This is a genomic window from Lachnospira multipara ATCC 19207 (assembly GCF_000424105.1).
GTDB classification, from domain to species: Bacteria; Bacillota; Clostridia; order Lachnospirales; family Lachnospiraceae; genus Lachnospira; species Lachnospira multipara.
Genome location: NZ_AUJG01000011.1, coordinates 1 through 91,930, shown reverse-complemented (window position 1 = coordinate 91,930; position 91,930 = coordinate 1). Strand labels below are relative to the sequence as shown.

Sequence of the window (91,930 nt, the reverse complement as noted above, 5' to 3'; positions counted from 1 at the left end):
TCGATTGCCGGTTCCTCAACCGGAGCTTCTGCAACTGTCTCCGCAGCCATCTCTTCAACCGGCATTTCTTCTACTGGTTCTTCTGCTACTGATTCTGCCATCATTTCTTCTACTGGCATCTCGGCTACTGGCTCTTCTGCAACTGCTTCTGCCATCATTTCTTCTATTGGCATTTCTGCCACCGGCTCCTCTTCAACTTCCGCTACAGCTTCTTCCACAGTCTCCTCAGCAGTCTCTTCCACCACTGCTTCCTCAACAACCATTTCTTCTACCGGCATCTCTTCAACAACCGGCTCCTCTGCAACTTCCGCTACAGCTTCTTCCACAGTCTCCTCAGCAACCTCTTCCGCTACAGCCTCCTCAACAACCATTTCTTCTACCGGCATCTCTTCAGCCACCGGCTCCTCTGCAACTTCCGCCACCGCTTCATCCGCAGTTTCCTCAACATCCTCTTCCTCTGCAACTTCCTCAGCTACAGCATCTTCCGGTATTGCCTCATTTTCATCTTCATCCTGGAAGGCATCGAGGATTTCGCTCTTCTCGCTATTATTGGCATTGCCAATAGCATTTGCAATGTCGGCTGCTAAATCTTCATCAATTTCCTCGGCTTTACGTACCATTTCACGAAGTTCATGCATGAAATCAAGACCGAGAGGTGTTTGGAAAACAAGAGCACCTGCATCGGCCACGTAAAGAATCTGTTTTTGTGTTTCAATGTCATAAATATCGTGGAATTTCGCCATGTTTTTGATCTTTTCAAGTTCGTCTAATGCGATATTGTATTCTTCTTCTGTATCAAATGTGTAATTTTTTAATTTGTACTTTCCATCCGCCATAACTTCACCTCTCAAAAACCCTTTAGAGTATTTATTAGTTCAACGGGAAAGCTGTAATCCTTTGTTTAGGCCAAAATAAAATGTTGTATGACACAAAAAGAGCGCCATTCTTTAAAAGAATAGCGCTAAATGTCATTTTATGCACCTGGCTACCATTTTAAAGGCCCTCTAGTTTTGCGTCACAGGATTTCCCCTGCTTTGCCCAATATTGAATTTCACGTAAGTTTCTAAGGAAATGATACCATATCCTATAAATATTTTCAATACTAACACTATTTGATGATTAGGATTTAAAGCATAAAAATAAGGGCCCGAAGGCCCCTATAATTATCTTACATTTTCTATTAGAATCTTATCTAAGCTAAAATCTTTACAATTAGCATCCCTTGCCATCAATACTGCAGGCTTTGCCTACATTTTCATAAGTAATAGGTAAATTTCTCTCTGATAAGAAGCCTTCCCAGTCAGTGAAAACTGTGTCGTCTTCCATAACGATTGCTGGAATTCCAATGTCTCCAATAGCCTTAAGTCTATCAAAAATCGGATTCTCGTCTCTCATCTTTAAGAAATCCTTTAAGTCCTTTAAATTCTTATTGATGTCGATATATGTATATTCGATACCATTGTCATCAAAATTTCTCTTGCAGTTAATGCAATCTGGGCACATTTCGCTACCATAAACCTTTAACATAATAATACCTCCTAAGTTAAAAACTCATAAACAACAGCTGCAAGATTGGCTCTTTCCGGCATTAAAGTTTTGATACGAAAGCCTTGAAACATCAAAGCTAGAAAGCCTTTAAGGCTACTATATTTATATTAGCCCTTTAAATCTCTTGACTGTCTGTCCATGTCTTCTACAACGATGTCATAAATTTCACCGTGAGTTCTGCAATATGCAAGAACATCCCATGGTTCGTTAGTGTGATAGTGAAGCTTAACTGTAGCCTTCTCGCCAAACTCATCTTCACCTGAATCACCAGCGATTACCATTGAATCGCCCTTAATATTCTCTAAAACATATTCTCTAATTTCATCTGTTAAATCATCAGCTAAATCGTCTGGATCTACTCCATCCTCTACGTACTGATCTAATAATAACTGTGTGTCATATCTAAACTCTATAGTCTGATCTGGCATTCCCATAACCTATTATCCTCCTAGTTTTATATTAACGTCTAATTAATTATAAGCCAGTTTTTAATATTTTTAAAGTCTTAGAAAATAATAAAACCATAAAAAATTGCGTCCAATTGATAATAGTTCTCAATTAGACGCAATCTAGCTTTTTGTTTAATTAATTTCTTAGAAAATTTACCACTTTAGTTACTCATATTCATGAGGCAAAACATTTTCCTACTGCTCAATTAAATGTGTAACATCAAGATACTCTGGCATACCATCCTTAAAGCTAAGCTTTGGCTCACCCTTAATAAGAGGCTTAAGATAAGTAACCATATCTTCTGTAAGGTCATTACCTCTCTCATTAATCCATTCTCTTGGAACACCCTTAACTCCATTAGCAATTTCACAAACTGGATGTCCACCATAAACTGTCTTATAAGGATCATTAGAAGTTCTTGTGATAGTAGCCATAAGACCTGTTTCACCTTTAGTTGCCAGATCTGCTGCTGTCTTACCTAACATAACTGATTCTTCTAAATCAGTAAGAGAAGCAAGATGAGAGGCTGCTCTTTGTAAAATGTTTAATTCAACAGAACGAACCTTGCAACCCACTTCGTTAGCGATTAAGTGCTCTAATGCCTTACCTGCACCACTTAGCTGTACATGTCCAAATTTATCTAACTTACTTTCAGAAGCTGAGAAATAATTACCTTCCTTATCTCTAATACCTTCTGATATTGCAATAATTACATCATCCTGCTTTTCAAGTAAAGCCTTTACATCTTCAACGCATTCCTTAGCATCAAAAGCTACTTCTGGTAAATAGATAAGATGTGGTGCCTTGCTATAAGAATTTCTTGCAAGTACTGAAGCAGCAGTTAACCAACCGGCATCACGTCCCATGATTTCAACAATTGTAACTGACTTAAGCTTATAAATATATGTGTCATGTGCCATTTCAAGAATTGAAGTTGCAACATATTTCGCAGCGGAACCAAAACCTGGTGTATGATCAATATGAACCAAATCGTTATCAATAGTCTTTGGAATACCAATAACTCTCACATCACTATTAATTGACTTAGCATACTTTGATAATCTATCTACTGTATCCATTGAGTCATTTCCACCAATATAGAAAAAAGCATCGATTTCATGTTCCTTAAAGAAAGCAAAAATCTTCTCATAAACTTCTGGCTTATCCTCTGGTAGAGGCATCTTGTATCTACATGAACCAAGGTACATAGCAGGTGTAAGCTTTAACTTTTCAATAAAGTTATCACATCCGGCCATTTTTTCAGATAAATCAATAAATCTGTCCTCTAGAATTCCAGTAATTCCGTTAAGAGAGCCATAAATCTTTGAAAATGTAGCATTTTCCACATTATAATCTAAAACACCAGCTAAGCTAGCATTAATTGCCACTGTAGGGCCACCTGATTGTGCTATAACAGCATTTCTCATATTATTCACCATTCCTATTTTTGCTCTTTATCTGAGCTATTCTATTCATTGTACGACCAATTAATTTTTCTGTCGTATCGTCTTCCAAGCAAGTAGTATATTCTATATACGCATCAATTGTAAATGATTTATTAGAAATCTTATTAATTTTGTTAATTTCTAACAATAATTTTTCTTTAAGTTCTTCTAATTCACTTTCCACTTTATATCTAGTTAAAATCATAAAGTGGTCTGTTTCTATTCTTCCTACGACTCCCTTTACGCCAACAATATCTACTAATTTCTTACCAATTACATTTAGAATATCCTTAGCAAAAAACTTACCATAATTTTTTACAGCGTACTTAAAGTCTTTAATATCAACAATTAGAACTGCATACTTCTTATTATTTAGTAAGAATTCGTCTGAAAATTTATTAACCTCGGACATTAATCCCTTAGTATTTAAAGTGCCAGAATAATCATCTATAAAAAGAGTGCTTTCCCCTAATTTAACCTGATCATAAACATCTGTTATATAGCCCATTAAGCCTATAATTTTTCCATTATCATAAATTGGCGACAGGTCAATTGCAAGAACCTTTGTTTCATTTTTTACGTTTACAGTCTCAACAAGACTTGTTTTTATGCCTGTTTTCAAAACCTCTTTTTCTTTATCTGCAACAATCGAATCCTCTACCCAATTTAATTCCGTGTCGGTTTTATTCAAAATATCTTTCAGACTTTCAATGCCATAAAAATTAATATACCCCTTAGTTGCATCTGTATATCTTAACTCTAAATTCTTCCAATAACAGATTACATTAGGATTAACTTGACTAAAAGAAGCCTCATAAGAATTAATATTAGTTACATTTACCTCCTTTACTAAATAAGGCGCATATTTTAATTCTGAATCACTAGCATTTCTTGTAGTTCCGATCACCTTATTATTTCCTATATAATTACATTCTAAAACCTTCCATACATAATCATTGCCATCTTTAACTCTTATATAAATAGTTAAAATACGTTCTTTAGAGTTTTGAATTCTCTTTCTTAAAGTAGCCATATCAAAAAATTTCATATACCTATCCACGTCTTCATAGTAAATGCGGTCAGCAGCATATTTTTCCATATTACTACGAATATCTGCGCCATCGTAATTATGAATATTTTGGTCGTTAACATAAATTTCTGTATCAATTAATTCAGTCAAGTCAAATACATCTACTCTATCATACTTATTAAATAAGGCCTTAATATATTTTTCCTTAGTTATCTTATTAAGATATTCCTGGTCATTTACCATACTTACTATAGCACATACATAAGCTGTTTTCTCATTACAGGTATCAAGCTTATAAACTCTTGCAATAAATAACTTATCATCAATTATAAAATTACCACTTGCATAATTTTCCTCTAGCTGATCTGCAAGTTTAAATATATCCATTATTTTTCCATAATGACTATTTTCTTTATTATTAACTATTAATTTTAAGATTTCCACACTATTAATATCAAAGCTTTTTAACTGTGTTTCAAAGCTTTGATTATAGAAAATGAATTCAAGCTTATTATTTTTCAATTCCGCTATAGTTATTGGAATCTGCGTGTTAAAACCTAGTTCATCTAATTCTTTTGCATTATAGCCCATAAAGGTAGCCGGACTTAAAATATTTACAGAGCCTATTTTGTCATAATAATGGCTCTCATAAGGTAACTCTACTCCATTACTATAATTATCCAAAAAATCTGTTATATCTTCTAGACTCATTGGTTTTCCAAAAAAATATCCTTGAATCTTTTCACAACCTATATTTCTTAAAAACTCATATTGAGCATTTGTTTCAACGCCTTCAGCTAGAGTCTTAATTCCTATTTTCTTAGCCATATCTACAATAGACATAACTATCTTTTTAGCCTTTATTTCATCACTAGAAATAAACTTCATATCTATCTTTAATTCATCTACATCAAAATCCTTTAAGACATTAAAAGAAGAATATTCACTACCAAAATCATCCATCCATATACTATAACCTAAATTATGTAGTTTATCTATTTCTTTCTTCATAAACTCTGGATCTTTGCCAATACAACTTTCTGTAATTTCTATATTTAAAATGTTTCTTGGCACATTATACTTTTTTACATTTTTCTCAATTATTTCAGCTATATCACACTTATCGAAATCTTGACGGGATAGATTCAATGAAAAAGGAACTACATAACCCGCCTTTTCCTTTCGCGCTACAAAATCCTTACATACACGTTCCATAATATATAAATCTAACTTATAGATTTGTCCTACAGACTCAAGTGCAGGCACAAAAATAGCCGGCGAAATCATTCCATACTCTGGATCAATCCACCTGGCAAGAGCTTCAAGACCACATAACTTACCAGTTATAGTCCTTATAACTGGCTGATAAAAAGGCTCTATATACGCATTTTCTATGGCTAAATCTATATTATCAATTACATAATCTTTTAGTTCATCATTAGTCATATTAAATCCCCCAATTACAAATTTTCAATTTTGCATTCACAAACTCATATACATTTTAACATCTGTAAAAATTATACCATTTCATGAAGTTATTATCAATATTATAAGTATAGTCACTTTAGATAATTAACATTTAACAAAAAATAAATTTTTATATTTATTATTCTAAGACTTTTTGTTATAATTTAGATGTTCGTTTATTTACTTTAAATATTTTTATGTTTATTAGTAAATATCGCGCAAAATACATTTATAAAAAAAGAAAGAGAGAGAACAAAATGCTTGAAAAAACATTTAAACTCAAAGAACACGGCACTAATGTTAAAACCGAAGTAATTGCCGGTATTACAACATTCCTTGCCATGGCTTACATCCTAGCTGTAAATCCTAACATCTTAGGTACAGTAATGAATCAGGACGGTGTATTCATTGCTACTTGTTTAGCATCCGCTGTTGCTACTTTTGTTATGGGTCTTTGGGCTAATTACCCAATCGTACTTTCTGCTGGTTTAGGTCTTAATGCTTATTTTGCTTACACAGTATGTTTAACAGAATTATCAGATATGGGAGCTAATGCTTTCACAGTTGCATTAACAGCAGTTTTCGTTGAAGGTTTAATCTTCATCGTAATCTCTATCTTCAAGGTTAGAGAACAGATTATCAACGGTATTCCACAGAACGTTAAGTATGGTATTACTGCTGGTATCGGTTTATTTATCGCTTTCATCGGTCTTAAGGGTGCTAACGTTACTATCGCTAGTGATTCAACACTTGTAGATCTTGGTGATTTCTCAAGACCAGACGTTGTATTATGTCTTGTTGGTTTACTTATTATTGTTATTTTAAGTCACTACCACGTTAAGGGTTCTGTACTTATTGGTATAATTACAACTTGGATTCTTGGTATTATTGCTGAGAAGATTGGTTGGTATGTAGTTGATGTTGAAAATGGTGTTTACTCACTTATTCCTAGCGGCGTTATTAGCGTTTCAAGCTTTAGCGGTCTTAAGGAAACAGCTTTCCACTTCAACTTCGCTTGGGCTGGAGAACATATCATTCAGTTCATCGCTATTTTATTCAGTTTCTTATTTGTAGATCTTTTCGATACAGTTGGTACTGTAGTAGGTGTTGCAGATAAGGCTAAGTTACTTAAGGAAGATGGTACACTTCCAAGAGTTGGTAGAGTATTTATGGCTGATGCTATTGGTACAGTACTTGGTGCTGCTCTTGGTACATCTACAGTTACATCTTTCGTAGAATCTTCTGCTGGTGTTGCTGAAGGTGGTAAGACAGGTCTTACAGCTTGCGTTTCAGGTTTATTATTCATCGTAGCTTTATTATTTAGCCCTGTATTCCTTGCTATCCCTTCATTTGCTACATCTCCAGCACTTATCTATGTTGGTATGCTTATGCTTACATCAATCACTAAGATTGATTTTGAAGCTGATGCAGCTGATGCAATCGGTGCTTACCTTGCAGTTCTTATCATGCCTTTAACATACTCAATCTCAAACGGTATTATGTTTGCCGTTGTTTCTTGGGTAATCGTAAAGGTTTGCACAAAGAAGGCTAAGGACGTTAGCCCTGTTATGTGGGTTGTATTCGTATTATTCGCACTTAGAATTGCTTCTTTAATCACTAACTTTAGCTAATTAAGGTTTGAATATTGACGTATAAAGAAAAGCCAGTAGATTAATTTCTACTGGCTTATTTTTTATATTAATTTTTATAGCAAAGTCAAGACTCGCTCGCGAGTCTTGCGCGCCGGATTCGGGTCTGCTTCAGCAGACAAATTCCTGTCCGAATCCGTGCGCATCCTCGCGGAGCGTTTAACTCAGTCGGAGCTTGTACTCCGACTGAGTTGAATTTCTAAGCTCTAGCTTTCTAAACTTCTAATCTTCTAGGCCTCAAGGCTTGTAAATCTAAATTCATTTACATCAAAAAGTCCCATATCAGTAATCTTAAGTTCTGGGATTACTGGAAGTGCCATAAAGCAAAGCACCATAAATGGGTCCTTGTCCTTATCCACCTTTAAAACCTCATGGGCAAATTTATGAGCGGCAGCTAACTTCTCATTAAAAGTCTCTGCATTTTCAGTACTCATAATTCCTGCCACTGTAAGCGGAATAGCATGTTTTACTTCATCCTTGTGAACAATAGCTATACCACCCGTCATCTTTATAACCTCATTAACTGCCATAGCAATTTGAGTATTTGAAGTGCCTACAGCAATAATGTTGTGGGAATCGTGAGCCACAGATAGGGCAATTGCACCCTCTTTAATTCCAAATTCCTTTAAAAATGCAACGCTAACATTTCCTGTACCATGATGCCTCTCAACTACTGCTATCTTTACAATATCCTTATCCTTATTATAGACAAAATCGCCCTTATCATCTAATTCAATCTCTTCAACTCCAGCCTTAGTTAAAACCCCATCTGGGCAGATATTCATAGTCTTAACCCTATTAGACTTTAACTCTAATTTAAGTTTAGCCTCACTAAAATCTTTAACATTAACTGAAGAAGATACCTTTGTAACATCTACTCTTTTAACTGGAAGTAAGTATTTGCCCTCTTTAGCGCAAAGCTTACCGTCAATAAAAGTCATTACTGCCTTTAAGTCCTCAAGATTATTAAAGACTGCAAGATTAGCCTTCTTTCCCGGCGCAATTCCACCAATTTCCTTAATACCATAACACTCAGCTGCATTAAGTGTTGCCATTCTAATAGCATGAATTGGCTTAATTCCTGCCTTAATACATCTTCTAACTAAGTCATCAACATGGCCCTCTTCAAAGATTGTATGAATCTGTCTATCATCTGAGCAAAGAAGACATCTCTTATAATTTTCTTCATTGACCCCTGGAAGTAGATTTTCTAAATCATGACAAGCTGAGCCATGGCGAAGCAAAATATACATACCACGAGAAAGCTTATTCTCCATGTCCTCTATTATGCTGCACTCGTGATCTGTTGAGATGCCCGCTGCAATATAGGCATTAAGCTCATTTCCAGCAACATCTGGGGCATGGCCATCAATAACCCTGCCAGATTCAATGGTTGCAGCTAACTTTGCCACACACTCCTCATCATTATTAATAACGCCTACGCTGTTCATAAACTCAGCTAGGCCATGAACTTTCCTTGTTTTGAAAATATTTTCAATATCCTTTGCACTTACAACCGCCCCGGAATTCTCAAAGGGTGTGCTTGGTACACAGCTTGGCACCATCACTCTAATATCAAGGGCTGTGCTTGCTGCTGCCTCAATCATGTAATCAAGGCCATCAATTCCACACACGTTAGTAATCTCATGGGGATCTGTTATAACTGTTGTAGTTCCATGAGGTACAACTAGTCTTGAAAATTCCTCCGGTGTCATATAGGAAGACTCAATATGAATATGACCATCAATAAAACCGGGAGATACATAAGCTCCCTCTACATCAATCTCTTCCTTACCCTTATAATTTCCAATACCAGCTATATAATCATCGGAAATTGCAATATCGCCTTCAATTATCTTGCCCTGATAGACATCAATAATCTTGCCGTTCTTAATTACCAAATCAGCTTCTTGTCTTGCTGCTGCCACATCAATAAGTTTATGTAGTTTTGATTTGTCCATTAGTTCCTCCAAAAGAGTTTTTTTGCATTCTGGTTTGTTATATCTATAATTTCCTGTGCTGATACTTCCTTTAATTCAGCAATTTTTTCAGCTACATACTGAATATTTCTACTGTCGTTTCTGCTACCTCTGTGAGGTTCCGGTGCCATATATGGACTATCTGTTTCAAGAACTAATCTATCAAGAGGGATGACCTTTACGGCCTCCTTTAATTTCTTAGCATTCTTAAAGGTTACAACTCCTCCTACTCCAATGTGAAAACCAAGATCTAGGAAATCTAGGGCTGCTTCCTTTGAATAAGAATAACAATGAATTATTCCGCCATTTTTATAAACATGCTCACCGCTTGTATCTAATGTATCTCTTAAAATGTCTAGTGTATCCTTACATGCATCTCTTGAGTGAATAATTATTGGCTTATTAAGGTCTGAGGCCAAAATAAGCTGTCTTTTAAAGGCTTCCTTTTGAAGCTCTCTATCTGGTTCATCATAGTGATAATCAAGTCCAATTTCTCCAATTGCCACTACCTTCTCATTAGTCTTTACTTGATTTGTAAGCCATTCAATAACCTCATCATCAAGACTTTCTATATCTTCAGGATGCAAGCCAATGGCTGCATAAATCTGATCATACTTCTTAGCTAATTCTACAGAGTCCTTACAACCCTTAAAACTAGCCCCAACATTTACAATTGATTCTATTATACCATTCTCACCAATCATTTCATCAATAAGAATTTCTCTGTCCTCATCATAACACTCATCATCAAAGTGAGCATGTGTTTCAAATATCTTCATATACTTCCTCGTTATATCTTTCTATATCTTCTAATAATAGCTATTTACAAATCTTTGTCTTATAAATTGCTTTATTATACACTTTATTAAATAATAAATCTAGCCTATAAGATTGAATTTTTTGTTTAAGAAAGTCCAACAATTATTTAAATTAACAGACAACTGTGATATAATAACTTTAGTTTGTATGGTAATTGAATAGATTTTGGAGACATAACTTATGTTGGAATTTTTATTAAGACACGAAGAGGCTCATATTCAAGCTTCTGCAGTAGTATTTGACATAATATTAATATTTTTCTCTAATCTTCAGGTAAAAAGAGTCAATAAATTAGGAAGAGCCTTTCAGGCCCTTCTTTATTGTGGTACTCTTTTGACAATTATTGAAACTTCCGCTTCTTGGCTCGAGGATTTACCGGAAAATATTCTTAATTTCTATCTTATAAACATTTTCAATCTCTTAGTCTATGTATTAATTATTACCTTAGCTTTCGGTCTTGCCTCATACTTTGAGCTCTCCTTTGGAAACTTCGAAAAAAAAGCCATTTGGAAATTCAACATAATAGTCTTTATTATATATATAATTCTGCTTATTATTAACCTATTTACGGGCATTATTTCCCTTTATCACTACGATGTACACGAATATGTTCACGGACCACTATTCTATCCCGTGGGTATTTTATTTGCTGTATATGCCTATTCTTTTAGCGTCTTTGTCTTTGCTAGAAACTATAAGCTAATCCAGAAAAGAATTCGTATGACCTTTGCCTTAACTATTAGCACTATCATTATTGGCATGATTGTTCAGCCTTTAATTAACGATGAAATCACAATCACAGGCCTCTTAGTATCTGTTGGCCTATTCATTCTATATATGACAGTTGAAACTGAGGATTACATAGACCTTTTAAAAGCCAATGCAGATTTGCTGATTGCTAGAGAAGAGGCAGACCTAGCAAACAAAGCTAAGAGTACCTTCCTTGCTAACATGTCACATGAAATAAGAACCCCACTTAATGCCTTTCTTGGCCTTAACGATTTAATAATTGATGAGTCCCTTGATGTGGCTACCCTTGAAAATGCACAGCACATTAAATCTGCAGGAAATGCCTTGTTATCTATTGTTAATGAGGTTTTAGATATATCTAAGATTGAAGCGGGTACTATTGAGATTCACAACCGCCCCTACTATCTTGGAGAAATCATAAAGGATATAGATGTAATAATAGGCACAAGAGCTAAGGATAAGGGAATTCCTTTTATGATGGATATTGATGATAGCTTGCCAAATCAGCTAATTGGTGATGCTGCAAAAATTAGGCAGGTTCTAATTAATGTCCTTAGTAATTCAGTAAAATATACCTCTAGCGGAGCTATTGTATTTACCCTTAGGGGAACTTTACAAGACGATTTACTTATGCTTAAAATGCAGATTTTCGATACAGGTATTGGTATTAAGAAAGAAGATTTAACCCACCTTTTTGAAAGCTATAGACGTGTGGATTTAAAGAAGAATAAAAATGTAGAAGGTACGGGACTTGGTCTATCCATCGTTAAGCAATCTATAGATATGATGGGCGGAAGCATTAGCGTTCGTTCAAATTATGGCCTTGGTACTACATTTTACATGGAAATCCTCCAGCCTATCACTTCTCTGATGACTATTAAAGAATATCTAAATGAGCAAAAGATTACTAATCTTGATAAGATTAAGGACAGCTTTACAGCCTCTAAGGCAAAGATTCTTATTGTAGATGACAATGAGATGAACCTAAAGGTTGCCTGCGGCTTTTTAAAATCTACCTATGCCCAGATTACTACTGCCGGAGGTGGTCCTGAGGGACTTGATATTCTAGAAAGAGAGAAATTTGATTTGGTTTTACTTGATTCCTTTATGCCTATAATTGATGGAACCCAGATTCTTAAAAAGGTTCGTGCTAACAAAAAGAATATAAACTACGCAACTCCGATTATTGTTCTTACAGCCGATGCCCTTTCTGGATCTAAGGAAAAATATATCTCCATCGGTTTTAATGACTATTTAAGCAAACCTGTAGATGCCTCTAGTTTAAAGGGAATATTGCTTACTTACTTGCCACGCGACCTAATTGATAGCGCTAGCTCAAGTAAGGCCATTCAAAACAAAACTATTAATACAGCAACTACTAGCCAGCCAATAAAGACAGAAAGCATCAATACTAGTGAGACAAATAATTCTTGTGATAATGGTGAAACTTGCGTAGATTGGAAAGCCGGTCTTAACTACTGTAGAAACGACAAAGATTTGTACCGTGCCTTAATAGATGAATTTATAAAGATTAAGCCAACTAAGCGAACTGAGCTTTGTCAGGCCTATGATAAACAAGATTGGGATTCTTATAACATTTTAACCCATTCCCTTAAATCTAATTCAAAAACCATTGGCGCCTTTAAATTATCAGATGCCGCCATGGAGATGGAATACGCTAGCAGGGCCATTCTTGCTGGAGAAAATATAAACACAAACGTTGCCCTAATTAGGGATAAGCATAAGCAATTACTAAGTTTGTATGACGATGTACAGGAGGAATTACTATGGATTTCATTCTAAGATATCCAAGAATTTCATACGAAATGGTAGCCATAATCTTTGATTCCATTATTATAATATTTTCCTGGAACCAATCTTTAAGGCATGTTAAAACTGCCAAAGCCTTCAAGGCTACAGCTATAAGCTGCTTACTTTTAGTGCTATCTGAGGTAAGTCTGCCTTATATACTTGAGCTTGACAGTTCCTTTGACCTGCTTAAAGCCTTCGTAGACTCTATACAGTTTTTCTTTGCTGTAACTACAATGTACAACTTCTCCCGCTATATGGAGTACTACACCCTTAGTAATACCTCAAAAATCATTATTAGATTTAATATCCTAGTTTTAATTGTATCACTAGCTTTAATTATAAGTAATCCTTTTACTTACCTTCTAGATTACTATGACAGCGCCACTAATACTTTCGTAAATCAAGAATTCTACATCATAATCGGTTATTTACCAGCAATGTACTTCTCAATCTATTCCATGTACGTTTATGTTAGAGGCTTTAAGAAAATGTATAACAGAGAACGAGTTGCCTTTATTATAACCTTTATCATGTCCCTTTTGGGTGCTATTGCACAGCCCCTACTTCATGGTCAGCTAAAAATCATAGGACTTTTCTCTTCCTTTGGTTTGTTTATACTCTATCTTTCACTTGAAACTAGAGACTATAACTCCCTGTCTAAAACCATGAATGAATTAAAGGAGGCCAACGAAACAGCACAAAATGCCAACAGAGCAAAGTCAAGTTTCCTAGCTAACATGTCCCATGAAATCAGGACTCCAATGAATGCCATGCTTGGTATTAATGAGATCATTATTAATAGTACTAAGGAAGAAAATGTTAGCTCTTATGCCAATGATATGAAGGTTGCAGGAAACAGCTTGCTACACATCATCAACGACGTATTAGACATTTCAAAGATTGAGGCTGGTAAGCTTGAAATCGTAGAAACAGAATATCATTTAACAGAATTACTAGACGAATTAAAATTTACCTACGGCCTGAAGGCTCAAATGAAAAATCTAGATTTTATCTTTGATATTGATGAGGATTTGCCAGATTTACTTATTGGTGATGAAAGTCATTTAAGACAGATTTTAAGCAATATCCTAAGTAATGCCATTAAGTTTACAAAGACAGGTGAGGTACGTTTTTCAGCCTTTGGTATAAAATCTAGCACAGATATTAAATTTACCTTTGTAGTTTCAGATACAGGTATTGGTATTAAAGAGGAGGATTTACCTTACCTCTTTGAATCCTTTAAACGTGTGGATATGGAGAACACAAGAAACATCGAAGGTACAGGCCTTGGTCTATCCATTACAAAACGTCTTCTTGATAACATGGATGGTGAAATTTCCGTTCGTTCTAGCTACGGTGATGGAACTATTATTACAATTAAGGTTGATCAATTTGTAGCAGATGACCTTACTATTAGAGAATATAGGAAAGTCTTACGTGAAAACTTTGATGCCGAAGAAGATAAGAAGTTAAAAACTACTCCTAATTTAAAGGGTATGAAATTATTAATTGTAGATGATAACGATATTAATATAAAGGTTGCCACTGCCTTCTTTGAACTAACAGGGGCTAGTATCTTTAGTTTTAATGATAGCTTAGAGGCTTTAAAAGATTTGCAAAAGAATAAATATGACCTGATCTTTTTAGATGACTTAATGCCAAAGCTTTCAGGTCCAGGTCTATTAAAGAGACTAAGAGGTCTGACAACTTGTCCAAATAATCAAACACCAGTAGTTATTATGACTGCCAATACTAATGTTGAAGACAAGGCAAATTACAGTAATATGGGCTTTGATGGCTTCCTTGCAAAACCTATGCAAATGGAGGAAGTAAACGAGCTATTAAATACCTTAATCTCTTAAACAATGCAAAACGAGAGAAAAGCGATAACCTTACGATTATCGCTTCTCCCTCAAAACACATTTACTTATATCGAAAATTAGTTGTTAATTAATTTATCGCTTTCATTATTCCAGCTGTAAAGCTTTCTAATGTCTGCGCCTACCTTCTCTGCTGGATGTTCAGCTGCAAGCTTTCTCATAGCCTTGAAGTGAACCTGTCCACCAGCTTCTGACATATCTAGTAAGAATTCCTTAGCAAATGTACCATCCTGAATATCTGCTAAAACCTTCTTCATTGCTTTCTTTGTATCCTCTGTAATAATCTTAGGACCTGTAATGTAATCGCCATATTCAGCTGTATTAGAAATAGAGTATCTCATACCAGCGAAACCTGACTGATAAATAAGGTCTACGATTAACTTCATTTCGTGTACACATTCGAAGTATGCGTTACGTGGATCATAACCAGCTTCTACTAATGTTTCGAAACCAGCCTGCATTAATGCACAAACACCACCACAAAGAACAGCCTGCTCACCAAAGAGGTCAGTTTCTGTCTCTGTTCTAAATGTTGTCTCAAGGATACCAGCTCTAGCTCCACCGATACCTGCGCCATATGCAAGTGCCATATCAAGAGCCTTACCTGTACCATCCTGCTCAACAGCTACTAAACAAGGTGTACCCTTGCCAGCCTGATATTCAGAACGTACTGTATGACCAGGTGCCTTAGGTGCAATCATTGTAACATCAACACCCTCTGGAGCCTTGATTAAACCGAAATGAACATTGAAACCATGAGCAAACATAAGCATGTTACCAGGCTCTAAGTTTGGTTCAATATCTTCCTTGTATAACTTAGCCTGCTTCTCATCGTTGATAAGAATCATGATAATATCTGCCTTCTTAGCAGCTTCTGCTGCTGTATATACTGTAAAGCCCTGCTCTTCTGCTCTCTTCCAAGACTTAGAACCTTCGTAAAGACCAATAATAACATTACAGCCTGATTCCTTTAAATTAAGAGCGTGTGCATGGCCCTGACTACCATAACCAATGATTGCAATTGTCTTACCCTCAAGTAAGCTTACGTTACAATCTGACTCATAGAAAATTCTTGCTTCTGCCATTTTTCTATACCTCCATAAAATGTGTTTATTCCTATCCAAACTCAAAGCATCTTCCTTCCTCATAACGGTAGAGTTTTGCGCTTGTTTCTTAGGTTGTATAACAACTCTTAGTGGTTGTCTGACAACTATAATAACTCATGTATATTCTAAAGTCAACACATTTTTTCAAAAATATAATGTTTTTTTCTAGAGGCCAAGTACTTCATTGACATTCTTTAAAATGTCACTTTCTGAAAATGGCTTTGTAATAAAGCGCTTAGCGCCTGCCTTTAAAGCATCAATAATCTTATTTTCCTGTCCTGCAGCAGTGATCATAATTACATTTGCATCAGGATCAGCCTTAATAATCTGCTTTAGAGCTTCATTACCGTTTAGATGTGGCATAGTGATATCAAGGGTAATGATATCTGGCTTATAGTCTAGGTATGCCTCCACTGCCTCCACGCCATCTGATGCCTCACATACAACTGTAAAATTGTTGTCCTCTAAAATCTTTCTTAGGACATTTCTTGAAAGGCCAGAGTCATCAACAATAACAATTCTGCCCTTACTATCTGCTGTTTCTACGCTACCTTCTACTAATTCGCCACTAACATCCATAGGATTTTTACCTACCATTGCCTCCTCATCAAGGGTTACATAGAAAAATACTTCTCTGCCCTCTATGTAAATTGGCAGGACATAGGCATCTGCAATGGCAGTCTGATTTTCATAGGTAAACTGTGGTAAAATCTCTAGTTTAACTCCCTTATGTGATGCATTTGTTGCAAAAAGTCCAGCTATACAATTAAGAAATTCACCTACGGAATCAAAAACTTCTTCATCTAAATCAGGATATTCCTCTCTTGCAAATCTATTGGCAATAAGGGTAAGACCAGTTACGTCATCATCTGCTAAAAAACCTAGATGTATATTTGCATCGCCCTTTAACTCCATACAAGTAAAGGCATTGTAGTCCATCTCCTTTACTTTCTGAATCTTCTCAATGTAATAATCTGTAGATACAAATCTAGTCAAGTTTCTAAGCACAAGGGCAACTAAATCTGTTATATGTGCTTTTGAGGCAAAGGCAAATATAGGCACAATAGCGTCTACATCATTGGCCTTAAGGGCCTCTATCTCATTATCATCAAAGCCTTTTTGCTTTTTAAAATCTTCTACAAAGCCATTAATTTCCGGCATAGATATATTTTTTTCTTCGCTTAAAACCTGTATAAATTTTACATACTCATCGTTTTGGTCCTTTAAAAGCTCATCTAGTTGTTGCTGAGAAAGGAATCCCTTGCTTACAGCAATATCGCCAAACCTAGCATCCTCTAAGGCCTGCAGTCTATTGATTTCACTTGCTTCTGTCTCTGTTAGCATTCCCTTAGCTACAGCTAAGAATCCAATCTTAGTTCTTGTGTCTCTTAGGCTTTTTATTATTTCATCTAATTCTTCTTCTGAAATAACGTCAGTCTCAATCAAATACTTACCAAATAATTGACTAAACATACGGTTACCCCTTTCAAATTTTCACGTAATTACAATTATAATTATTATATCAAGTCGATAGTTTTTATTCAATAAAACTAGAAACATTAATTAAAAAACTAGGAAATTAACGAAAAAGTTAATCTCCTAGCTTCTTATCTTTTAATTCTCTGTTTTGTTTTAATTGTCGTTTTTAATATCTATTTAACTCTAAATACTATCTGTTAAATTCTCATTCCATAAGGCATGTCTAAGATGCATTATGCTTGCACTTTTAAGTCCGTCTGAATCTCTTCTTTCTAAGAACTTCATGATTACAATGTGGTCATTATAAGCATCCTGTGCAATCATATCTAGATTTTCTTCTAATGCAAATGTCTTCTCAATAGTTTCTGTAAGCACAGGTATAAACTGTGTTAAAAAGTCGTTGTGTGAAGCCTTCATAATAGCTCCATGAAAATTTGTCTCTGACTCAATTCTTTTCTTTGATTTAGGATTCTTCTTAATTTGTTTTTGACAAATATCTCCCAATCTAAGAATCTCTTGAATCTCTTCATCTGTTGCTCTCTTTGCTGCAAGGGCTGCTGCCTCTGGCTCTATTATTAGTCTTGCTTCATATAAATCTCTTAATGTCACCTTCATAGCAAGGGCATCTTCCATATGGATTGTGCCACCCTCTACGTACTGATTAAGGACATCAGAAACATATGTGCCTCGTCCTCTGTAAACTGTCAATAAACCTTCTGATACAAGAATTCTTATTGCTTCTCTTAATGTAGTTCTAGAAACCTTCAACTCGTCAGCTAATACATTTTCATTAGGCAACTTTTCACCAGGCTTATACTTATTCTTGTCTACTATCATTGTCTTTAGGCAGCTAGCTGTTCTTTGCGAAAGATTTTCTTTATTTTCGATCTGCATATTCGTTCCTTTCTCTAAAAGATAGTTGATTTTAGATACGCTTCCCACTTATCCATACCGTCGCCAGTCTTAGCAGATACTGGGAAAATGTTAATGTTAGGATTTAGTTTTTTAACCTGATCTATACATTTTTCTAAATCGAAATTAAAAAACTTAATTGTGTCCATCTTTGTAAGTAAAAGCGCGTCGGCTCTCTCAAACATCAAAGGATACTTTAAAGGCTTATCATCACCTTCTGGCACAGATAAAATCATTACGTTTTTATGTGCCCCTGTGTCAAATTCTGCAGGGCAGATTAAATTGCCAACATTTTCAAGGAAGACCAAATCAAGCTCATCAACTCCAAGCTCGTCTACTCCTCGCTTTGTCATGCCTGCGTCCATATGACACATTCCATCTGTATGCACCTGAATGCTTTTAGCACCCTGATTAGAAATCTTTATAGCATCCACATCCGATGCAATGTCAGCCTCAATTACGCCTATCTTTAACTGATCTTTAAGGTCAGTTACTGTCTTAGCTAGAAGTGTTGTCTTGCCAGCCCCAGGGCTACTCATTAAATTTACAAGACAAACCTTTCTTTCCTTTAATTCTTTTCTTAAATCATTAGCGTCCCTATCATTAGACTCTGTCACACTTTTATGTAATTCAACAACCTTCATTTATCTGTCCTTTCTTGCATCCTTTAAGAAACTGTCTACTTCTTTGTCTAACCAATCAATCCACTTATCAAAGCCTTCGCCTGTAAGGGAAGATACCGGAATTATCTCAAGATTCTTATTAAGCTTAGATACATTTTCCTTTAAGGCATCAAAATTAAAATCAAATACCTCAAGACAGTCAATCTTGTTGACTAATAAAAGGTCGCTAACTTCAAACATCAATGGATACTTTAGGGCCTTATCATCGCCTTCTGGCACAGATAAAATCATTACCCTTTTGTTAGCCCCTACGTCAAATTCCGCAGGACATACCAAGTTGCCTACATTTTCAAGGAAGACCAAATCAAGGTCCTTACAATCAAGTAAATCAAGGCCAGACTTAGTCATGGCAACATCCATATGACAAGCGCCACCAGTGTGCAGCTGCACCACCTTAGCCCCTGTTTCTTCAATAGTCTTGGCATCTACTAAAGAATCTACATCAGCTTCCATAACACCGATTCTGTATTTACTTTTAAGTGAATTAATAGTTCTAACCAAAGTTGTAGTCTTTCCTGCTCCTGGACTGGCCATGAGGTTTACAAAAAAGACCTTATTCTTTCTAACTTCTTCTCTTAAAGCGGCAGCCTCTTTGTCGTTGTCACTTATAATTTCTGCTTTAACATCCATTACTTTAATACTGCTCATTTCTACACTCCTTTGACTCTAATTAAAAGAGCCATAATAAATATCTAAATCTACGTCTCCACCAACTCCATCGATTCGACCAATGTTATTAACCTGCCAGATAGAATAACTACCTACATAGCTAGTGTGTGTCACGTAATTTGCTAGCCAAACCGGATAATTATACACGTTATCCCAGAAATTTTCTAGGTAGTATTTACTAGAGTACAACATAGTGCTATAACCCCCGGCAGCTAATGTGTCGTGGAAAGTATAGAAAAGCTGGTTTAGAGTCTGAAAACTCATGTTGTACTTCTGAAATCTCGACCAGCTCTCCCAGTCAAAAGCCACTGGAAAATCTAGCTCCACCCCATCAAGCATGGAAAGTAACTGCTGAGAGTGAGTTGTCATACCAGAGACCGTGTTATCATTTGAATGAAAATATACTCCTACCTTTAGGCCTGCTTCCTTTGCCGCCTTGATATTGTAGTCATAACAAGAATCCCTATAAAGCTCGGAGCCATCCCAGCCTCCAATTCTTATGATTACAAATTCTGCACCTGCCGCTTTTACGGCATTAAAATCAATAGTGCCCTGCCATCTTGATACATCTATGCCAAAATGCACATTATCGGCAGCATAAGTTGCCATAAAGTCACTATAGTTAATTCTTGTTCTATTATCTGTTTCTGAAGGCTTTGAAGACACCACATTAATAGTCATATTCTTAGTTGTCTCATTGCCGGATGCGTCTGTTAATTTAGCCACAATGCTATAGCTACCAAGAGTATTGGTATCCACATAGCCTGAATAGCTTAAATTAGGACAAGCATCGTAATAGTCTCCATAACTTACTAACTGATCTAGGTTAAAATCGCTTCCCACCACTACGCTTACTTCATCAGATGATAGGAAAACCGGACCTGTTGTATCATAATCAAGACTAGGCGAACCTGTCTTATTAGTTACTTGAATATAGTCACTTGCGCTTGCTACAGCTTCCGTTTCTATCGGTGTCTCAGTTGTTGTAACTTCCTGTGTTGTTGCCTCTGTTTCTACTGTTTCTAAAGTGATTTCCTCAAAACTAGATTCTATCTGTATAACTTCTGTTATCTCATCAGCAGCAACCTGCTCATTATTAGTTTTTGCCTTAACTGCAAGCATTACAAAAGTTACAATAACGCAAACTAAGGCAACTATTACTGTGCATGTTATTGCAATTGCTTTCTTTGATGCAAAAAATCTCCTAAGATTTGCCTTAAATTTATCTTTTAAATTTTTCCCCATAACCCCTCTTAAATAATTTATTGTTAAAATTTCTATCCTATATCTTATCAATTAATAAAGCGTTGTCTGATAACTTTATAATTCCCAAAAAAGTTAGTTTTTTATACACTTTATCGCAAATTCATTTTATAACAAGACAGACAAATTATCAATAGTTGTCTGACAAGTTACTCCGTTAAAGTTCAGCGTCCTAAATTAAGACTTTTGTAAAGTTTTAGTCCTTTAAACTAGCCAAGAATACCACCCGACCAACAAAAAAGAAGCTTTAACTTTGTACCGACCTCCCAATCGTTAGATTTTTAGGTCTAACTTTTGGGGGTCGGTACACTTCCCTTAAAGCTTCTTTTTCTTTCTATGTACTCTTCTTTTTAGATTTCTTCTTTTCTTTAAGCCTTTAGCTTCTCTAAAATCATTAATCTGCTGCCTTATGGCCTCGTAATCTCTTTCAAACAATTCTTCGCTAATAAGATCATTTAACACAGCCTCAGATACTGTTTCTATTATCTTATCTCTAACCCATGCCTTGCTTTTATAGTCGTATTTATGCATATTATTTATTTGCTGTATATGAGCAAGTTCAGGTCTCCATAGTAGACTAAGCTTATTTTTAATTGACATATCAGTGCCTAATTTAGCAGCCCTAAGTATGTAAAAATCCAACTTTCCATCTATTAACTCAACGCTTATTATTCCCCAATTATCCGGCACATGCTCCATAGCATGTGCCCCATGACTAGAACCTACCACCAAATAGTTGTAGTCAAAAAAGGCATCGTAATCCTTTACCTGGCTTTTAAGTCTAGTGTAGGTGTCTGCGTCACTTTTTATCTCAATACCAATTAAGGCACCATCAATAATTCCAATGGCATCTGCCCTAGAATCTCCTATATTTACCTCTTCAAGGATTCTAATTTTCCCATATAGTTCTTCTAAATAAATGAATAAATCTTCCCTTATGTCCTTATCATATAAGCTAAATTTCTTCATGTTATCTCCCGTATAAAAATCTATCTTTTTTACTCATATTTTTATAATTCTGAATTTCCTTATTAATTTCAGATGCAACTGAATCGAGTATCATTTCTAAAAATTTATCTGGTGTCTTATAAGTATCTTTTCTTTCTTTAAACTCATTTAATTGTTTTATTAATCTTTTTATCGGTTCTTGATGTTTCTTTATTTCAAGATATAATCCGTTTTTATTAATCTGGTCATCAATTCCGTACGATGACAACATCATAGCCTCATAGCTAGAATTATAATTTTCATTATAATTAATAACTCCTTTTGACCATAAAAGGTATATAGAATTCACAATTTTTCTACCATCATCTGACTGCATTGTAATAAACGCATTATTCTCATCGCCATAATACAATCGATCAATACTTACATTTAGTGCTTTAGCTATCTTAGCAGTTGTAACCAAATTAGGTATCTTTTTCCCATTTTCATATTGACTTAGGATTGTATTTGAAAATCCACATGAATCAGCCACAGCTTGCTGTGATAATCCTTGAGCTAATCTTACACTTTTTATATTTTCGCCTATATGTTCTTCATAATTCATATATCCTACCTCCTTCTACATAAGTATAACATATTTTATCGAAAGGTTAATGTATTTATCTTTCGTATAACATATATAAACCTTTGTAAAACCATCTTTTATTTATACAAATACATCATCTGATTAATATCACTTGCCTAAAGAAAGAACTTTTTTACAAAAAAATAAATGAGAAAATTATATTATAAAAATTCATTACAAAGGAGTTGAAAAATATGTCAAAGAGAAAATACAACATTATTGATGATGGTTTTCATCCTGAGCTAGTTGAAAGGGCATTCTTTGATGGCATATTAGAAATACCAATAATCAAGCCCCCACAAGAAATCATTATCCCCAAAAGTCTTACACCTTTAAGCAAGAGAAAATATGCTAATACATTCGATACCGCCATTTGCGAATATGAACACGATTATCATTTTGCTGAACTTATTTATAATCCAGAGTCTATGTATGAAGAATTGTCTCACTATAGTGCATTTATCACACCTGATAGTTCATTATATATAGATATGCCTCTGTGTTTACAAATTGCAAATTCCTATTTTAATAGAGCTATTGGTGCTTATTTTCAATCAAAAGGCATATATGTCATCCCTAATATTCGTTGGGGTGATGAAAGAACTTTCACAAAATGTGAACTGCCTGAAAAAATTGCTTTTTTAGGTGCTCCTAAACACAGTATTGTATCTATTGGTACATATGGGTGCATTAGGACTTCACAAGACAAATACTATTTTAAATCTGGATTAGACGCAATGCTACAAGAGTTAGAACCTAAAATTGTTCTTGTCTATGGCAGAATGCCAGATTCCATTTTTCAAGAATATTCTAACGATACAAAATTTGTACAGTATGACGATTGGATTACTAGAAAAAAGAAAGGAGATTATTAAAAATATGGGTACAACAAAATGCGGTCGATATATACGGACAAATGGTGCTAACAATTATGCAAATGATTATGCTGTTATTCATTCAAATGAGGGTACATACAGAAAAGCATTTGGTAAAAATCCAAGACTTAGATTACAAAGCGGCGGTCATGGTGAAACTGGGATAAAAGAACTTGAAAAATATGGGATAAAATATAATATAATAAAAACATATTCTAATGGTATAGTATGGGGTGTTTACAAAGGAGTCAGAGTTGGTGTAATGAAAAACGACAAAAAAATATCAACCATATTCCCTGATTCAAATCAAACAAGTATTTTAAGGAGGAAAAATAAATGAATATAACAAAACTAAAAGAAACAATAGAGAGAAGAAACAAATTAGATATTAATGATGATTATGCTCTTGAAGAATGCTGGAATATTTTCACTAACATTCTTACTAACAACATTGATGAAACTATAGATTTTCTAAAGACTTGTACTGAGGACGAATTCTATGGTGTGGCTGAGGTATTCCCAGAAATCATTTCTAAAACTCAAAGTCATGAAATCTACAATACAATGATTGCTAGAAACGAATCACTAGAAAACCAAGAATATAAAGAAAGTAATCAAACAGATTTAAAATTTGCAAAGGAAGCCTTCATAAATCAGTAATAATAAAAAAATATCTTTTACCAAATTAAATTATATTCGTTCCTTTTTAAAGAACGCAGTGACACAACGTGCCACTGTGTTCTTATTAATCAATAATACAATTTTTAATTTGTCAAGACTCGCTCGCGAGTCTTGCGCGCCGGATTCGGGTCTGCTTCAGCAGACAAATTCCTGTCCGAATCCGTGCGCATCCTCGCGGAGCGTTTAACTCAGTCGGAGCTTGTACCTCCGACTGAGTTAAATTGCATATCATAAAGCCCACGATAAATACCATTTTTCTCCATAAGCTCCTTATGGCTGCCCTCTTCTTCAATACCATTATCTGTTAAAACTAATATCTTCTGAGCATTTCTAATAGTTGAGAGTCTATGTGCAATTACAATAGTTGTTCTGTTAGTTGCCAAACTTTCAAGGCTATCTTGAACCACCTTCTCTGACTCATTATCAAGGGCTGATGTTGCCTCATCAAAAATAAGAATTGCAGGGTTCTTTAAGAAAACTCTAGCAATTGATAATCTCTGCTTTTGTCCACCGGATAGCTTAACACCACGTTGTCCGATGTCTGTTTCATAACCATCTGGCATAGACATAATAAAGTCATGAGCGTTGGCATTCTTAGCGGCTGCAATGACCTCCTCTCTTGTGGCATCTGGGCGGCCATAGAGAATATTTTCATAAATCGTACCTGAAAAGAGATAAACATCCTGCTGGACAATGCCAATATTACTTCTAAGGCTCTTTAGCGTTACATCTCTTACATCTTCGCCATCAATCTTAATAGATCCAGAAGTTACATCATAAAATCTAGGAATAAGTGAGCAGAGGGTTGTTTTACCTGCACCAGAAGAACCTACTAGAGCATAATAAGCACCTGCTGGCACCGTTAAATCCACCTTTGATAAAACCTCTTCTGTGGCATCTTCATATTTAAATGAAACATCCTTAAACTCTATCTCGCCTTTTTTAACTACAAGCGGCTTAGCCCCCTTCTTATCAGTAATATCAGGGACAATATCCATGATTTCTCTGAATCTTTCAAAACCTGTATAACCATTTTGGAACTGCTCTGTAAAATTAATAAGTGTATTAATAGGCTCTGTAAGAACACTAATATAAAGCATGAACGTCACTAAATCAGTGGCAGTTACGCTATTATTAGCAATAAGGAAAACTCCGGTTACAATTACAAGAACCTGTACAATTGTTGTAAAAGTACCAACTCCTGCTTGGAAAACTCCCATATAGAAATAACTATTTTTCTTAGCATTAAGGAAATTTAGGTTTCCAACCTTAAACTTCCTATTCTCAATTTCTTCATTGGCAAAAGATTTAACCACTCTAATTCCTGATAGATTATCTTCAATCTGACCGTTTATTTCGGCAATCTTTGCACGGTTATTCTTAAAGGCCCCTCTCATCTTCTTATTTAATACATATGAAAATGCAAACATAAAGGGAAGGACTACAATTGAGACAATAGCTAGCTTATAATTGATAGATACTAAAATTACAATAGCACCTACAATCTTAATTACAGATAGAATAATATTTTCTGGACCATGGTGCATTAATTCAGTAATATCAAATAAGTCATTAGTGATTCTAGACATTAAAGCACCTACCTTTTGATTATCATAAAAGCTAAAAGAAAGCTTTTGCAAATGATCAAAAATCTCTGCTCTCATATCATATTCAATTCTTGTTCCCATGACATGGCCGATGTTTGAAATATAAAATTTACAGCCAAAATCTACTATAATCATAAAGATAAGCCCTAGAGCAATCCATTTTCCTTTAGATATAATAAAGTCAGGACTTTCATAAATTAGACTTGAAGTTACATAGCGCACAATAAGTGGAATTATTAAAACGATTGCTGCTGATAAAGCAGCAAAGAATAAATCTAACCAAAAGACCACTTTATATTTGCTATAGTAGCTAATCATTGTTTTTAGATTCTTTTTCATAACTTTTCCTTTTCATTTAAACACTTTTTATACAAAAAACCTACCCCAAAAATTGAGGTAGGATTTCTCATTTGTTATTAGATTATAATGCACAATTTAATTTTGCACAAGTTTATATAAACAGAGTTTATTTTTTATTTATTTCTAAAAACAATTAGATCTGATCAAGTGCCTGAGCTAAGTCTGCAATTAAGTCCTTCTTATCTTCAAGACCACATGACATTCTAACTAAACCTGCTGGAATACCTGCAGCCTTAAGCTGTTCATCTGTCATCTGACGATGTGTTGATGTAGCTGGGTTTAAACAGCATGTTCTAGCATCTGCTACATGAGTTTCAATAGCTGCAAGCTTTAAGTTCTTCATAAACTTCTGTGCTGCATCTCTGCCGCCTGCAAGTTCGAAAGAAACTACGCCACAACCACCGTTTGGAAGATACTTCTGTGCTAAATCATAATACTTATCTGACTTAAGACCTGAGTAATTTACCTTAGTTACCTTAGGATGAGCCTCTAAGAATTCAGCAACTGCCTGTCCATTTTCAACATGTCTTGGCATTCTTACATGAAGTGATTCAAGACCAAGGTTTAAAATAAAAGCATTCTGAGGAGACTGAATTGAACCGAAATCTCTCATAAGCTGTGCTGTAGCCTTAGTAATAAATGCACCTTCCTTGCCAAACTTCTCAGCATAAGTAATTCCATGGTAAGAATCATCTGGTGTGCAAAGTCCTGGGAACTTATCTGCATGAGCCATCCAATCAAACTTACCTGAATCAACGATACAACCACCTACAGCTGCTCCATGTCCATCCATATACTTAGTTGTAGAATGTGTTACAATATCTGCTCCCCACTCGATTGGTCTGCAATTAATAGGTGTAGGGAATGTATTATCTACAATAAGTGGTACACCGTGCTCATGAGCTACCTTTGCAAATTTTTCTATATCAAGCACTGTAAGGGCTGGATTAGCAATTGTTTCACCAAATACAGCTCTTGTATTATCCTTAAAAGCTGCATTTAACTCTTCTTCAGTTGCTGTTGGTTCTACAAATGTTACATCAATACCCATCTTCTTCATTGTAACTGCGATTAAATTAAATGTACCACCATAAATTGATGATGATGCTACAATATGACTTCCACATTCGCAAATATTAAATAAAGCAAAGAAGTTTGCAGCCTGACCTGAAGATGTAAGCATTGCTGCACTACCACCTTCAAGAGCTGCAATCTTAGCTGCTACATGATCATTAGTTGGATTCTGTAATCTTGTATAAAAATAGCCTTCAGCCTCTAAGTCAAAGAGCTTACCCATATCCTCACTTGTATCATACTTAAATGTTGTTGATTGTATAATTGGAATTTGTCTTGGTTCTCCGTTAGCTGGTGTATAACCTGCTTGAACACAATTTGTATTAATACTATAATTTTCCATTTTAGCCTCCCGTCAATAACTTTACCTTTATATGGCCTAAACTTGGTTCTAGGTTAGACCTATACAAGATATATTATCGCAGATTAGAAATCATAGCAATCAAAAAATTATAAACCTGTACAACATCTTTTTAAAGTCATTAGTTAGAAACTTCAATTAAACGCCAATCCTGACAATTATAGCCATTCATCGAATACTCCTGTACATTTGCACCAGAAGCAGTTGAACCATTAACAATTTCAATAACTGACTTGTCTGCAGAAGCTTTTGTATAAATCTTATAACTTCCGTCTGAATTTTTTGAGAATTTAAATAGCTGAGCATCACTGCCGGTATCTGTATAAATCTGGATATTAGTACCATTTGCAGCATTATTATAAGCCACATCAAGTAGGTACGTATTTCCATCACCTAAACAGCTGTAAATATAGTAATAGCCGTTTCCGCCATACTTCACTCTCCATGTGTTATAATTTCCAGCGCCATAAGCACCCCACTGGTCAACATTTGCACCAGCTGCAGCAGTTCCGTTTTGAACTTCTAAATAAAGACCAGAGTTTACATTTTGAATCATATAAGTCTTTGACTGGTCTATTGCTGAAGCTGATACAGAAGAAGAACTTGAACTACTTGAGCCTGCCTTAGCTCTTACAGTTACATTTGGCCAAGTAGGAAGACTTGCATCAGAGCCTAAGTAGAAGCTTGTATGCGCAGGCTGATTATAACCAACATTTTGTCCAGCTACCTGATTTCTATACTGTGGATCCTGCATTAAAGTTGTAATTCTATAATCTGTATCATATGGTGTTTCGTAAATTCTAATTGCACTACCATCTGCTGTCTGCCAAATAACTTCTTCTCTCCAGTCGCCAAATATATCTGCACAAAGACAAGGAGTTGCCTTAGTTGAGTTATTAGAAGCTATTTCACTACTTGAAAATAAAGTACTAATCTTAGAGCTACTAATATATTTAGTAATCTTAGTACCATCTAGTAATTCATCTTCCAAATCTCCATCCCAGTAACAAAGGAAATTAACTGAAGGACGATTTGTTGCAATACTTGTTCCAGATGAATTATAAACATTGGATGAGGCTGTTGAGAAAAATTCTGCTCCATAATTACCTGCATATATATTACCTGCTAGAGCTCTTCCTGTATCTGCGCTGGCATCATAGTGAAAAATCTTCTTGCCTGTATTGGCATCAAGTAAAGATACACCATATGGTTTTTCCTCATGACAAGTCCAAACTTCAAGTCCTGCTCTATTTGGAAGGAAATCTCCTACATGAAGGGCATCGCCATGACCAAGTTTTGTGCACCACTTAATACTTCCATCATCATCAAGACAAAGTCCTCCAAAGATAAGTTCCTGTTTGCCATCACCATCTACATCTGCCGGCATGCAGTTATGATTACCATTACCTGCTGCATATGAATTTGCAGAATCATTTGTATCAAATGTCCAACGCACCTTTAATTTCTTATTAACTACATCATAGGCTGTTGCTGTCATTCTTGTGTAATAGCCTCTACAAGTTACTGCAGTAGGATGATCTGAGTCAATATACATAACTGCACCAAGAAATCTATCTACTCTATTACCATAAGAATCACCCCAGCTCTTTACTGTTCCTCTAGCTGGTGTGTAATTTACAGTATCTAAAACAGCACCTGTCTGACCATCAAATAGTGAGTAATATTCAGGTCCTGATAAAATATAGCCATTTGAATTTCTATAATCCACGCTGGCATTTCCAATTACATTGCCCTTGCCATCCTTTGTGCCATCGGCTGTCTTACAAGTCATTTCTGCCTTGCCATCCCCATCAAAATCAGCTACTAAAAACTGAGTATAATGAGCGCCGGCTCTAATATTTTTACCTAAATCAACTCTCCAAAGTCTTGTGCCATCTAGCTTATAGCAATCGATGTAGACATTGTCTGTCTTTCCTGACTGAGAGTTATCCTTTGAATTAGATGGATCCCATTTTAAAAATATTTCATAAGTTCCATCTCCATCAACATCCCCAACAGATGCGTCATTTGGAGTATAGCCAGAGCCTGGCTTATCAAGCTTTAACTCTAAGTAGGACTTATCTGATTTTACCACTGATGAATCAGTGGATTTTTTTACGTTATTTACATAAGTATCTACTCTGTAGTTTGAGTTAACATTTCCATTCTTATCAATATAGCAGGTTGCATCCCCTGCGTTACTTGTATATATGAGAGAATTGTCTCTATACAATTTAAATACTGTGTTTGAAGAGTCACTTGCTAGCATACGCCAGCTTACAATCATACCTGAACCTGTGTTGAATGCCGTTACACCCCTGTTTAAGTATTCAACCGTTACTGCGCTGCTTGTGGCAGCCTCTGTTTTTGTAGTATTTGCTACTGTTCCAAGCAATCCGCCAAAAAGCATGCTTGTCACTGTTAAACTAGCCATAAATAAAGATGCTAGCTTTTTGGTCCCCCTAGACCTAGGCTTAAGTCTCATAAATTTTGCCATAATACCTCCTAAGTATCTAAACATTAATTACGTTAGTCAATTTGCAGACCCCCTTTGACCAACATCTTTATAATATTCAATTATTAAAATTTCTTCAATAGTCCCTTAAACCTATAAAAAAGGCATTATACCTATATTTCTAGGTATAATGCCTATAAAGTCACACTTTTGTTTTAGATTTTTTAGCAAGCAATTAACTCTTCTAGTAAATCCACTAGCTGTTCCTTAGATTCAATAACCACGCTATCCATGCCAGCCTTAATAGAGCCCTCAACATTTTCCTTTCTATCATCAAGGAAAAGACATGTGCTTGGATCTAATTCGTATTTATTAAAAAGCGCCTGATAAATAGCTAAATCCGGCTTTAATTCATGCACCATATAAGAAACCATCTTGCCATCTACATAGTTCCAAAAGCTAGCGTCCTTTGCATGAGAATCAAGAAGGTCCTTTGAATAGTTTGATAAAATGTAAATGCCATAGCCCTTAGACTTTAACTGTCTTACAAGCTCCCATACATCTTCTCTTTTAACTCTCATAAGATGAGCATTAGTAAAGAACCAGTCTAAAATATCAGCATCCTTAGGATATTTCTTCTTATAAGTATCAACAATCTCCTCATAAGTCATAACCCCTCTATCAAACTCAAGCCATAACTTATCTGTAAAAATTCTTGGTCCAAACTCTTCTACTCTTTCCTTATCAAGACCGTAATCATCTGTTAGCATCTCCTGCCATCTATAACCCATTAATACATTACCTATATCAAATACGATATTCTTATACTTCTTCATCTTCTTCCTCCCTTTGCAAATGTATTAATATTTTCCACGAAAACAAAAATAGTGTCAAGTAAAAGACGTGTCAGGGTGGGGTTTCTGCCATGCGGATAAACTTCGTCCGCACCCAGGCTTGCCACTCGTGACACGTCTTCATTATTCAATGAAACCCTTTAATTAGCTTTCATAAAGCTCTAAACAGGCCATTTAGACCTTGGGGAACCGTAGGGCTTCACTATGAACTTAATATCGGGTCATATTAAATTGTCAAAAAATTAATTCATAAATATAGCCACCCAATAGTAATTACCTTCACTATCCTGGGCTACTCCAACACCCACTCTGGTGTATTTAGAGGAAACTAAAACATTATAATGAGATGGAGATCCTATCCATCCATCAACAATTCCACTAGGACTTGTTTGGTATCTTCCCATCACTTCACCAAACGATCCTGCTAAACCATAATATGATGCAATCGTTGATGCTTTACTGCCATTCGGCCTCATGTGATGTCCTGTTGTGGAATCCACAACAAAGAAGTTATTAACAGCATTCTCATAGGCTCTATGACAAGCTGCTAAGGTAATAGTCTGATCTAAGCTTACAGCCCCAAGTCCTTGGCTCGCTCTAAGATCATTAATTAAACTATAAACTTCATTGATATATGAACTATAAGTTGATGCATTCACCTTAGCTTGTGCAGCATACGCAGCGTCTCCTGAAAGCACCTCACTTGTCGTCTCTTCTGTAAGGGCCTCTGTTGGCTGTGTAGTTGCCTCTTCTGTCACAGCAGCTACTGTTGCTGTTTCTTCTACATAGCTCTCAGTTTCAAGCTCCTGAGTTGTAATTTCTTCAGTAACCTCTTCTACAGTTGTTTCTGTATAGCTTTCCGTTTCAATCACATCCTCTACATTAGCTGCTAAATCCTGATTAGCATTTGATTGAAAAAAATTAGGATTTACACTGGCAAAAACAGCAATTCCTCCAGCAATTACAACAATCGAGCTTGCTAATGCAATTGAAAGTTTCCTTCCAAACTTCTTCTTTAACATCTCTTTACTCTCCCATCCCTATTATATTAAATTTTAGCCCGTCTTTAATGTAAGTTTATATTACACCTACTCTATGAGAATGTCAATTAAAATTTAGTACTCTAGTACTAGTCACATTTTGAAATTAGTACCTTCGTAATGAGGAAGAAATCCTTTATTTATGCCTGTTTAAGCCTAATTTTTCGTGTTAATAAACTTCGAATATATAAAGCATCGTGTTAAAAATAGTACCTGCTATAGTCAAATTTCACAATAACTTTTTAGGGGTAAAAAAGGAACGACAAAATAGCAAAACCTGATGTCGTTCCCTTATAATTATATTCATTTTTATATTCATTTATATCTAATTACTTTTTCTAAAATCATGCATGTAGGCCACAAATAAAATATAGATTAAAAGCAATGAAAATAATCCGCAGGAAATTGATCCATACATAAGATAATTCATTGATACAATCATTACACTAGATGCTACAAGCATAATCATTCTTGTTAGATTCACTAATTCAAAGAAGGCTAAAAAGGACTTCTTCTTACTATAGTGAGGTTCCATCATAGGGGCAAGTAATGCCCAGGCAACCGTTGCAATCTCAAGGCCAAACACGTTGTTTATTTCCCTATTTATCACATATCCCCATGTCATTACAAGGATAAATGTAGCAATAAAATAAATAGTCTTTAAAACTCTTGCCCTCTTAATATTCCTAACAGCTTCTTTTAACTCAACACATGCGCCATACAAGTTAATATTTCTTATTTCTTCCTTAGTTAGACAGGAATTAAGATTAATTACACCTGTCTCATCTGACTTTAACTTATATAATGCCGCTTTGATTTTACGTTCTGAAACTTCTTCAAGGCCAATAATCACATTGGCAAATCTGTTAAAAAAGGCGATCTTCTTATCTGAGCAAGAATCTAAAATCTCGTCTAAGTGATCAATCATTAATTCACTTAAACCAGATTCATCTGAAAGATTTAGCAAAATATCGTCGAGGTTGTCATCAGATGTATCTGCACCTATTTCTTTGACCTTTCGCTTAAAGTAGTTTACTACTTCCAATATACGGCTGTTATAATCCAGTAATTCTTCCGCTGAATTCATAATACCCCCATTCTATTGGATGTAAGCCACCTCCCCATGCTACCCCAATTAGTTTTATTTAATTCCCACGATTGTTGTACATTTATTATACAACAAATTTCCCCAAAAAACTTGTATATAATAAAAACAACACCTTCTAAACTTTGACTCAAATCAAGATTTAGAAGGTGTTAACGATTTTATCAGAATGCAAAATCAACATATTGTGTCTAACGATCTCTTTTTAAAATAAATCTTTTTGTGAGACCTTTTTCATCCAATCTCTTAGTAATAACATCTGCTATGGCAGTGACAATTATTACACCTGCGGCAATTCCAAAAGATATAAGAATTGTTCTTAGACCAAATGCGGAAAAACCTGACCAGTCTCCAGATACAGCCTTTCTTAGAGTTCTATATAATAGACCTCCTGGCACCATTGGTACGATTCCAGGTACTAAAAATACTGTAACTGGACATTTATAAACTCTTGCCAAAAATTCTGCCACAATTGTAATTACAGCGGAAGCAATTATATATGAAAGAAATTCCATCACTCCAAAGTTTTGTAAAATAATGGCCACCGCCCAAGCAAAGGCTCCTCCTATAGTACCAGCTAAAATATGCTTATAATCAAGATTAAACCAAATGGTAATGCCAAAAGTTCCACCAAGGGCAGAAATAATTGTAACCCACATATTTACATCACTTCTAACCTCTGAACTTGTAGTACATAGTGCAAATCCAAAAGCAATACCAAGACATAGAATAATAGATTCTACACTTCTTAAAAGACCTGTAATTGTCTCCCCGGAAAACATATCTCTGATAGAGTTTGTAAATGCGAGTCCAGGTACAAAGGGCATGATATTTCCCATACTTATAGCCGCTGCATTTAGTGGTACACCTATTGATATTGGTATATCGGCTGCCAAACCACCGGCAAAGCTACATATAAGAATTGCATAGTAATTATTTAGACTTAAACTTAAAAGATAACTATATACCACTCTTAATATTGCACCTAAAATGCCTGAATATATGGCTTCTACTATATTTCCACCAAAGAAAATACAAAAAAAGCCAGACACTAAAGCCCAGGACATAGCTAGCTTTAAAAGAGATACATCTGCCTTCTCATTTATTTTATCTAGTCTTTCTCGAAAATCCTCTAAACTTACATAACTACTGCAAACACATCTTGATAGATTATTTAACTGGGACAATTTATGCATATTATAATCTTGTCCTGGCACTCTTCTAGTCTGAGTAACCACTCTATCATCATCTGTTTGAACTGTAACAATTAAGCACGAAGTAATTCCAAGAATATCTACCTTCTTAGCTCCGTAAGCATAACAAATACGACTAACAGTTGATTCGACTCTACTTACCTCTCCACCTGCCACATACAAGCTTTCTCCTAAATCAAGTGCACACTTTACAATCTGTTCCCATATATATGCCATAACCAAAACCTCTTATAAGCTTACGCATTATCTTTCTAATATATCTTCAACATCACAAGCAAGAGCCTTAGCTAAATTTAAAATAGTAGCCACACTTGCTTTATTTATATCATTTTGACGTTGTTCATAAAGCTGAATCATTCTATAAGTAACCTCAGATTCATTAGATAATTGCCTTTGGGACATCCCTCTTGCCTTTCTAATTTTGGCAAGATTTGTTGTTTTATCTTTTCTCTTTTTATTGATTATCTTCTCTGCTTCTTTTACGAATTCTTCTACATCTTCGTCATGGAGTCCGTCGTACAAGGACAATATCCTCTCTATTGTAAGCCCTCGATTGTAAATGTCAACAAATCTTAGAGAAGTTTTCCATTGAAAATAAGCAAGAGCCCAACCACACCAATATTCTGCTTCATCAAAATTCTTATTTCTTGGCTTAATTGCTTGTATATCCTTTCCTTGCTTTAATAAAACACTATCTACTAATTCAACTCCAGACATCCCCGTTACGTATTTAGGATTTCCAATTTCAAACTGACTAGCAACCCCTGTCTCAATAAAGCTAATTAAGAACTCGTCTCCATCCATTCCTAAATCATATATAACGTAATCAAACATATCCCCTAAATTACACATAGCATCATCCAAGTATGTATCGTTGTAGGCATGCATCATTGGATTTCCACCTCTTTTCCACTATGTCATTAATATAAAGCTTAACCTCCTGCTCCTCACTATTAATAGACTTAGTAAACTCCTGTCTAAACTTCATATCCCTTGCAATCTTTTTAGGATAATAAATCTCCTTACTTGCAAAGCTAGCCTTACTAAATTCTAATAAATCATAGGCTTTCTTAGTTCTAAGTAAATACTGAATTCCATTTTTACCCAAATTCATAGACTTATAAAAATTATCAAGGGAAATATCATTATTAAGAAAAGCATTAGTGATGGCAAAGTAAGAATCATCCGCTCTATAACCCCTTACTATGTCACATTTCCAATAATCTACATAGAAGTTATCTAAAATGTACTTTCTAGCGCTAATTGCATCCTCGCCGTTAATCCTAAACTGCCTGTTTTCAAGAACGATTGCCATCCAATTAAAAATGTTATACTCACCGGAATTTAAATCAAGAAAATTAATGCCCTCACCCTTAAGATTAATATCAAACTCACTAACAAAGCCATTAGTCTTATTTTGGCAGGCCCATTCTTTTGTAACTTCAAGCTCCTGCGAACAATAAAAGCCCTGACCAAAATCATTAAAAATAAAGCCTTCTCCCCATATAGGCTTCTTTATAATTCGTTCGGCACCATGGTATAGTTTCATAAAACACCCTCTTATTAAATTTTAATCACGAAAAAACCATCGCTAAAACGATGTATATACTCTAAATATATTATATCGTCTAAACGATGGTTTGTAAACCAATTATATAATTTTTATTCTGCGTAAAAAGGATTGCTAACTCTGCGCTAAAGTAGGCGATTACTTACTCTACGTCAAACAATTCCTCTAATGTATGCCAAGAAAGAACCGCACACTTTACTCTAGCTGGCATATGGGAAATATCCTGTAATACGCCTGCCTCTTCAAGGCTTTCTATTTCCTCAGGGCTTGCCTCGCCCTTAATCATTTTTAAGAAAATGTTAGCATAGTTTAAGGCTTCCTCTTTGGTCTTACCTAACACTAAATCAATCATCATATCTGCGCTAGCCTGAGAAATAGCACAACCATCTCCTACAAAGCCTGCATCAACGATTTTGTCTCCTGAAAGCTTTAATTTTAGGGTAATCTCATCTCCACAGGAAGGATTAACTCCCCTAAGCTCAAAATCTGGATTCTCAATTTCATGCTTATGATAGGGATTTACATTGTGTTCTGTTAATATTTCATTATAAAAACTTCTATTATTCTCCATAACCTAATTTACCTCTAATCTGTGATAGGGCATCAATAAATCTATCGATATCCTTTTCATTATTATAAAATCCAAGACTTGCTCTTGTTGTTGAATTTAAGCCTAAATACTTAGTAAGTGGCTGAGCGCAATGATGTCCTGCTCTTACCATTACATCTAGAGAATTCATGATTTCTGATACATCATGTGGATGGCAGCCATCAATTGTAAATGTTAAAATGCCATGATGATCGGCTGGATTTTGTGAACCCACTATGTTTACATGAGGAATAGCTTTCATTTTCTCAAAGGCATAAGCTGTCAATTGATTCTCTCTTTCCTCAATATAGTCAAATCCAACCTTATTAATGTAATCAATAGCTGCATGTAAACCTACTGCACCACTGGCATTAACAGTTCCTGCTTCAAACTTATGTGGAAGTTCTGCATATGTAGCGCCCTCAAGTGTTACATATTCAATCATCTCACCACCATAAAGGAATGGTGGCATTTTCTCTAATAACTCTTCTTTTCCATAAAGAACACCAATTCCCATTGGGGCTAACATTTTATGTCCTGAAAATGCTAAGAAATCAACATCAAGTTCCTTAACATCTACCTTCATATGAGGTACAGACTGAGCTCCATCACAGACAAAGATTGCTCCGTTTTCATGGGCTAACTTTGCCAAAGCCTTAATATCATTTTTTATACCAAGTACATTAGAAACCTGAGTAATAGCAACTAATTTAGTGTTTTTACTAATGGCTTTTGATAACACATCAACTGTTATTGCACCATTTTCATCAATATCAAGATATTTAATCTTAGCGCCTGTAGCCTTAGCTACTTCCTGCCAAGGAAGCATGTTAGAGTGATGTTCCATAATAGAAACAAGGATTTCATCTCCCTCTTTTAAGAAGGCCTTGCCATAGGAATTAGCTATTAAATTCAAACTCTCTGTAGCATTTCTTGTAAAAACAATTTCGGAAATCTTTCCGGCATTGATAAATTTTCTTACTGCTTCTCTAGCATCCTCATAGGCATCTGTAGCCTTAACAGATAGATCATATAATCCACGTAGAGGATTTGCATTTGACTCTTCATAATAATTTGTAACTGCCTCAATTACCTGTCTTGGTTTCTGTGATGTTGCTGAATTATCAAGATAGGAAGCACTATCATTAATAATAGGAAAATCTTTTCTTAAATCTGCACCAATATTTCTTAATTCTTCTAATGTATAGCTCATACTCTAACACTCCTCCCTTTAACTAGTTAATTACTTTATAAAAGATAGCCACTTTGTTTTTATTTCTTCATCTGAAATCTTTGCAACAACTGAATCTAATCTAGCCTTTGCAAGCATTTCATAAATATCTTCTTCTTTTATACCTCTAGACTTTAGATAGAATAATTCCTCTTCATCTAACTGACCAATGGTTGCACCATGATCTCCCTCCACGTCTTCCTCATCACAAAGAATAAGTGGAATTGTCTGATTAATAACTCCATCATCTAGAAGTAAAACATCTTCTAGTTCCTGACCTTTAGATGCCACACAACCCTTTATAAAATCAATGGTTCCTCTAAAAATCTTAAAAGCTTCATCTCTTAAAATACCCTTAACATTAAGAGTACTATCAGTTTTTCTTCCTGTCTGGAAAGCTACAAAATTCATATCAAGTCTGTCCTTATTATCAACTAAGTAGCCCACCTCTGCATGAAACTCTGAAGCATCTCCTACAAGATTTGCTCTTGAACCTAAGTAAGTTTTTGCAGTCTTTAATATTACTTCCTGTAAATTCACTACTGAATTTGCAGCCTGCATAGTTCCTATGTCATTAACAAAAGTTACTCCTGCCCCAAGTCTTTGAAGCTGGATAAATTCTAGGCTTGCACCTTCTTCTAAAACAAATTTTGTCTGAACTGCAAGAAATGCATTTGCATTCTCTTCGCTTTCAAATTCTTCAATTACCTTAGCTTTACAGCCCTTCTTAACAGTTATTTCAAAGGCTGAGGCCCAATTTGCTCCATCCACTAACTTAAAGGACAATACTAAAGTATCTCCAGAATTTTCATTTATTTCATACTGATTAAGACTTATATTATTAGTGCTAAGAAGATTGTCCATATCAGGGCCAACACCAGTTACATTGACGCCATTCTTAGCAGCAATTCTCATTGCATTATTGTCTCTTGCATCTATATTGAGGCCTTTTATCTGGCCAAGTTCACAATTTATGTTATTGGCTCTAGTCACAGTAAAGATAGCGTTTGATAGCTTATCTGCTACTTCTATTTCACTACCATTCATTTTAAGATGATTCCAGGTTTCAGCTGGCAAATGATTTATATACATGTGTCCCCTCCTTATCCTATAGTACCTTTCATCTCTAAGCGGATGAGGTTGTTCATTTCTATGGCATATTCTAGTGGTAACTCTTTTGAAACATTATCTGCGAAGCCGCTTACGATTAAGGCTCTTGCATCTTCTTCAGATAAACCACGTGACATAAGATAAAATACTGTTTCATCACTGATGCTACCAATCTTAGCTTCATGTCCTACATCCGCATCCTTTGTTCTAATGTCCATTGCTGGAATTGTATCTGAACGGGATTCGCTATCAAGCATTAAAGACGCACAGCTAATTGATGACTTTGAATTCTTTGCCTTAGGATTAATATTTACAGAGCTTCTAAATGTATTGCCACCGCCTGACTTTGATATTGATCTTGTATTAACATAACTTGTGGTATTAGGACCATTGTGAATTACCTTACAACCTGTATCTAGGTCCTGTCCTGCGCCAGAAAATGTTACGCCTGTAAATTCAGAACGAGCACCATCTCCCTGAAGAACAGAAGTTGGATAAAGGTAAGATACATGAGAACCAAATGAACCAGATATCCACTGAATTGTTCCGCCATCTTCAACTAAAGCTCTCTTAGTATTTAAGTTATACATATTCTTTGACCAGTTCTCAATTGTAGAATAACGAAGCTTTGCATTTTTACCAACAAAAAGTTCAACACAACCTGCATGTAAATTAGCCACGTTATACTTTGGAGCTGAACAACCTTCTATAAAGTGAAGGTCGGCACCTTCATCTACAATAATTAAAGTATGCTCAAACTGACCTGCTCCTGGAGCATTTAGTCTAAAGTAAGACTGAAGTGGGATTTCTACCTTAACCCCCTTAGGAACATAAACAAAGGAACCGCCTGACCAAACCGCTCCGTGAAGAGCTGCAAACTTGTGGTCTGTTGGAGGTACGAGCTTCATAAAATGCTCTCTAATCATATCTCCATACTCTCCATGTATTGCCGACTCTAGGTCTGTATAGATAACACCTGCCTCGGCAACTTCCTTTTTTATATTATGGTAAACAAGCTCTGAATCATACTGGGCACCAACCCCTGCAAGAGATTCTCTTTCTGCTTGTGGTATTCCTAATTTTTCAAATGTATCTTTAATCTCTGTTGGAACGTCCTTCCAATCCGCCGTCATTTTATTATCTTTAGGGCGAACGTAAGTAACTATGTTATCCATATTAAGGCCATCAATTGCTGGACCCCACTGTGGAAAAGGTGTCTCATTAAAAATCTTAAGAGACTTAAGTCTTAAATCTAACATCCAATCTGTATCATTCTTCTCTTTAGAAATCTGACGAACTATTTCTTCTGATAGGCCGCCTTCTAATCTAAATGCATCTTTATCTTCATTTCTAAAATCATAAAGGCTTCTATCTATATCTTCAACATATGTCTTTTCCTTCATTGCTTCCTACCTTTCTAGTTATTCAAGGCTTACTTTGTTATATACTTTTCAAAACCTTCTCTGTTAATTTCATCCACTAATGTAGCATCTCCTGATTTAACAATCTTTCCATCCACTAGGATATGTGTGTAATCCACATCAAGAGATTCAAGAATTCTTGTACTATGAGTGATAATAATTAAAGCTCCGCCTACCTTCTCTTTATAAGCCTTAATACCTTCAGATACAGTCTTTACAGCATCTACATCAAGGCCTGAATCTGTTTCATCAAGAATTGCTAGATTTGGCTTTAGCATAAGAAGCTGTAAAATCTCAGCCTTCTTTTTCTCACCACCAGAAAATCCTACATTTAAATCTCTATTAGCATAAGAAGGGTCCATAGATAATAACTTCATTGAATTTTCCAAGTCTTTTCTAAAATCCCATAATCTAATTCTTCCACCATTTCTATTCTGGTAAGCATTTCTAATAAAGTTTGAAAGTGTAATACCAGGAACCTCAATTGGATTCTGGAAAGATAAAAACATACCTTTTTTTGCAATCTCATCTGTTCCTGCTTCTGTAATATCCTCACCATTAAAGAAAATCTGACCTGAAATTTTCTCATACTTTGGATTACCCATTAAAACATTTCCAAGAGTTGACTTACCAGCTCCGTTAGGTCCCATAATTACATGAGTTTCACCTTCATTTATAGTTAGGTTTAAGCCATGTAAAATCTCATTATCTTCAACTCTAGCCTTTACATCTTTTACTTCTAATATCTTGTTAGCCATTATACTTCCTCCTTAATTGGCATTTATTTATTTGCTTTAATACCCGCATTTACAAGGCAACCTGTTCTGTCAGCCTTAACAGCTTCTTCAAGTCTTTTCTGTGCTGCTGCTAAATTGCCTTTAGCTTCTATCTTAAATTGTTCCATAGACCACTTTCTAATGATGTCTAGAATCGGAATAGTTGATTCACCCTTTGGTGTTAATGAATACTCAACTCTTGGCGGAATCTCTCCATATTGCTTTCTCTCAACAATATTCTCTTGCATTAATTCCTTCAAAGTAGATGCAAGCATTCCATCTGTAATTTCTGGCATATCTTCTCTTAATTGGTTATAACGAAGGGTTCCCTTATCATTTAAAACACATATTACTCTAGCCTTCCACTTTCCTCCGAAAACCTGTAATCCGTATTCTATTGGACAATAAATACTATTCTTCTTATCTTCTTTCATACGCACCTCGTTAATCCTCATAAACTCTTTATTTATCTTCTCTACAATAATAAATCGAGCACAATCTTTACTGTAGTTTATTGGATTATAACACTACACTATTAAGATTGCAAGCTACTATTAAAAATAATAGTAATGGAATTTTACTAGCTTTCTTAATATTTTATTTTTCCAAAAAAATCTGTATAATTGTTTATGACATTTTTTCTAGGAAATATCAGATTTACAAATTTGATTATTTTATATATTTTTTCAGAAAGGAGAAAGATAAGCATTTTCTAAAAAATAAAAGAAACTGTTTATTAAGAAGAATGACTAAAGACTTAACTAAGGGTAAAATTATGCCTCAGCTAATTAATTTTACTATCCCCCTAATTATTGGTAACATTTTCCAATTGACCTATAATGCCATGGATAGCATTATTGTTGGTCGTTTTGTAGGACCAGAAGCCCTTGTGGCAGTGGGTACTGCAAACCCTATCACTACACTTATGATCAATCTCCTAAACGGACTTTGCATGGGTGCTGGTATCCTAATGGGCGTTCAGTTTGGTGCTAAGGATTATAAAACTTTAAAAAGACAGATAAGTACCACAATGCTTGCAGGTCTCATTTTTTCAATTTTTATTAGCTTAGTGTGTATTATAAATGCGCCTCTAATTCTAAGATTGTTACAGATTCATAAGTCTGCCCTAACTATGGGTATTAGCTATATGCGAATCGTTTTCCTAGGTCTAATTTTTACTTATGGCTATAACTTCCTATCAAGTACTCTAAGGGCTTTGGGCGATAGCACGACTCCGCTCTACTTCCTAATTGCTAGTGCTATTATTAACATCCTTGGAGATTTGATTTTTGTTATTATCTTTAAAATGGGTAGCAACGGATGTGCTATTGCTACGGTTTTAAGCGAATTTCTTAGCGTAGTTTTCTGTCTTATTTACATAAAAAGGAAAGTTCCTATTCTAAACCTTGGACTTTCCTGGTTTGTCTTTGATAAGACACTACTTGCTAAGACAGTTAGTTACGGATGGGCTTCTGCTATGCAGCAGGCCACAGTTCAGATGGGTAAGATTGTAATTCAGGCTATTGCCAATTCTATGGGTATTGCAGTTTCTGCTGCCTTTACTATTGTTAATAGAATCGATGATTTTGCCTATACTCCTGAGCAAAATATTGGTCATGCCATGACAAGTTTTATGGCGCAAAATAGAGGAGCTAAAAACTTCAAGCGAGTAAAATCCGGCTTCCTTGATGGTATGAAATTAGAACTTTTCTATGGAGTATTTATCTTACTTGTATGTTACTTCCTAGCAAATCCACTTATGATGCTATTTACAAAAGATACTTTTGTTATAAAAGAAGGTGTTTCATACCTTCACGTAATTGCCTTTTGTTATTTACTTCCTGCCATGACTAATGGAGTTCAAGGATTCTTTAGAGGTATGGGCGATTTAAAGGTTACACTAATTAGTAGTTTTGTAAATATGTTTGTTAGAGTAATTGCAGCGAGTATCCTGGTATTTATAGTAAAAGCAGGAATTGTTTCTTTCCCTTATGGCTACTTAGTTGGATGGATTGGCATGTTACTAGCTGAAACTCCACTACTTATTAAAAACTTAAGAAATTGGGACAAATTAGAGAGTCTGGCAAAATACTAGCTATTTCTCTGACTGAGTTAAATAGAACACCCCATTACAGCCCTAGGATTTGGACTATAATGGGGTGCCTTTTTATGCGGGTTATAAGATTTAGCAAATATTGTGCGAAAAAATCGCTCTAGTCTATTCGTACATAGAAATAATATTCTTCATCGCAATAGTAATACTCATATTCAGAATCATAAACCATATGAGTTATATTAAGCCCAATAAATTCATCATCTGAATCTACATTAGTAATTTCATTTCCATTTCGCAAAGCGTCAATGATAGCCTTTAGGAATTCGCCATCATTTTCCTCTAAATCATCTAGATATAAAACCTCTGATTCCATATCTTCATTTGCTGGAAATTTATAATCAGTAAAATAAATGTCATAATAACTACTTGTATCAGATATATAATATTCATCATAAAGACTGTTAGTATCTGAGTTTAATACATAAGTTTCTAAAATGTCTGCAAGTCCGGTTCTAATTTCTTCCTGCTCATATAAGTCTTCGTTGCAGTAATTCATAACTAAAGCTAGTGCCTTTGGAGTATATTCCTGAGTAATAGGAATTATAACCTTATACTTCTTACCATTTTTTGAAAAATAAGCTCGAATGTTAGTACTTGAGCCCTTTACTCTTGCCATATATACATCTTTAAAATCTAATTCGTTTAGTTCTTCCACTGCAATCTGATATACATTTTTAATCTCAGAACTTGTAAGTTTATCAATTACCGCATCGTATTCAAAACTTGCCTCATTCACATCTGGATATTTATCAAAAGCCTTCTGATAATCCTCGTAATCTGATAGCTTAGAAGCAATCTTCTCAATATCAGAATTACTTAACCATACAATTCTCTTATTCTTAATAATTGAGCTATTAAACTGTACTTCAACTGCTGTATATCCGTCATCTGTAATATTAAAATCTCTTATATCAGACTTTATAGCTTTCTTTTTAGTTCTCTTATAGGCATCAATTAAAGTATCAATAACTTCTTCATCTGTTATCTTATACTTTCCCGTAATTACGCCTGTGTATTCTGTGGCTTCACATCTATAATTGTTGCCTATAATGGAAATGCTAACATTTTTCACATTATCAGTTGTTGGTGTGTAATTATTGATATTCTTTACAGTCATGTTAATGCATAAAGAAATTCCAACTGTAACCACAATACCTACAATTAAACTTGGAATCGCCTTAATGATGCTTGCCACTCTCTTTGAAGCAATAAATTCATAAATTCCAAGAATCACAATAGTAACAAGGAAGGTGGCAACAATTTCCCAAAAGCTCTCAATACTACGATCTTCATTAATAAATCTCGCAATACTATAAACATTTAAGGCAACTACTATAGCTGTTCTAATTATAAATCTTAAGACTCTACTAATAGCGCCCTTTCCAGCGTATTCACTCTTTCTTTTATTAAATGCATAAGCACCAAGAAGTAAATAAACAAAACTTAGTATAATACTATAAATATATGTTCCAGGATTAGAAATAATATCCGAGAAACTTTCTAAGTGGTTAATTCCTACAAATCTAAACACAAAAGCAACATCAAAATTATAAATGTTATTAAATAGACCTGGAACCTCGTCAACTCTAAGTATTGTTTGAGTATTAATAAAACTAAAAACTATAGTAGAAATAAATCTTGGTAAAAAAACTATTATGCTAGCTGTTAATACGTTACTAATTATATTTCCTGTTAAAGCGCAAGCTAATGCAAAAGCACAAAGTGCTTGAAAGCCATATATAAACAAGGACAAATGCATCAAAAGCATTCCACTATAATCTACTATTAAATAATCCTTATATAACAAAAAACTAATAAGCTGAATTATCATATTAAGTAATAATATTAAAAACAGCCATGCCACTACTGCCATAAATCGACTTAAGTAAAGTGCAAGTCTAGTATATGGTAGTGAATGATAAAAGTCTGATGAGACTCTTTGATTTAGGAAATGCCACACTATAAGACTAAAAGCGATAACCAATAGTGGGATTATTACTATTAAAAATCCATTCTCGTCAAGGCCTGTAACAATAGCCTTTGAATATTCATACTCTGCATGTATCTGTCCTAAACTATATTTCATTCTTTCTTGAACAAGATCAAAAACAATAGTGAAAGATATAAATAATACACCTATTATTCCAATTATTCCCACAGATTTCAACTGACTAAAAGTCTGTTTAAATAGATTAAAACTAAAAATGCGTTTATTATTCATATGTCGCCTCCAAAAAATCGTATCCAAGTTTTTCCATCTCATATATGAATATTTCTTCTAAAGTTAAAGGTAATACATCAAGTAAAACTGGATTTAAGCCTTTTAACCTATTTACTACGATTTCCTTTTCACCATTAATAATAATATTGGCAACTGAACCTCTTTGCGAATAACTTACTATATCAAAGTCACTGAATTTATCTCTATTAAATTCTTCCCTAAAGGCAATCTGAACCTTAAATTTATGCGTCTTTAATTCAATAATATCACTATCAACCACTAAGCTGCCTTTATGTAATAAAACCAAATGATCACATATATCTTCAAGTTCCCTAAGCGAATGAGAAGTAATAATTACAGTTGCTTTTTTATCTGCAACTATTTCACATATTTTCTTCTTAACAAACTTTCTAACTACTGGATCAAGACCATCAAAAGTCTCATCAAATAATAAATAATTTGCACCTGTAGAAAGGGCAAGGACAATAGCTGCCTGTCTTCTCATACCCTTAGAATAATGTCCTAAATTTTTATTAATATCCAATTTAAAATCTATTATTAACTCATTAAATAAGTCTTTATCAAAATTATCATATACAGAAGCATAGAACTTAGCCATTCGCTTTAAATCTGCACCAGGGAAAAAGTATAATTCATCTCCCACAAGTACAACATCTTTCTTTACTTCAGGATTATTATAAATAGCCTGACCATCGTAAAGTACTTCCCCTTCGTCTACTTCATATATACCTGCTAAAATTCTTAATAATGTAGATTTACCTGCCCCATTAGAACCAACCATTCCATATATACTTGAATCACTAATACTACTGCCAATTTTATCTAAAGCCTGAAAATGATCAAATTTCTTAGATACAGATTTTAATTCAATCATCCATACACCTCCTCGATTATCTTCATAATCTCTTGCTTAGTTACTCCTGCCAACTTCATCTCACCAATTAAATCTTTAAGATCTGCCGCCTGCTCCCTCTTGTCGTTTCCTATGATGTCCATTGCATTCTCAGATATAAAAGAACCCTTTCCAGGTACCGAAGCTATCAAGCCCTTTCTATCAAGTTCGGCATAAGCTTTTTGGATTGTATTCGGATTGATGCTTAATTCCCCAGACAAACTTCTTACAGAAGGCATCTTGTCCCCAGATTTCATTACTCCTGTAAGTACCATTGTCTCTACTTGCTCAATTAATTGTTCATATACTGGTGTACGAGACATTGCATCAATAATAAACATTCTCTGCCTACCTTTCATATACTTACCTTTCATATATGTCTTTAGTTTATCTTCATGTTACAAAATCCAATACTTTACTAGTTAATGTTACATATTATTCTTTATTGTTTCTTGGTGTTTTTAAAAATGTGAATATATAAAATGAAAATTATCTTCTAAAATTTACTACAGTCTCTGGCAAATTATAATTCTTTTGTTAAAAATCAGCACCCTAATAGTTATTCTTGTATTGGGATAAAGGTTAGATAACATATATATTGTAGCATCCGTTATGGTAAATGCCTTATCGGGTGCCGATTTTTAATTCTAGCGCTTACGCGCTCTTTAGTGTATCAACATCTTATCATGTGTCTTAACTGTACTAACCGTCTTAGTACAGTTATATTATTACTCTTAATTCTTTTTTTGTCAATGATTAATTTATTCTTTTATCCAATCTTAAAAACAAAAAAATAGGAGGAAACTCCTGTAATTAAGGCGTTTCCTCACTTATCTTAGTTTTTGATAATTTTTATCAATTTAAAATTGTAGAATATTATTGACATTCGTATAAAATTCAGTCCACAAATTCTTTAGTTCATCTAGAACTACTAAACCTGGCATTGTTATTGAATAATACTTTCTACTAATTTCCCTTTCCTTTGGCTGTGTCCACTTTGCTACCACAAGACCTTCGTCTTCAAGTCTATATAGTATTGGATATAAAGTACCTTCCTTTACGCTAAACATTCCGTTACTACGCTCTTTCATCTCTGTAAGAAGTTCATAACCATATTTCTCTTTTTCGCTTAGTAATTGAAGCACAAGTATTTCAAAAACACCCTTCTTTAACTGTCTCTCATACTTCTTGTTAACTGCCATCTCTACCTCTAATTCTAAATATATTCATGAACCTTTTCATTAATTAGTTCTTTAAATCTGCCATATCTTTTCTGTTCTGATGGTACAAATCTTTCTGATTCCACCATCTCAATAAATTCTTCATAAGGTATAAACTTATAGTCCATAGTTTCTCCAAGTTGAAGTTTAATCTTGGTTTCTGATTCAATCAAATTAATGTAACTATGGTAAATCACATGCTTTCTTGCATCTGAAAATTCATATAGAGGAATTAAGTCTTCTGGCGCTACTTTAATGCCAGTTTCCTCTAAAAGTTCACGAGCTGCTCCCTGTCTTGCAGTTTCACCCTTAAGGATTGAACCTCCCGTAACTTCCCATTTAAGGGGATAAGTCTTATTACGAGAACGCTGGGTAACTAAGATCTTACCTTCGTCCTTCGTAATCGTGTAAACCATTACTACTACATGATAAACTCCCTCTGGTAGTGATTTCGCCTGACTTCTTTTAACATCAAGGCCAAGTCTGTGTTCATCACAATCGTAGCCATCCCAGATTTCATCATCAATAACCTCTACAAAACCATCGTAATACTGCTCGCTAAAATATATCATTTCTTCAAGCTGCTGTCTTGTATAATGGATATTCTCTGGAACTACGAGCCAAACTGAGTTTGCATCATCCTTTCTTCTTGCCACTGCGGTCAAAACTCCTGTAAATTCATCAAGTGGTACATCCACGCCTAATACATAGGCCTCCTGTCTAGAAAATTCACCATTTTGCCCTATCTCACAATCTCTTTCTACGTACCCGCAATTAATAGGGTACACTATCGAGGGGTTGTCTTCGTCTGTACTGCCCAAGGGATGATCAATCTTAACAGTAACTGTTTCTTCTCTCATAATACCTCATTTCATATAACTTTTTAATTGCGCCAAAGGCGTCTCATGTGTTAAATATACACCAATATATTCCCAATCGCAACTTAGAACAATGGAGAAATTAATCTAATTAAACACTGCCAAAGTGTTAAGTGCTGATGCTTATAGTCAGAGTACTTCTCAGTTACATCCACTGATTTTTCAAATATTTCCTCAAAGTTTTCTCTAACACTTATTGCTGTATCTTTATCGTAAATAAGAGTACCATTTTCAAAATGATGATAAAGACTTCTAAAATCCATGTTAATTGTATTAACTGCTGAAATCTCATCATCGCATGCCCACTGCTTAGCATGCATAAAACCTGGTGTATATTCATAAATTCTAACCCCGTGCTTTACAAGGCCAGGATAATATGAACGTGTCATTGAATAGGTAAGCTTCTTATCTGGTATTCCTGGAGTTACAATTCTTACATCTACCCCGCGTCTTGCTGCAAGTGTAAGTTCTCTTCTCATCTCATCAGTTATTAAAAGATAAGGTGTAGTGATATAGACATAGTCCTTGGCATTCTTAATGATATTAAGATATACATTTTCGCCAACCCTATCTTCTCCAAGAGGACTATCTGCATAAGGGCTAACATAAGCCTTACTATCTCTTGTTAAATATTCCACTGGAGAATAGTCTATATCAATATACTTGCTAATATCTTCATCCGTCTTTTTAATAGAATTCCACATAGACAGGAAAATAATTGTGTAATTATGCACAGCCCTTCCAACTACCTTGATTCCAGTATCATACCATTCCCCATATGGGTGAGTAATATTAAAATATTCATCAGCAAGATTATAACCACCAGTCACTGCATAAAGGCCGTCAACTACTGTAATCTTTCTATGATCTCGATTATTCATAAACATATTAAAGACTGCACTTACCGGATTAAAGACACGACAATCTATGCCCTTTTCTCGCATCTCTTTAATAAAGTCCTTATTTAAGAAAAATATACTACCAACATCATCATAAAAAAGACGAACTTCGACTCCTGCTGCCGCTTTTCTTATAAGTACATCCTTAATTCTGCCAAAGCTTGTGGCGTCTTCTATTGCGTGGTATTCCATAAAAATAAACTTCTTTGCAAGCTCTAGTGTAGATATCAAGCTTTCAAGCCCATCTTCAGAACATCCATGATATTCAACTGCTGTCTTATTATGTACTGGAAAAGCCATGTGATTATAAAGGTACTTAAATTCATTTGAAATAGCTTTATCCTTTTGTTCAAGTTCCTTTGCCACTGCTTCATCTTGAACCATAAAAGGATCAATTTCCTCTACCATATTTTCAAATCTAATTCTAGCTTTCTTAGTAATTACGGATCTTCCATATAGAAAATAAAGTGGAACACCCATAACAGGTAAGCTTAATATAACTATTATCCAAGGTGAACGCATTGAGGCATTACTTGTCTTTACATGCATCTTAAGCACAATAAAAATCGCTATAATTGTAAAAACTAAATTGATACTTGCCGCATAATTAAATACCATTAGTACTAAAGTCTCTGTCCAAACGATCTGTAAAACAAACATAAGGGCAGCCATAATCAGACGTCCAGCACTATTCTTTGCGGAAGTTTTCTTTTCTGTACGCATCATTACTCAGTATTCCTTTTATTTAAATTCAATAACTTATCACATCAAAAAATTACATCAATATTATTATATACCATATTCTAAAAACTGCCTATAATCACAATCTTAATATATTATTAAATCTAAATTTCCTGACCTGCAAACTGAGTCATATAAAGCTCGTAATAACGTCCCTTTGCCTTAAGTAATTCCTTATGATTGCCTATTTCTACTATTTTTCCCTGATCCATAACCACAATTTTATCAGCATCCTGAATAGTTGATAGTCTATGAGCAATAATAAGGCTAGTTCTATCCTTCATAAGATTAACCATGGCATCCTGAATTCTCTTCTCTGTTCTTGTATCTACAGAAGAAGTAGCCTCATCTAATATAAGAATCTTTGGCTTTGCAAGGAAAGCTCTAGCAATACTTAGGAGCTGTCTTTGTCCTTGGGAAATGTTTTGTCCTTCCTTAGCTAATCTAAAGTCGTATTTATTCTTAAAATGATTTATCATGTTCTTACAATGACTATGTTTTGCAGCCTCTTCCACCTCTAAATCTGTAGCCTCTAAATTAGAGTACTTAAGATTATTCTTAACAGTATCTGCAAAAAGCACTGTATCCTGTAGAACAATTGCTGTATTCTTTCTTAGATTATTACAGTCAATGTCCTTTATATTCACACCATCAATTAAAATCTCGCCACTATCTATATCGTAAAAACGCATTAATAGATTTACAACAGTTGTCTTTCCACTACCTGTAGAACCAACTAGTGCCACCTTTTCCCCTGCCTTGACTTCTAAGTTAAAGTCATATAAAACCTGCTTTTCTGGCACATAAGAAAAGTTTACATTTTTAAAGCTAATGAGTCCCTTTGAAGAATCCATAAGCTTAGTTCCTGACTTATCCTCCTTTGGCTCATCCATTATGGCAAAGACACGTTCAGCGCCGGCAATGGCTGTCTGAATCTGGCCATAAATGTTTGCAAGCTCATCAATAGGTCTACCAAACTGCTTAGCATAGACAATAAAGGCAGAGATTACGCCAACGGAAATCACCCCATTTATGGCAAAATATCCACCAAAGGCCGCAATAATTACAAAACCAATGTTATTAATGACATTCATAATAGGTCCCATAGAACTTCCTAAAACCTCTGCCACAATACCAACTCTTGTAAGATTATTTGATGTATTGGCAAATTCCTTTAAAACCTCTTCCTGTCTATTATAGGCTGTTACTGTCTTGTAGCCTGTAATCATCTCTTCAACAGTACCATTTAAACTACCAAGTAAGACCTGTCTTTTCATGTAAAACTTTCTCATGGCCTTTGATAAATACTTAGTGGCAAGCAAAGTAAGAATTACTGTGATTATGGAAAATGCAGCAAGCTTCGGACATAAGTAGATCATCATAAGGGCTGTGCCTATAATTGTAAGGATACCGGAAAATAGTGATGATAAACTCTGGGAAATAGTTGTAGATACATTTTCCACATCATTAGTCATTCTACTCATAATGTCACCGTGAGAGTGGGCATCTAAGTACTTTATAGGTAGGTTAACGATGCAATCAAACAAATCCTCTCGTAGTCTCTTTACAATCCTTTGGCTAAGCATGGCGCTAAGTCTAGTTTGTACAAAACTAAAGAGGCTATAAATTCCATAGGTAATTAGCATAACAACAAGGATTGGTCCTACTGCCTTGTAGTTTCCATCTGTAATACTATCAATGGCATTACTTTGAAGCTTTGGGGCATAGACACTAGCAATTACAACGATTAATACCGCAAGTAAAAGTAAAGCCACAGTATTTAACTCTTTTTTAAAGTAATTTACTAGTCTTTTTAGGGTAACTCCTGCGTTTTGAGCCTTCTCAACCACTGCTCCTCTATTTCTAGGGCCCTTGCCGCCCATCATATTATTGTAATTTTTCATATCTGCCTGTTTTGAAAGGTTTGATGTATTATTCTGCAATCTGGCCACCCCCTAACTGTGAATTATAGATATCCTGATAAATTGGACTTATCTTTAGCAATTCTTCGTGACTTCCCACAGCTGATAACTTGCCCTCATCTATAATTACGATTCTATCTGCATCCTTAACAGATGCAATTCTTTGAGCCACAATAATCTTAGTAGTGTTAGGATATTCTTCCTTTAAGTCCTTGTATAGATTAGCCTCTGTCTTTAAATCAAGAGCTGAGCTAGCATCATCAAATATAAGGATATCCGCCCCCTTAATTACAGCTCTAGCAATAGCTAGTCTTTGCTTCTGGCCACCAGAAAGACTTGTACCCCCTTGAGTTACTACTGTGCCAATTCCTTCTGGCTTATTCTCTATAAACTCTAGGGCCTGTGCCATCTTAGCAGCATGCATAACTCTGTCATAGTCTGCGTCTTTCTTACCCCAATAAATATTTTCTCTTATAGTCTCACTAAAGATTTCGCTTTTTTGAAGGGCGATAGCAATCTTATCTCTTAAAGCCTTTAGCTTGTAGTCTCTAACATCCACGCCATCAATTAGCACCCTTCCTGAACTTACATCATAAAATCTAGGAATTAAATTTACCAAGCTAGACTTACCACAACCTGTCTCCCCAAGGATTCCAATGGTTTCTCCCGGCCTTATATGTAAACTAAAGTCCTTGATAATTAAATCCTCTTTTTGTGTAGGATAGGCAAAAGATACATTTTCAAAAATAATATCACCAGGCTTCTTATCCCTCTCTTCGTCTCTTGCACTTCCGTCGTCTCCCTTAAATCCTTCAAAATCTCCATCCTTAATTTCTGGAAGGCAATTTAGCACCTCCAAAATTCTCTTTCCAGATGTCATACCACGAGATGCATTTTGGAAAATCATGTTCATACGCATAACTGCATTAAGAACCTGTGATGCGTAAGTGATGGCCGCCATAACCTCCCCCGGTGTGACGCTACCATTCATAACATTAATCTGGCCCACCTTAATAATGGCAACCACTGAAAAGTTAAGAATCACGTTCATAATCGGAGTCATGTAAGAAAGAAGTAAGAGTACGTCAAGCTGGGTATTTACTAATTCATCGTTGGATTTTCCAAATCTCTTCTTTTCGTAATCCTCTCTAACATAAGCCTTTACAACTCTAGAGCCTGCTACATTTTCCTGCATAACGTTATTTAAGTTGTCTAGTTTCTTTTGAAGAATTGTGAACTTAGGATTGGCCTTGGCAATAAAATATATTACGCAAAGCAAGATTAGTGGTAGAGAAATTCCAATAACCACGCCAAAACTTAAGTTTAGACTGAGCATGCAAAAAAGGCCGCCAATAAAGAGAATAAAGGTTCTAACAAAACCTCGAAGGGCCATCTGCACGAAATTTTGCACCTGAGTTACATCATTAGTAACCCTTGTAATTAGAGAGCCTGTGGAGAATTCATCTGTCTGTGAAAATGAAAAGCTCATTATACGACTAAACAAATCCTTTCTAACATCATTACCGAAATTCTGACCTGCGATATTGGCAAAAATTCCGGACATAATGCCACAAACACCACCAATAAACACAAAGAAAATCATCATAAGGCCCAGTCTAATAACTAGTCCAAGGTCACCAACTCCGTTATTTGAAAGGCCAAGAACACCTTCATCTACAATTTTACTCATAAGTCTTGGCTGTAAGAGGTCCATGCTGGCCTCCCCAATCATAAATAGTGGGGCTAGAACTGCTGCCCACCAGTATTTTTTAATGTACTTAATCATATAAGCCTCCCCATATATTTCTGCCCATACGCAGAGTAGTTATATAAGCAGTAAAGCGGACATTCGGAATCCGCTTCGCTACTTCCTCATGAACGCAGTGGCACTTTGTGCCACCTGTCAGAAGGGGCTTTAACCCCTTCTGACACTAGTAAGCTTTATACCCCCGCTTAAAGCTTACGCTTTTGAAGCGGGGGATTGCTTACACTGCATTCAAAAAAGGACAGGCCATTAAAATAAATGACTTGTCCTTAAATTCTAATCTTCAAAAACTTTCTTTATACTTTCGTAATGTAAGAATTCGCCGCGATCAGCGATTTCCTTTATCTCATCTAAACTAGCAAATTTAAAACCTAGTGTCTCTTCTTCCTGTAACTTAACATCCTCGTCCTTAACATCCATCTCAAATCGATAGATATCAACGAAGTAGTTATCCTTCTCTTCAGGATTATCTCTTCTATAACTAAAAACGTAACCGCCCTTAGCATTAGTTACATCAATGCCTGTCTCTTCTTTAATTTCTCTTCTTACAGCATCGATGGAATCTTCACCAGCCATAGCAGCACCACCGGAAACTTCCCAATGCCCTGGAGCCCAAGCCTTTGTAAGTACTCTTCTTGTAATTAAAAATCTACCATCAGGTCTTTTAATTACGCCAAGTACTGTTAGGTGATAATCTCCCGGCTGCATGTTCCAATCGTTACGCTTCATGGTTCTGCCTGTTCTTTCTTTATTAACATTATAGATATCCCATAATTCCATTGTCATTTCCTCGCAAAATTCTTTCCATAAGTTTAGCATGCCTTCTTTCGAAAACATGCTATATTACTACATACATTTGAAATTATATCACACAAAAACACTTTATTTCAATGAATTGTTTAACTTATAGTTTTTTCAAACTCCTCTTTTAAACTAGCCTGACGCTCAGGGGAAAGATTATTAAAAATCATCTTGCAAGCATCATAGGTCTGAGCAAATCTCTTAACTGCAAAGAGCCATAAATAAAAATCCATAATCTTAGAGGAATTATTATTAGAGTTTGCAGTAAGAATAGGGTCTGCTACCTTCTTTATGTTATCAGATACATTTGCCTTAACCACATGTGGCGTGCCTTCTTTAAACATTGCAAAGGATATCCAAGCTGCAAGCTGAGCGTTACTATTGATGTTATGTAAAAATGAAGTCTTACTAGCACCGTTAGTTAACTCCCTTACTCGTCTAAACATGTAGTCATTAAAATCTGTGCCCTTAATATCTCTTTGTCTTGCCTCATTAAAAGCCTCTGTTATGGCCTTTTCAATGTCTTCTTCATTTATCTCATGACTTTTTGAAACTGGATTTAAAAGTAAGTAAGAAGAATCAATCTCTAAGGCGTTCTTAATATTGTAACTTACAGCAATAGCCTGAGGTGTCTCAAGTCTATAGCTAAGTCTTACATCTGAATTAGAGTAATAAAAGCTTGGTAAGTAATCAGTCTTAAAGCCAGCTACATAAATTTCCTTTTCCTCAAGCTTTGCCATAGTTTCCTTGATGTTATAACCGGGTCTAATGCCTGAACATACTAGTAGCACATTGCTTGCTGATAAAGACTCAATATCATAAGAGCTTTCAAAGCCTTCTAGCAATTCCTTATTAACACCTGCAATTGAAGAGGCTGAAACTACCTTTATGCCTACCTTTGAAGCTATGTAAATAACTGCAGATAAAAGCATATTGCCAGTTTCATTAGCAGCAAGTGCAATGGGTAAGTCTCGCTTACTAATTCGAGATATATTTTCCCTATTATGACCTAAAAAATCTATATCAGAATCCGATAAACCTACCTTTATTCTTCCATTCGCAACATACATAAGAGCTGGAACTACGCCATACTCCTTAATTGCGTTAATTAATGACTTAACCAATTCAACATTCTCTGGATATTGTAAGTTAAGAAAAATCGATGCCACTTCAAGGGCAACTATTGGAGTTTTTGATTTTATAGCTGTAGATATCTCATCTGATATATCTATATGTTTACATTCCATAACCGTATATCCACCTTATATATAATCTAGCTAAAATCCTGATACAACTTGATTTCTTCCTGTGGACTTAGCTGTATACAAGAGCTCGTCGGCTCTCTTAATGACTAAGTTGTTCTCGTCGTTTTCCTTACCTCTAGTAATCCCAAAGGACATAGTTACAGAAATCTCATAACCATTAACGTGAACAACCTCCGCTCTGATTCTATCAAGAATTCGATTTAGGTGCTTAATTGATGAGTCATAATCCATCCTATCAAACACGATTAGAAATTCTTCGCCACCCCAACGGGCAACAAAGCCTCTGCCCTGCATTCCTTTCTTTAAAATGTTGGCAACAGCCACTAAGACTGCATCTCCCGCATCGTGTCCATAGGTATCGTTAACTTTCTTGAAATAGTCGATATCCCCAATTGCTACATTGAACTCAGTTCCCTTTTCTCTAGCTCGGTTAATAATGCTTCTAAGCCTTGTATCACCGCGCCTTCTATTGTTAATCTGGGTTAAAGTATCGAGTTCAATCATAGCCCTAAGGGCTGTCTGCATTTTCACAACGGCCTTGGCCATACTTCCAAATTCATCATTTCTATTCAAAATATTAGGATCTAGACTGCCATCTAGTTTACCCTTAGATACCTTAGTAAATTGCTTCTCAAGTTTAGAAATCACAGAAACGAAATTTCCTGTGCTCTTATAACTAATAAAGCCAATCATAATTATTCCGATAGTTCCAATAATATAAACTGGAATCAGTTTTAGTAAAATGTAGGTGTTGACCTGATTGGCAAGCTTAACCACCTCTACCATTCCAGCAATAGAGCCATCTGAATTATAGAGAACTTTATAATATGCATAGTAATTGATTCCATTCAAAGTGACATTATTATAAAACTTTGACTTGCCTTTTTCTAGTACATCTTTTTTAACTTTACTGTGTGCAGCAATGCTTACAATACGCGCTCCGTCACTATATTTAAGAGTTGAGATTACTCTAAGGTCATTATAAAAAAATGTAATTCCCATGTTAGTTCCATCAACCAAGGAATCAATTAAATCGTAATTGTTATTAAGAAGAGTCTCACCCTTATAAATTGCGACCTCCTCTTCTCCCACCTTAGTGTAGTCTCCTGGATTCTCTCTATTCATCATGTTAATTGCAGTATTCGCAAAATCAATTAGGTTCTGCTTAATGTTATTATCAATAGCATTACGCATCATAGCATGAGAAACAAACACAATAATCACAAGCATAAAAACAGCTGGAATTGTTGCTGCTCTCATCATTTGGTTACGAATACTTTTAGGACTCTTTTTACTAGCTTTTTTAGCTTCCATAAATTACCCTCAACTATTTAACCCCTATTATATTGTTCCAAAATATCTAACTAAATAATAGCACATAAAGAGGGCAACCACAAGAAACTTATCTATTATCAACCTTCTCTGGATACATGTCGTGGTGAGTTAATCTGTCAAATGCAACCTCTTCCCACTTAGTACCCTTCTTACCGTAATTACAGTAAGGATCAATAGAAATTCCTCCTCTTGGAGTGAATTTTCCCCAAACCTCAATATACTTAGGATCCATAAGCTTAATTAAATCCTTCATAATGATGTTTACGCAATCTTCGTGGAAATCGCCATGGTTTCTAAAGCTAAATAAGTAAAGCTTAAGCGACTTACTCTCCACCATTAATTCTCCTGGTACGTAGGAAATATAGATTGTCGCAAAATCTGGCTGTCCCGTAATAGGGCAAAGTGATGTAAACTCTGGACAGTTGAACTTTACAAAATAGTCATTTCCTGGATGCTTATTAACAAATGTCTCTAAAACTTCTGGTGCGTAGTCTGACTTATACTTAACGCCAGCCTGACCTAATAATGTAACATTTTCTCTCTCTTCTGGTTTTCTTGTTGTACTCATATTATACCTCCGGCTAATTAGTCTATAAATTAATCTTCAAACTCGTATGTTAGGGCTGGATCTGGGGCTCCGTTAAGTCTGAAAGCTTCCGCTCTATCAATACATGTACCGCAAACGCCACATGGCTTATCCTTGCCTTCATAGCAACTCCATGTGTACTTATATGGAACGCCAAGTCTAAGGCCTTCCTTTACTACATCTGCCTTATGAGAATTAATAAATGGAGCAACAATCTTTAACTGCTTTCCACTTCCCTCATAAATTGCCTTATTCATAGCATCATTAAATACTGTTGAGCAATCTGGATAAGCACTACCTGCTGCATCATCTGCATGAGCACCATAGTAAATTACGCTACATTCCTTAGAAAGAGCAAAACTTGCTGCTGATGAAAGGAATAAACCATTTCTAAATGGAACGTAAGTTGAAACTGGCTTTCCATTTGTTTCCTTTAACTGCTCTGCATAACTTTCCTTTGGAATCTCTTCTTCAGAACCCTTTAAAAGGGAACAATTACTATATGTGAAAATCTTTGCTAAATCGAGAGTATAGAGCTCAACGCCGTAAAATTCACAGACCTTTTTAGCGCTCTTTACTTCTCTGTCATGCTTCTGTCCGTAGCTAATTGAAAGAGCTACAACATTTTCCTTACCATATTTATCCACTGCCATACCAAGACATGTTGTACTATCGATTCCACCACTACATAGTACTAATGCTTTTTCTTTTTTCTCTGCCATAATCTTAACCTTCCTTTTCTAATGTATTTTGTCGTAGTTAGCTTCGCTAACTGCTGCCGGGGGGGAACATCAGCCATTAGATTCGCTTCGCGAAGGGCTGACGCTTGGTCACAACTAGCTGCGCTAGTTATGACAGGGGGGACCTCACGCATTAAACTCCTTGCTTGTTTGGGTCCCAGATGATTTTGTGCATCTGTAACTGTAAAAAGACATCATTCATTTCATGCTCCTTCATAAAATCAACGATTTCCACTGGTTCAATCTGTCCAAACACAGGGCTTATAATACAATTTGCTTTTGAAGTTAAATCATATTTTGTTATGATTTCAAGTGTTCTTTCAAGGTCAGCTCTGCTGCCACTAACAAACTTTACTGAATCCTCCTTATGAAGATAGTTAAAGTTTTCTGTATTCATAGCTGCCTCACAACCTGAACTTGCAAGCTTATAATCAAGAGTCATAACCGGACGACGCTCCCAATCATCATATTTCTTAATTGGTTGACTTCCGTTTGTTTCAATTTCAAGTCTAATGTCATCTAACTCTAAAATAGCTGCAATAAGTTGGTCCACATCCTTCTTTAAAAGAGGTTCGCCACCTGTTAATGTCACATTTTTACAATTAGAATTCTTAACAATATCAACGATTTCTCTTATTGTCTTTTTCTCAAATTTAACATCTGCTTTATTAGCCCACTTAGTATCGCAATAGCTACAATCGAGGTTACATCCTGCAAGTCTAATAAAAAGTGCTAACTGACCCGCTCTTCTACCCTCGCCATTAATACTTATAAAATGTTCTACTAAAGGAAATTTTAACTCATAATTAATGTCCATTTTATTCAATTCCTTTTCTACTATTACTTTGTGTATGTTGCGTAGTTCTTTGGTGTCTCATACACCTTTATTTCTACGATAGGATAATTCTTCTTTTCTAACTCCTCAAAGAAAAACTTTGCAAAACCTTCAGCAGTTGGCATAAAATCCATAATGTTAATCTTAAAGCCCTCATCCATTAAAGCTTCAAGAGTTGCAGGCTTTAAACTATCCTTCTTCATTATTAAACTATGATCAAAATTATCGCAGATCTCCTTTAAGTCTCTCTTAATGTCAGTAAAATCAACTAACATGCCAAGCTCATCAAGCTCCTCGCCCTTAAGAGTTGCCTCAATACTCCATCTATGACCGTGAAGATTCTTACATTTACCTGGGTAACCGGCAAGAAAATGTGCCGCATCGAATTCAGCTTTTGTTGTCACACTATACATAATAATTTCTCCTTATAACACTACTAAAACACTAATTATCATGCACCATCAGACTAAAAATAAATAAAGCCCCAGAGTAAAACACTTCTGGGGCATAAATTCAGAATTTAGCCCTAGTTTTATTTAACGACAGGATGGTACAAATGAACTGTCACCTGTAGCAAGGTGCCCACGAAGTGGGCAGATCCCTTGCTACACGTGACCGCCTATTGCCGCTAGGCAACTCTTATGGCGGTCACTCCTTGTGAACGTCGACAAATTCGCTTTAGCTAATTTGTTGACATTCCTTGTGAAAAGAATCGCTCACGAAGTGAGCCAATTCCTTCTTCACAATATTTATTGGATTATTTTCTATTCAATTTTCTAGACTCATCTTACTTAATACAAGCCTGAATCTTCTCTCTCATTACATCCTCACCCATAATATGAACAATAGTCCAAAGGTCAGGTGTGTTAGCTCTACCAGTTACTGCAATTCTTACAGCTTCAGCAATATCTGAAACTGAGCCCTTGAAGTTTTCTGGATTAGCCTTATAAGCCTTCATATCTGATGCATATCCTAATTCATCAGCGATTTCCTTAAGCTTGTTAAACCAAGCTGAATTATCATCGTTATGGTCATACTTAGCAAGGTAAGCTGTTAAAATCTTGCTGATTTCTTCAGAATCTAATCTAAAGTCATCCTTTTCCTTACCATTCATATCAACTTCTCCACCTTCAATAAATGGTTCAGTTACTGCATCAATGCCAAAGAAGTAATCAAAGAGGTTAAGAATCTGTCTAGCATACATAAGATCCTTTCTTCTTCTCTTAGCACCAACACCCATGTATAAACGAAGAATAGAAAGCATCTTTTCCTTATCAGCAAACCAAATCTTAGCCTTCTCTGGTTCATTTTCCATAGCCCAGTTATAAAGGAATTCATAAACGTCTTCCTCAGATAACTTAGAGAACTCGTTCTTACAAATGTTATGAAGCTTTTCCTTATCAAAAAGAGCACCTGAAACACTCATCTTCTCAACTGTAAATGGGAATTCATTAATATCCTTATCAGGATACTTATCATGCCATTCCTCAAAGTTAGAGTTAAGAAGTGTAAGAAGATATACCTTCATTGTGTATGGATGGTAACCATCCTTACGGTAATAATCAAGGCTTAACTCTGGATCCTTTCTCTTAGATAACTTTCTCTTACCACCAGTTGTTTCATCAAACTTCATAAGGTGAGCTGTATGAGCATACTTAGGCATCTTAAATCCTAACACATGGAATAATTCATAGTGTGTAGGAACAGAAGATAACCACTCGCCACCTCTAATAACTGTTGTTGTTCTCATGAAATGATCATCAATTGCATGAGCAAAGTGATATGTTGGAATACCATCCTTCTTTAAAAGAACGATATCATGAATATTCTCTGGTAACTTAATTTCACCCTTAATGCTATCAACAAATGTGATTTCCTTATCTGGGCTACCCTGTGAACGAAGTCTTAATACATAAGGCTTACCTGCCTTAATATTCTCTTCGATTGTTTCATAAGATAAGTCTCGGCTAATAGCATACTTTCCATAGTAACCTGTAAGTTCCTTATTAGCTTCCTGCTTCTGTCTGATTTCTTCAAGTTCTTCCTCAGTTGCGAAACAAGGATAAGCTAAACCTCTTTCAACTAATGATTTTGCAAATGTATGATAAATCTCTACTCTCTGTCTCTGGAAATAAGGACCATAAGCATTACGAGGATCTGAATCATCGAAACCTGCACCCTCATCAAATTCAATATCAAAATATCTTAAAACGTTAATAATAATATCAACGGCACCGTCTACTTTACGCTTTTCATCTGTATCTTCGATACGAAGATAAAAAACTCCACCCTTTCTATGAGCAATTCTTTCATCAGCTAATGCTGAATAAAGGTTACCTAAATGAATAAAACCTGTAGGTGATGGAGCCATACGTGTAACCTCAGCACCGTTAGGTAACTTTCTATATGGGAATTTCTCTTCATAATACTCTGGTGTATGTTCTACATCAGGAAATAAAAGATTAGCTAACTTCTGATAATCCATAATATCCTCCTAAACTATTTTATAAGCTTTCGCCTATATCCAACTAAAAAAAATAGATTGAACTGTAAAAGACAATCCAATCTATTTTACACATTTTTTAGCATTTTTTCAACACGTTATTTTTCGCCAGCATTAATAATAGAAAAATAGTATGAGCCTGTTGCTGACGACAATATCGGCGATGTAATTGCTTATATACTTTCATTCTAAATGGGAGTATAATAAAAAACAGCGAAAACATGGTCTTTTCCTTGCTTTCGCTGTTATAAATAAAATGAGAATTTCATAAGAATAATTGCTTTATCGAGAGTTTTTTAGATACTTGGATTCGATTTCATACTCACTTCCGTATCGGTCTATCAATAGATTTAATGCCTTATCTATTTTAGATTGAAACGCCTCTTTCTCGTCATCTGAAGAAAAATCGTTGGAGGTAAATTCGCTTGGTGTATCTATGTATAATCCATCGAAAGTTTCCTGGATATCTAACAACAGATTATCAAGCTCTTCATCGTCTCTAAGTTCTTCCGGCAAATCATTGTCTATTAAAGAACCATCTTCATCATAACTCCAAATAGGATAACATTGATATTCAAGAGATAATTTTAATTTTTTCATGTGATTTCTCCTTTTAAATTGATTTAGGATTTGCACCAACGATATAGCCATTACTACCAATTGAAATTGCTACTCGTCGGGTCTTTCCTTTATAAATAAATTCATAAATTGGGCGCCCTTTTCCACGACCTTGATAGCCAACTATGGTTCCACTCTTTACCGCTTGCATAATATACTGTGGAATCTCATCTCGCGAAATATTTTGTTTTTCAAAGTCAGCTGCATGCTCTTCAATAATATGAGCCAAACCCGACGGTTTATTCCCGAGATGACCCTTTTCAAGCCATACTATGTTGCTATCAAGATCCTTAGTAATTGCAACAACGTCCTTTTTATTATATTTTACACCACTTGCATCTAATTGAGAAACAAGTGCTGCACCTTCACCTTTTGTACCGGAAAATTTTCCGCTAATTGCTTTACTCATTGGCTCTCCTTTCCGCAAAAGCTAAACTCGTTTTACTTGGATATGAGACAACCTTTATTCCCTGTTTTCTTAATTCATCAAAACAGGTGTAATTAGCAGATCCATAAACAATGATTGTGTGAGGATGAAGCTGCTCAACCATTTTAAACAACCCTTTTTCAAACAATGGTCTGTTTTCAAGATGCCTAATGCCGCTTGCCACAACACCTATTGCAAGCATACTGTTGCTTGGATTACCGTCGAAACAATATATCCAAGTTTCTTCAGTTCCCCAGCGGCAATTACTAATGACTGGAACGCCTTGCTTACCAGCCCAATATCCGAAGGCACACATACGGTAGTAATTCCACTTTTTAAGTGGTTCAGGAAAGTCAGCATAGGTTGAAAAATCCGGAGCTATAATTCCAGAAAAATGTTTAATGATTTCTAAGGCTTTTTGGGGATATAACCATATGCTACTACGCTTTCCGTCAAACTTTTGATCATCAATAAAGAAGTGAACAAAACCATCTACTTTATATTCTTTGTTTCCTCTTTGCATTTCTCTTTTGTGAATTGCTTTAGCATCATCAAAAGAAATAAGTTTTGACGGAATTTTTGAAGCTGTCGTAGGACATATCGGAATATCATTGACAGAGAATTTTGCACCCTCGACCATGAACGCATTCCAAATGTCCTGCAAACCACTTCTTGACACATTACTTTGTTTTGTAGAAGAATTATTCATTTATTCTTCCTCCTATAATAAAATTCATAACCAACTTGGTTTCTGTAATTTCATTTTAGGCTTGAAGAAAGAATAACTCGTTCCCACACGGTTACTATAAAGTTACGTTAAGTTACGATAGAAAGGAGAACAAAAGACAATGGCCTGCTTAACAGTTCTATTTAAAACCATAAAGCCATTTCACAAGAACCCTAATGCATCTGATGAAGATATGTTTAATGATTTCATTTCACCCTTAGTCTATGCCGGAAACATAAAGAACAAAAACAAAGAACCATTATGGCTTAATAAGGGACGCGTTAGCGAACTACTAAATCAGAAAAAGATGTTCCTAAAGCTTTACGGGATGCTTTAACAATAATCGGCATCGATGAAAAAATCGAATCACACTTCAAAGATTATATAGATGATTTTCTTGAAGAAGCAAAAATCCCAGCTTTACAAGACGCTCTATTCAATCTGTCCCATAAAACGGACAGCAGTCGTGATATCCTATATAAAGATAGGAATATGCTAGCCAAATTACTAACCCAAGAATTGCGTACTGCTATTTCTGAAAATAACAAAATTGATGAAACACCATCAATTATTTGGAAACGTGGAAAGAATCGCATAACGGTTATAGAGGGTGATTTATTCAAATTTGGTTTCAATAATCGTGGAAAAGACAAGAATATAGTTGTCATTCCTGTAAACACCTCATTTGAAACGCACGTCACAAGGAAATTCGAGGGCGAACCAAAACCTATAGTATCGGCAACATCTATCCATGGCCAATGGCTAACTAGGGCCGAACAATCAGGATTAATGAATTTAGATAAACGCATCCAGCGAAGTCTGGATATAGATGGTATAAAACCATCTTCAACATCCAAATCCGATAACACTAAAACTCAATGTTATCCCATCGGAACTATTGCTGTAATAGAAGACAAGAATTGCATTTATTACCTAACTGCAATTTCACAGTTCAACCAAAACAACAATGCCCAAAGTTCAGCTGAAGACATTGGTAATTCAGTAAAGACACTAGTCGAATATCATAACTCTCATGGTCAAGGATATTCCTTATATCTACCACTATTAGGCACTGGACTTTCTCGTGCCGGTTTATCTTATCAAGAATCTTATGACATCATTAAAGAAACTTTACTGAGTAACATACGGCTCATTCAAGGATCTATATTTATTGTTTTTCCACATGATGAGCTTACTGAAATAATTTTGTAGAAAGGAGGTCCCCTATGTATCGTACCAAAACATATTTAGCTGGCGATTGGACAGGAGATCAGAATTTAATTTCACAACTATATAAGTGGAATAATGACGATAGATTATTGCTGGATTTCGTCGATGCTCATGAACTAACCCAAGCAAGAGATACAAGCTTAGCCTGTAGCATTAAACGTTCCCTCTCTGAAAGATTGAATGCATCAAAAACATTTGTCTTAATCGTAGGAAAGAATACAGATAAGCTTACAAAAGGCGCTTGCAGATATTGTAATAATTACAGCTCCTATTTTAGCTCCTGCACCCATGGTAGTACCGTAGACCAACGCAGTTTCATCGAATATGAATGCGAAAAAGCTAAACGTGATAATCTTAAAATTGTGGTTCTTTATAACTACACATCCGTATACAAAGATAAATGTCCGGAGTGTCTTAGATACACTGGAACACATTTAAATGCCTATTATAAAGGCACTGATGGCAAATACTATTTGAACTATCAAGATATAAAAAAAGCCATTATGAATTAATAATTCATCATCTATTCTTCAATAGTATAGACATTATGTGATTTTATTGATTCAACACATTGTTTTACCTTATAGCATTGCCAGTGGCGATGATAATATCGTTGCCCTGGATGCTAATGGTAAATAATAATCGAATATTTGGAATTTGATACAGCAATTAAAATATCCAAGGAATTCTTTACAATGAGCCAATAAGCATTAAAATCATGAATCTAGGTATCTTGCTTATATAATAATAAATTATGGATTTGGGGCTAATTTCTCTTTTAACTGCCAGATTCTTCATATCTAGTCCTCCTTTTTTTATAATAAAAAGGGCTACATATCGAAATGTAGGCCTGAAATTGTACGATGTTCGAGTACTACTTTTATAGTACGCTCGCACTAATCAAGACATAGTTTCCAGCTTTCCTTGATTAGTGCTCTTTTTATTTTGCAGAACAAATTGATAGTATCATGCTTTAATTTTTTGTCAAATTTTTTATGATTTTTTGTACATTTAATAAGCAAAAAATCACAGCTTACCCTTCTAAAAAAAGATAAGCTGTGATAATTATTATGCTATTTAATTCTAATACTCATCAATTATAATCAAACAGGGCTATATCCATATCAACGTTTCCACTAATACCCGGTACGCTACCTGTAGATTTATACTGCCACATGCAATAAGGAATATCACTATAATTTAATAAGCCATCACCCTGCTGCCATGTTGCATCTGTGTTTTGATATTTATAAAGATATGTTGCAAGCCATACCTTATACTTACTTGTAAGTACAGATGTATTAACTGAATATCTCCAATCATTTCTATTAAAGTAAATCATTGGTGTATAGCCATAACTCTTTACTGTATCTGCAAATGTTTCACAAATTTCTGTTAAAGCAGTTGTACTTAAATTAGCTGATGCCACTCTGTAACCACTTGCTGATTCCCAGTCAAAAGCTACTGGATATGTAATATTATAATCTTTAATTAAATCTATACATAGGGAAGCTTCTTCATAGGCTTCTGTTACAGAAGTTGCCTGTGAGAAGAAATAAACTCCCACTTTTAATCCTGCATTAAGTGCACCTTGGATATTCTGTCTAAAGCATGAATCTTCATACAATCCACCATCACCAGTGTATCGTCCACCACATTTAATCATAACAAAACTAATACCAGATGCCTTTACCTGATTCCAATCAATAGAACCCTGCCACTTAGATACATCTATTCCATTTACAATAGTTGCATATTCTGTCTTAGTTGGTGTTGTTGCTGCCTCTGTAGTTGTAGGAGCCTGTGTTGTAGTTTCTTGTTGTGACGAACTTGTTTCCTGTGATGTTGTTGTTTCTTGATTTGTTGTCTCTTGACTCTGAGTTGCCCCACTTGTTGGAGCTTGTGTTTCTGGTGTTGGAGTTGCTACCATTGCTTCTGAATCATCAACAACTTCTACGTTACCACCCATTACTTCGCTTTTATTAGAAGTATCCACTTCTGCTACTTCCAATTCTTCTATAGGAATAACTTCAATTGTTCCGCTTTCTATCATATCACGAATTTTTTCATCTGTTACTGTTGTGTCTTCAGTAGCAATTTCAGTATCTGCTGCCACTTCTGTTGTCTCTTCTAATGTCTCTTCTGTTGTCTCTTCATTTTCAGTAATCTCTTCTGTTTCCATTGTAGCCTCGCTAGTTTCCTCTGCTACAACCTTTGAACTATTAGAATTAACTGCTATTACAGTTCCTGTTACTGCTGTTGCCGTAACTGCCGCTGCTGCAAGTCCAATCAAACTTTGCTTATAGTAAACAGACAAAAAGCCCTTTACCACTTCAAATAATTTGCCAAACTTCATAGTTGTCCTCCAAATTTTCAAGTCTAAGTTTTCAAGTTAAATAATTTCGAGGATATTTTTAAGTGCATAAACTACACCATCCTCGTCATTGGAAAGTGTTATATAATCAGCTTCTTTTTTAAGAGCATCATTGGCATTAGCTACTGCTACGCCTGCTCCCGCAAATTTGATCATATCTATGTCGTTATCTGCATCACCAAATGCTGCTATTAAATCCCTATCAATCCCTAAGTACTCTGAAAGGAATTTAAGACCTGACGCTTTTCCGCAATCCTTATAGGAAAACTCAAGCATTACAGGACTAGCACTTGTAATATAAACATCGGATGTTAAAGATTTTATCTCATCTATAATCTTTTCTCTAACATCAAAGTCTCCTAATATTATATTCATACAATCTAAATTGTCTTTATTATCTGAGATAAACTCTACAATGTTATCAATTGGATGTCTTGTTTTTCTTATGTATTCTACCGAACGTACTTTATCTCCTACGATAAGAGGATTCTCAATATAATCCTTTTGTGCGTAGGCCGTTCCATTAATAAAGCACTCAAATGTTATTTCTTTGTATTTTTTAGACATGCTTAAAATTAAATCCACAGAACTCGCTAATAATTTATAAGCCTTTATCAGCTCCTTGTTCTTAACTTTATAGATAGCCGCTCCATTACTTGTAATTGCATATTCAATGCCAGGAACTTTTAACACTTCTTCTGGAAGAGCATCAAATGCGCGTCCACTAGCAATACACACATTAACTCCATTATCCATGGCAGTCATTAAAGCATCTTTTGTTTCTTCGGATAATTTTCCATTATTATTCAGTGTTGTTCCATCTAAATCTAGAGCAATTAATTTTACGTCCATAAGCCTCCTATCTATCTTGACACAACATTGCATAGTATAGTCTCATTGAAAACTTTTGTAAACAAAATGTCCAATATTTTCAAAATTATTTTTTGAACAAAAGGGACATTTACTGATTTTTTATAGCTTTCATAAACCACTTTCCCGCATCACTATAATCATCTTCACTCCAACCGCTTGTTTTTGAACAAGAAGACTTAATAAGAGCTGAAGTTTCTTGCTTATTGCAAAGGCTCCAAGCTATGTAACTTATATTGTTTTCGTTTAGTAAATTAAGCCACGAATTTGCCCATGTATAATCAATTCCACCTGAACCTGAAGCATCACAAATGCTACATTCAGATACAAATACAGGAACTCCGTTATTAATGGCATATTTTAACTTATTTTGTATTGCTTCTTTATGAGTTGCAGCGTAAAAATGTAGGCTATAGCACACATTTGCATCATCAATAGTATTGCCTACAACTGCATCTACGTCCTGCGACCAAGTGTTGGTGCCAACAATAATTAGGGCCTGAGAATCATTTTCCCTAATAGCTGAAATAACATTTTCAGCGTAAGGCTTTATCTGACTTGACCACTCTGCTCCAACTGGTTCATTACAAATCTCATAAATTACATTTTCATAATCTTTGTATTTATTGGACATTTCTTTAAAGAAAGCAATAGCTTCGTCCTTGGTTTCATTAGGATTATAATTTAGAACATGCCAATCAATAATCACGTACAAACCTAGATTGGCTGCCGCCTTAACCCCTTCATCGATTTTGGATTTTAGACTTTCCTTATCCCCACCTGATAAATAACCAGCGTATTCCTTAGGGTACATGGCAATTCGAATTACGTTGATGCCCCAGTCATTCTTTAAAGTCGAAAGTGCCGCACTGTTTAAATACTCTGGAAACCAGGATATTCCATGTGTGCTAACCCCTCTTAACTGCACTTGGCTTCCGCTTAAATCCACCAAATGGCTTCCCGAAACTCTCACTCTGCCTGTTGGAATTCTTGCAGATCCATATGTGATTTGACTGTTATCCCCTGAATTTGCTGTTTCTTCATTATTTGTAACTGCACTATCTGCGCTTTTTGTGTCTTCTAAGGCAACGACTCCTGTAGTCACCTCTTCTTCATTAGTTGTAGCTTCTGTACTTTCTCTTTCCTTTGCCACTAATTCCTTAGATTCATTAGAATAATCAATTGCAGTTTTCGCTGAAGCCAAGGCTCCATTAGCATATGGAAAATGTAGTTCTGCCCCGATTAGTGCACATTTGCCACAATCTAAGAGCTCCCCTTCTTGATTTTCCTCTGCCACAGGCTCGCTTAGCTGCTCATTAGCTGCATTAGTTATACTTCCATTAGAGTCACTAGTTGAATCAGTAGCTGTGGTGTTTGTGATGTTATTTGATTCATTACTAGAACTTGTTGGATTTGTGGAAGAAGTTGTCTCATAACTTGTTACAATAGTTACATTTCCAAGACTTGTCTCCCCACTAGAACTAAGAATTAAGCCGACGTTAGAAATACTCATAGAAGCTTCAATCACTTGATTGTAAGACTCTGGACTTATCTGCCAGTAACTTCCGCAATCAGTGATACTACAGCACCAAGATTGGCTAAGGCTAAAAGAACCCTTATCTAACTTTAACTGCCAATCTGTTAGTCTTTTTGACAAATTGTTAGTTATTGTAATGTTAAACTGCGCAAAATACTCGCCGTTTGATTCCCAAGAATTTGACTTATCAATGCTTACAGTTGCATCATTGTCTGCTAATACCTTCTTATAGCAAAAGCCAAAATCTAGGGATACAAAAACTAAAACAAGAGCCAAAAGAACTGTTAAAATCCCTTTTTTTCTACTCATATTCACTTTTACCATCTCCTAAAATCTTAAATTCATTTTATCACAATACATTTAACAGGTAAAGAATTTAACCATTAAAAAAAGCCCAATCTATCATAGATTGGGCTTTTAAACTTTTATTTAGTTTATGTGTAAGGTTTCTATTATATATAAGTTTCTAATTAGTGATGGAATAAACGCATTCCTGTGAAGCACATTGCAATGCCTCTCTTATTACATGTTTCAATAACATTGTCATCTCTAATAGATCCGCCTGGCTGAGCAATATACTTAACACCTGACTTGTAAGCTCTTTCAATGTTATCGCCAAATGGGAAGAATGCATCAGAACCAAGAGCAACTTCTGTGTTACCATCAAGCCAAGCTCTCTTCTCTTCCTTTGTAAATACTTCTGGCTTAGAAGTAAATACTCTTTCCCACTCGCCATCACGAAGTAAGTCTTCGTATTCATCACCAATGTATAAATCAATAGCGTTATCTCTATCGGCACGACCTACATTTTCCTTAAATGGAAGGTTAAGTACCTTAGGATTCTGTCTTAAATACCAGTTATCTGCCTTAGAACCAGCAAGTCTTGTACAGTGAATTCTTGACTGCTGTCCAGCACCGATACCGATTGCCTGACCACCCTTAGCATAGCAAACTGAGTTTGACTGAGTATACTTTAATGTAATTAAAGCGATAATAAGGTCAATCTTTGCTGTGTCTGGAATTTCCTTATTGTCTGTGACAACATTTTCAAGGAGAGCCTTGTTAATTTCAAATTCATTACGTCCCTGTTCAAATGTTACGCCGTAAACCTGCTTTCTCTCGATTGGTTCTGGCTTGTAATCAGGGTTAATCTTAATGATATTGTAATTGCCCTTCTTCTTCTTGCTTAAGATTTCGAAAGCTTCGTCTGTGTAACCAGGAGCAATAATACCATCAGATACTTCGTGCTGAATAAGCTTAGCTGTTGTTACATCACAAACATCTGAAAGGGAAATGAAATCACCAAATGATGACATTCTATCAGCACCACGAGCTCTTGAGTAAGCGCATGCAAGTGGGCTTAATTCGCCGATTTCTTCATCTACCCAGTAAATCTTCTTCTCAACATCTGTTAAAGGAAGACCAACTGCAGCACCTGCTGGAGATACATGCTTAAAGCTTGTTGCTGCTGGAAGTCCTGTAGCTTCCTTTAATTCCTTAACTAACTGATAACCATTAAATGCATCTAAGAAATTAATATAACCTGGTCTACCGTTTAAGATTTCAACTGGAAGCTCTGATCCATTTTCCATGAAAATTCTTGATGGCTTCTGATTAGGGTTACAACCATATTTTAACTGAAATTCCTTCATTTTTACTTTCCTCCATATACTAACAATTATTAATTTGTGTGCTTATTAATAATTCTTGTTTCATACTTACCTGTTGCAATATCGATGTATCTAACAAATAAAGAAACCTTATTATCCTCATTTAAGTTTTCCCATACTGTCTTTGTAAATGTGTCGATATCACCTGATAACTTAACCCATGTAGGTTCTCCCTCATAGCTTGGAAGTGGGTTGCCATCACCCATATATGTGTGGATGTAGTGACCTTCTCCTGCCTGTGGAGCATCATAAGTAAATGTATATCTATTACACTGCTTTGGATTTCCGTTATGGCTCTTTAAGATTGACATAGCATAGTCGTACTTGCCTTCCTTAACTGTCATAAGACCTGAAATTCTAGGTGTGTAATTAGGAGCATCTGGTTCAAATTCTCTTTCTCTTAAAGATTCTTCAAAAGTCTGGCCCTTGCTCATATTATCAAAGATTGTGTCTGTCTGATCACCATTAGTAACTATTGTCTTATCGTCTAATACTCTAACTGGAGCATAAATAATAAGGCTTGGATCTTCTAACTTACTTGGGTCGTAAGCCTCAGTTCTAATGCCTTCGCCTTCTACTGCAAATACTCTATTACGGCTATTCTCACTTCTTCCCATAATAAAATATGCTGTTACAGCGTACTTGTTATCATCAGACATACCAATGACAATTCCTCTTCCTGGATATGAACATCCCAAAAGTTCTTTTTCAAGCGATTTGATTTCCATTTTCCTTCTCCTTAAAAAAAATAATTTATATTTAACCTGCTGGGGGTTAAATCAAAATTAATAGTTGCCTAACAGGCGAATTGATCTGCTCTCTTCCTCAATTCCTCTAAGAGCATTCATAACGCGTTGGTCATTTATATTTCCTTCTATATCAACGAAAAATCTAAATTCCCATTGGCGACCTTCTATTGGTCTTGATTCAATTTTAGTCATATTTAAACCATTATAAATTATATGGCTTAGTAAATTATATAGTGAACCTGGCTCATTGACGCATTCAAAAACAATGCTAGTTTTTTTAGCATTCTTTACGAATGTACGAGTCTTAGATACAATCACAAATCTTGTTGTATTATTGGCCTCATCAGCTATATCAGTCTTTAGGATTTCTAAGCCATATAGCTTAGCTGCCTCCTTACTTGCAATAGCCACATGAGAATTATCCTTATCCTCAAAAATCTTCTTAGCTGCAACTGCAGTGTTTGGCTGGCTGATTTGCTGCCAATCTTTATGTGATTCTAAAAATGATTCGCATTGTGTAAGGCCTTGAGCATGGGAATAAACTGTTGTTACCTTTGAAAGGTCAGTTCCTTTAAGTCCCATAAGAACGTGCTCTACCTTTACATACACTTCTGCGACGATATAGTTATTGTATTCCTGTAAAAGATCATAAACTGCTGTAATACTACCTGTTGTAGAATTCTCTATTGGAAGAACTGCGTAATCCGCCTTTCCCTCTTTAACGGCTTCCATGGCATCCTTCCATGTTGGAACATTGAAATTATCAACATCCTCACCAAAATAATCTAACATAGCCGCGTAGGCATAAGCCCCTGCAACTCCCTGATAAACTACCTTAGCGCCTTCTTTCTTTATCTCATCTACTGCTTCATAAGGTTCTCTTAAAGTCTGACCCATCTTCTCAAGAAGCATATACTGCCCCTTTCTTGAATTGGCCATGATCTGAGAGAACAAGTCAGCAATTGGATGCTTATTATCTTCTTTCTCTACTAGGGACTTAATCGCCTCTAGCTTCTGTCTTTCTCTCTCCGGATCTAGAACCTTCTTACCCGTCTCTATCTTGTACTCTGCTACCTGACTTGTAAGTCGCATTCTCTCCTCAAACAAGGAAACGAGCTGCCTGTCTATTCCGTCGATATTCTTTCTAATTTCACCTAAATCTAACATTTACTACTACCTCCCATGTGTCGCATTTCTGCCTTAGGATGTATTACATATTACACATGCCATTTCATTTTAACTTGAATTTATCTATTTAACAAGAGATATTTTTTATGTTATACTAAAAAAAAGTGAACGTATTAATTAAATAAATTATTTTTTTATAATAAACGGAGGTAGACACATGTCAAAGCCTGTAAAAATCGCCATAGCATCTGCTATTATAGCAATTGCTCTAATTGGATTTGTAACCTATGCCATTTTAAGTAGCAGGGTAACCTACAATAAAGACAATGCCACAGGTAACACCACCGGCAACTTAAACAATGGCGGCCTTTTTTGTGAATATGATGGAAAGATATATTTTGCAAATGCTGCAGATAAAAACACCCTTTATGTTATGAGTTCGGATTGTACTAATGCAAGAAAGCTAGTGGATGACTCCGTAGCCTACATTAATGTCTGTGGAAAATATATCTATTACGTTAGAAATAACTATTCTCCCGATGCCATTGCCATGGTATTTAAGGGACAGTTATATGGACTTTATCGCTGTAACCTTGATGGTTCACACATAGTGACTATCACTCAGGAAAAATCTGGAATGATAAGTTTATGTGGCAACTACATTTTCTATCATCATTATGACGACCAGACTGCTCTTACTCTTCAAAAGATTAAGATTGATAGGAAGGATAACACCTTTATTAGTGAGACAGAATATAATGTGGCAAATGTTTATGAGCAGAGAATTTATTTTGCTAATGAAACTGAAAGAAATAGGATTTACTATCTTGATACTAAAGACGATTCCCTTCATTTCTTCTATGATGCCAATGCATATCAGGTAGATTATGAGGGTAATTACATGTACTATATAGACCTTAGTAAAGACTATGCTTTAATGAGGCTAAATACTCAAACTATGGTACTTGAGCAGATATTTGCGCCAAACGATGCCAAGGTTATTAACTATAATGTCTATGGCACCAAGGTTTTTGCACAGGTTGAGGGTGATGGAAACACCACGGGACTTTATAGACTAAACATTGACGGTACTCAAATCGAATACATAGCCCAAGGTAATATTACAAATGTGCATTGTACCTCTAAGTATACCTTCTTTATGTATTACGCTGACCAGCAGACCCTTTATAGAGTTCCTACAACGACTACATTTTCTAAAGTCGAAATTATTACAGTAAAATAATTACAAAAATAAGCTACCATATAGTTTTGAACTTAAATGTCTTTTCTAAATGGTAGCTTTATTATTATATTTATTAATTCATATTATCACTATCTATCAATAATATTATTCTCTCTAATATCAGCAACAAGCTGTCTTCTAAAGGCTCTACAACCTGTTTCATTCCAATACTTCTTCTTTTCAAATTTAATAACTTCATAGGAGCTATCCATAATATCAGAATTATAGCTTGTAATAGGCTCTTTATCAGGATAGAACACAGTAATTGAATTAACGTATTCTGTCATATTAAGTCCAAAGTCGTTGGCAAAACGTCTTGCCTGGTCTTTATTACTAAACATCTTAATATGTGAATAATAACCTACAAGATAAGCAAAATAATTAATATCAAATTCTTCAATCCAATCTCCTTCTGCATTAAATACTACAACAGGGAATCGTCTGTCTTTATTATTAATTAAGGATACCAGATTTTCAAAATCTTCATTATTATCCACGTATTTAACAGCTTCCTTTAGCTTTTCCACATCGCAAATTCCTATATTATCTGCAATTTCGCCATAGAAGTTAGGTCTAGAAAAAAGAATATTATCTGAATCTCTAAATCTATCCTCTGGTTCTGCATATCTATTAGTCACCTCAAATTCTAGGCGATCCCCATTCTTTCTAATATAGGCATCTGAAATCCAAAGTCTAGTAGCTACATTTGAATCCAAATGAGTTGTATTCTCCACAAATTCAAGCTTTTCCGGATTATAGCTAACCATAACCGAATATCCTGGACTTGTATTAGAATAACTAGCTACTTCTTCTGGTATGTCTGTAAATACTTCGTTAAATCTAGAATTTACCCAAGAATAAATTAGGTTAGAAGCCTTTCTAAAGGCATCCTCTATACTTAAGTTGTTAAGATCAATATCTGTCTTAGCATGGAATACCTTGTACTGACCTAAGGTCTTAAATGGCTCAAATCTTCGACGTCTATTAAAGCTTGCCCCTTCCTTCTTTTCAAGTTCAATCTTTACAAAGGCATCATTAAGTCTTTCATCATTAGGGCCAATCTGATTTACAATTCTAACAATGTTAGTGATTGTAAGTTCTGCTGCCCTGCCATAGACATTAAGGCACAACTGCTTAATTAACTTTCCACGTCTAAATTTATAGAATTGCTTAGCAAGTTCATTATCCTTATTGAAAATCTCCTCTACGTATGGATGAAGAGGTTCATTTTCAAATTTAAGTCTGTAATGGCATCTAAGCATATCATTCCAGTTCTTATTCTTATAATGATGATGTCCTAAATCTTCAATTAAGCCTACCATGGAATCATCACAAAGCTCGTAAGTAGCAAGGATTGAGTTCATCTTTCTAGCTAGGGCTTCGTTACCACCAAAGGCTGAACCCTTATATCTTGTATCATGCTCAATCTCGTGCCAACCCTCAAAGGAGTTAGTTCTTACCTGTATTTCAAATGTATCGTCTATATATTCTGATAACATAGGATTAGAAATATTCTTACTTAAGTAAGATGGAAGTTTAAAAATACCATTCACCTTACTTGCCTTAAACTCATATTCAGACGCTTCTGTTGTCTCCCAAATACCTGGTGTGGCAAAAATAGTATCCAGCAAATCCTTACAAATCTCCACGTCATCTTCATAGTAAAGAATTACTCTAATACCAACTAAATCCTGCATCTTCTTATGTTCATTTGGCGAGCCTTCTATTCTGTATTGTTTAAGTAAAAGCTTATTCAAAATAGAGTCGCTTGTCTTTACTCTGTAGGCAACACGATAATAGAAGCCAACTTTCGATAGCTTCTCCTCTATAATGCTTAGTAGATCTTCCTTAACTACATCAGGAACTACAATCTGATCTACGTTATACTTATTAAATACTTCATTTACCCCGTTGTTATCCATATCTAGCAAACCTTTCTTACTTTGTACTACTCTTTTATTAAATTTACTCCCAGTCTCTCATAACATTATAACACTAACTCGTAATAAAAAAAAGTTAATGGAATTTTAGAATTCTTAAAAATCTATATATAGTTTGAAAACAAGAGTATTTCATGATATACTTGTCTACAGTAGATGTTACCTAAAATTATTTGGAGGATTTTAAAATGGCAGGAATTCACGAGTCTGCAGAAAATTATTTAGAAACAATACTTATGTTAAGTAAAAAACTTCCAGTAGTTCGATCAATCGATATTTCTAATGAGATGGGATTTAGAAAATCATCCGTAAGTATCGCAATGAAGAATTTGCGTGAATCAGAATACATTACAGTGACTAAGGAAGGTTATATTTACCTTACAGACGCTGGTATGGAAATTGCTGAAACTATTTTAGAGCGTCACGAATTACTTACAAAGTGGCTTAAGAGTTTAGGCATTGATCCACAGATTGCAGAAGATGACGCATGTAAGATTGAACATGATGTAAGTAAAGAAACATTTGCAGCAATTAAGAAGATCATTATAGAGCAAATTGGGGAATAATTTTTAAACAAGATAATAAGCAAAAAAGGGGCTGTGAAAAAACATAGTTCCAAAAATAAAGAAGGATCAATGGTTCAGCAAGTGAACTATTGGTCCTTCTTTTGTGGTAAAATTTAACTGCTATGAAAAAACTTACCAATAATCATTTTACCTACAATCAAGGATTTTTGCCACTGTTTATTTCAGATTGTTTGGATATTTTGGACCCAGTTTTCACATTTGACCGATTCATGGAGGGAATCGATTTGATAAAGTATCTGAAAAATGTTCCTAAACACATCACAGGAAGAGTCAGATATAATCCGGTCAGCATGTTGAAAACGGTGCTCTTTGGATTCATGACCAGTGGCTACTGTTCCTTACGGGAACTAGAAGACAACTGCAAAGTAAATCTCTGTTTCATGTATCTTATGGATCGTCAGACTCCTTCTTACAGATCCTTTGAGTATTTTATAAATGAGGTGCTGCAGGATTCTATCGAGCAGATTTTTTACGATATCAATCAGGCTATCTTTGAAGAAGAACATGTGGATCTGCAGCATATTTATATTGACGGCTCATAGTTTGAAGCGAATGCCAACAAATATACCTGGGTCTGGAAAAAAGCTACTGAGAAATCCAGGTATCGCCTTTATGACAAGATAACCGTCTTGCTTGAACAGATAAACGAGGGCCTTGTCTTCAGTGGGATTCGTATCTCCACAAATACAGAGTACGTTCCGGATTACTTGACGGAAGTGGCAGAAAAGTATGCACAACTATGGCAGATAGATGAGAGCAGTTTTGTACACGGAAAAGGAAAACATAAGACTGTCCAGCAAAGACAGTATGAACTGCTGCTGGAATACCGGGACAAACTGGGAGAATACATCGAAAAGATTGATACTTGTGGAAGCGATAGAAACAGTTATTCCAAAACGGACAAAAGCGCAACTTTTATGCGAATCAAAACAGACTACATGGGAAATGATCAGCTTTTACCTGCTTATAATGTACAGATAGGCGTTGCAGATGAATATATAGCAGTTGTTGACGTCAATCATTACAGATCAGACATGGACTGCTTTATACCGCTTATGGAACAGTTCCACAGCCGATATGGCTTCTATCCCAAATATCCCGTTGCCGATGCCGGCTACGGCTCTTACAATAATTACATTTATTGCGAGCAGCATGGGATGGAGAAATACATGAAGTTTCCGATGTTTAAAAAAGAAACAACAGATGCGAAGTATCATAATGATTCATTCCGAGCTATAAATTTCCCAATAGACGAGAATGGAGTCATGAGATGCCCTAATGGAAAGGCATTTCACTTTCTATACCATAAGCATGTGCAGGGAAATCAATACGGCAGACAGGAAGAAGTTTATCAGTGCGAAGATTGTAGCGGATGCCCGTATGCATCCCAATGCAAGAAGACCGATAAAAATCGAACCGTTCGAATCAATCAAGAACTGACCGGGATGCACAAAGAGGTAATCGAAAATCTGGAAAGCATTCATGGAGCACTGCTGAGAATGAATCGCTCCATACAAGCCGAGGGAACATTTGGCGTAATGAAAAGCGACCGATGATACAAGAGAATTGTGCGAAGAGGAATAGATTATGTAAAGTTGGAAGTTTTTCTGGTTTCTATCGGACAAAACCTTTATAAATATCACAATAAAAAAAATGAGAATTCACAAAGCTGCATAACTTCACGAAAATGAAAGCTATGGGGTAAGGGGAAATATACCCTTTTTTAAGGGCAAAACAAGTTTCAGGAATAAGCTAAGCAAAAAGAAGAGCGCATAAAAAATGATTTCTCATTTTTTCACACGCCCTTTTTTTACATAACAGAAAATTTATAAAAGATTGTAAGGAGTCTTACAATGCTATCTAATTTATCTTCCTAAGTAGCCCTGATACTTCTCTGTTTCTAGAATATCATTAGCTCTTTGGATTTCTTCCTTAGTTGGAGGTAATACTCCTTCTAATTCATACTTAATTCCAAGCTCCGCATACTTAACAACACCAAGTGTGTGGTATGGTAAAACTTCGAATCTCTTTACAGTCTTAAGACTTGCAACGAAATCTCTAAGACCTTCTAAGTCTTCCTGGTCGTCTGTAACACCTGGAACTAATACGTTACGGATCCACATATCCTTATTATTATCTGATAAATACTTAGCTAAGTCTAAGATATTCTTATTAGTCCAACCTGTTAAAATCTTATGCTTCTCATCATCAATAATCTTAATATCAAGTAAGAAAGTATCTGTTAAGCTCATAAGCTCATCAAACTTCTTAAGATATTCTGGGTCCATTGAGAATGGATTACCTGATGTATCAAGACATGTATTGATTCCCTTTGACTTAGCAAGCTTAAATAACTCGATTACAAAATCAATCTGAACAAGGGCTTCACCACCACTAACAGTGATACCGCCACCATTCTTCCAATAAGCCTTAAATCTAATGGCCTTCTCCATAACCTGGCTTGGTGTCATCTCCATGCCGCCTTCCATACTCCATGTCTCAGGATTATGGCAGTACTTACATCTCATATGACATCCCTTTAAGAAAACAATATATCTAACCCCTGGTCCATCAACGGAACCAAAGCTTTCTAATGAATTTACTCTACCAATAATTTCGCTCATATAACTTCTTCTCCTTTCGTATCAGCAAATGTATCTTAGTAGTGATACATAGGATTGTATACAATATACACTTCTTGTTAAATATATCACATATAATAATTATTATCAATAAGTGCAGTCTCTTTTTCTTGTACTAAATACTAGACAACTCTTTAAAAAGATTGCTTTATACAAAGTTGTGAACTACTCCGACTTAATACTTCGTATTTGAAGTCGGAGCTTCTTGCTTCAACCACCACTGCATTTAGATAACATACGTTATCTAAACGTCTTACACAGTGTCCACAAGCGTATAAGTTCGGGCAGTCCCTGCCCTACTATAAATATTTACTGAAGGAATTAGGCTACTTCTAGTAGTCTGAGTCCTTCATTTTTTATGTTTATAGCAGCATTGTAGTCTCGATCTAACTTAAAACCACAATCACATTTATATACTCTATCTGTTAGAGTAAGCTTCTTTCGGTTTCCGCAACAACTGCATAGCTGTGAGGAAGGATACCACTTATCTACTTTGATAAAGTATTTACCTTTATCAAAAAGCTTATACTCTAACATATTTAGAAATAATCCATAACCGTTATCTAAAGTAGCTTTACCGTTACCAAAGCCCTTATTAGACATAGCTTTCATGTCAAGGCTTTCTACACACACTACATCATACTGATTGGCTATCTCAGTAGAGAGTTTGTGTAGATTATCTAATCTTTGGTTTGCGATATGTCTATGGATCTTATTTACTTTCTTTAATTGTTTGAGATAATTATTTGATTTAATCTGGTTCTTCTTGGAACCTACTTTGCGAGAAAGTTTACGCTGCTCTCTAGCGAGCTTTTTATGACTTTCTTTATAATACTTATGGTTACTTCCAATATTTCCATTGGAATCCATGTATAAACCATCAGACTTATAATCTAATCCAATTACATTATTAGACTTACTTATCTTAACAATGTTTTTCTCGTACTCAAAAAGTATAGAGATATAGAAAGTTCCGTCACTTTCCTGAGATACAGTAGCAGACTTGATTATCCAGTCAGCCTCTGGCTGTCTATGGATAACGGCTTTTACTAAGCCTATCTTAGGAAGTTTAATATACTTATTATCCACGATAGCTACTGTACCCTTTTGGTTATTAGTAGTATAAGATTTTCTAGTATGCTTTCTTGACTTGAACTTTGGAAATCCATTACGCTTTTTACGTTTCTTGTCAAAACAGTTTTTATAAGCTTTCTGTAAATTCATTTGTACATTAGCTAAAGCTAGTGAATCAACTTCTTTTAAGAATACATAGTCTTTTTTATACATAGCAGGAGTAGTCTGAAGACTCTCTCCTGTAGTTCTATAATAAGTAATTTTGTCTGAGAGCATAAGATTCCAGACCTTGCGGCAACAGCCGAAGGTCTTAGCAAATATAACTTCTTGTTCAGTTGTAGGATATGCTCTATATTTAATCGCTCTATTTACCATCTTTCTTCCCTTGTGATTTAATATATTCCTTTATTATATCTACGGTAGCTCCGCCTGTAGTCAATAAGCAGAAACTCTGAGACCAGAACATTTCTTTCCATAAAGACTTCTTAATTTCTGGATAGTCTTTTTTTATAAGTCTACTACTAGCGGATTTATAAGCATTAATAAATTTACTTATCTCTGAATTAGGTTGTCCTTTGAATAAAATATGAACATGATCTATATCATGATTCCACTCTTCTAAAGTTATATTGTAATTAGGAGCTATCTTTTCAAATATCTCTTTTAATCTATTTGAGATTTCATCATTAATTACATTATTTCGATATTTAATACACATGATAAGATGATAATGTAACATGAATACTGAATGATTATTATTATCCAATTTCATTATATTATAATCTCCTTGTAGTAATACGACTGATTTACACTAATATTATACATTTTAATTACAAAACAGTCAAACAAATGTTTTGTAGCAATTATATGTAACAAAAAACGCCGTGTTACTCGCAATTCATCCCACCACCTACACTTTGTTTAGAGGTGGGGGATTTCTTGCTCACGGCGTGTTAAAGAACTTATATGATTAGTCGACACATTTTTTAAATAGTGCAAATAAAGCTACAATCGCAAGAAATGGGAATAAGAAGCTTAAAGTTGAAATAAGCATAAAAGCCACTGCTGCAAGAATGATGTAACCAATTATTCCAAATAGGAAACCTGCAAGGGATCCAAATATTTTAAATACAAAAACTGACATCCTAAAAAAGCCAATAAATAATAATATCATCAACAAAGTTAACATAATTAATCCTCCGTTTTAAAGCTTTGTTATAACAAAGAGGGGAGCTGTTTGATGTAGGGAGTACGATATAAATATTTTTGTCTCCTCTCTTTGTCTATTATTATATTAGCAAAAGATTAAAATGACATTAATTTCAAGATTAACTTTTTATTAAGTCTAAGATGTAAAATTTAGCACTTTTTATACAAGATCGATTCTTCTGCCCTCTTCATCTGAATAGTAAGCTGCATAAACCACCTTCATAACCTGACTTGCAAGATCAAAACAGCCTTGTGGTTCCTTATCATTTAAGACGCAATCCATAAAATCCACGATTTCATTACAATAGCCTCTTAGCATTTCATCTGCCACAAAAGGCTTATTCCAGCCGGTTACAATTGGTAACATTTCAGATAGATACACATTTTCCATACCCACAGAATCCACCATATAGGTTTCCATGGCATTATTCATAGTTAAATTGCAATTAATGGCAGTGTCGTTGCAATAAAGCTCCACATAGTTTTTACTGCCGCCAAGCAGGTTGTCTGTGGAAATTATTGTGGCCTTGCTTCCATCTGTAAATGTAATCACAGCCGTTCCTGCATCTTCCACATCCACAGGTCTAGCATCTATGTGACGATGCTCGTATTCTGTCAGATTTCTTGTGGCATAGCCCATGTCTGCAACTACAGATTTAACGGTAACATTTTTGCCCATGGCAAGGGACTCCTGCTCCTTTAAATAAAGGATTGCCCCAAGAGGATGCACTCCATTTCTCATAAAGATTCCGCCACCAGTTTTCGACCACTCTCCGGCAACGCTAGAACTTGAGCCCTTTAGGCTTTCCTCACCTTTCATATATAGAATTCGGCTTTTCTTTGCCCTTACGATTTCTCCCGCTTTAATAATTGCAGGGGCATAGACGAAGTTTTCTGCATACATAAACTTCTTGCCAGTTCTTTTAACCACGTCCCTTAGCTCCTCTAAATCTGCTAAAAGGGCGTGATACATTTTCTTTTTTGAAACCTTTTCTCCAATAGGTTTTTCATCTTCTTCACTGCCAAAATAGCCTGTTAGCGGCTTCTCCACAATGACATTTTTCCCAGCCTTTAGTGCCCTTATGATTTCAGACTTGTGAAGATAAGGGGGTGTGCAAATATCGATTACATCTATCTCCTTATCCCTTAGTAAATCCTCAAAATCATTAGTAGCATTTTCAAAGCCAAAACGCTTAATGGCCTCTTCTGCCTGCTCCTTTCGTCTAGCATAGACAGTCTTTAATCTAACTGGAATATTGCTTCTTTGATAGCCAAAAGCATGTAATTCACAGGCTCTGCCGGCTCCTACAACCCCAACTACTACTCGATCCTTCAATTTATTATTCCCCCACTTTTTTAGTCACCAAGTCAATTAAAGAGCCCACGACTCTAAAGGAATCCTCCATCATTTCTTCGTCGCTAAACTCAATATCAAACTCATCTTCAAGTTCCCCGATAAACTGAATTAATCCTAAGGAGTCCATATAGCCCTCCTCCACGTAATTTATCTTTTCAATGTCTGTCCCTTCTTTAAAGCTATACTCTTTTTGAAGCCTATCTAAAATGAATTCTCTTACCTGTTCCATATCTAATCCCCCTGATTCTCTCTATTTCTCTATTTCTCTATCTCTTTATTATCCTTCACCCAATCATTTAACTTAGATTTAACCAGCTTTCCCATGCTATTTTTAGGCAAGGAATCCAAGATAAATATCTTATGAGGCTGTTGAAAATCCGCCAAATTTTTAGCACAAAATAGTCTAATCTTTTTCGTAATTTCCTTTTCCTTAGCCTTTGTCACCACTGCTAGGGCAACAATTTCTCCAAGCCTTTCATCCTTATAAGGAAAAGCTGCAACTTCTAAGACTTCCTCTAATTTTATGACCTTGTCTTCAATATCCTTTGGATAGACGTTTACGCCACCGGTTATTATTATTTCTTTTTTTCTTCCTGAAAATGTTAAGAAGCCCTCTGCGTCTAGCTTTCCCAAATCTCCTGTTTTAAAATAGCCTTTAATCATCGCCTTTTTAAACACATCTTCTTTATTTAAATAGCCCTCACAAATCAGCGGGGTCTTTACTGCAATTTCTCCAATTTCCCCTAGTGGAAGCTCCTCATTTTCATCAGACAAAATCCTAATATCTACGCCCTTTAGCGGTCTTCCCACCGAATTTAGTTTCTGGCCTGCTTCCTTAAGATTTATGTCCGTTACCGTTGAGCACTCGCTAGTTCCATACATTTCGTGAAATTCGCATTGTAAAAAATTTACCAATTCCTTCTTTACCTCTAAATCTAAGAGGGCGCTTGAGGAAACCAAAAGTCGCAGTGAGGGGCAAGTTTTCTCCTCTGCCTCTTTTAACTCCTTTAGTACCTGCGCTAGCTGGGCTGATACTGCTATTGAAAATGTAACCTCTAGCTTTCTAACTAAATCTAGCCACAACTTTGGTGTAAACCTTGGCAAAATAACTGCTGTTGCACCAAGTATAAGGGGCATTATTACTAGTCTTTGAGCTAAGGAATGATATAGCGGTGTTGCTGCTAGAATCTTGTCATTTTTTGTTAGCTCATACATTTCTATATGAGCCTTTGCCCTGATATTTTTATTGTTCTGACTTAGAATAATTGGTTTTGGATCACCTGTTGAACCTGAGGTCAGAGTTAAAATAAAAGTTTCTTCCCCGGTAATATTATCTAACTTTGGCAAGTCCTCTCTCATCTCTAGAACTTCCTTAAAACTATGTATTATAACTTTGTTGGTTTTATTTATTTCCTGATTATATGCTGCTTGATTATCTATTTCTAGTTCCTCAACATCTCCATCAAGGCACAACTTTAATCCATCATAATCTAATAAAAAATTATTATTTTCCTTTAAAACTTCCTTATAAAATGATCTTCTAGCGATTATATGTTTTACATTAGCTGCCTTAAAAGCAATATCCATATCTTTAATATTTAAGGTGGGATTAACTGGCGCAAGACCTGCGCCTAGAGCTGTCACGGCCATAATTAGCCCTACAGATTCAATACTATTGTTTAGGGGAATGCCGATAATATCCCCTCTTTTTACACCACGAGAACTTAGATAGTTTGCATACTTGCACACAAATGTCCTCATCTCTTTATAGCTTTTACTCTCTCCATCACAGTAAATTGCCATTTTATCTTCATTTTCATTAGATGCCTCAATAAATTGCTCAAATAATAGTTTCATAAATCCCCCAGTTGATTTCTCCTATATTTATTGTATATCTAATTTAACTGATTTGGTCTGTCTTGATCCCCATCAGCCTTAAAAAATCTAGTGTTATCCATTATATAGTGAACCCATATGTCTGCATTTTCTTGTAAAAAAGGTTCAAAATAATTTGGAATAATATTTTTCGTATCCTCTCTATTAATAAATCCTGCTTTTCTTAGGATTTCATCCTCTAAACCAAACTGATAGAAATCTACATATTCAGCTTTTCTATCTTGCATCAACTCATCAAGTTTAGATGAAATTCCAACCAATGCCTTTTCACATCCCAAAAAATCTACAATCCTTAAAACAGAAGATCCATTTATATCAATCTGTCTTAAAATTATAACAGCTTCAGTTTGTCCATTAATTTCAATAGCATAAACTAAATAACTATAAAAAGGATGTTCAAAGTAACGATGTTTAATATAATAAGCATCTTTTTCAGGATATATGTCCATTTTATTCAATTCAAAACAATTCATTAGTTCTGTAAAACTGTCTATTTTATTCAAATTATAATTTATAAATTGATCATTTATTCTTTCGTCCGTCTCAACATTTTCTAAAGAATCATCTTTTATAATAGCAATCTTATAGTCTTTTATTTCCTTATTAAGCCTATAAAATTGCTTCATCTTGGCTGTCTTTTCTCTAAAAAATATTTTTCTTAAAGGAATAGTTGTATTAGGATTAGCACCATTTCCAATATGCATTCTGCAGCCAGTAAGTATATATACCCTCTTAGCCAGCTCTATTCCTAGGAGTTTCATATTGTCATGGTCATCCCTAACTTTCCACATACTTCCCCAAATGTCCTGATTTCTTTCCTTTTGGCAACGTATAAAACCAAAGATGCCCTCAAGATCTTTGCTGAATTTATCAATAGCAATTACAAAATCCACTTCTGTTTCATGAACGTATTCATAGTCAAAAAGTTTCCTACTTCTTGACATAATGTGCCCCTTACGCCAAAAATTATCAATAAATTTCATAATTAAAGGGACATCATCCAAATTAGCAAGTCTAATTTCATAACGCTTATCAAATTCAGGGTTAAACTTAAATTTCATAGGTCACCTCTCTACTGTGTGCAAGGAACTGCATAAAAAACTAATTCTGCAGCACTATGGGAATGGTGTCTTAGATAATATTTATAATTCACGTCATAAACCGAGCTTTCAACATAACTCTTTATTAATTGAGGTAATCTTATTAAATCATCTAGTTTATGATAAACACAAATAGCTAAAGTAGCTTTATTATTTATAATTGTATTTTTCATACCTATAAGAGCCTTTTCTTCAAAGCCCTCAATATCCATTTTAATAAAACTAACCTTTGAATCTTTATCAAGAATAGAATCTAACGGAGCTATTTCCACTAGATTTTCTGTTTCATAATCTACTAAAACAGAAGCATCATTTTTTCTTTCATAATAGTATTTTTCATGTTTATCGCCTAAACCAATTTTATAAGCAAATAAATTTTTATATTTTGATGAAAGCGAATCTAATTCTTTAAAATTATCATCCTCCATCTCAAAAGCTCTTACTAAAATTTCCTTTCCATCATTTTTCAAGAAATCATAAAAAGCAATAGCTGTATCTCCAATATATGCTCCACAATCAATTAATATATGTTCATCATACAACTCTTTAGGATACAAGTCATTAAAATACTGCTCAGAAGTCCATAAGGATATTAATTCCCTACAACTTTCCCTTTTAATATTATTAGCTCTCGCACCTATAAAAGAACGAAAAACTAGTTTAGATTCTTCATCCTCAAATAAATCATAAATTCGATTTAATTCTTCTTTATGCTTCACTACCCATTCTGCTGTCATTGTATATTGTTGATTTCTATCTACATAACTGTATAAATGTACCTTCATTTTTGATTTTAAATCATTCATAATATGAACAACATCAGCACCAGTTGCGCGAACTACTATATTTGCCTCTTTTAGCTGTTTATATATATCATCAACTAAATAAACCGATTTATTAAGGAATACTTTTCCTTTTTTAAAATACTGTTTACCTTCTAAATAAGCAGTTACACTAAGTCCATTTCTATTAAGGAAATCTGTAAATGTTTTAGATGCACTTCCGCATCCATAAACAAAAATGTCTGCGTTGCTATTTTTTAATTTTTCAATTAATTCACCATTTACATCTAATAAATACTCATCAACAATATAATCTTGAAACATAAAGTTATCCCCCTAAACTTAATTAATGTTCCATTCTCCAAGCTATTGTTCTTCTTAAATAATGCACATAATCTGGATTTTTGCACATACCCTTACCTTCTACATCTGAAATTTTAGCTACATCCATACCATTACATGCAGTTGTCTTCATAACAATATTAAGAGCATCCACTTCTGTATCATTAGCAATATAAGTTCCTATGCCAAATGCAACTTTAACTTTATCTTTAAAATAAGAATTAATCTCATCTGCTTTCTCAAAATTAAGGCTATCACTAAAGAGTAAAGTCTTAGTCTTAGGATCAATTCCAAGACTATTATAGTGATCAATCATCTTATCGCCCCATTCAAATGGACTACCACTATCATGTCTAACACCGCTAAAAAGTGTTGCATAAGTAAGCTTAAAGTCTCTTAAGAAACAGTCTGTTGTTATAGTGTCAGTAAGAGCTGTACCATTTAAAACTCCATATTCCTTTACCCATGCATCAAGGGCATACCAGTTTGAATAAGCTGGATTGTGCTTATGATTACCCTGTCCTACACACATAATCCATTCATGTGCCATAGTTCCAACAGGCTTTATATTAAGCTTTTTAGCTAGGTATACATTAGATGTTCCAACAAACTTAGAGCCCTTATAATCGTCTCTCATAAGCTCTTTAATAGCTAATTCCTGAGCCTCTGCTGATAATCTTCTTCTAATACCAAACTCTGAAAATGCTCCAATATTATATTCACCACTAACTAGCTTTTCTACCTTTTTATCTAGTCTATCCTTAAAACTTAACATGAGCTTGTCATAATCATATTTCATTCTAAAGTAAACTTCATTCACTATAGCAAGTGTTGGAATCTCATACATAGATGTATTAAGCCAAGTTCCGTTTGTTTCTATTGTTAAACCACATGGGCTATTTGTTCCAAAAGTAAAATCCTCATATCTTGGATGCCATAAACGTAAAAAATCTATGTATGACTTCTTAAACCATTGAATTGAAGATAAATATTTTAGCTCTTCTTCGCTAAATCTTAATTCGCAATACATTTTTATTTGATGCTTAATCTCTTCTACCATCTCTTCTGTAAAATGTACATCTTCATTTCTACATTTAAAAGACCAAGTTGTTTCATATCCTGGAAAATGGTGATAGATTGCCTGTCCCATTGAAAACTTGTAAAGATCTGTCTCTAATAAACTATTTATAATTTTATGCATAATAAACCCCTTCCTATTTAGCATTAAGCTAAAAAGATAAATTAACGTTATTTTAGCAGATTTTTATGCATACATAAAGTAAAACTAAGCCAACTATATATGTTTGCCTACAATCTTCTTTGCTAAATCCTTAATCATCTTATCATATTCTTCATCGCTAATAGGTCTTCCTTCATGGTGCTCATTTTCTTCACTGGCAGTTATAAACTCGCCATATATCTTTAAATCCAAATGTCTTTTAATTACAGCAATTGCAATTGCAATTGTATCTGTATTCCATTCAGAATTATAGCCAACTGTTTCTATTTCTAAATAAAAACTTCCTTCTTTAATAATAATGCCTTGGTTATCATTTATTTCTTTTTTAGCTTTTTTGATTTCATATTCCAACTCAACACCCAAATATTTAGACAAATCTAAATCTAGTGCTTTAAAAGTTTTAAAATGTAAAACACTTGGCATTGCACAAAAAAATTTAAGGCCTAACAATCCATTCATATTTTCCACCTCGCAGAAAACAATACTTATACTGTATTTTATTATAACATTTAAATACTTGGCAGTAAATAGAATCTATCTTTCTAAATCAGTTGTTTTCAAATGCATTTATTCGAAATAATATAGATAAACATCTTCTAAATCGATATTGTTATCTACTCGCTTAACTTCATCTGGTAAATTATCATCAACAATTCTTAGCACCAATCCCTCTTTTCTTTGACGTACATTTCCAATTTTATAACGTCGTTGATAATCATCTAACTCATCTAAATTAATCTGTATTTCTCCAACTTTGCCATCCATTAATTCAATTAAATCTCTAGGAGTCCCATCAGCTATTATTTCACCGTTTTTTAAAAGTAATACCTTATCTGCTATACACTCAATATCACTTACCACATGCGTAGCAAAAAGTATAATTTTTTCCTTGCCTAATTTTGCAATATAATTTCTAATATTGATTCTTTCCTTAGGATCAAGCCCAGTTGTTGGTTCATCAAGAATTAATATTTGTGGGTCACCAAGGAGTGCCTGAGCAAGGAGCACTCTTTGTTTCATTCCCCCTGAAAAACCTCCTATTCTCTTATATGCCACTTTTTCTAGGTTCACAATTTGAAGCAATTCATCTATTTGCTTATCAACACTTCTTTTGATCAATCTACCATCTTTATCATAAGCTTTTTGATTCTTTATTCCCTTTACAGACGCCATATATTTTAAGAAGGATTTCGGTGTAAAATCTTCATAAAAACCCTGTTGTTGAGGCATAAATCCAATTTTAGCTCTAAATTTAGCTCCTAACTTTAAAATATCAATAGCCTCATTTCCAATAGTTTCATCTAAATAGCTAATAGTTCCACCATTTTTATCTCGCTTTAAATTATCAGTTATAAGATTAATCATAGTACTTTTTCCTGCACCATTAGCTCCAAGTAAACCATATACTCCTGGTTTAAATGTATATGTTATTCCCTTTAAAGCCTCAACTTTTCCATATGATTTTTTTAATTCATTAATTCTTAGTTCCATACATACCCCTTAATATATAGCAAATACATAATATTAAAATTATAATTAAGCAAATAAGCATTATTACTTGAAGCAAAATATTAGCATATAAGCCAATACATGCCGCAACACCAAAAATAAAAATAAGAATTGGCATATAAAATTCGCTTTTTGCTTTTAATGAAAATATAAGTGTTATAAAAAGTGCATCAATTGTAAAAAATAGTCTTAATGCTAACACCAGCAAGTAATACCTAGCTATTGTCATTGATAAAAATAAAGAATTCAGCTTACTTTCCATAAAAGTTATACTTATTACTGGTGCTGATAAAAATTTAAAACCATACATTTTATTCAAAAATATAATATCTATTAATGTTATTATTAAATAATATATTACTATGAAGGAACTTATTATTAATAATTTTTTTGAATATATTTTCTTTAATCCCAATCTTGAGCTCGCAAGTAACTTAACAACTCCTGATTTTCTTTCTTCAAGATAATATCCAGAAGCTAATATTACTGATATTATAATCAAAGCAAGTGTTATACCTACTTCCCTAATAACTGAATTATTTCCTATAATTTCATCATAGCCTCTATCAGACATTATATATATATCCACGCCATATTCTGTCTTTATTCTATCTTTATATTTAAGAATAGAATTAAATTCCTTCATTAATTTTTCATTTTCATTAATTTTTGCTTGTAATTGCATGCTCTTACTTAATGTCTCTTCATAATTATCAGTATTAACTTCTATTTCTTCAAGTTGCTTTACTAACTCTCCATTTTCTTGTTGAAAATTTTCTAAAAAGCTATTAAATAGTTCTAGATTCTCACCACCATATTGACTATAAATATTATCCAATTTTTTCTGACGCTCTGGAAAATTCACTTGTGTCATATTTATAAGAATAAGCTCACCAATTACAGCCAAGATAACCCATACTATTTTTTTATTTCTAAAAAATATTTTATAAAGTTCAAGACCAGTAAAGCCTAATTTTGAAAAAAATTTACCTCTTTTTAATTCAAAAAATTCCTTAATCTTTGCGAACCTTACCTTAGAAAATGGATGTCTTCTTGAGTATACAATTCCAGAGACAAAAAATATTACTATGAATAATGCAATGACTAAAAATACCATTATAATATCCGATGAAACTGGTTGATTAAACAACTTAACATTTTGGTAATTTCTAAAATATGTTGAAAAATCAATTATACGATAAATATTAATATTAGCTATTAATCTTTTAATTGAATTATTCTGCAATACTAATGAATAACGCCATTCAGCAAAAAAGATAATTAGCATTATAACTAAGGCTATATATCTATTCTTTATAAGATTAAGTAATGTGTTGAAAAATAAAATAATAAAGCTCAATCCTATAGCAATTACTATAATATTTATCACACAAAAACCTATAATAGAATATGGTCTTACACAATCGCTAAACAACATAGAACTTTGTATTGGCGCATTAAAATCTACAAACCCATAAAGTAATGATGCTATTATAAAAATTATCAAATGAAATATTGTCAATAAAGTAAAAATTATTCCTATATATAATAAATTTCTCTTTAAAGCAAATATAAATCTACCATTCTTAGCACTATAAGAAAAAAGTATTTCTCCGTTATCATATTCTTTATGTAAATTAAACATAATATAAATCATTATAAAAATTACAAAGGCAGATAACTTTGGAATAAATAAAATATACCTATCAAAGCCTAATGTATTAGTAATAACAGGTATAACATTTTGGATTTTACTATAATCATTATAAGTTTTATTTATATTTTTTAATGTATAAGCATTACTTACTAGTGCACTAAATTTCTTTACCCTATTAGCATTTTCTAAAATTGCTTGATTGTTCTCTTGATATGATGTTATATAATCAATATAATTATTGGCAGCCTCATTATCATCACTATAACTTTGTGTATTAAGATAACTATTTATTGCTGATACATATTCATTATTAAGTCGGTTAAACTCTTTAAAGCCACTATTTCCTATACAACTTAATACAAAATAAGCCGATGAAACAATAATTAGTAAACATATCACATATAATATTTTTTTATCTAAAATTCTTTTTAATTCTGTCATTTTA

General features: G+C 34.8%; 81 protein-coding genes, 1 pseudogene and 1 riboswitch. Of the genes and pseudogenes, 13 read left to right on the top strand and 69 right to left on the bottom strand.

The window, feature by feature from the left end; all coding sequences use genetic code 11:
* From G600_RS15135 to G600_RS15130, 5 genes are all read right to left on the bottom strand, one after another.
* The coding region (locus G600_RS15135; RefSeq protein WP_027431696.1) for a hypothetical protein at positions 1–836 on the bottom strand (836 nt) is incomplete at its 3' end.
* Positions 837–973: 137 nt separating this feature from the next.
* A riboswitch (cyclic di-GMP riboswitch) is annotated at positions 974–1,049 on the bottom strand.
* A gap of 163 nt (positions 1,050–1,212) precedes the next feature.
* On the bottom strand, positions 1,213–1,527 hold the full coding sequence (locus tag G600_RS0109305; RefSeq protein WP_027431695.1) for a glutaredoxin domain-containing protein: 315 nt from the start codon (positions 1,525–1,527) through the stop codon (positions 1,213–1,215).
* Positions 1,528–1,655: 128 nt separating this feature from the next.
* Positions 1,656–1,982 carry a hypothetical protein gene (locus G600_RS0109300; protein WP_027431694.1) on the bottom strand — a complete coding sequence of 109 codons (327 nt, stop codon included), beginning with the start codon at positions 1,980–1,982 and terminating at the stop codon, positions 1,656–1,658.
* 210 nt (positions 1,983–2,192) lie between these two features.
* Positions 2,193–3,425: a 6-phosphofructokinase gene (locus G600_RS0109295; protein WP_027431693.1), complete on the bottom strand. Its 1,233-nt coding sequence runs from the start codon at positions 3,423–3,425 to the stop codon at positions 2,193–2,195.
* A gap of 1 nt (position 3,426) precedes the next feature.
* Positions 3,427–5,919, bottom strand: a complete 2,493-nt coding sequence (locus G600_RS15130; RefSeq protein WP_051195461.1) for an EAL domain-containing protein — start codon at positions 5,917–5,919, stop codon at positions 3,427–3,429.
* A 278-nt stretch (positions 5,920–6,197) separates the two neighbouring features.
* Between G600_RS15130 and G600_RS0109285 the strand changes: the two genes are divergently transcribed.
* On the top strand, positions 6,198–7,571 hold the full coding sequence (locus G600_RS0109285) for an NCS2 family permease (protein WP_027431692.1): 1,374 nt from the start codon (positions 6,198–6,200) through the stop codon (positions 7,569–7,571).
* Positions 7,572–7,819: 248 nt separating this feature from the next.
* On the opposite strand, the gene ade is transcribed toward G600_RS0109285, so the two are convergent.
* Together ade and G600_RS0109275 are read right to left on the bottom strand one after the other, a co-directional pair.
* Positions 7,820–9,550, bottom strand: a complete 1,731-nt coding sequence (ade, locus tag G600_RS0109280) for an adenine deaminase (protein WP_027431691.1) — start codon at positions 9,548–9,550, stop codon at positions 7,820–7,822.
* Positions 9,550–10,347: a TatD family hydrolase gene (locus tag G600_RS0109275; protein WP_027431690.1), complete on the bottom strand. Its 798-nt coding sequence runs from the start codon at positions 10,345–10,347 to the stop codon at positions 9,550–9,552. The genes ade and G600_RS0109275 overlap by 1 nt, the downstream gene beginning before the upstream one ends.
* Positions 10,348–10,567: 220 nt before the next feature.
* Here G600_RS0109275 and G600_RS0109270 point away from each other — a divergent pair, with 220 nt between their 5' ends.
* Positions 10,568–12,940: a hybrid sensor histidine kinase/response regulator gene (locus tag G600_RS0109270; RefSeq protein WP_027431689.1), complete on the top strand. Its 2,373-nt coding sequence runs from the start codon at positions 10,568–10,570 to the stop codon at positions 12,938–12,940.
* On the top strand, positions 12,925–14,811 hold the full coding sequence (locus G600_RS15125; protein WP_027431688.1) for an ATP-binding protein: 1,887 nt from the start codon (positions 12,925–12,927) through the stop codon (positions 14,809–14,811). Before G600_RS0109270 ends, G600_RS15125 begins: the two co-directional genes overlap by 16 nt.
* Positions 14,812–14,888: 77 nt before the next feature.
* Here G600_RS15125 and ilvC read toward each other — a convergent pair whose 3' ends face one another.
* The 8 genes from ilvC to G600_RS15115 form a co-directional block, all read right to left on the bottom strand.
* The gene (gene ilvC, locus G600_RS0109260; RefSeq protein WP_081669462.1) at positions 14,889–15,977 is read right to left on the bottom strand and encodes a ketol-acid reductoisomerase; all 1,089 of its coding nucleotides are present in this window, start codon (positions 15,975–15,977) and stop codon (positions 14,889–14,891) included.
* A gap of 123 nt (positions 15,978–16,100) precedes the next feature.
* Positions 16,101–17,408: a response regulator gene (locus G600_RS15470; RefSeq protein WP_081669461.1), complete on the bottom strand. Its 1,308-nt coding sequence runs from the start codon at positions 17,406–17,408 to the stop codon at positions 16,101–16,103.
* A gap of 189 nt (positions 17,409–17,597) precedes the next feature.
* A complete protein-coding gene (locus G600_RS0109250) occupies positions 17,598–18,308 on the bottom strand; it encodes a FadR/GntR family transcriptional regulator (protein ID WP_027431685.1) in 711 nt (236 codons plus the stop codon).
* Positions 18,309–18,322: 14 nt separating this feature from the next.
* Positions 18,323–18,970, bottom strand: a complete 648-nt coding sequence (hypB, locus tag G600_RS0109245; RefSeq protein WP_027431684.1) for a hydrogenase nickel incorporation protein HypB — start codon at positions 18,968–18,970, stop codon at positions 18,323–18,325.
* Positions 18,971–19,657, bottom strand: coding sequence for a hydrogenase nickel incorporation protein HypB (gene hypB / locus G600_RS0109240; protein ID WP_027431683.1), 687 nt, complete (start codon positions 19,655–19,657; stop codon positions 18,971–18,973).
* An 18-nt stretch (positions 19,658–19,675) separates the two neighbouring features.
* A complete protein-coding gene (locus G600_RS15120; RefSeq protein WP_051195460.1) occupies positions 19,676–20,923 on the bottom strand; it encodes a GH25 family lysozyme in 1,248 nt (415 codons plus the stop codon).
* A 333-nt stretch (positions 20,924–21,256) separates the two neighbouring features.
* The gene (locus G600_RS0109230) at positions 21,257–21,910 is read right to left on the bottom strand and encodes a sce7726 family protein (protein ID WP_027431682.1); all 654 of its coding nucleotides are present in this window, start codon (positions 21,908–21,910) and stop codon (positions 21,257–21,259) included.
* A 1-nt stretch (position 21,911) separates the two neighbouring features.
* Complete coding sequence (locus tag G600_RS15115; RefSeq protein ID WP_051195459.1) at positions 21,912–22,493, bottom strand: helix-turn-helix domain-containing protein; 582 nt, start codon at positions 22,491–22,493, stop codon at positions 21,912–21,914.
* A 215-nt stretch (positions 22,494–22,708) separates the two neighbouring features.
* Between G600_RS15115 and G600_RS0109220 the strand changes: the two genes are divergently transcribed.
* Genes G600_RS0109220 through G600_RS15110 form a run of 3 tightly spaced genes read left to right on the top strand, consistent with a single transcriptional unit; the run spans position 22,709 to position 24,049 of the window.
* Entirely contained in the window at positions 22,709–23,389 is a 681-nt protein-coding gene (locus G600_RS0109220) for a DUF4417 domain-containing protein (protein ID WP_027431681.1), read from the top strand.
* Positions 23,390–23,393: 4 nt separating this feature from the next.
* Positions 23,394–23,729, top strand: coding sequence for a hypothetical protein (locus G600_RS0109215; RefSeq protein WP_027431680.1), 336 nt, complete (start codon positions 23,394–23,396; stop codon positions 23,727–23,729).
* A complete protein-coding gene (locus G600_RS15110) occupies positions 23,726–24,049 on the top strand; it encodes a hypothetical protein (protein WP_051195458.1) in 324 nt (107 codons plus the stop codon). The genes G600_RS0109215 and G600_RS15110 overlap by 4 nt, the downstream gene beginning before the upstream one ends.
* Positions 24,050–24,258: 209 nt before the next feature.
* Here the strand turns inward: G600_RS15110 and G600_RS0109205 are convergent, their stop codons facing one another.
* The 15 genes from G600_RS0109205 to G600_RS14245 form a co-directional block, all read right to left on the bottom strand.
* Complete coding sequence (locus G600_RS0109205; RefSeq protein ID WP_027431679.1) at positions 24,259–26,016, bottom strand: ABC transporter ATP-binding protein; 1,758 nt, start codon at positions 26,014–26,016, stop codon at positions 24,259–24,261.
* A gap of 154 nt (positions 26,017–26,170) precedes the next feature.
* A complete protein-coding gene (locus G600_RS0109200) occupies positions 26,171–27,454 on the bottom strand; it encodes an O-acetylhomoserine aminocarboxypropyltransferase/cysteine synthase family protein (protein WP_027431678.1) in 1,284 nt (427 codons plus the stop codon).
* Between the two features lie 139 nt (positions 27,455–27,593).
* Positions 27,594–29,969, bottom strand: a complete 2,376-nt coding sequence (locus tag G600_RS14260) for a rhamnogalacturonan lyase family protein (RefSeq protein ID WP_051195457.1) — start codon at positions 29,967–29,969, stop codon at positions 27,594–27,596.
* Positions 29,970–30,151: 182 nt separating this feature from the next.
* A complete protein-coding gene (locus G600_RS0109190; RefSeq protein WP_027431677.1) occupies positions 30,152–30,763 on the bottom strand; it encodes an HAD family hydrolase in 612 nt (203 codons plus the stop codon).
* A 260-nt stretch (positions 30,764–31,023) separates the two neighbouring features.
* Positions 31,024–31,803 carry a CAP domain-containing protein gene (locus G600_RS0109185; protein ID WP_027431676.1) on the bottom strand — a complete coding sequence of 260 codons (780 nt, stop codon included), beginning with the start codon at positions 31,801–31,803 and terminating at the stop codon, positions 31,024–31,026.
* A gap of 343 nt (positions 31,804–32,146) precedes the next feature.
* Complete coding sequence (locus G600_RS0109180; RefSeq protein WP_027431675.1) at positions 32,147–32,908, bottom strand: hypothetical protein; 762 nt, start codon at positions 32,906–32,908, stop codon at positions 32,147–32,149.
* A 209-nt stretch (positions 32,909–33,117) separates the two neighbouring features.
* Positions 33,118–34,356, bottom strand: a complete 1,239-nt coding sequence (locus G600_RS14255) for a threonine/serine exporter family protein (protein ID WP_034246099.1) — start codon at positions 34,354–34,356, stop codon at positions 33,118–33,120.
* Between the two features lie 27 nt (positions 34,357–34,383).
* Positions 34,384–35,031 carry a helix-turn-helix domain-containing protein gene (locus G600_RS0109170; RefSeq protein ID WP_027431674.1) on the bottom strand — a complete coding sequence of 216 codons (648 nt, stop codon included), beginning with the start codon at positions 35,029–35,031 and terminating at the stop codon, positions 34,384–34,386.
* Positions 34,997–35,689: a DUF3990 domain-containing protein gene (locus G600_RS0109165; RefSeq protein WP_034246097.1), complete on the bottom strand. Its 693-nt coding sequence runs from the start codon at positions 35,687–35,689 to the stop codon at positions 34,997–34,999. Before G600_RS0109165 ends, G600_RS0109170 begins: the two co-directional genes overlap by 35 nt.
* Before the next feature lie 163 nt (positions 35,690–35,852).
* Positions 35,853–36,281, bottom strand: a complete 429-nt coding sequence (gene sufU / locus G600_RS0109160; RefSeq protein ID WP_027431672.1) for a Fe-S cluster assembly sulfur transfer protein SufU — start codon at positions 36,279–36,281, stop codon at positions 35,853–35,855.
* On the bottom strand, positions 36,271–37,512 hold the full coding sequence (locus tag G600_RS0109155; RefSeq protein ID WP_051195456.1) for an aminotransferase class V-fold PLP-dependent enzyme: 1,242 nt from the start codon (positions 37,510–37,512) through the stop codon (positions 36,271–36,273). The genes sufU and G600_RS0109155 overlap by 11 nt, the downstream gene beginning before the upstream one ends.
* Positions 37,513–37,542: 30 nt before the next feature.
* A complete protein-coding gene (locus G600_RS14250) occupies positions 37,543–38,622 on the bottom strand; it encodes a SufB/SufD family protein (RefSeq protein WP_051195455.1) in 1,080 nt (359 codons plus the stop codon).
* An 11-nt stretch (positions 38,623–38,633) separates the two neighbouring features.
* Positions 38,634–40,043, bottom strand: a complete 1,410-nt coding sequence (gene sufB, locus G600_RS0109145; RefSeq protein ID WP_027431670.1) for a Fe-S cluster assembly protein SufB — start codon at positions 40,041–40,043, stop codon at positions 38,634–38,636.
* Between the two features lie 29 nt (positions 40,044–40,072).
* On the bottom strand, positions 40,073–40,819 hold the full coding sequence (gene sufC, locus G600_RS0109140; RefSeq protein WP_027431669.1) for a Fe-S cluster assembly ATPase SufC: 747 nt from the start codon (positions 40,817–40,819) through the stop codon (positions 40,073–40,075).
* Positions 40,820–40,842: 23 nt separating this feature from the next.
* Complete coding sequence (locus G600_RS14245) at positions 40,843–41,271, bottom strand: winged helix-turn-helix transcriptional regulator (RefSeq protein WP_081669460.1); 429 nt, start codon at positions 41,269–41,271, stop codon at positions 40,843–40,845.
* A 311-nt stretch (positions 41,272–41,582) separates the two neighbouring features.
* On the opposite strand from G600_RS14245, the gene G600_RS0109130 reads away from it, so the two are divergent.
* Complete coding sequence (locus G600_RS0109130; RefSeq protein ID WP_027431668.1) at positions 41,583–42,932, top strand: MATE family efflux transporter; 1,350 nt, start codon at positions 41,583–41,585, stop codon at positions 42,930–42,932.
* A 118-nt stretch (positions 42,933–43,050) separates the two neighbouring features.
* Here G600_RS0109130 and G600_RS0109125 read toward each other — a convergent pair whose 3' ends face one another.
* From G600_RS0109125 to G600_RS0109025, 19 genes are all read right to left on the bottom strand, one after another.
* Positions 43,051–45,174 carry an ABC transporter permease gene (locus tag G600_RS0109125; RefSeq protein ID WP_027431667.1) on the bottom strand — a complete coding sequence of 708 codons (2,124 nt, stop codon included), beginning with the start codon at positions 45,172–45,174 and terminating at the stop codon, positions 43,051–43,053.
* Complete coding sequence (locus tag G600_RS0109120) at positions 45,167–46,069, bottom strand: ATP-binding cassette domain-containing protein (protein WP_027431666.1); 903 nt, start codon at positions 46,067–46,069, stop codon at positions 45,167–45,169. The genes G600_RS0109125 and G600_RS0109120 overlap by 8 nt, the downstream gene beginning before the upstream one ends.
* Positions 46,066–46,446: a GntR family transcriptional regulator gene (locus G600_RS0109115; protein ID WP_242826375.1), complete on the bottom strand. Its 381-nt coding sequence runs from the start codon at positions 46,444–46,446 to the stop codon at positions 46,066–46,068. The genes G600_RS0109120 and G600_RS0109115 overlap by 4 nt, the downstream gene beginning before the upstream one ends.
* Before the next feature lie 501 nt (positions 46,447–46,947).
* On the bottom strand, positions 46,948–47,289 hold the full coding sequence (locus tag G600_RS0109110) for a PadR family transcriptional regulator (RefSeq protein WP_027431664.1): 342 nt from the start codon (positions 47,287–47,289) through the stop codon (positions 46,948–46,950).
* Positions 47,290–47,303: 14 nt separating this feature from the next.
* The gene (locus tag G600_RS15105; protein ID WP_051195454.1) at positions 47,304–48,167 is read right to left on the bottom strand and encodes an NUDIX hydrolase; all 864 of its coding nucleotides are present in this window, start codon (positions 48,165–48,167) and stop codon (positions 47,304–47,306) included.
* 83 nt (positions 48,168–48,250) lie between these two features.
* Entirely contained in the window at positions 48,251–49,810 is a 1,560-nt protein-coding gene (gene cls / locus G600_RS0109095; protein WP_034246093.1) for a cardiolipin synthase, read from the bottom strand.
* 119 nt (positions 49,811–49,929) lie between these two features.
* Positions 49,930–51,768 (bottom strand): ABC transporter ATP-binding protein, encoded by a 1,839-nt coding sequence (locus G600_RS0109090; protein WP_242826374.1) that lies wholly within the window; start codon positions 51,766–51,768, stop codon positions 49,930–49,932.
* Complete coding sequence (locus G600_RS0109085; protein WP_027431661.1) at positions 51,758–53,533, bottom strand: ABC transporter ATP-binding protein; 1,776 nt, start codon at positions 53,531–53,533, stop codon at positions 51,758–51,760. Before G600_RS0109085 ends, G600_RS0109090 begins: the two co-directional genes overlap by 11 nt.
* 255 nt (positions 53,534–53,788) lie before the next feature.
* Positions 53,789–54,292: an NUDIX hydrolase gene (locus G600_RS0109080; protein WP_027431660.1), complete on the bottom strand. Its 504-nt coding sequence runs from the start codon at positions 54,290–54,292 to the stop codon at positions 53,789–53,791.
* Positions 54,293–54,411: 119 nt separating this feature from the next.
* The gene (locus G600_RS0109075) at positions 54,412–55,560 is read right to left on the bottom strand and encodes a pseudouridine-5'-phosphate glycosidase (protein WP_027431659.1); all 1,149 of its coding nucleotides are present in this window, start codon (positions 55,558–55,560) and stop codon (positions 54,412–54,414) included.
* Between the two features lie 30 nt (positions 55,561–55,590).
* Complete coding sequence (locus G600_RS15100; RefSeq protein WP_051195453.1) at positions 55,591–56,892, bottom strand: diguanylate cyclase domain-containing protein; 1,302 nt, start codon at positions 56,890–56,892, stop codon at positions 55,591–55,593.
* 88 nt (positions 56,893–56,980) lie between these two features.
* Entirely contained in the window at positions 56,981–57,481 is a 501-nt protein-coding gene (gene queF / locus G600_RS0109065; RefSeq protein ID WP_027431658.1) for a preQ(1) synthase, read from the bottom strand.
* 29 nt (positions 57,482–57,510) lie between these two features.
* Positions 57,511–58,221, bottom strand: coding sequence for a 7-cyano-7-deazaguanine synthase QueC (gene queC, locus G600_RS0109060; RefSeq protein WP_034246089.1), 711 nt, complete (start codon positions 58,219–58,221; stop codon positions 57,511–57,513).
* 151 nt (positions 58,222–58,372) lie between these two features.
* Positions 58,373–59,056 carry a putative 7-carboxy-7-deazaguanine synthase QueE gene (gene queE, locus G600_RS0109050; RefSeq protein WP_027431655.1) on the bottom strand — a complete coding sequence of 228 codons (684 nt, stop codon included), beginning with the start codon at positions 59,054–59,056 and terminating at the stop codon, positions 58,373–58,375.
* A gap of 23 nt (positions 59,057–59,079) precedes the next feature.
* Positions 59,080–59,487, bottom strand: a complete 408-nt coding sequence (gene queD, locus G600_RS0109045; protein WP_027431654.1) for a 6-carboxytetrahydropterin synthase QueD — start codon at positions 59,485–59,487, stop codon at positions 59,080–59,082.
* Positions 59,488–59,861: 374 nt separating this feature from the next.
* Positions 59,862–61,559 carry a glutamate--tRNA ligase gene (gene gltX, locus G600_RS0109040; protein WP_027431653.1) on the bottom strand — a complete coding sequence of 566 codons (1,698 nt, stop codon included), beginning with the start codon at positions 61,557–61,559 and terminating at the stop codon, positions 59,862–59,864.
* A 300-nt stretch (positions 61,560–61,859) separates the two neighbouring features.
* Positions 61,860–62,177 (bottom strand): hypothetical protein, encoded by a 318-nt coding sequence (locus G600_RS0109035; RefSeq protein WP_027431652.1) that lies wholly within the window; start codon positions 62,175–62,177, stop codon positions 61,860–61,862.
* Between the two features lie 13 nt (positions 62,178–62,190).
* Positions 62,191–62,604, bottom strand: coding sequence for a hypothetical protein (locus G600_RS0109030; RefSeq protein WP_051195452.1), 414 nt, complete (start codon positions 62,602–62,604; stop codon positions 62,191–62,193).
* Positions 62,597–63,331 carry a DUF4417 domain-containing protein gene (locus G600_RS0109025; protein ID WP_027431650.1) on the bottom strand — a complete coding sequence of 245 codons (735 nt, stop codon included), beginning with the start codon at positions 63,329–63,331 and terminating at the stop codon, positions 62,597–62,599. Before G600_RS0109025 ends, G600_RS0109030 begins: the two co-directional genes overlap by 8 nt.
* A gap of 139 nt (positions 63,332–63,470) precedes the next feature.
* On the opposite strand from G600_RS0109025, the gene G600_RS0109020 reads away from it, so the two are divergent.
* The 3 genes from G600_RS0109020 (at position 63,471) to G600_RS0109010 (ending at position 65,091) form a co-directional block, all read left to right on the top strand.
* Positions 63,471–63,686, top strand: coding sequence for a hypothetical protein (locus G600_RS0109020; RefSeq protein WP_027431649.1), 216 nt, complete (start codon positions 63,471–63,473; stop codon positions 63,684–63,686).
* 155 nt (positions 63,687–63,841) lie between these two features.
* Positions 63,842–64,561, top strand: coding sequence for a macro domain-containing protein (locus G600_RS0109015; protein WP_027431648.1), 720 nt, complete (start codon positions 63,842–63,844; stop codon positions 64,559–64,561).
* 14 nt (positions 64,562–64,575) lie between these two features.
* Positions 64,576–65,091: a TIR domain-containing protein gene (locus tag G600_RS0109010; RefSeq protein WP_027431647.1), complete on the top strand. Its 516-nt coding sequence runs from the start codon at positions 64,576–64,578 to the stop codon at positions 65,089–65,091.
* 581 nt (positions 65,092–65,672) lie between these two features.
* Here G600_RS0109010 and G600_RS15095 read toward each other — a convergent pair.
* The 6 genes from G600_RS15095 to pheA all read right to left on the bottom strand — a co-directional run bounded on the left by G600_RS15095 (position 65,673) and on the right by pheA (position 72,946).
* Positions 65,673–66,935: a glycoside hydrolase family 25 protein gene (locus G600_RS15095; RefSeq protein ID WP_051195451.1), complete on the bottom strand. Its 1,263-nt coding sequence runs from the start codon at positions 66,933–66,935 to the stop codon at positions 65,673–65,675.
* Positions 66,936–66,971: 36 nt separating this feature from the next.
* Positions 66,972–67,805 (bottom strand): Cof-type HAD-IIB family hydrolase, encoded by an 834-nt coding sequence (locus G600_RS0108995; RefSeq protein WP_027431646.1) that lies wholly within the window; start codon positions 67,803–67,805, stop codon positions 66,972–66,974.
* A 109-nt stretch (positions 67,806–67,914) separates the two neighbouring features.
* The gene (locus G600_RS15090; RefSeq protein WP_051195450.1) at positions 67,915–69,669 is read right to left on the bottom strand and encodes a cellulase family glycosylhydrolase; all 1,755 of its coding nucleotides are present in this window, start codon (positions 69,667–69,669) and stop codon (positions 67,915–67,917) included.
* A gap of 161 nt (positions 69,670–69,830) precedes the next feature.
* Complete coding sequence (locus tag G600_RS0108985; protein WP_027431645.1) at positions 69,831–71,012, bottom strand: phosphoribosylaminoimidazolecarboxamide formyltransferase; 1,182 nt, start codon at positions 71,010–71,012, stop codon at positions 69,831–69,833.
* A 29-nt stretch (positions 71,013–71,041) separates the two neighbouring features.
* A complete protein-coding gene (locus G600_RS0108980; RefSeq protein WP_027431644.1) occupies positions 71,042–71,758 on the bottom strand; it encodes an IMP cyclohydrolase in 717 nt (238 codons plus the stop codon).
* A 57-nt stretch (positions 71,759–71,815) separates the two neighbouring features.
* Positions 71,816–72,946 (bottom strand): prephenate dehydratase, encoded by a 1,131-nt coding sequence (gene pheA, locus G600_RS0108975; protein WP_027431643.1) that lies wholly within the window; start codon positions 72,944–72,946, stop codon positions 71,816–71,818.
* Positions 72,947–73,124: 178 nt separating this feature from the next.
* Here pheA and G600_RS0108970 point away from each other — a divergent pair, with 178 nt between their 5' ends.
* Complete coding sequence (locus G600_RS0108970) at positions 73,125–74,150, top strand: DUF5050 domain-containing protein (RefSeq protein WP_027431642.1); 1,026 nt, start codon at positions 73,125–73,127, stop codon at positions 74,148–74,150.
* Positions 74,151–74,239: 89 nt separating this feature from the next.
* On the opposite strand, the gene G600_RS0108965 is transcribed toward G600_RS0108970, so the two are convergent.
* Positions 74,240–76,072, bottom strand: coding sequence for a nucleotidyltransferase family protein (locus G600_RS0108965; protein WP_027431641.1), 1,833 nt, complete (start codon positions 76,070–76,072; stop codon positions 74,240–74,242).
* A 206-nt stretch (positions 76,073–76,278) separates the two neighbouring features.
* Here G600_RS0108965 and G600_RS0108960 point away from each other — a divergent pair, with 206 nt between their 5' ends.
* Together G600_RS0108960 and G600_RS16285 are read left to right on the top strand one after the other, a co-directional pair.
* Positions 76,279–76,656 carry a metal-dependent transcriptional regulator gene (locus tag G600_RS0108960; RefSeq protein ID WP_027431640.1) on the top strand — a complete coding sequence of 126 codons (378 nt, stop codon included), beginning with the start codon at positions 76,279–76,281 and terminating at the stop codon, positions 76,654–76,656.
* A gap of 122 nt (positions 76,657–76,778) precedes the next feature.
* A pseudogene (locus G600_RS16285) lies at positions 76,779–78,368 on the top strand (IS1182 family transposase).
* Positions 78,369–78,542: 174 nt separating this feature from the next.
* Here G600_RS16285 and pflA read toward each other — a convergent pair.
* The 13 genes from pflA to G600_RS15835 form a co-directional block, all read right to left on the bottom strand.
* Complete coding sequence (pflA, locus tag G600_RS0108950; protein ID WP_027431639.1) at positions 78,543–79,301, bottom strand: pyruvate formate-lyase-activating protein; 759 nt, start codon at positions 79,299–79,301, stop codon at positions 78,543–78,545.
* Between the two features lie 339 nt (positions 79,302–79,640).
* Positions 79,641–80,768, bottom strand: coding sequence for an RNA-guided endonuclease InsQ/TnpB family protein (locus G600_RS0108945; RefSeq protein ID WP_027431638.1), 1,128 nt, complete (start codon positions 80,766–80,768; stop codon positions 79,641–79,643).
* Positions 80,758–81,165, bottom strand: coding sequence for an IS200/IS605 family transposase (tnpA, locus tag G600_RS0108940; RefSeq protein ID WP_027431637.1), 408 nt, complete (start codon positions 81,163–81,165; stop codon positions 80,758–80,760). The genes G600_RS0108945 and tnpA overlap by 11 nt, the downstream gene beginning before the upstream one ends.
* 198 nt (positions 81,166–81,363) lie before the next feature.
* Positions 81,364–81,582, bottom strand: coding sequence for a hypothetical protein (locus G600_RS0108935; protein WP_027431636.1), 219 nt, complete (start codon positions 81,580–81,582; stop codon positions 81,364–81,366).
* Positions 81,583–81,762: 180 nt separating this feature from the next.
* Positions 81,763–82,938, bottom strand: coding sequence for a Gfo/Idh/MocA family protein (locus G600_RS0108930; RefSeq protein ID WP_027431635.1), 1,176 nt, complete (start codon positions 82,936–82,938; stop codon positions 81,763–81,765).
* A 4-nt stretch (positions 82,939–82,942) separates the two neighbouring features.
* The gene (locus G600_RS0108925; RefSeq protein ID WP_027431634.1) at positions 82,943–83,188 is read right to left on the bottom strand and encodes an acyl carrier protein; all 246 of its coding nucleotides are present in this window, start codon (positions 83,186–83,188) and stop codon (positions 82,943–82,945) included.
* Positions 83,189–83,217: 29 nt separating this feature from the next.
* A complete protein-coding gene (locus tag G600_RS0108920; RefSeq protein WP_027431633.1) occupies positions 83,218–84,816 on the bottom strand; it encodes a class I adenylate-forming enzyme family protein in 1,599 nt (532 codons plus the stop codon).
* Positions 84,817–84,854: 38 nt separating this feature from the next.
* The gene (locus G600_RS15085) at positions 84,855–85,916 is read right to left on the bottom strand and encodes a hypothetical protein (RefSeq protein WP_027431632.1); all 1,062 of its coding nucleotides are present in this window, start codon (positions 85,914–85,916) and stop codon (positions 84,855–84,857) included.
* An 11-nt stretch (positions 85,917–85,927) separates the two neighbouring features.
* Positions 85,928–87,061, bottom strand: a complete 1,134-nt coding sequence (locus G600_RS0108910; protein WP_027431631.1) for an FkbM family methyltransferase — start codon at positions 87,059–87,061, stop codon at positions 85,928–85,930.
* Between the two features lie 22 nt (positions 87,062–87,083).
* Positions 87,084–88,280 carry a nicotinate phosphoribosyltransferase gene (gene pncB, locus G600_RS0108905; RefSeq protein ID WP_242826371.1) on the bottom strand — a complete coding sequence of 399 codons (1,197 nt, stop codon included), beginning with the start codon at positions 88,278–88,280 and terminating at the stop codon, positions 87,084–87,086.
* A 93-nt stretch (positions 88,281–88,373) separates the two neighbouring features.
* Positions 88,374–88,778, bottom strand: a complete 405-nt coding sequence (locus tag G600_RS0108900; protein ID WP_027431629.1) for a hypothetical protein — start codon at positions 88,776–88,778, stop codon at positions 88,374–88,376.
* Between the two features lie 108 nt (positions 88,779–88,886).
* Positions 88,887–89,810, bottom strand: a complete 924-nt coding sequence (locus G600_RS0108895) for an ABC transporter ATP-binding protein (RefSeq protein WP_027431628.1) — start codon at positions 89,808–89,810, stop codon at positions 88,887–88,889.
* Positions 89,794–91,930, bottom strand: a 2,137-nt coding sequence (locus G600_RS15835) for an ABC transporter permease (protein WP_034246080.1), incomplete at its 5' end; no start/stop codon positions are given. The genes G600_RS15835 and G600_RS0108895, both read right to left, overlap by 17 nt.

Coding starts and splice junctions, on each gene's coding strand:
- G600_RS0109305 (WP_027431695.1), bottom strand. CDS start 1,527: ATGTTAAAGGTTTATGGTAGCGAAATGTGCCCAGATTGCATTAACTGC.
- G600_RS0109300 (WP_027431694.1), bottom strand. CDS start 1,982: ATGGGAATGCCAGATCAGACTATAGAGTTTAGATATGACACACAGTTA.
- G600_RS0109295 (WP_027431693.1), bottom strand. CDS start 3,425: ATGAGAAATGCTGTTATAGCACAATCAGGTGGCCCTACAGTGGCAATT.
- G600_RS15130 (WP_051195461.1), bottom strand. CDS start 5,919: ATGACTAATGATGAACTAAAAGATTATGTAATTGATAATATAGATTTA.
- G600_RS0109285 (WP_027431692.1), top strand. CDS start 6,198: ATGCTTGAAAAAACATTTAAACTCAAAGAACACGGCACTAATGTTAAA.
- ade (WP_027431691.1), bottom strand. CDS start 9,550: ATGGACAAATCAAAACTACATAAACTTATTGATGTGGCAGCAGCAAGA.
- G600_RS0109275 (WP_027431690.1), bottom strand. CDS start 10,347: ATGAAGATATTTGAAACACATGCTCACTTTGATGATGAGTGTTATGAT.
- G600_RS0109270 (WP_027431689.1), top strand. CDS start 10,568: ATGTTGGAATTTTTATTAAGACACGAAGAGGCTCATATTCAAGCTTCT.
- G600_RS15125 (WP_027431688.1), top strand. CDS start 12,925: ATGGATTTCATTCTAAGATATCCAAGAATTTCATACGAAATGGTAGCC.
- ilvC (WP_081669462.1), bottom strand. CDS start 15,977: ATGAGGAAGGAAGATGCTTTGAGTTTGGATAGGAATAAACACATTTTA.
- G600_RS15470 (WP_081669461.1), bottom strand. CDS start 17,408: ATGTTTAGTCAATTATTTGGTAAGTATTTGATTGAGACTGACGTTATT.
- G600_RS0109250 (WP_027431685.1), bottom strand. CDS start 18,308: ATGCAGATCGAAAATAAAGAAAATCTTTCGCAAAGAACAGCTAGCTGC.
- hypB (WP_027431684.1), bottom strand. CDS start 18,970: ATGAAGGTTGTTGAATTACATAAAAGTGTGACAGAGTCTAATGATAGG.
- hypB (WP_027431683.1), bottom strand. CDS start 19,657: ATGAGCAGTATTAAAGTAATGGATGTTAAAGCAGAAATTATAAGTGAC.
- G600_RS15120 (WP_051195460.1), bottom strand. CDS start 20,923: ATGGGGAAAAATTTAAAAGATAAATTTAAGGCAAATCTTAGGAGATTT.
- G600_RS0109230 (WP_027431682.1), bottom strand. CDS start 21,910: ATGAAGAAATTTAGCTTATATGATAAGGACATAAGGGAAGATTTATTC.
- G600_RS15115 (WP_051195459.1), bottom strand. CDS start 22,493: ATGAATTATGAAGAACATATAGGCGAAAATATAAAAAGTGTAAGATTA.
- G600_RS0109220 (WP_027431681.1), top strand. CDS start 22,709: ATGTCAAAGAGAAAATACAACATTATTGATGATGGTTTTCATCCTGAG.
- G600_RS0109215 (WP_027431680.1), top strand. CDS start 23,394: ATGGGTACAACAAAATGCGGTCGATATATACGGACAAATGGTGCTAAC.
- G600_RS15110 (WP_051195458.1), top strand. CDS start 23,726: ATGAATATAACAAAACTAAAAGAAACAATAGAGAGAAGAAACAAATTA.
- G600_RS0109205 (WP_027431679.1), bottom strand. CDS start 26,016: ATGAAAAAGAATCTAAAAACAATGATTAGCTACTATAGCAAATATAAA.
- G600_RS0109200 (WP_027431678.1), bottom strand. CDS start 27,454: ATGGAAAATTATAGTATTAATACAAATTGTGTTCAAGCAGGTTATACA.
- G600_RS14260 (WP_051195457.1), bottom strand. CDS start 29,969: ATGGCAAAATTTATGAGACTTAAGCCTAGGTCTAGGGGGACCAAAAAG.
- G600_RS0109190 (WP_027431677.1), bottom strand. CDS start 30,763: ATGAAGAAGTATAAGAATATCGTATTTGATATAGGTAATGTATTAATG.
- G600_RS0109185 (WP_027431676.1), bottom strand. CDS start 31,803: ATGTTAAAGAAGAAGTTTGGAAGGAAACTTTCAATTGCATTAGCAAGC.
- G600_RS0109180 (WP_027431675.1), bottom strand. CDS start 32,908: ATGAATTCAGCGGAAGAATTACTGGATTATAACAGCCGTATATTGGAA.
- G600_RS14255 (WP_034246099.1), bottom strand. CDS start 34,356: ATGGCATATATATGGGAACAGATTGTAAAGTGTGCACTTGATTTAGGA.
- G600_RS0109170 (WP_027431674.1), bottom strand. CDS start 35,031: ATGATGCATGCCTACAACGATACATACTTGGATGATGCTATGTGTAAT.
- G600_RS0109165 (WP_034246097.1), bottom strand. CDS start 35,689: ATGAAACTATACCATGGTGCCGAACGAATTATAAAGAAGCCTATATGG.
- sufU (WP_027431672.1), bottom strand. CDS start 36,281: ATGGAGAATAATAGAAGTTTTTATAATGAAATATTAACAGAACACAAT.
- G600_RS0109155 (WP_051195456.1), bottom strand. CDS start 37,512: ATGAGCTATACATTAGAAGAATTAAGAAATATTGGTGCAGATTTAAGA.
- G600_RS14250 (WP_051195455.1), bottom strand. CDS start 38,622: ATGTATATAAATCATTTGCCAGCTGAAACCTGGAATCATCTTAAAATG.
- sufB (WP_027431670.1), bottom strand. CDS start 40,043: ATGAAGGAAAAGACATATGTTGAAGATATAGATAGAAGCCTTTATGAT.
- sufC (WP_027431669.1), bottom strand. CDS start 40,819: ATGGCTAACAAGATATTAGAAGTAAAAGATGTAAAGGCTAGAGTTGAA.
- G600_RS14245 (WP_081669460.1), bottom strand. CDS start 41,271: ATGAAAGAAGATAAGAAGAATAGTATTTATTGTCCAATAGAATACGGA.
- G600_RS0109130 (WP_027431668.1), top strand. CDS start 41,583: ATGACTAAAGACTTAACTAAGGGTAAAATTATGCCTCAGCTAATTAAT.
- G600_RS0109125 (WP_027431667.1), bottom strand. CDS start 45,174: ATGAATAATAAACGCATTTTTAGTTTTAATCTATTTAAACAGACTTTT.
- G600_RS0109120 (WP_027431666.1), bottom strand. CDS start 46,069: ATGATTGAATTAAAATCTGTATCTAAGAAATTTGATCATTTTCAGGCT.
- G600_RS0109115 (WP_242826375.1), bottom strand. CDS start 46,446: ATGAAAGGTAGGCAGAGAATGTTTATTATTGATGCAATGTCTCGTACA.
- G600_RS0109110 (WP_027431664.1), bottom strand. CDS start 47,289: ATGGCAGTTAACAAGAAGTATGAGAGACAGTTAAAGAAGGGTGTTTTT.
- G600_RS15105 (WP_051195454.1), bottom strand. CDS start 48,167: ATGAGAGAAGAAACAGTTACTGTTAAGATTGATCATCCCTTGGGCAGT.
- cls (WP_034246093.1), bottom strand. CDS start 49,810: ATGATGCGTACAGAAAAGAAAACTTCCGCAAAGAATAGTGCTGGACGT.
- G600_RS0109085 (WP_027431661.1), bottom strand. CDS start 53,533: ATGATTAAGTACATTAAAAAATACTGGTGGGCAGCAGTTCTAGCCCCA.
- G600_RS0109080 (WP_027431660.1), bottom strand. CDS start 54,292: ATGGAATTATGGGATATCTATAATGTTAATAAAGAAAGAACAGGCAGA.
- G600_RS0109075 (WP_027431659.1), bottom strand. CDS start 55,560: ATGGAATGTAAACATATAGATATATCAGATGAGATATCTACAGCTATA.
- G600_RS15100 (WP_051195453.1), bottom strand. CDS start 56,892: ATGGAAGCTAAAAAAGCTAGTAAAAAGAGTCCTAAAAGTATTCGTAAC.
- queF (WP_027431658.1), bottom strand. CDS start 57,481: ATGAGTACAACAAGAAAACCAGAAGAGAGAGAAAATGTTACATTATTA.
- queC (WP_034246089.1), bottom strand. CDS start 58,221: ATGGCAGAGAAAAAAGAAAAAGCATTAGTACTATGTAGTGGTGGAATC.
- queE (WP_027431655.1), bottom strand. CDS start 59,056: ATGGACATTAATTATGAGTTAAAATTTCCTTTAGTAGAACATTTTATA.
- queD (WP_027431654.1), bottom strand. CDS start 59,487: ATGTATAGTGTGACAACAAAAGCTGAATTCGATGCGGCACATTTTCTT.
- gltX (WP_027431653.1), bottom strand. CDS start 61,559: ATGGATTATCAGAAGTTAGCTAATCTTTTATTTCCTGATGTAGAACAT.
- G600_RS0109035 (WP_027431652.1), bottom strand. CDS start 62,177: ATGAAAAAATTAAAATTATCTCTTGAATATCAATGTTATCCTATTTGG.
- G600_RS0109030 (WP_051195452.1), bottom strand. CDS start 62,604: ATGAGTAAAGCAATTAGCGGAAAATTTTCCGGTACAAAAGGTGAAGGT.
- G600_RS0109025 (WP_027431650.1), bottom strand. CDS start 63,331: ATGAATAATTCTTCTACAAAACAAAGTAATGTGTCAAGAAGTGGTTTG.
- G600_RS0109020 (WP_027431649.1), top strand. CDS start 63,471: ATGGCCTGCTTAACAGTTCTATTTAAAACCATAAAGCCATTTCACAAG.
- G600_RS0109015 (WP_027431648.1), top strand. CDS start 63,842: ATGCTAGCCAAATTACTAACCCAAGAATTGCGTACTGCTATTTCTGAA.
- G600_RS0109010 (WP_027431647.1), top strand. CDS start 64,576: ATGTATCGTACCAAAACATATTTAGCTGGCGATTGGACAGGAGATCAG.
- G600_RS15095 (WP_051195451.1), bottom strand. CDS start 66,935: ATGAAGTTTGGCAAATTATTTGAAGTGGTAAAGGGCTTTTTGTCTGTT.
- G600_RS0108995 (WP_027431646.1), bottom strand. CDS start 67,805: ATGGACGTAAAATTAATTGCTCTAGATTTAGATGGAACAACACTGAAT.
- G600_RS15090 (WP_051195450.1), bottom strand. CDS start 69,669: ATGAGTAGAAAAAAAGGGATTTTAACAGTTCTTTTGGCTCTTGTTTTA.
- G600_RS0108985 (WP_027431645.1), bottom strand. CDS start 71,012: ATGAAGGAATTTCAGTTAAAATATGGTTGTAACCCTAATCAGAAGCCA.
- G600_RS0108980 (WP_027431644.1), bottom strand. CDS start 71,758: ATGGAAATCAAATCGCTTGAAAAAGAACTTTTGGGATGTTCATATCCA.
- pheA (WP_027431643.1), bottom strand. CDS start 72,946: ATGTTAGATTTAGGTGAAATTAGAAAGAATATCGACGGAATAGACAGG.
- G600_RS0108970 (WP_027431642.1), top strand. CDS start 73,125: ATGTCAAAGCCTGTAAAAATCGCCATAGCATCTGCTATTATAGCAATT.
- G600_RS0108965 (WP_027431641.1), bottom strand. CDS start 76,072: ATGGATAACAACGGGGTAAATGAAGTATTTAATAAGTATAACGTAGAT.
- G600_RS0108960 (WP_027431640.1), top strand. CDS start 76,279: ATGGCAGGAATTCACGAGTCTGCAGAAAATTATTTAGAAACAATACTT.
- pflA (WP_027431639.1), bottom strand. CDS start 79,301: ATGAGCGAAATTATTGGTAGAGTAAATTCATTAGAAAGCTTTGGTTCC.
- G600_RS0108945 (WP_027431638.1), bottom strand. CDS start 80,768: ATGGTAAATAGAGCGATTAAATATAGAGCATATCCTACAACTGAACAA.
- tnpA (WP_027431637.1), bottom strand. CDS start 81,165: ATGAAATTGGATAATAATAATCATTCAGTATTCATGTTACATTATCAT.
- G600_RS0108935 (WP_027431636.1), bottom strand. CDS start 81,582: ATGTTAACTTTGTTGATGATATTATTATTTATTGGCTTTTTTAGGATG.
- G600_RS0108925 (WP_027431634.1), bottom strand. CDS start 83,188: ATGGAACAGGTAAGAGAATTCATTTTAGATAGGCTTCAAAAAGAGTAT.
- G600_RS0108920 (WP_027431633.1), bottom strand. CDS start 84,816: ATGAAACTATTATTTGAGCAATTTATTGAGGCATCTAATGAAAATGAA.
- G600_RS15085 (WP_027431632.1), bottom strand. CDS start 85,916: ATGAAATTTAAGTTTAACCCTGAATTTGATAAGCGTTATGAAATTAGA.
- G600_RS0108910 (WP_027431631.1), bottom strand. CDS start 87,061: ATGTTTCAAGATTATATTGTTGATGAGTATTTATTAGATGTAAATGGT.
- pncB (WP_242826371.1), bottom strand. CDS start 88,280: ATGCATAAAATTATAAATAGTTTATTAGAGACAGATCTTTACAAGTTT.
- G600_RS0108900 (WP_027431629.1), bottom strand. CDS start 88,778: ATGAATGGATTGTTAGGCCTTAAATTTTTTTGTGCAATGCCAAGTGTT.
- G600_RS0108895 (WP_027431628.1), bottom strand. CDS start 89,810: ATGGAACTAAGAATTAATGAATTAAAAAAATCATATGGAAAAGTTGAG.